An 84248-nucleotide genomic window follows, 5' to 3' on the forward strand; every position below is an offset into this window, starting at 1 on the left:
CCTTGCCATCGATGGCGGCCTATGCCCAGCCCAAGGGGCTCGCAGGCGCCGTCTCGCAGGAGCGCGTAGCGATTGGTGGCGGCCTATGCCCAGCCACAGGGGCTCGCAGGCGCCGTCTCGCAGGAGCGCGTAGCGATTGGTGGCGGCTTATGCCCAGCCCGAGGGGCTCGCAGGCGCCGTCTCGCAGGAGCGCGTAGAGATTGGTGGCGCACCGGGCTCCGCCCGGACGCATCCGACGCCCCGTCCCTGAAAACTGGTCCCGGCCCGTTCCTCTGGGGGCTTGCCGGCAGTCTTTCGGATTTCCGGGGCGGGACGGTCGGTCAAGGGTGGCCGAAGGCCATCACGAAGTGACGCGAGGAACGAGCGCCCTTGACGGGCCGGCCCGACACGGAGAGACGATGGGACTGACGGGAAACCCCCAGCACATCCCTGATACCGCTCCAGCGGCTCCCGACCTCCCGAAGCCACCCTTGCCCTTCTGCGCCTCCGTCTGGGCGTCTCCCGCCCCCGAGCCCCCCGTGCCTTCCGACCCCGTCCGGGCGTCTCCCGCCCCTCGGGTCCCCCGTGCCTTCCGCCCCCGTCCGGGCGTCTCCCACCCCCGAAGCCCCCCACCCCCCGAAGCCCCCGCCCCGCTGCCCCGCCCTACCCCCGTCCCAGCAGGACCGTGCCTGAGGAGCAGAACCAGCCGCCTGTGCCTGAGGTCAGGGCTACCTGGGGGAGGTCGCCGCCGGGTTTGGTGACCTGGCCCGCCCCCGCCTCGCCGCGGAGTTGGCGGACCGCCTCGACCAGCAGGAACAGGCCGCGCATGCCGGGGTGGCAGGCCGAAAGGCCTCCGCCGTCCGTGTTGACCGGGAGTTCTCCGTCGCGCAGCAGGCGGCCCTTCTCCACGAAGGCCCCGCCCTCGCCCTTCGCGCAGAAGCCGAGGTCCTCCAGGGTCACCAGCGTCATGTACGTGAAGGCGTCGTAGATCTCCGCGAGGTCCACGTCCGCCGGGGTGAGCCCCGCCCGTTCGAAGGCGATGCGGCCCGAGACGGCGGCGGGGGAGACGGTGAAGTCCTCCCACTCCGACATGGTGGTGTGGGACACGGAGGTGCCCGAGCCCAGGACCCACACCGGCGCCTTGGCGGTGTCGGGCACGTGGTCCTCCGCCGCCAGGAGCACCGCGCAGCCGCCGTCCGAGCGGATGCAGCAGTGCAGCTTCGTGAAGGGGTCGGCGATCATCTCGCCGGACAGGACGTCCTCGACGGTGATCGGGTCGCGGAACATCGCGTCGGGGTTCGTCGCCGCGTTCGCCCGGGCCTGTACGGCGACGGAGGCGAGCTGCTCCAGGGTCGTCCCGTACTGGTGCATGTGGCGGCGGGCGGCCATGGCGTACTTGGAGATCAGCGTGTGGCCGTACGGGACCTCGAACTGCAGCGGTCCGCGGGCGCCGAAGGAGAGGTTCGAGGTGCGGCGCCGGGCCTTGATGTCGGCCCGGGCAGTGGATCCGTAGACCAGCAGCACGGCATCGGCGTGGCCCGCGGCGATCGCGTCCGCCGCGTGCGCGGCCATGACCTCCCAGGTCGAACCGCCGACGGAGGTGGAGTCGACCCAGGTCGGGCGCAGGCCGAGGTACTCGGCCACCTCGACCGGTGCGAGCGTGCCGAGGCCGGCCGAGGCGAAGCCGTCGATGACGGAGCGGTCGAGGCCGGAATCGGCCAGGGCGCGCCGGGCGGCCTGTGCGTGCAGTGCGTAGGGGGTGGGGCCGTCCACCCGGCCGCAGTCCGAGAGGGCGACACCGACCACCGCGACCCGCCGGCCGGGGCGGGGGGCGCTTCCAGGTGTGAGTCCAGGCATGCGAGGACGGTACATCTGACGTATCGTCAGATGCTAGGGCCCCGGCCGCCGTGCCTCGACTCCGACCCCTGGGCCGCCTCCGGGGCCCCCGGTCCGCGCGCAACCCGCCGCCGTCGCCCCCTGTGCATCTCCCGCCCGCCGCCCTAACATGACGGCCCGTCAGATACGGGGAGGAGCCCGACGATGGATGCCGCCTTCACCGCGGAGCAGGACGAGATTCGGCGTACCCTGCGCGAGATCCTGGGCAAACGCTGCGGCCCCGACGAGGTCAAGGCCGCCGTCCGCACCGCTGCCGGATACGACCGCGAGCTGTGGCAGCAGCTCTCCCGGCAGCTCGGGCTGCCGGGCATCGCCGTCGCCGAGGAGTACGGCGGGGTCGGCTGCGCCCCCGGCGACCTGGCTCTGGCCTGCGAGGAGACCGGGCGGGTGCTGCTGCCCTCGCCGCTGCTGGCCACCGCCGCGCTCTGCGTGCCCCTGATCGCCGCCCTCGGCACCGCCGCCCAGCGCTCCGCGCTGCTCCCGCCGCTGGCGTCCGGCGGGCTGACCGCCGCCCTCGCCGTCCCCGGCCCTGCGCTCGCCACCGCCCTCGCGCTGACCGGCGAGGACACCGCGGGCCGGTGGTCCGGCGGCGGCCGGGCCGGCGGGGTCCAGGCCCGTGCCGACACGGACGGCGACGGCTGGCGGCTGTACGGGGAGGCCGCCCAGGTGCTCGACGGGCACAGCGCGCGGCTACTGCTGGTCGCCGCGCACACCGGCGGCTTCGCGCGCAGCCGTACGCTGCTGTTCCTCGTACAGGAGGACGCGCCCGGCCTCGTACGGTCCCGGCAGACGGTGCTCGACGAGACGCGCCCACAGGCACGGATCCAACTCCGCCACGTACCGGCGGAGTTGCTCGGTGAGGGCGAGGAGGGGGCCGACGTGCCGGGGGCCCTCGCCGCCACCGGGCGCACTGCCTCGGCCGTGCTCGCCGCCGAGGCGGTCGGGGCGGCCGGCCAGGCGCTCGCGCGCACGGTGGAGTACGTGTGCCGGCGCGAGCAGTTCGGCCGGGCGATCGGCTCCTTCCAGGCGGTCAAGCACCGGCTCGCCGACCTCTACGTGCAGGTCCAGGCGGCCCGCTCGGCGGCCTACTACGCGGCCTGGGACCCGGACCAGGGCGGGCTCGCACTCGCGCAGGCGCTGGAGGCGCTGCGGCTGACGGCGGGAGAGGCGATCCAGCTGCACGGCGGCATCGGTTTCACCTGGGAGCACGACGCGCACCTCTACTTCAAGCGGGCGGCCTCCGACGAGCTCCTGTTCGGTCCGGTGCACCGGCTGCGGGCGCATGCCGCGGACCGCGCGGACCTGTTCGCGCCGGCGCCCGCCCCCGTACCGGCCGCCGCCACCCCGCCCGCGCCCGGTTCCGCCGCCGCGGCTCCTGCCGCGTCCCCGCCCCCACAAGAGAAGGTGGCCGTCTGATGGCTCGCGTGGCTCCCGGCGTCAGGCTGGTGCAGAAGGTCTCCTCGACCATGCTGTTCGCCAAGATCGCACCACACTTCATCCCCGCCATGGACAAGGCGGTGCACAGGCTCACCCGCGGCAAGGTCATGCTGAGCGCCCGGATGCTGCCCGGCGTGCTCCTCACCGCCAAGGGCGCGCGGACCGGTGAGCCGCGCACCACACCCCTCGCGTGCATGCCGGAGGACGGAGGGAGGAGCTGGATCCTGATCGGGTCCAACTTCGGCCGGCCCGGGCACCCGGCATGGACCGGGAACCTGCTCAAGCACCCCGATGCGCACGTGAGTTGGCAAGGGAGGGACATCGCGGTACGGGCCCGGCTGCTGGGGGGTGATGAGCGCGCGGCGGCATGGCGGGCGGTGCTGGGGTTCTGGCCGCCGTACGCGACGTACCAGGCGCGCATCGAGCGTGAGATCCGGCTGTTCCGCCTGGAGCGTCGCTGATCCCGGGCGGGTGGTGGCGCCGGTGCGGAGCCGGCCGGGGTGGCGGACCCGGAGCGGGTCCGCCGTTACCTGGTCGGCTTCTTGCCGGTGATGCCGAGGTGGACCAGCAGTGCCAGGTTCGGCTTGAGCTCGGCCTGCTTGACCCCCCAGGCCTGGAAGCCCTTCTGGTGCGAGGCGACCGCGGCCAGCATCGCGACCAGCGAACCGGCCATCGCGGCGGGGCTGACGTCCTTGTCGACCTTGCCCTTGGCCTGGAGCTCCTTCACCGATTCCGTGAGGGAATTGGTGACCGAGTTCAGGATCTTCATGCGAATCTTGTAGAACCGCTTGTCGCCCTCGGCCGCGCCGAGGTCGACCACGCGCAGGATCGCGTCGTTGCGACGCCAGAACTCCAGGAAGCCGTCGACGAGTTCCTCGGCGGCTGACCACCCGGACTTGCCGACCCAGGTCCGGCCCTCGACGAGCGACGTCAACTGCGCGCCCTCGGTGGCCATTTGTTCGGCGATCTCCAGGACGGCGCCTTCGACGTCCGGGAAGTACTGGTAGAAGGTCGCGGGGGAGGTGCCGGCCTTGCGGGCGACGTCGATCACCTTGACGTCGCGGTACGGCGAGGAGCTGAGCATCTCGCCGAGGCAGTCGAGCAGCTTCTGCCGCGTCGCCTGGCCGCGCCGGCCGGCGACACGCCCGTCGACGGTGCGTACTTGTCCTGTCATGCCGTCAGCTTACCGAGGGGTGATCGGCGCGCTATTCGGCCGCCTGCAAATGGGGTTACGGGGTCCCTGGCCTGGGTGGAAGGGCGTCCAGGGCGGCCGCGGAGGCGGATTCCGGCCGGTGCGGCGCGTGGTCACGGCCCGGGTACGGCGCGTGGTCGCGGGCCGGGTGCCACCGTGCTGCAAGCCCCGCCGTGTCGCCTGGTTCCGCGCGGTTTCCCCCGAATAGTCTTATCAACAGGCTGTGGACAAGTTTTCGGACGGATCATGGCTGGGAGAGGGTGGGAGGGTACACACCCCCGCAGAACGGAAGGAACCGGGCCCATGGCCGCATTCGTGGAAGGCGTACCGTGCTGGGTGGACGCCTCGCTTCCGGACGTCGAGGCGGGCAAGCGGTTCTACGGCGAACTCTTCGGATGGACCTACGCGGACAGCGCGGGCGCCCAGTACGGCCACTACACGCAGGCCTACAGCCGGGGCCGCAACGTCGCCGCCCTCGCCCCCAAGCCCGACGGCCGGATGCCCACGGTCTGGGGCGTCTACCTCTACACCACCGACGCCTACGCCTGTGCCCAGCGCATCCGCGCCGCCGGCGGCCAGATGGTGATGGACCCCATGCCGGTCGGCCCGTACGGCACCGCCGCGATGGCCGCCGACCCGGGCGGAGCCGTCTTCGGGCTGTGGCAGCCCGGTACCCACCACGGCTTCGAGGCCCAGCAGGAGCCGTACACGTACTGCTGGAGCGAGGTCTACACCCGGGCCCGCGACGCCGTGGACGTCTTCTACGCGAAGGTCTTCGGCTACGTCCCGCAGGACCAGGACGACGCCGGGGTCGAGTACCGCATCTGGTCGCCGCCCGGCAGGGCGCCCGGCACGGACACCGCCGTACTGGGCCGCAGCCTGATCACGGACGCCTTCCCGGAGATCATGCCGGCGCATTTCCTCGTCTACTTCGCAGTCCCGGACTGCGACCAGTCCGTGGCGACGGCGCAGCGGCTCGGCGGCCGGGTCACCGCCGACCCGTTCGACACCCCCTACGGGAGGATCGCGGTCGTCGCGGACAATCAGGGGGCGGTCTTCGGGCTCCTGTCGGAACCCCGCACCAAGGCGGACGGATAGCCGCCGCGGACGGATCGCCGGGCAGATCACACCGGGCTGCTCGCCGTGCCGGGGCCGGACCCGCCCCGGGCCTGACAGAATCGGGTTGCGCGACCCGGGCTGCGCCCCGGAGTGAGACGCTGCACGGGGCAGGGCCCCGTGCCGGTGGGAGCGGGCCCGGTGGGTGGCCCGTACGGGGAGGTGTGGAGGCGAGTGGTGGAGCAGCTGACGCAGCACGACCCGAGACGGATCGGCCCCTTCGAGGTGCTGGGACGGCTCGGCGCCGGCGGCATGGGGCTGGTCTATCTCGCGCGGTCCGCGTCCGGACGGCGGGTCGCGATCAAGACGGTGCGGACCGAGCTCGCCGAGGACCAGCTGTTCCGCGTGCGGTTCACCCGCGAGGTCGAGGCGGCGCGTGCCGTGTCCGGCTTCTACACGGCCGCCGTCGTCGACGCCGACCCGCGGGCCGCCGTGCCGTGGCTGGCCACCGCGTACGTCCCGGCGCCCTCCCTGGAGGAGATCGTCAACGAGTGCGGGCCCATGCCCGCGCAGGCCGTGCGGTGGCTCGCCGCCGGCATCGCCGAGGCTCTGCAGTCCATCCACGGCGCCGGCCTCGTCCACCGCGACCTGAAGCCGTCCAACGTGCTCGTCGTCGAGGACGGCCCGCGCGTGATCGACTTCGGCATCGCGAGCGGTGTCTCGAACACCCGCCTGACCATGACGAACGTCGCCGTCGGCACCCCCGCCTACATGTCGCCCGAGCAGGCGAAGGACTCGCGCAGCGTCAAGGGCGCCAGCGACGTCTTCTCGCTCGGCTCCACGCTGGTCTTCGCCGCGACCGGGCACCCGCCGTACCACGGGGCGAACCCGGTGGAGACGGTCTTCATGCTGCTGCGCGAGGGCCCGAACCTGGAAGGGCTCCCCGAGGAGCTGCGGCCGCTGATCGAGTCCTGCATGCAGATGGACGCCTCGCTGCGGCCCACCCCGGCCGACCTGCAGGCGCAGCTGGCCCCGCACCTGTTCGACGGCGGCGACGACAGCGGCACCGCGTCGGCGTGGCTGCCCGGCCGGGCCGTCGCGATGATCGAGGCCCGGCGCGCCGGCAACCGTACGCCCGCCGCGGCGGTGCCCGCGCCCGGCCGTGACGGTGGCGGCGCGGGAGCCCGCGGGCCGCTGTCCGAGCAGGCGACGCACCGCCGTCCGCGCGGCGGCGAGGGCTGGGTCGACCCGCGTACCGGTCAGGCCGTGCCGCAGCGTCCCCACCACCCGCCGCGGTCCCCCGTGCCCTCGGGCGAGCCCGTACGCCTGGGCGGCTCGCCGGTGCCGATCGGGCCCGGCCCGTTCGCGACGGCCGCGGCGTCGGCGGCGCACGCCTCCGCCGGGGACCCGGCGACCGGCTGGGTGCGCTCGCCCGACGGGTCCGCACCCGCCCATGCGACCGGACCGGTCGCGCCGTCCGTACCGAGCCCCGGCCCGGCGCCGGACAGCGGCCGCTGGCGGCCGTGGCGCTTCCGCATGTCGAACGAGGTCTGGGGCACCCCGACCGTCGCCGGCAACCTCCTGTACGTGACCTCCTTCGAGGTCCACGCGCTGGACGTGGCCAGTGGCCGCCGCCAGTTCAAGACACGCGACGTCGCCTGGTCCATGGCGGTCGCCGACGGCCGGATCCACGCCTCCGACGGGCCCTCCCTGTACGCGCTCGACGGCTCCGACGGCTCCGAGCGGTGGCGGCTGTCCACCGACGCCTGGGTGTACGCGCTGCGCGCCGAGCGCGGCACGGTCGTCACCGCCACGCGCGGCGGCGGCGTACAGGCCTGGGAGGCGTCCAGCGGACACAAGCTGTGGGAGCTGACCGGCGCGCAGAGCGACTTCGAGACGCCGGAGGCGGCCCCCGTCCTCCACGACGGCACGGTGTACGTGTGGCAGGACGCGCGGCTGCGCGCCCTGGACGCCCGCAGCGGCCGCGAGTCCTGGTCGTACCCGGTCGGTGACGCGGGCTCCTGCGGGAACGTGCCCGTCCGGGTCACACCCGCCCCGGACGGCAACGTCTACGTCGCGGCCGGCACCCGGGTGCTCTCGGTTGACCGGGCCTCGGGCCGGGTCCGCTGGCACTTCGAGGCCCCCGCCGTCTTCCTGGCCCCGCCGGCCTTCGCGCCGGGCGCGGCCGTCACGGGCGGCGGGGTCTACCTCGCCGACTACCTGGGCACCGTCTACGCCCTCGACGCCGCCACCGGCCAGGACCGCTGGCGGATCGCGACGGAGTCGCGGCAGTCCTCCGACCCGGTGCTGGTGGTGGGCGGCAACGTCCACCTGGGCGCGGGCAGCGCGCTGTACACGCTCGACGCGGTCACCGGTACCCCGAAGTGGCGGTTCGCGGCGGGCGGGGAGATCACGGGCCTCCCGGCGGTCGCGGACGGCCGGGTGCACTTCGGGTCGGCCGACCACTGCCTCTACACCCTGGACGCGGCGGGCGGCCAGCTGCGCTGGAAGCTGGCCACGGGCGGCGAGATCACCGGCGCCCCGGTCGCGGAGGCGGGCGTGGTGTACGCGTGCAGCAAGGACCGCTGCGTGTACGCCCTGGACGCGGCGAAGGGCACGGGCACCCGTACGAGCGGGTGACCCGACAGGGGTCGGGGACGGCCCCGCCGGGTAGCACCGCACCGGGAGTGACAGGATGTACCCCATGAGCAACGTCTACTTCGACATCAACATCAACGGCGAGTCCGCGGGCCGCATCGTCTTCAAGCTGTACGACGACGTCGTCCCGAAGACCGCGCGCAACTTCCGTGAGCTGGCCACCGGCCAGAACGGCTTCGGCTACGCCGGCTCCGGCTTCCACCGCATCATTCCGCAGTTCATGCTCCAGGGCGGTGACTTCACCAACCACAACGGCACCGGCGGCAAGTCCATCTACGGCGAGAAGTTCGAGGACGAGAACTTCCAGCTGAAGCACGACCGCCCGTACCTGCTGTCGATGGCGAACGCCGGCCGCAACACCAACGGCTCGCAGTTCTTCATCACCACGGTCGTCACCCCGTGGCTCGACGGCAAGCACGTCGTCTTCGGCGAGGTCGTCGAGGGCTCGGACCTCGTCGACAAGATCGAGGCCCTGGGCTCCCAGTCCGGCGCCCCCAAGGGCAAGGTCGAGATCGCGGCCTCCGGCACCGTCGCCTGATCACCACCCGCCTGTACGGCCGGTCGGCCCCGCCCCCACCCGGGGGCCGGGGCCGCCGCCGTTTCCGGCGAGCCCCGCGCCCGGCCGACGGGACGCGTCAGCGCAGGCGGGGCTGCGGGGCCGTGCGGCGGTTCGTGAAGAGTTCCGCCTGTTGTTCCGGCCGGAGGTTTCCCAGGGCGATCAGTGCCGGGGCCTGGGCCAGGGCCTGGTGGAGCGCGGCCTGCTTCGCCGACCACAGGGCCCGTACGGTGCCCTGTACGGCCTGCGTCGGGAAGCCGGCCAGGGTCTGGGCCGCCCGCAGGGCAGCCGGGAGCAGCCCGTCCGGCTCGGCCAGCTCCGAGACCAGGCCGATCTCGTGCGCCCGGCGTGCGGAGAGCCGTTCGGCCGTGCCCATCAAGGACATCCGGGCGGCCTCGCCGAAGGGCATGCGCTGCGCCATGTAGACGGCCTCGTACGCGCTGACCATCCCGTAGGCGGTGTGCGGGTCGAAGAAGGTGGCCGTCACGGAGGCGATGAGGAACTCCGACTCGCCCAGCAGGTAGAAGGCCCCGCCGCAGGCCATGCCGTTGACGGCGGCGATCACCGGCTTCCACAGGTCGCAGGACTTGGGGCCGATCGCGAGGAGCGGGTCGTCGGCCGAGTAGGGCGAAGCGGGTTGCGGCACCTCGACGCCGCGGTCGATGCCGGTGCAGAAGGCGGCCGTTCCGGCGCCGGTCAGCACGACCGCCCGTACCTCCTCGGCGAACCGGAGCTCCCGCCACGCCTCGCCCAGTTCCGCGGCGGTGTCCAGGTCGACGGCGTTGTGCCGGTGTTCCCGGTCCAGGGTGACGACCGCGACCCCGGTGGCCTTGTCGCGGTCAACCCGCAGGGTCATGACTTCTCCAGGAGCCAGCGCGGCACCGTCATACCGCCCAGCTCGGTGAAGGCCACGTGGACGCGGGCGCCGATGCGCAGCCGGGCCGGGTCCACGGAGTCGAGCGGGGCGTCGGCGGAGGCCACCAGGTTCCCGGCGAGCCGGATGCGCGGGGCGTCGGAGAGCTCGACGAGGATCACGTTGTACGGGGCCTGCGCGGCGTAGGCGGGGAGCAGCGGCGGGTGGGGCCGGACGTAGGACCAGATGCGGCCGCGGCCGCTCATGCGGCGCCACTCGCCGGCGAAGGACCGGCAGTGCGGGCAGCAGGGGCGGGGCGGGAAGCGCAGCCGGCCGCAGTCGGTGCAGGCCTGGACGCGCAGTTCGCCCCGGGCGGCGTACTCCCAGAAGGGGGCGCCGTCCTCGTCGGGGACGGGCAGGAGCAGGCCGTCCGCGGGCACGGCGGGTGGGGTGGGTGTGGCGGAGGGAGCGGAGGTAGCGGACGGGGCTGGTGGGGCGGCGGACGCGTCGGACGTGGTGGTCATCGGTCAGCTCCTCAGCAGGATCGCGGACGTGGGGACGCCTTCGCCGGCCGTGACCAGGCAGGTCGCGGCGTCCGGCACCTGGGCGGTGGAGACGCCGCGCAGCTGCTTGACGCCCTCGGTGATCAGGTTGAAGCCGTGCACGTAGGCCTCGCTGAGCCCGCCGCCCCCGGTGTTGATGGGGAGCCGCCCGCCCAGTTCCAGGGCGCCGCCTTCGGTGAAGACGGCGCCCTCGCCGCGCCCGCAGAAGCCGTAGCCCTCCAGGGAGAGCGGGATGAGCGGGGTGAAGGCGTCGTAGATCTGGGCGACGTCCACGTCCTGGGGGCCGAAGTCGGCCTGCTTCCACAGGTGGCGGGCGGCGGTCCAGGCGGGCCCGGACAGGGGGTCGTCGTTCCAGTAGTTGACCATGCCGTGGTGCTGGGAGGGCAGGCCCTGGGCGGCGGAGTGGACGTACACGGGCGTGTGGCGGCAGTCGCGGGCCCGTTCGGCGGAGACGACCACGCAGGCCAGCGCGCCGTCGGTCTCCAGGCAGTTGTCGAAGAGGCAGAGCGGGTCGCTGATCATGCGGGAGGTCATGTACATCTCGCGGGTCAGCGGGCGTTCGTACATCATCGCGGCGGGGTTCTCGTTGGCGCGGTTGCGGCAGGCCATCGCCACGTTGAAGAGGTGGTCGCGGGTGGCGCCGTACTCGTGCATGTAGCGCCGGGCCAGCATGCCGATCTCGTCGGCGGGGCGCAGCAGGCCGAAGGGCCGGGTCCACTGGCCGGGGGTGGGCAGCTGGACGGCGGTGTTCTTCCACGGACGCGGGCCGGAGCCGCGTTTGCGGGAGCGCCAGGCGACGCCGACGGTGGCCTGGCCGGTGGCGACGGCGGCGGCGAGGTGGCCGACGGTGGCGCAGGAACCGCCGCCGCCGTATCCGATCTTGGAGAAGAAGGTGACGTCGCCGGCGCCGATGGCCTTGGCGACCTCCACCTCGTCGGTCTCCTCCATCGTGTAGGAGGAGAAGGCGTCGACCTCGGCAGGGTCGATGCCCGCGTCGGCCAGGGCCGCCAGGATCGCCCGGCAGGCGAGTTCCTTCTCGGACTGGGGCAGATGCTTGGCGAAGGCGGTCTGCCCGATGCCGACTATCGCCGTAGCGTCCTTGAGCGTTGCCGCCATCGCCACCTCCGGGATGCGCCAGTACTGACAGCCGCGAAGGCTACAGCTAATCTGACGGATAGTCAGCTATTGGGTTCGCGGGAGGGTGACACGCATGGGCGACGACGGGCTGCGCGAGGACGTGGGCGTACGCGGGGGCGCACGCGGGGGCGCACGCGGGGGCGCACGCGGGGACGCGGGCGAGCGCGCTCCCGAGGACGCGCGCGGAGACCTGCGCTGGGGCACCGTCGCGGGGCTCGTCCGGTCGGCAGCGGCACGGTACGCCGACCTCGAGGCCGTCGTCGACGGGCGCGTGCGGATCCGTTACGCGCAGCTCGGGGAGCGCGTCGAGCGCGCCGCGGCGGCCTGCATGGCCGCCGGGGTGCAGCCGGGCGACCGGGTCGCGGTCTGGGCCCCCAACACCCTGGACTGGATCGTCTCCGCGCTCGGCGCCGTCTCCGCCGGCGCCGTCCTCGTCCCCCTCAACACCCGTTTCAAGGGCACCGAAGCGGCGTACGTCCTGCAGCGCAGCCGGGCCCGGCTGCTCTTCGTGACCGGCACCTTCCTCGGCACCTCCTACATCGCCTCGCTGCGCCGGGCCGCCGCCGAAGGAGCCGGTCGCGGACCCCTGCCCGGGCTGCCGCACCTGGAACAGGTCGTCGTACTGGCCGAGGACGCCCCCGACACCTTCCGCACCTGGAAGGACTTCCTCGCGGGCGGGGACCGCGTCACGGCGGAGGAGGTCCGCGAGCGTGCCGAGGCCATCAGCCCCGACGCCCCCTCCGACATCATCTTCACCTCCGGCACCACCGGCAGCCCCAAGGGCGCCGTCATCACCCACGCCCAGTCCCTGCGCTGCTACGACGTGTGGAGCGAACTCGCCGGACTGCGCAAGGGCGACCGCTACCTGATCGTGAACCCCTTCTTCCACACCTTCGGCTACAAGGCCGGGATCATCGCCTGCCTGATGCGCGGGGCGACGATGGTCCCGCAGCCCGTCTTCAACGTGGACACCGTCCTCGCCAACGTCGCCGCCGAGCGGATCTCCGTACTCCCCGGGCCGCCCACCCTGCACCAGTCCCTCCTGGACCACCCCCAGCGCGACCACCACGACCTGTCGGCCCTGCGCCTGGTGGTCACCGGCGCGGCCGTGGTCCCGCTCCGGCTCGTCGAACGGCTGCGCGACGAACTGCGCATCGCCACCGTCCTCACCGCCTACGGGCTCTCCGAGGCGGGCGGCATCGTCACCATGTGCCGCCGGGGCGACCCCGCCGAGACCATCTCCGCCACCTCGGGCCGGGCCATCCCGGACACGGAGGTGGCGGTCCTGGACGGCGCCGGGCGCCCCCTGCCGGCCGGCCGCGCCGGCGAGATCGCGGTCCGCGGCTACAACGTCATGCAGGGCTACTTCGAGGACCCCGACGGGACGGCGGCGGCGATCACCCCGGAGGGCTGGCTGCACACCGGCGACGTCGGCGTGCTGGACGAGCGCGGCAACCTGCGCATCACCGACCGGATCAAGGACATGTTCATCGTCGGCGGCTTCAACGCCTACCCGGCCGAGATAGAGCAACTCCTCGGCCTGCACCCGGACATCGCCGACGTCGCGGTCGTCGGCGTCGCCGACCCGCGCCTCGGCGAGGTCGGCAAGGCGTACGCGGTCCGCCGCCCCGGCTCCACCCTCACCGCCGACGACCTGATCGCCTGGTCCCGGCGGGAGATGGCCAACTACAAGGTCCCCCGCGCGGTGGAGTTCGTCACCGAGCTCCCCCGCAACGCGAGCGGCAAGGTCCTCAAGCGCGAACTCCGCGCCCGCTGAGGCGGCGGGTGCGGGGTCAGCGGGCGTAGGAGCCGATGCCGACCAGGCAGTACACGTACTGGTTGAGGACGATGGAGCCGCGCATGTAGCGGTAGGAGAAGGCGTACTGGGTCTTGGGGTTGTCGTCGCAGCTGTTCAGGTCCGAGGTGCCGGGGATGCTCTCGATCACCCGGTAGTGCGCGTCGGAGGCCGAGCAGGGGACCTCCTCGACGCCGCTGACGCTGCGGGGCGTCGTCGAGTCCGGCAGTTGGCCGTTGAGGCAGGTGCCCCGGTCGAACGGGCTGGGCTCGGGGCTCGGCTCGACGCTCGGTTCGGGGACGTACGGCGTGGTGGCGGCCGCCTCGGGGGCCGACGGCCAGGGCGACGGCGTGGGCGACCAGGAGGGCGACCACGAGGAAGACCAGGTGGGCGTGGAGTCGGCGGTGGGCTTGGCGTCCGAGCCGTCGTCGCCGTCGCTCAGCACGAAGAAGCCGATGACCAGGGCCGCCGCGATGGCGAGCCCCACCAGGCAGCCGCGCCCGCCGCCGGACGACGGGGCCGGGGCGGTCTGCTGCACACCCGTCGGCGCGGCCGCTCCGCCCGCGGCGCCCGTGGGCGGGGGAGCGATGCCCCCGGCCCCCGCGATCCAGGCCGCGCCCGCTCCGGAGACGTGGATGCGCAAGCGCACCTCCTCGCCGCCGGCGCGGACCTTGACCAGGTCGCCGTGCCGGCAGGGCGGTATGCGCAGCCGGACCGTGCCGGTCGGCAGTTCCACGGGGAGGATCACACCGTAGGTGGCCTGCTGGGGGGTGATCGTTACGAGCATTTCCTGTGACGACACCGGCTGCTCCAGGGAGTGAGGTGGTGCGCAGGCTGCCTGACGGTTCCTCACGGATTGTGCCCTGTGTCCTGATGGTGACGCAGCCGTTCCGCCAAGCCCCGGCCCCGGCGTCCGCGGGGCCTCAGGAACGGCGGGCCAGGACCAGCCGCCAGCGCGGGGCGCCGCCGGGCAGGCGGCCGAAGTGCTCCAGCGGGACCGTCTCCACCGTGAAGCCCGCCGCCCGCAGGTCCGCGCGCACGCCGCTCAGCGGGAAGGTCCGGTAGTACATGACGAACGGCGGTCGCCACACGGCGTTGCGCACCCGCATCACGGCGTCGAAGCCGGCCACCGCCCACCACACCGGTGAGCTCGCCGGGATCGGGGCGCCGATCGGGAAGGCGAAGACCCCGCCCTCGCGCAGCGCGGAGCGGACCCCGGAGAAGAGCGCGGGCCGCTCGGAGGGCAGGAAGTGGCCGAAGGCCCCGAAGCTGACCGCCAGGTCGTAGCGGTCCGCGAGCTCCGCGGGGAAGGCTCGTGCGTCGGCCCGTACGAAGTCCACGCGGTCGTCGTCCGCGTGCGTGCGCCGGGCCTCGGCGAGCATGCCCGCGCTGAGGTCCACCCCGGTGACCCGGTCCCGGCACAGCCGCCGCAGCATGCCGGTGCCGGCCCCTGTGCCGCAGCACACGTCCAGGCCGGCGCCGAAGCCGCCCTCGTGCTGGGCGAGGGTCTCCTCGACCGCGTCGAGCATCCGGTCCGGGGTGCGGAAGGGGGTGTGGTCGAACTTCGGCGCGAGCAGGTCGTAGCCCCGCTCGACGGAGGAGAGGCCCTGCACTGCCAGTTCGCGGACGCTCGGCCCGTGGGAGGAGAACACGCCCCCAGCCTATGCCCGCGCCCGAGAGCCCGGCCGGGCATACACGTGCGGCGGTCGCGGTGGCTCCCCCTCCGGGCCACCGCGACCGCCGTTCCCCCGTTGCTCCCCCGAGCCCCCCGTTTCCCCCGTGGGCTCCCCCGTACGTCGTGCGCCGGTTACGGGCGCGGACCGGACGCGTGGTTGTCCAGCGTCTGGATCTCCTCGCCCGCGGCCGGGTCCTCGGTCGGCGGCTTGATCTCGATGCCCGACGCGTGGTTGTCCAGGGTCTCGATCTCGACGCCCGAGGCGTGGTTGTCGAGCGGCTTGACGGTGCCGTCGTTCGGCAGAAGGTTCTCGTTCGTCGTCATCGGTTCTCCTGATGGATGGGTGGGACCCGTTCGGCGATTCCCCCGATGACCGCCGAACGGGTGATCCTTCCAAACGGCCCGGGTGTCCCCCGACGCACCGGGTCGATGCACTTATCGTGCCGTTCGGCGATAAACGAACGATGAACGCCTCGTTCAACGGACGTCCCTGCAGGTCAGGCGGCGATCTCCGTGGCCAGCAGGGTCTGCACCTCGGCCAGTTCTGCCGAACCCAGCTGCTTGAACACGGTCTCCGCGTCCCGCCAGCAGGCCCGCGCCCGGTCCGTCTGCCCCAGCCGCCGCAGCGCCTTGCCCAGGACGGTCAGCACGGTCGCGCGCCGCCACTCCCCGCCGATGCCGCGCAGCGCGATGGCCTGCTCGGCGTGCGCGGCGGCCAGCGTGGGCCGGCGCGCCGCGAGATGGGCGACGGCGAGCCGGAAGTGGGTCACACCCTCCCACAGCGGCTGCCGGTTGTCGTGGAAGAGGGCCAGGGCCTCGGTGAGCTGCGCGAGGGCCTCGCCGAGCCGGCCCGCCTGGGTGAGCGCGATGCCCAGCGCGTAGCGGCCGTTGGCCAGGCGCAGGGACAGGCCCATCCGGTCGTAGATGGCGATGCCCTGCTGCGCGAGGTCTATGGCGCTGGTGAGGCGGCCCAGCTCGACGTGGATGCGGGAGAGGTTGCACAGGGCGCTGGCCTCGCCGACGTTGTTGCCGTCGGCGCGGAAGTTCTGGATGGCCTGCAGCAGGTACCGCTCGCCGTCCGCGTGCCGCCCCTCGTACAGGGCGATGATCCCGCGGTCGTTGGGAGCCCAGCAGCTCGGCAGCGGGTCGCCGGCCTCGCGTGCCAGGGCCGTGGCCTGGCGGGCCTCGTCGTCGGCCTCGGCGAAGCGCCCGGCGACCAGGTGGACGTTGGTGAGGGTGGTGCGGGCGCGGCCCTCGGCGTACGGGTCCTTGGCGGCCTGGGCGGCGTCGCGCAGGGCGGTCGCGGCCGACTCGTACTGCTTGGAGTTGGCACCCGACTCGGCCAGGTCCTTGGCCGCCCACAGCAGGTCCACGCCCCGGCGCAGGACCGGTGAGTCGCCGCCCCGTACGGACGCCTGCCGTACGCACGCCAGCAGCGGGCCGGCCTCGGCGTACAGCCAGTCCAGGGCCGTGCGCGGCTCGGCGAAGACGAGCCCGGGGTAGTGGGTGTCGGACAGGTGCGCGGGCAGCCGGTCGCCGGGGCGTTCCAGGGCGTAGACCCCGGAGGCGGTGGCCAGGTAGAAGTCCAGAAGGCGGTCCAGTGCCGCCTCGCGCTCGCTCGGCGGCTGCTCGTCGCGCTCGGCGCAGGCACGCGCGTAGAGGCGTACGAGGTCGTGGAAGCGGTAGCGGCCGGGGGCGGCGGACTCCAGGAGGGAGCAGTCGACCAGAGCCTCCAGGAGGTCCTCGGTGTCGTACTCGGGCAGGTCGAGTACGGCGGCGGCCGCGGACAGCGAGATGTCGGGGCCGTCGGCGAGGCCGAGGAGGCGGAAGGCGCGCTGCTGGGCCGGTTCCAGCTGGCCGTAGCCGAGCTCGAAGGTGGCCTTGACGGCAAGGTCGCCGGCCTGGAGTTCGTCGAGGCGGCGGCGTTCGTCGGCGAGCTTGGCGGCGAGGACGGAGACGGTCCAGGTGCGGCGGGCCGCGAGCCGGGAGGCGGCGATGCGGATGGCCAGTGGCAGGAAGCCGCAGGCGCCGACGACGTCGAGGGCTGCCTGGCGTTCTGCGCGTACGCGCTCCTCGCCGACGATGCGGGTGAAGAGCTGGAGGGCCTCCTCGGGGCTCATCACGTCGAGGTCGACGAGATGGGCCCCGGCGAGGCCCGCCATGCGGACCCGGCTGGTGACGAGGGCGGCGCAGCCGGCGGTGCCGGGCAGGAGCGGGCGGACCTGGGCGGCGTCGCGTGCGTTGTCGAGGAGGACCAGGACGCGGCGGCCGTCGAGGGTGGAGCGGTAGAGCGCGGCCCGGTCGGCCGGGGAGTCGGGGATGGCGGTGTCGGGGGTGCCGAGCGCGCGCAGGAAGGAGCCGAGGACGGCCTCCGGTTCGGCGGGGCGTGCCTCGGTGCCCTGGAGGTCGACGTAGAGCTGGCCGTCGGGGAAGTGCGGGCGGGCGGCGTGCGCGACGTGCACGGCGAGGGTGGTCTTGCCGACGCCGCCGATCCCGGCGAGCGCGGAGACGGCCATGACCTGGTCCTGGGCGCCGCCGGAGAGGATCGTGCCGAGCTCGGTGACGAAGCTGGAGCGGCCCGTGAAGTCGGGTACGGTCGCGGGCAACTGGGCGGGCCTCACGTGAGCGGCGGTGGCGGGCGGGGCGGGGTCTTCCGCGCGGGCCAGATCGGCGTCGGCGTTCAGGATGCGCTGCTGGAGGGCGGCCAGTTCGGGCCGCGGGTCGACGCCGAGTTCGTCCGCGAGGAGGCGGCGGGTGTCGGCGTAGACGGCGAGGGCCTCGGCCTGCCGGCCGCTGCGGTAGAGGGCGAGCATGAGCAGCTCGCGCAGCCGTTCGCGCAGCGGGTGGGCGGCGGTGAGGGCGGTCAGCTCGGAGACGGCCTCGGCGTGGTGGCCGACCTCCAGGTCGAGGTCGAGGCGGGTCTCCAGCAACTGCAGGCGCCATTCGGCGAGCCGGGTGCGCTCGGTCTCGGCGTGCGGGCCGGGGACCCCGGCGAGGGGTTCGCCCTCCCACAGGTCGAGGGCGCGGGCCAGGAGCGTACGGGCGAGGGTGCGGTCCCCGGCGGCCCGGGCCGCGTCGGCGTCGGCGGCGAGGCCGCGGGCGACGCCGAGGTCGAGGGTGGCGGCGGAGCGCAGCCGGATGGCGTAGCCGCCGGACTCGGTGACGAGCAGGCCGGGGGCGACGACCTTGCGCAGGCGGGAGGCGTAGGTGCGGATGGTGGCCAGGGCCTGCTGGGGCGGGTCCTCGCCCCAGATGGCGTCGATCAGTTCGGGTGCGGTGGCCGTGCGGCCGTCGCGCAGCAGGAGTACGGCGAGCAGGGCGCGCTGCTGGGGGGTGCCGGAGGGCAGGGCCTCGGCGCCCCGCCAGGCCCGGACGGGCCCGAGGACGGCGAACCGGGAGTCGCCCGCGGTGGTGTCGCCTCCGGCGCTGGTGCCGCCCACGGCGGTGGTGTCGCCCAGGGCGGTGGTGGCGGGTCCGGAGGTGGTGTCGCCCACGGCGGTGGTGGCGGGTCCGGCGGTGGTTCCGGGCCGTCCCGGGCCGGCTGCGGCCGGGGCGGCTGCCGCGGAACCGGGCCGGGCAGCGGCCGCGCCGGGCTCCACCGGGCCCGCGCCTGCCGACGGGGATGCGGTGGGGGCGGCGGATTCCGGTCCCGAGCCCGCACCCGTTCCGTTTGCGATGGCCGTCGGCCATACGGGCCCGGCGGGGGAGCCGCCGGTGGCCGGACCGGCGCCGGGGCGGACGGCTGCCGCGGGAGCGGTTTCTGATGCGGCGGCAGCCGCACGGACCTCGGGGTGGTTCCGCGGGTGCGGGATGGCCGGTACGCCGTCCATCTGTCGTCCCCCCTGCCTTCCGTCGGTGTAAGGGTCAGTCTGCCCTGTCTCGTGTGTACCCGTCAGCCCGTCCATGACCGATCACAGACCAACTAGCTGACGGTTCGTCAGATCAGCGCTACCGTATGAGCCATGGAGACCTTCCCGAAGATCATCTCGGTGGACGACCACACGGTTGAACCCCCCCACGTCTGGCGGGACCGGCTCCCGTCCAGATACCGGGACACAGGCCCCCGCGTCGTCCGCGCCCCGCTGAAGGAAATGACCTTCCTCGGAGGCAGGTTCGCGCCCGTCATGGGAGCCGCGGGCGACGACGGCCCGATCGGCGACTGGTGGGTGTACGAGGACCTGCACCGGCCGCTCACCCGCCTCGACACCGCCGTCGGGTACGACCGCGACGAGATCAAACTGGAAGTCATCACCTACGAGCAGATGCGCCCCGGATCCTTCTCGGTTCCCGACCGGCTCGCCGACATGGACGTCAACCACGTCCAGTCGGCCCTCTGCTTCCCCACCTTCCCCCGCTTCTGCGGCCAGACCTTCACCGAGGCCGAGGACCGTGAGCTGGGCCTGCTCGGCGTACGCGCCTACAACGACTGGATGGTGGAGGAGTGGTGCGGCCCCGACGCCCGGGGCCGCCTGATCCCCCTCACCCTGATCCCGCTGTGGGACGCCCGCCTCGCCGCCGCCGAGGTCCGCCGCAACGCGGCGCGCGGCGTGCGCGCGGTCGCCTTCTCGGAGATACCCCCGCACCTCGGCCTGCCGTCCATCCACACCGACGAGTGGGACCCCTTCCTCCAGGCGTGCGACGAGACCGGCACGGTCATCGCCATGCACATCGGCTCCTCGTCCCGCATGCCGTCCACCTCGGCGGACGCGCCGCCGGCGGTCGGCTCCACCATCACCTTCGCCAACTGCTGCTTCTCGATGGTCGACTGGCTGATGAGTGGCAAGTTCGAACGCTTCCCCAACCTGAAGATCATGTACGCGGAGGGCCAGATCGGCTGGATCCCGTACATCCTCGAGCGCGCGGACGTCGTCTGGGAGGAGAACCGCGGCTGGGGCGGGGTCGCGGACAAGGTGCTCCGGCCGCCGTCGGAGCTGTTCGCCGGGCACGTCTTCGGCTGCTTCTTCGACGACGCCTTCGGCCTGAAGAACCTCGACTCGATCGGCGTCGGCAACGTCCTCTACGAGACCGACTACCCCCACTCCGACTCGACCTGGCCCAAGTCCCGCGAGGTCGGCGCGGCGCAGATGGGCCACCTGGCCCCCGACGTGGTGGACCGCATCGTGCGCGGCAACGCGATCGACCTGCTCGGCCTCACCCCGGACGGCCTGTGGGCGGGCCCCGGGGCCTGACCCGCGCCTCTCGGCCGGGGCCCGATCCGACCGGTGCCCGACGGCTCGTGACCGCGCCGACAGTGACCCCCCGCCGCCGCTCGCCGCCTCCGCGAACTGATCGGCCCCCTCGGCGGGAGGGCCGCACGGGCCGTGGGGCCCGTGCGGCTGTCGTGCGGCCGGTGCGGGGCTACTTCGGCGTGACCCAGACCTGGCGCTTGTTGGTGTTCGCCGTGTAGAGCTGGACCACGGTGCCGTTGGCGGTCGCGCCGCCGGTCGCGTCGAGGACCTTGCCCGACGCCACGTGGACGATCTGGCCCTTGGCGTTGACCGACCAGCGCTGCGCCGCGGAGCCGTTGCAGTCGTAGAGGCTGATCTTGTTGCCGTTGGTGCTCGCGTTGCGCGCGTTGTCGAGGCACTTGCCGAGCGCGCGGAGGGTGCCGTCCTTGCCCAGGATCCAGGACTGGGCCGCGGTGCCGTTGCACGTGTAGAGCTGGATCGGCGTGCCGTTGGCGGCCTTGCCGCCCTTGACGTCCAGGCACTTGGAGCCGATGCCGCTCACGCGGCCCTGCGGGGACAGCGCCGCTCCGGCGCCGGCCGCGAGGCGGCGCAGGCCCTGCACGTCGAACTGCTGGACGTAGGTGCCCGCCCGCTTGTCCTGGTAGGCGTACGCGGGGGAGCACATGACCGGGAACTGGCCCGAGTCGGTCCCCTTGACGCAGTCGCCCTTCTTCAGGCTGCGGTTGGCGTGCGTCAGCCCCAGCGTGTGCCCGAGCTCGTGGCTGACGTGGTTGCGCATGTACGTCTCGCCCATGGCGGCGGTCGGCTTGCCGGCCGGGGTGAAGAACGAGTCGTCGATGTAGGCGTGCCCGCTGGTCACGGTCTCGGCGACGGAGGAGCTGGTGAAGCCGCAGCTGAGGTTGGCGGTGCCCGTGCCGTCGCGGACCACCTTCCAGCCGGTGCTGCCCATGGTGCCCTCCCCGGCCGGCGGGACGCACGGGCGGTGCAGCACCCCCACGATCACCTCGCCCTTCGGCCGGACGTAGTCCCAGCCGACCGGCTTCGTGTCGACGGTGACCGGCAGGTTCGTGACGCGGCGCAGGTCCGCGGCGGAGGCCTGGACGTACGGCCCCAGCCAGTCCGCGGACTTCTGGTCGTAGAACTTGATCGTGTAGCCGGTCGTCAGCCACTTGGTCGCGCCGCTCAGCTTCCAGCCCTCGCCCTGCGGCGGGGCGGGTGCGGCGGCCGCGGCGGCCGCGGCGCCCGCAGCACCCGCGGCGGCCGATCTCGGGGCGGCCATCGGCGACGCCGTCGGCGGGTCGAGCGACATGACGCCGTTCCTGAAGACCGTCCCGTCGCTGCCGTGGGTGGCGGAGTCCTCCGCGTGGGCGTCGGGCGCGTCCCCGGTCGGCGGGGCGCTGTCCGCGGGACCCTCGGTGTCCGTGGTGCCGGCGGTGCCGGTGGTGCTCGTGGTGTTCGTGGTCCCTGTGGTGTCCTCGGTGCCGAACGCGGTGGAGGGGAGCTGCAGGGTTCCCACGATCGCCGCCGCGGCCGCCGCGGCAACGATGGATATCCGGTGCTTGCCTGTGAATCGCAAGTTTTCGTTGCCCTCTCGTCAAGGTTCTCTTTCCGCGGGCCCGCGCGGCGGCGGGGGCGGCGAAAACCGAGGCGATGATAGGCGAATCGGCCAAAGGCCCCACAGCGTTCCTGAGTTGGCCCGTTCGCGCTATCCGCCCGCGGTGACGGACCGGCTACGCAGGGGTCGTCCCGCGCCTTGCACCCGGCCCTGTGGTCAAGGCATGCTTCGCCAGGGCAAAGCGGAAGGATCATCATGCCGGTGGACAAGCGGAGCGTCGTTACTGCGGTGCTGTGTGCGATGGCGGCGTTGGGGGCTTCCGCGGCGGTGGCGGAGCTCGCGCCACCTCCCGAGGCGACCGCGCCCGCGCGGGCGAAGGCGGCGCAGCCCTCCCTGTCGGCCACGGCTCCCTCGCGCTCGCACGCGCCGAAGCCCCAGCTGTCCTCCCCGCCCGCAACCACCCTGCCGCCGGCCGTGACGCCCCCGCCCGGCGGGCCCGCCGCCTTCACCGGGGCCCTGTTCACCAACGGCCTGGACAGCGACCACTTCTGCACGGCCACCGTGGTGCACAGCCCCGGCCGCAACCTCATCGTCACCGCCGGGCACTGCCTGCTCGCCGGGGATCAGGGCGCCGGCACCGCCGTCTTCGCCCCGGCCTACGCCAACGACACCGCCCCGTACGGCACGTGGAAGATCGAGCAGGTCTTCGAGGACGCCCGCTGGGCGGAGGGGACGGACGACGACTACGACCTCGCCTTCGCCACGCTCGCCCCCGACGCACAGGGCCGCTCGATCGAGGACGTGACCGGCGCGGCCGTGCTGGACACCTCCGGCCGGGCCGGCGAGGAGGTCACCGTCACCGGCTACCCCGCCGACCGCAAGATCCCCCGTACCTGCACGGCGACCGCCGTCCGCGAGAGCGCGACCCAGCAGCGCTTCGACTGCGCGGACTTCCCGGGCGGCACCAGCGGCAGTGCGTGGATCGCCCGCGACGGCAAGATCGTCGGCATCCTCACGGGCGGCGACACCGACGACGTCTCGACCAGCACGGTGCTGGGGGAGTACGCCGCCTCGCTCTACACGAAGGCCACGTCCAAGTCCCCCACGGCCCGCTAGGGCACGCCCCCGAACGGCCTGTGTGTGACGGGGCGGCGGCAGCGGCTACTGCCAGAAGATCCGTTCGATGACGATCTGCGGCTCGGCGGTGCGGTGGACGAAGGTGTAGCGCAGCCAGCCGTGGCCGCGGTCGAAGTAGAGGATGTGGGCGCCACGGGGGTCGGTGGAGCGGGCCGGCTCGATGCTCACCCTCGTGCTGTCGAGATGGTCGTCGCGGTACGGATGCCGTGACGTCTTCAGTCCGTGACCGCGTCGGTGATCAGCTCGCGCACAGCGGCGGGCAGCGTGTCCCGGTACTCGGTGGCGAGCTTCGTCCAGTCCGTGGCCCACGGGGGGCCGGTGAACTCTGCGCTCACTCGCCGGGTCCGAGCGCGGCCACCCGGTGGTGGATGCGCGACGCCTCTTCCAGCAGGTCCCTGGCCTTGTCGGGGTCTGCGCACTCGGCCGCCCGCTGCTCGAGATCACGCACGTGGTGGTCGAGGTGGGGGTCTCGGGCGAGCGCGTACTCGCCCCACCAGCGCGCCAGGAACGCCGGCGCCGCTCCGATGTCGTAGGTGTCGGCGACTCTTGCCCGCCAGTTGGCTTCGAAGTCGTCCAGGAGCTGCGGAGCGTGGGCGGCGATCGCCGCCCGCAACGCGGGAATGCTGCGCTCGGGCATCGGGGGGACACCGTGGGCGGGCCGCGGGGCGGTGGTCATGAGACTTCCTCTTCCGGTCGGCGCCCTCCACGATAGTGCGCCGGGTGCCGCCCTGTGAGGCGGCGGCGCAATCGTCGGAGGTGGTGGCGCAGGATCGGCGCTGCCCTGGCGCGCCCTGACGATCGGCCCGGGGTCAGGCCAGCAGGCCCAGGTGGACCGGCTCTGTCGCGGGGTTCGTGAGGAGGTCGGAGAGGCGGGGCGGCCAGACCGGTTCGCCGAGGGTGGCCAGGCGCTGGGCCGACAGCCACTGCCAGTGGATGCCGGGGGCCTCCAGCACCGGTTCGCGGTGGGGGCCCGTGGTGACGTAGATGTGCTCGTGCTGGCGCACCGGTACGCCCTGGTGGGTGAAGTCGTGCTCCCAGGTGCACAGCAGCCGTTCCGGCTCCAGGTCGGTCCAGCCGGTCTCCTCGCGCAGCTCGCGCCGGACGCAGTCCTCGGGGCTCTCGCCGGGGTCGATCCCGCCGCCGGGCGGCAGCCAGTGGATGCCCACCTCGACGTTGTTCTCGCGGAAGAGGAACACCGACCCGGTGGGGGACAGGATGACAACGCGGGCCGCGTGACGTGGAGTTCGCCTCATCGATTCAGGGTACGTCGGTGATCGGCTCCGGGGGCGGGCTTGCGTCCCCCTAGTTCCCCGGAGCGGATCACCGGACGCCGCCCACGCCGGATCCGAGCCGAAGCTGATCGGGTCGGCGCTCGGGGCCGCCGAGCCGGCGGCCTGCCCGCAGGAGGGCCTGACGGTCGTACGGACCCTCGCGCCGCTGACCGTGACGGGCGACCAGGCGCTGCCGGGCCACCTCCTGCACAACCTGCTCCTGAACGCGGTGCGGCGCAACCGCGCCGGGGGGCCGGATCGAGGTGCCCACCTGCGAGGACGGGGAACCGGCGGTGTCCAGCACCGGCCCGGTGACCGATCGGGCGGGCGTGCCGGGGCTCCTTGAGCCCTTCCGCAGGCGCGCCGAAGGGCAGCACACCGCAGGTGAGGGCGCCGACTCGGGCCTGTCGATCGCCGCGTCGATCGCCGCGTCGATCGCACGGCCGCACGAGGCGGAGCTGAGGGCCGGGGCCGATCCGGGACCGGAGGGCGGCCTGATGGTGCGCGTCCGGTTCCCCGTGCCCGGCGTGGCGCGCACATCGCGCACAACGCGGACAAACCATCTCTGATGGTGTGTTGAGGTACGGTCGGTTGAATGAGCAAGCACGCCCGAGCACGCTCCCGTCCCGCCCGTACGTCCCGCCGTACGGCCCGTCGCGCGGCCCTTGCCGCCACCCTCGGCCTGCTGACCTTCACGGCCGGCTGGGCCTACGTCGCCCAGGATCCCGACAAGGCCGCGGGCGCGGCGCAAGCCCGCGAGGACTCCCGCCCCCAGCCCGTGGACCGGGCGGCGCGCGACATCCCGCGGTCGCCCCTCCAGGGCCTGACCGGGATCAGCGAGCAGACCCGGTCGAGGATCCCGGCCGAGTCCCGCCAACTGATCCTCGTCACAGGCAAGGCCGTGGACTCCTCGGAGTCCACGGCCACCTTCTACACCCGTCCGGCGGCCGGGGCCGACTGGGTCAAGGTCGAGAGCTGGCCGGCGCGCAACGGGGCCCGGGGGTGGTCCACGGAGCGCACGTACGGCGACCTGACCTCGCCGCAGGGCGTGTTCGGGCTGACCGACGCGGGCGGCCTGCTGTCCCCGCCGCCGGGCACGCGGCTCCCGTACGACGAGGGCCGCGGCTTCGTCGCCACCGGGCGCGGTGTGAACGGGGAGCCCCTGGTGGGGTCCTTCGACTACGTCGTCGCCATCGACTTCAACCGCCGCCCGGGCCGGTCCCCGCTGGACCCGGTCATGCCGGACGGCGAGGACAAGGGCGGCAACATCTGGCTCCACGTGGACCACGACGGCCCCTCCCAGGGCTGTGTCGGCATCCCGAAGGGGGCCATGCGCAAGGTCCTGCAGACCCTGGACCCGGCGGCGAAGCCGGTCATCGTGATGGGACCGGAAGGCTTCTGACGCGGGCGCCGGGGCCGCGCGGCAGCAGCCCGATGTAGGCCAGGTCGAAGACGCTGCACAGGATGCCGAGGCCGAGGACGAAGGGAGCGTCCTCCAGCACGCCGAACAGCAGGGTCGGGGCCAGGGTCCCGAGCCATTTGGCCACGCCGATGGTCAGGGACCGGCCCTGCCGGGCGGCGTACATGGCGATGAACAACATCAGCAGGTTCTGCAGGAAGGCCGAGTAGCGGGTCGCGGCGTGCATCCCGAAATGCGCGAGGAACAGCCACTGCACGGCGAAGCCGGTGGCGAACAGCAGCGCCGACCAGCCGGCGAAGAGCGGCCGGGTCACGAAGTCCGGCGCGCCCGAAGCGCAGGTACGTCCAGATGATCACCACGTCGGCCGTCGCCCACACCACGTTGACCACACCCTGGGGCGAGAGCCCCTGCCTGAACTCCAGGACCGCGTAGGTCGCCTCCCAGGCGAAGTTCAGTGCGAGCGCGGCGACCGGCATCGCGTACGTCCGGTCCCGCAGCCCGACGCGGATCGCCTCCACGTACACGACCGTCCAGGCGATCTCGCTGACCAGCGTGAGCATCAGATCCACGGGCCGCACCCCAAGGGATGTCCCGCCGATCACGCCCGGCCGATCGACAAGACATCCCCTGGGCGGCGGGCCCCGCCCGGGAAAGGTGCGCGTTCGGACCGACCTCTTGTCTGACGGAGCGTCAGGTACCACGATGGCCCGGCACCGATATGACGAATCGGCAGACGAAGGCGAGGCGGGTCCGCCATGGCGCGCGTGTTTCCGGAAGGTCGGCTGGTCTACGGGATGCAGCTCCCGGTCCAGTCGCAGAGCACCCTCTACGCCGAACCCTGGGAGGCGTCGGCCACCGCCGCCGATCTCGCCGAGATCGCCCGGGCCGCCGACCGGTCCGGCTTCGGGTACCTGGCCACCTGCGACCACGTGGCGATCCCGCGGCGGCTCGCGGGGCCCATGAGCACCGTCTGGTACGACCCCGTCGCCACCCTCTCCTTCCTCGCCGGGATCACCGAACACGTACGGCTGATGAGCCATGTGGCGATCCTCGGCCTGCGCCACCCGCTGATCAGCTCCAAGCAGTACGCCACCCTCGACCACCTCTCCGGCGGCCGGCTGATCCTCGGTGTGGGCGCCGGCCACGTCCAGGAGGAGTTCGAGGTCCTCGGCGTGGACTTCGCGCGCCGCGGGCCCGTCCTCGACGAGACCCTGGACGCGCTGCGGGCGGCGCTCGGGCCGGAGGAGTACCCGGAGTTCGAGGGCGGGCAGTTCTCCTTCAAGGACCTCGGGCAGCTGCCCCGGCCCGCCCAGGCGCGGATCCCCGTCTGGGTGGGCGGCTCCTCGCCCGCCGCCGTCCGCCGGGCCGCCCTCCGCGGGGACGGCTGGCTCCCCCAGGGCGACCCGCGCCACCGGCTCCCCGCGCAGATCGCCCGTATCCGCGAACTGCGCGCCGAGGCCGGGGTGGACGCTCCCTTCGAGGTCGGCGCGATCACTGAGGCGCTGTACGTCGGCGAGCCCGGCTGGGACACCGGCCGCCGCACCCTCACCGGCAAGCCGGAGGCGCTCGCGGAGTCACTGCGGGAGTACGGGGCGCTCGGCGTGGACCAGATCCAGGTCCGCTTCCGCAGCCGCGACCGCGCCGAACTCGTCGACCAGATCACCGCCTTCGGCACCGAGGTGGCTCCGCACCTCAACGACACCCCCTAGAGACAGGGAGCACGGGCATGGGCAAGCTGGACGGGCGCGTCGTCATCATCACCGGTGCGGCGCGCGGCCAGGGCGAGCAGGAGGCCCGCCTCTTCGCCGCCGAGGGGGCCAAGGTGCTCCTCGGCGACGTGCTGGACGAGCAGGGCGCGGCGGTGGCCGAGGACATCGGCGAGGACCGCGCCCGGTACGTACGCATGGACGTGAGCCGCGAGGAGGACTGGGCGGCGGCGACCGCCGCCGCGAAGGAGGCCTTCGGCCGGGTCGACGGCCTGGTCAACAACGCGGGCATCCTGCGCTTCAACGAGCTGACCTCGACCCCGCTGGAGGAGTTCCAGCAGGTGGTCCAGGTCAACCAGGTGGGCGCCTTCCTCGGCATCAAGACGGTGGCGCCCGAGATCGAGGCGGCCGGTGGCGGCACCATCGTCAACACCTCTTCCTACACCGGCCTGACGGGCATGGCGTACGTCGGCACCTACGCCGCCACCAAGGCGGCGATCCTGGGCCTGACCCGGGTGGCCGCGCTGGAACTGGCCGGCAAGGGGATCCGGGTCAACGCGATGTGCCCGGGCGCCGTGGACACCCCGATGGCCAATCCCGGCCTGCTGGACCCCGCGAACATGACCGACGAGGCCCGGGACGCGATGGCGGAGCTCTACCGGCGGGTCGTCCCGATGGGGCGGGTGGGGCAGCCCGAGGAGATCGCCAAGCTCGCGCTGTTCCTGACCGGCGACGACTCCTCGTACATCACAGGCCAGCCCTTCGTCATCGACGGCGGCTGGATGGCGGGCGTCAGCATCCTGTAGCCGAGCATGGCTGATGGGGCGTCAGGTATTGACGCTCCGGGCCCCGCGGTGGAACAGTCGGGACATCGAATCTGACGCAACGTCAGAAAACAGAGGACGGTGAACCCCTTGGAATTCGGGCTCTTCGTGCAGGGATACGTGCCTGAGGCGCGGTCCAGGGTCGACCCCGAGGCAGAGCACAAGGCGCTGGTCGAGGAGACCGAGTACGTCATCCAGGCCGACAAGTCCGGCTTCAAGTACGCCTGGGCCTCCGAGCACCACTTCCTGGAGGAGTACTCACACCTGTCGGCGAACGAGGTGTTCCTCGGATACCTCGCGCACGCCACGGAACGCATCCACCTCGGCTCCGGCATCTTCAACCCGCTGGCGCCGGTGAACCACCCCGTCAAGGTGGCCGAGAAGGTCGCCATGCTCGACCACCTCTCCAAGGGGCGCTTCGAGTTCGGTACCGGCCGCGGCGCCGGCAGCCACGAGATCCTCGGATTCCTGCCGGGCATCGAGGACATGAACGGCACCAAGGAGATCTGGGAGGAGACCATCGCGGAATTCCCCAAGATGTTCCTCCAGGAGGAGTACGAGGGGTTCCAGGGCAAGCACTGGTCGCTGCCGCCGCGGAAGGTCTTCCCCAAGCCGTACGGCAAGGCCCACCCGGCCATGTGGTACGCCGCCGGCTCGCCGTCCTCCTACGCGATGGCGGCCAAGAAGGGCCTCGGCGTGCTGGGCTTCAGCGTGCAGAAGGTCTCCGACATGGAGTGGGTCCTCGACCAGTACAAGACGGCCATCAGGGAGGCGAAGGCCATCGGCGCCTTCGTCAACGACAACGTGATGGTCACCTCCACCGCGATCTGCGCCGAGACCCACGACAAGGCCGTCGAGATCGCCGTCAACGCCAACATGAACCGCTTCCAGTCGCTGGTCTTCCGCTACCACGACACCTTCCCGCGGCCCGAGGCGATCCCCGAGTGGCCCGAGACGCTGCCGGAGTACAACGCGGAGATCATCGAGCTGCTGATCGCCGAGGAACTCCTCATCTGCGGCGACCCCTCGGAGGTGCGGGCCCAGTGCAAGCGCTGGGAGCAGGCGGGCGCGGACCAGCTCTCCTTCGGTCTGCCGACCGGCGTCGGTCACGAGGACACGATGACCACGATCAAGCTGATCGGCGAGCACGTGATCCCGCAGATCGACACGGACCCGGTCCACCGCACGACGCGGTTCCGGCAGGCCGCCTGACCCCTGCGGGGCGCATCAACGGGGACGGCGTCTTCCCGGACCGCCGTCCCGCACCGGCCCCGGCCGGGGGCCGTGCCGAGGCCGCGGTCGCCCCGGCGGTCTCCGGCCGGGGCACAGATCCAGCCTCGGCGTTTGAGGTGCAGGGTCCGGGGCGGCTCCGCCGGACAACCCGGCTCCACCGGGCACCGGACTCCGCCCGGAGCCGCGCCCCGAACGCCGGCGAGGCTGAAAGTGCGAAGGGACGTCATGCTCGACCACCTGATCAAGGGCGCGACCGTCGTGGACGGCACCGGCGCCCCCGCCCGTGTCGCAGACCTCGGCATACGCGACGGCCGCATCGCCGTCATCGCCGAACCCGACACCGTCACCGAAGAGGCCCGCACCAGCGAGGACGCCACCGGCCTCGTCCTCACCCCCGGTTTCGTCGACCCGCACACGCACTACGACGCCCAGCTCTTCTGGGACCCGTACGCCACCCCCTCCATGAACCACGGCGTCACCACCGTCGTCGGCGGCAACTGCGGCTTCACCCTCGCCCCGCTCAACCCGGACCGCCCCGAGGACGCCGACTACACCCGCCGCATGATGAGCAAGGTCGAGGGCATGGCCCTCAAGGCCCTGGAGGAGGGCGTCGACTGGACCTGGTCCACCTTCGGCGAGTACCTCGACGCCCTGGAAGGACGGATCGCCGTCAACGCCGGCTTCATGGTCGGGCACTGCGCCCTGCGCCGCCACGTCATGGGCGAGGCGGCCGTCGGCGGACAGCCCACCCCCGAGCAGATGCAGCAGATGCTCGACCTCTTCCACGACGCCATGAACGCCGGCGCCTGGGGCCTGTCCACCACCCAGTCCTCCACCCACTCCGACGGCGCCGGGGCCCCCGTCGCCTCCCGGCACGCCGAGCCCGCCGAACTGCTCGCGCTCTCCCGGGCGGTCGCCGAACACGAGGGCACCCAGCTCGAAGCGATCGTCGCCGGCTGCCTCGACCAGTTCTCCGACGAGGAGATCGACCTCTTCGTCGAGATGAGCGCCGCCGCCGGCAGGCCCCTGAACTGGAACGTGCTCACCATCGACGCCGCCGTCCCCGAACGGGTCCCGCGCCAGCTCGTTCCCAGCGAGCGCGCCCGCAAGGCCGGAGGCCGCATCGTCGCGCTGACGATGCCGATCCTCACCCCCATGAACATGTCGCTCGGCACCTTCTGCGCGCTGAACCTCATCCCCGGCTGGGGAGAGGTCCTCGGGCTGCCCGTCCCCGAGCGGATCGCCGAACTCCGCGACCCGGACGTCCGCGCCGAGATGCTGCGCCGCGCCGACAGCAAGGAGGCCGGGGTCTTCCGGCGCCTGGCCGACTTCGGCCGGTACGTCATCGGCGACACGTACAGCAAGGAGAACGAGGGGCTCTCCGGACGGGTCGTGAACGACATCGCCGCCGAACGCGGCCAGGACCCCTTCCAATGCCTCGTGGAGATCTGCGCCAACGACGAACTGCGCACCGTGCTCTGGCCGATGCCCACCGACAACGACCCGGCGAGCTGGGCCCTGCGCGCCGAGACCTGGCGGCACGAGGACGTCACGCTCGGCGGCTCCGACGCCGGCGCGCACCTGGACCGGATGTGCGGAGCCCCGTACACGACCCGCTTCCTCGGCGACTGCCTGCGCGGCCGCAAGCTGGTGCCGCTGGAAGAGGCCGTACGGATGCTCACGGACGACCCGGCCCGGCTGTTCGGGCTGCGCGAGCGCGGCCGGCTCGCCGAGGGCTACCACGCGGACCTGGTCCTCTTCGACCCCGAGCGCATCGAGGCGGGCCCGGCCACCCTTGTCCACGACCTGCCCGGCGACAGCCCCCGCCTGGACGCGCGGGCCGTCGGCATCGTCTCGGTACGGGTCAACGGCGTCGAGACCGTCCGCGATGACGAGGTGACGGGCGCCGTCCCCGGCACCGTGCTGCGGTCGGGCCGGGACACGAGGACGGTGAGCACGCGTTGAACACGCAACCCCTCTACATCGGCGGCGAGTGGGTGGAGCCGGCCGGCGGCCACTACGAGGTGGTCAACCCGGCCGACGAGTCGGTGGTCGGGCTCGCCCCCGAGGCCTCGCGCGAACAGGTCGCCGACGCCGCCCGCGCCGCGGCCGAGGCCTTCGGGAGCTGGTCGCGCACGCCCCCGCAGGCACGGGCGGCGATCCTCGACCGGGCCGCGGACATCATGCAGCGCGAGTTCGATCCGTGGACGGCGCTGGCGCAGGCCGAGACGGGCGCGCCGACCGGGATCGCGCGGGGCATGCAGGTCGGCGTCGGCGTCGCCCGCTTCCGCCGGTACGCCAAGGGCGCTCTGGAACCGGTCGAGAAGGGGCTGCCGCCGCAGGTCACGGAGGCCGGCCCGATGGGGAGGGCGAGCATCCTGGGAGCGCTGGAGGTCCGCCAGCCGGTCGGCGTGGTCACCTGCATCACCTCCTACAACAACCCGTGGGCGAACCCGGCCGGCAAGGTGGCACCCGCCCTGGCCATGGGCAACACGGTCGTCGTCAAGCCGGCCCCCCAAGACCCCCTGTCCGTCTTCAGGATGGCGCAGGCGCTGCACGAGGCCGGGGTCCCGGCGGGCGTCGTCAACGTGGTCGGCGGGCAGGCGGTGGAGGTCGGCGAGGCCGCCGTGGACTCCCCGTACGTGGACATGGTGTCCTTCACCGGCTCCACCAGCGTCGGCCAGCGCATCGCGGAGGTCTGCGGCCGCACGATGAAGCGGCAGCTGATGGAACTCGGCGGCAAGGGCGCCGCCGTCGTCCTGGACGACGCGGACCTGGACGCGGCGGTGATGGGGATCGGGACCACCTTCTCCTTCTACTCCGGCCAGATCTGCACCGCCCCCACCCGCGTGATCGTCCACCGGTCGGTCTACGAGCAGCTCATGGAGAAGCTCACCGGCTACCTGGCCTTCATGAAGGTCGGCGACCCGGTGGCGGCCGGAACGGTCGTCGGCCCGGTCATCTCCGCGGCCCACCGCGACCGTGTGGAGTCCTACGTGGAGCTGGGCAGGAAGGAGGGCGCGCGGATCGCCTACGGCGGCGAGCGCCCCGTGATCGGTGACGGCCGCGGCTTCTACGTGGCACCCACCCTGCTCGTGGACTGCACCAACGACATGCGGGTGGTCCGTGAGGAGATCTTCGGCCCGGTCGTCGTGGTCGTCCCCTTCGACGGCGACGAGGACGAAGCGGTCCGGCTGGCCAACGACAGCGACTTCGGGCTGCTGTCCTACGTGTGGTCCGGCGACCCGGCGCGCGCCTTCCGCGTGGCGCGGCGGCTGCGCGCGGGCGGGGTCGGCGTGAACACCGTCGGCCGGAACATGGAGGCCCCCTTCGGCGGCTTCAAGCGCAGCGGGGTGGGCCGTGATGTCGGCTCGTACGCCCTGCACGCGTACAGCGAAGTGCAGTCGATCGTCTGGACGACCTAGGGGAGTCCGGCCGGGGGCGGTTGCCCCCGGCCGGTCCCGTGTCATGCCGGCGGGGTGCGCGGGGGCTCGCGGTGGCCGAGGGCCTCGGCCAGTTCGCCGTCGCCGCCGGCGAACGTAGCGAAGGCCTTCGGGTCGTCCGTCTCCAGCCGTCGCAGGGCGGCGGCCGCCCGGTCCCGGGGCGGGGCGCCGTCGTCGGGCAGCCGCCAATCGAAGTAGAGCGATCCACCGGTGCCGGGAGGCGGCGCGGACGGTTCGTGCCTGAGATGGACCACCGTGGTGTCCGGGTCGCGCCAGTCGGTGCCGATCCAGTGCGGCGAGAGTTCCCACCGGGCCGTCAGTTCGGGCCGGTCGCGCAGGCCCGCCGCGATCAGGCGGGCGGTGCTGCGGGCCGGCCAGCACCAGGAGTGGTCCCGTACGGCGCGCGCGAGTTCGGTGTCGTAGGCGGCCGCGTCGAAGTGGTAGGCGGGCGGCGGCGGGCCGACCGCTCCGCGCCAGCCGTCCCACACCACCTCGTCGCCGTCCCGGCGGATCGTCACATACAGCGCTCCGCAGCAGCCCTCGGTGCAGTACGCCTCGGCGAGCTGCACCTCGCGCGGCTGCGGTGCGGCACGCAGCCGGCCGCTGTCGAGGAGGTACTCGGGCGCGTGGCCCCTGCCCTTTCCGAACAACGCGGGGACGAGTGGGATCCCGTCGATCAGGATCCGGGTCTCCACGGCGGAGGAGTCCTCGCAGTCGTGGATGACGGCCAACTCCCACCGAGGGGGGTCCCCGGCTTCGGCGCGGGCGAAGGGGAGGTGCCGGTTGCGCCGGAACCAGTCCGCCCGCCGGTCTCCGGGTACGGGCTCGGGTACGGGGTCCGGCGCGGCCGCGGGCAGCAGCCGGTCCAGCGCGTCGAGCAGGGCCCGACGCCGTCCGGGCCGCCAGTTCAGCAGGACGGGGGCGCCGCTGTGCAGGTCGAGGGCGATCGACAGCAGCAGGGACCAGTGCTCCGGGGTCGGGGGCAGCTCGTCGGCGTGCCGGACCAGGGCCTCGTACACGGCCCGGGCGGGCAGGTAGTCGAGGATTTCGGCGCGGCTGTCCAGTTGGTCGGCCATCCGGTGCAGCAGCCGGCCGGCCAGCGCGAGCAGGTCGGCGTCCTGCGGCCGGGCCCGGAGCAACCCGTTCAGGTCGGCGGCCTCGGCGATGCGCCGGGCGAGCCACATGGCCTGCGACTCGTCCGGCAGGGAGACCAGGGCGGACCGGGTGGCCTCCGCGTCGCCGGAGGTGATCGCCTCGGTCAGGGGGGTCAGCCGCTCGGAGCGGTCGCGGCTGCGGATGACCAGCAGGGCCGCCGCCTGCCGGTCGAGCGGGTCGAGGGCGGTGCTCGCGGTGTCCGCCAGGCCGCGCAGCATGCCGAGGGCCTTGAGGCAGGGCACGTCCTCGGGCTCGCCGAGGCGGATCAGCAGGGCCATCCCGACGCCGACGGCCGCAGGGTCGGTACCGGTGCGGGCAAGCTGCCGGGCGGTCCGCCGGGCGGCGTCCTCGTCGGTGAGGGCGAGCCGTGCGGCGTGTGCGCGCAGGGTGCGGCGGGGCACGGCCAGTTCGGCGACCCGCCGGTGGACGGCCGCGGCGGCCCGTACCGGGTCGGGGTCGGCGAGCAGGGGCGTGAGGGCGTCGGTGACTTCGGCCCGTGCCTGTTGCCAGGTCAGGCCCTCGCGGCTGGGTTCCGGTGGCCCGTCGGGCAGGGGATAGCCCTTCCGCGGGATCCGGCCGTGCGGCTCGATGCCGTGGCGGAAGAGGGCGTAGTCGTAGAGGGAGGTCGTCCGGGAGCTGAGCGGCGGGCGCTCTTCGCGGGCGCTCACCGGGCGGGGTGGGACTCGATTCCGTAGGTCATGCGACGAGGGTGCCAGGAGTGATCATCCGGCGTCCACCGAGAAAACCGCCTCGCCGCGGACCCGGCCGTTGACCTGGAGCTGCACCAGGTGCTCGCCCGAGTGGTAGCGGCGGGTGGTGATCGGCTTGAAGGAGTGGCGCCTGGTGCCGCTGAGGGTCTCGCCGGGGGCCAGCGGGCGGGTGACGAGCTTGAACACCTTCGGGGTGCGGGTGCCGTTCGCCTTCGTGTGGTGCACGACGTAGTCGATCACCAGCTCGGCCGGGAGCTCGCCGGTGTTGGTGACGGCGTAGTGGAAGACGAGGTACTCCCCGACGGCCATCCGCGGGGTGGTCACCACCGGCCCGTGCACGGTGACCGGTACGTCCGGGGCGTGCCCGAGGAGGGTCAGCGCCTCGGGCCGGCCGGCCTTGACCAGGGTGCGCAGGCCGTGCCGGACGACGCGGTCCGTCGTGTCGGCGGGCTCGGCCAGCCAGCGGGCCGCGGTCTCGACGGCGAGGGCGGGATGGTCCCGGCTGATGTCGTTGAGGTGGTTGGAGACGGAGCGGCGGACGTACTCGGACGCGTCGAGGTAGAGGGCGTCCAGCACCGGCAGGGCCGGGCGCGGGTCGGCGACGAACGCCGGGAGCTGCGGGGCCCACGGCAGCCGGGGGCGCGTGCCCTCGCTGGCGAGGCGCCGTACGTGCGGGTCCGGGTCGTCCGTCCACTTCCGTACGACGGCCAGGGCGCGGTCCGCGTCGGCGCGCAGGAAGGGCCGTACCGCGGATTCGGCCGTCAGCCGGGAGGTGAGGTCGTGCAGCAGCTCCAGTCCGGGCTCGAACACCTCCAGTCCGCGGACGGCGACGGCCTCGTTGACGGGGAAGGTCATCCATCCCTCGAAGCCGGGCTCGGCGAGGGCGGTGCGCACGACGGCCTCGAAGGCCGGCCAGTCCTCGGGCAGGTCGGCGAGGACGGCGTCGCGGACGGCGGCGACCCGGCCGCTGTACGTCAGCCCGTCGAGGGCGGTGGCGCGGGCGGTCAGGGCGGGCGCGGTCCGGCGGCCGCCGGACCGGGCGAGGAGGCGGGCAAGGGCGGTGACGGTGTCCGCGCTGAGGAGCTCATCGGCCGTGGGCATGGGGACAGTCTCGCGGATCGCACACCCGGCCCGCCGGTTCGTCAGTCCTTGTAGTAGTCCGTGAGGACACAGCCCTTCACCAGGGCGGGCTCCTTGCGGAAGCCGCTCGGCGGGTTGAAGTCCGGGTGGCAGTTGAGCATGAGCAGTCCGGCCTGGGGCTGGAGCAGGGCGCTCATGGCGTCCGAGCTCTCGGATCCCATGGCGAAGTCCTGGCCGACGACGATGCCGCTGTTGCGGTTCCCGCTGCCTTCCTTCGCCGTCAGGGCTTTGAAGGCGGTCTGGAAGGCCTTCGCGTCCTTGTAGAGGACGATGGTGGTGGTGTTCCGCCTGCCGCAGTATCCGGTCTCGGTCACGGTGGCGTTCGAGCCGAAGGAGGCCTCCGGGCCCGAGCTCGGTCCGCCCTCCCCGGGGTCGGGGCTGACCGGGTCGCACTTGGTGTAGCCGTTGACGAAGCGGGCGGCCGCGGCCATGGTGCCGGCCTTGGGCAGCTTCTGGAAGGCGGTCCCGTCCTTGGGTGCGTTCCCGTTGACCCCGCCGTTTTTAGTGGGGTTGTCCAGCGTGCCCTTGTCGGGTCCGCCGTCGGTGACGCCGCTCGTCCCGGTGTCGGCGCCGGAGCCGACGCCGCCGACGGTCGGGTTCGCGCCGCCTCCGCAGGCGGTGAGGGTGAGCAGCGCGGTGACGGCCGCGGCCGATGCCAGCAGTGTTCCGGTGCGCATGTGCGTGGTGACTCCCCCGTGAATGACCTTGATCGGCGGTGACTCTAGAGCGGTGATCATGTCCACGGCAAACTGGTCGCGTACCCCGTTACCGCTGGTCACCGCAAAGTCACGAGGGAAAGTTTGGAAAGGGGTAAACCGGACATGCCTTCGGTTTCCGCATACCGAAAGCCTCTCGGTCGAGCCTGTCGATTCCCGGCTGGGTGCCTGAGTGGACCTTTCATTAAGCTCTCGTGAACTGTCTAGACCTCAAGATTCCAAGGTGTCGCCGCCCGTTCTCTTCCGGAGTTCGATCCTCCAGATGTGGAATGCGCACCATCTAACGTCCTGACCCATGACTCAGCTGGACGTTCGGCCTCAGGCCGGAGACACGGTAAGCGGCGTCGCCGACGGCGACGTTCGCGGCAAGGGACTCGGCAAGGGGTCCGTCGGGCTCGTGGGCAGCGCCGTCATCGGCATCTCCACCGTCGCCCCCGTCTACTGCCTGACCTCAACCCTCGGCTCCACTGCTGGCGAGGTCGGCATGCAGATGCCCGCGATCTTCCTCGCCGGCTTCCTCCCGATGCTCCTGGTCGCCTTCGCCTACCGCGAGCTCAACAAGGCCATGCCGGACTGCGGCACCTCCTTCACCTGGACCGTCAAGGCCTTCGGCCCCCGGATCGGCTGGATGTGCGGCTGGGGCCTGGTGATCGCCACGATCATCGTCCTCTCCAACCTCGCGGGCGTCGCCACCTCCTACTTCTGGCTGCTGGCCGGCGAGATCACGGGCAACCCGTCGATCGCCGCCCTGGACGACAACAAGCTCGTCCACATCGCCACCTGCCTGACCCTGATCGCCCTCGCGACCGCCATCAGCTACCGCGGCATGACCGCCACCAAGGGCGTCCAGTACGCCCTGGTCGGACTCCAGCTCGTCGTGCTGGCCGTCTTCGTCGTGATGGCCTTCCAGAAGGCCTCCGCCGGCACCTTCGACACCGGCCTGGACTTCTCCTGGTCCTGGATGAACCCCTTCGCGGTCGAGTCCATGGCGGCCTTCACCGCCGGACTCTCGCTCTCGATCTTCATGTACTGGGGTTGGGACGCGTGCCTGGCCACCAATGAGGAAACCACCGGCTCCACGAAGACCCCCGGCCGCGCCTCGCTCATCGCGATGGTCGTGCTCGTCGGCTCCTACCTCGCCACCGGCGTCGCCGCCCAGATGGCCGTCGGCTCGGGCGGCGAAGGCCTTGGCCTCGCCAACGAGGAGACCTCCGGCAACGTCTTCGCGGCCCTCGCCGGCCCGGTGATGGGCCCGGTCCTCGGCATCCTGCTCTTCGTCGCCGTCCTGGCCTCCGCCGCGGCCTCCCTGCAGACCACCTTCATCCCGGTGGCCCGCACGGTCCTCGCGATGTCGGCGTACGAGGCGCTGCCGCCCTCCTACGCCAAGGTCCACCCCACGTTCAAGACCCCGGGCCGCGCCACCGTCATGGCGGGCGCCGCCACCGGGCTCTTCTACACGGTGATGACCCTGGTCAGCGAGAACGTCCTGACCGACACGATCTTCGCGCTCGGCCTGATGATCTGCTTCTACTACTCGCTGACCGCCTTCGCCTGCGCCTGGTACTTCCGCGCCGAGCTGCGCCGCTCCTCCCGCGACCTGTTCTTCAAGGGAGTCTTCCCGGTCCTCGGCGGAGTCCTCCTGGCCGCGGTCTTCTGCAAGACCCTCTTCGACATGTGGGACCCGTCCTACGGATCCGGTTCCACCGTCCTCGGCGTCGGCAGCGTCTTCATCATCGGCGTCGGCCTGCTGGCCCTCGGCCTGGTGATCATGTTCGTCACCGAGCGCCGCAGCCCCGCCTTCTTCCGCGGCGAGGTCCTGACCAAGTCCACCCCGGCCCTGGTGGTCGAGGACTGACCCCAGCCGGAACCGCCGGAACCCGGCGGAGCCCCACCCGCGACGCCACCCGCGCGCCACCCGCCGAGTCATCCCCGCGGCCCCGGATCGATCCCCCCGATCCGGGGCCGCCGGCGTTCCCGGCGGTGACCTCGGGTGCGGGAGGTCGTTGGGCCGGGCATGACTGCCATGAAGCGCACCCTCGCCGCCCTGGTCCTGTCCGGGGGCGCCGCCCTCGCACTCGTTCCCGCCGCCGCGCACGCCGCCGACGAGCCGGCTGCCGGGGCGGCGCCGCTCGTGGGCCGCGTCGTCGACATCGCCAACCACCCCGCGCAGACCGTCCAGGACGCGAAGACGGCGGTCGCGGTGACCCAGGGGGCGGTCGGCTCCGCCACGAAGGCGACCGACAGCTCACTCGGGGGCGCCGGCTCCGCCCTGCCGAAGACCCCGAAGGTCGACTGATCCAGCCGGTACGGGGCCGGGCCGGGATTTCGGCCCGGCCCGCTCGTTGAACAGCGCATGATCCTCTGGTTGCTCAACAGCCTCAGCACGTTCGTCATCGCCGTCCTCCTCGTCGGCGGCCTCACCGGTCTCGCCGCGGCCGGGAGCGTGGCGGCCCGCCGCCGCTTCCCGCACCTGGCCCAGGGAGAACACAACGAGATGGTCGGGATCGCGCTCGGCATGTTCGGCGCGATCTACGGCATCATCCTCGCGTTCGTCGTCGTCACCCTGTGGACGCAGCTGGAAACCACCCAGGGCATCGTCGCCGCAGAGGCCAGTGACCTGGCGACCCTCGTGCGCAGCGCCGACGCCTTCCCCGCGGCCGACCGCGCGAGGGTGCACGCGGCCGTCGGCGCGTACTCGCACGCCGTCGTCGAGGTGCAGTGGCCCCTGATGCGCGAGGGCCGGCCCAGCTACGAGGCGACCGGCGCGCAGACGCACGCCCTGTACCAGGCCCTCATGGCCTACGAGCCGCGGGGACCCCGCGCCGAGACCTTCTACGGGGAGGCGGCCTCCAGCCTCAACGACCTCAACTCGCAGCGCCGGGCCCGGATCACGATGGCCGAGACCTCCCTGCCGGTCCTGCTGCAGGTGCTCGTGTACGGGGGCGCGCTCGTGATCGTCCCGCTCACCTTCCTCTTCGGGCTGCGCAGCCTGAAGATGCAACTGCTCTTCGTGTCGGCCGTCGCCGGACTGATCGGCTTCAGCCTGCTCCTGGTGGTGGCCCTGGACCGGCCCTTCGCGGGGGACCTGAGCGTGAGCCCCGCGCCCTACAAGGAGGCGGCGCTGGCGCGGTTCTGGACGGCCGACACCCCGGCGGATCAGCCCCAGGTACGGGAGCAGAGCACCAGCCGGTAGCCGTCCGGGTCCTCGACGGTGACACCCCACTCGTCCCAGTACGGGTTGTGGGAGAGGACCCGGGTCCCACCGTGCTCGACGAGGCGCTGCACCAGGGCCTCGTCGGGCTTCTCGCCGAGGTACAGCACGAACAGGTCGTCGACCGTGGGCGCGGGCACGATCGGGTTCGAGGCGTCCCGGGTGAGTTCGAAGTGCCATCCGCCCCCGGCCGGTCCGACCATCAGCAGGTCGTGCTCCCCGGGCACGCTCTCGGCGCTCCGCCACTGCACCTCCAACCCGAGCCCGTCGACGTAGAAACGCTCGGCGGCGCCCAGGTCCAGGGAGGGCCGGGCGACACGGACATGGGTACGTGCATCGATCATGCACGGCAGCGTACGGGGCGCACCGAGCCCCCGTGGCCGGTAATCGTCCCGTCACCGGCCGCCGCGGATTCCGCTTGGGCGCGGCGGCCCTCCCCGCGCCGTGCGGCGCGGGCGGAGCAGGGCGTCCCCCTCACCTTCAGGGCAGGGTCGAATACCGGCCACATACCTTCTGACCTGGGTAAATGCGCTTCGTGATGCGTGATGCATCGGCCTAAGATCGACTCTGCCGACGGCCCGCTCATGCCGCTTTTCGGGGGGAGCGACATGGGCCGGAACAACCGTCTCAGGGTCCGTCCGGCCTCTGCTTCACACCGACACGGGGGAAACCGAACCATGCACAAGAACCTTCTGCGCGCCTCGGCTGTCAGCGCGGCGGCGATCGCCTTCTGCGGCGTCATCTCCGTCTCGCAGGCGAGCGCGGCGCAGACCTGCTCGACCGCCGGCACCAACGCCCGCATCCAGGTCATGACCGGGATCATTCCGGAGGCGCAGCTGTCCGTACCGACCTGCGTCGAGGCCGTCGCGGACGGCAAGGTCCGCGGCAAGGCCACCGTCAACTGGGGCTTCGTCAACGACGGCCAGTCCGACATGACCAGCAAGCGCTTCACCTCCTTCAAGGTGACGACGCGTCTGGAGAGCCGTGTCCCGGGTGGCACCGACGTCGTGGTCAACAGCAAGACCTGCGACATCACGGCCAACATCAACGCCACGCCCGAGAGCAGCTTCACCTGCCTGACCCCCGCGGTGACCCTGGACCCGAGCAAGCAGTGGTCCGGCGACGCGACCGTCGTCTACGACATCGAGGGCGACGGCAAGGGCCCCATCACCTGGCAGCTCACGGGCTCGCCCCTGATGAGCTGACCCCGCTCCACGTCCCGGACCCGTCCGGGACGCAGACGCTCACCCGGTAGGTCGTCGGGCATGTGCAGCGGCCTCCGTGCGGGGTCACGGCCGCCATCGGGGGGCCTCCTCGTCCGGGGTGTCGGGGCCGGCGAAGTGGAACGGCACGCCGAGGTGGTCCGCCAGGGCGCGGCCCGCCTCGGCGGCGGCCTCGGCCGGGTCGCGGCCCCTGCGGCTGTAGACCGTGGCGAGGTGCCGCTCCTCGGCGGGACCGTCCGTGATCGCCAGGAGGTTCACGAACCAGTCGTGGACGGTGTCCCCGTCCCAGACGGCCTCGACCGCCACCACCCGCCCCGGCAGGCCGCCGGCGAGGGCGGCCAGGGACTCCAGGTCCAGCGGGCTCTCGGGCGTACGGGCGATCTTGTCGCCGTGGAAGACGTACCGCTCGTGGACCACCGTCTCGGCGTCGTGGAGGCCGATGCCGCGGGCCCGCCCGGCGTCCCAAACGAGCTTCACCGCCGGCAGGAGGCGGTCCTGCAGGACGTACCCGTCGACCTGGGCGCGGATTCCCGCCGGAAGCGTCTCCCAGAGGCCCCCGTCCTGCGCCGGGTCCTGCGTCTCCGCCTGCGTCTGCCTGCTGGGCATGCCGACCCGTCCCCCTCGATCCGTCCGGCTGTCATCGTCCACGGCGGCCGGCCCCGCCGTCGAGGGGATTTCTCCCGCCCCGGACGCGGACGGAATAGCTCCGTAAGCAGGGAGAGTTGCACGCCGCATGACGACCGACAGATTTACAGACGCCGACCGCTCGTTCCTCTTCGTCCTCGGCAGTTCCCGGCCGGACGGCAATACCGAGATCCTCGCCCGGGCAGCGGCGGAGCAGCTGCCCGCCGGTATCCCGCAGCGCTGGGTGGACCTGGCGAAGGACCCGCTGCCCGACTTCCAGGACGGCCGGCACGAGGACGGGACCTGGCCGATGAGCGAGCAGGAGGGGGAGCTGCGCTGCGCCACGATGGAGGCCACCGACATCGTCATCGCCTCGCCCCTGTACTGGTACGCGGTCTCCGCCCACACCAAGCGCTACCTCGACTACTGGTCCGGCTGGCTGGGAGTGCCCGGCCTGGACTTCAAGCAGCGGATGGGCGGCCGCACGCTGTGGGGCGTCACGGCGATGGCCGAGGAGGACGAGGACACCGCCGACGGGCTGATCACCAGCCTCAACAACACGGCCGCCTACTTGCGGATGCGCTTCGGAGGCGTCCTGCTCGGCAACGGCTCCCGGCCCGGCCAGGTGCGCGGCGACGAGCGTGCGATGACCCGCGCCAAGACCTTCTTCGAGCGCGAGGCCCCGCTCGCCCGGTTCCCCTCCGAGGAGGTGACCGGGGAGCGGTAGCCGCATCCGCTCAGCGGGCGCCCGTGACCCCGTCCAGGAACGCGGTCCAGACGCCGGGGGTGACGGCCAGCTCGGGGCCGGCCGTCACCTTGGAGTCCCGGACGTGCACGGCGTCGGGGCACGTGGCGACCTCGACGCAGTCGTCGCCCTGGCTTCCGCTGTACGTGGACTTGTGCCAGGAGAGGGCGACCTCGACGCAGCTGTCACCCTGGCTTCCGCTGTAGCTGCTCTTGAACCACCGCAAATCGAAGCTGTTCACAGGGATCCTCGCATTCGCATCAACAGGCCCGTGCTGTCAGCAGGGTTGAGGGCCTGGATGCGAAGTTTGGCATACCGCTGGTGGAGAAGGCTGATGTCTTTCGGGTCGGAGATGACCTGGCCCGTCTGCTGCCCCTCGGTGTAGCCCAGCCACTCGTGTTCATCGGTTTCCAGGAGCCGGAAGGGGCCGTCGGTGCCCGCGTGAACCGGCTGGACCAGCGGCATGATCTGGATGTCGACGTTGGGAAGCTCTCCCCACTCCAGGAGGCGGTCGATCAGCTCCCGCGTGACCTGCGGCCCTCCCGTGCGCCGCTCGATCAGTGCCTGCTCGATGACGAAGCTGAAGAGGGCGTACGGGACGCGGTGCAGCAGCTTCTGGCGTTCCAGGCGGACCGAGACGCGGGCCTCCGCCTCCTCCGGGGTGGCCAGCGGCGGGACGTTGTCGATGAGGGCGCGGGCGTAGGACTCCGGTTGGAGAAGCCCCGGCACCGACCGGCACTCGTACGTGTTGAGGGTGACGGCCACTTCCTCCAGCTCGGCCCACCGCCGGAACCAGGACGCCAGGCCGCGCCGCCGCGTCAGCTGCTTCGCCGCGATGTCGATGACGCCGAAGGTGTCCAGTACCGCCTCGGTCTTGTTCACGAACTTCTGCGACGGGTGGCGGCGGCCCTGCTCCACCGAGCCGACGTACTGGACCGAGTACCCGATCAGCGGCGCCAGTTGCTCCTGGGTCAGGCCGGCGCGTTTGCGGGAGGCCTTGACCGTCTCGCCGAAGCTGCGCAGGTTGTCGTCCGGCTCGACCTCGCCGTCACCGCTGTCGTCGGCACTCACCATGGCGGTCACCTCCCCGACAGTCAGGCTCACGCACCGTGACTCCGCCTGTCCAGGGAGTGCACTCGTACAGTTGATTTGTACGAGTCCGGGTGGTGTTGAACGAGCCTGGCCAGGCGGGATGTTGGCGGCATGACCGCACCTTCCGGCCGCGCCCGGACCCTCGTACGCGTGTTCACTCAGCGTTTCACCAGCACCCGTCGCGGGGCCCGGCTCGCGCGGCAGCTGGCCCTCGTCGAGCTCCACGACTGGGGCTTTCCCGAATCCACCGCGCTGTCCGCCGACGCCGGCCTCCTCGTGGCCGAACTCGCCGCCAACGCCGTCCGCCACGGCCGCGTCCCGGGGCGGGACTTCGAGCTGAAGCTGACGCTCCTGGAGGACTGCCTGCGCGTCGAGGTGTCCGACGCCCGCCGCGACCGCCGCCCGGCCGCACGCCTACCAGGCGGAATCCGGCTACGGCCTGCGCATCGTGGACGCCGTCGCCGCCGACTGGGGCGTCACGGAACGCATCGTCGGCAAGACGGTCTGGGCGGAGCTGAGCCGCCGGCGGTGCCCCCCTCCCGGGCTCATGTAGTGGACATATAAGCTCCGCCTGCCCGTCGTGTGATGGTCACCGGGCGGGGACATGCTGAGCTGGGGGCTCCATGAGACTGCTGCCGTCGGGCAGAACAAGACGTGGGAGACCGGGGAGGGGCAGGGCCGCGATCACGTCCGGGGCGCTGCTGCTCGGCCTCCTGGCGTCGTTCACGGGCCAGGCGGGTACCGCGCTCGCGGCGCCGCCCGAGCCGTCCGCCGTCGCTTCGCCCCACCAGGAGGCCGGGGCGGGTGCGCCGTCGGCCGGGCCGGCAGGCCCGCAAGCGCCGCCCGAGACAGCCCCGAAGAGAGATCCCGAGGCCGAGCGCGAGGCAGAGGTGCGTGCTCTGCGACAGAGCGAGGTTGCGGAGGTCTGTCCTGCGGACCTGACGCCGCGAGCGGTCGTCAATTGCAGGGTCGGCGCCGGCCAGATCGTGTCCTTCGCACTCACCCTGCCGCAGCAGAAGGACATGGTCCGTTACTGGGCCCTCACGCCCCAGTCGTTCGCGGAAACCAGGCTGCTCGCGCCGGACGGCACCAGGGTGAGCTGCCAGCTGATCGAGAGCCGGTACCACTGTCCCACGAACCGGGCAGGGACGTACTCGCTGCAGATCGTGAACAACTACCCCCTGGCCAGCGACAGTGCTCTGTCCGTCTCGTACCTCGCTCTGCTCTCCGCCGCGTGCGAGAGCGTGAGCGCCGCCGACAGCAGGCTCGGCGCCCCCCGGGTCATACAGGGGCAGGTGCCGATCGGCTCGACAGACTGCTACACCCTTTCCCTGGCAGCGAACGACATGCTGCGCGCCACCGTCCATGAGGGTCATCTTGTCAGCACGGACATCTACGACGGTGACGGCAACAAGCTCTGCGTCCCCCCGAACTACTCCTACTTCGACTGCAAGCTCACGGGCGCCGCACCCTTCCGGGTCGTGACCAGTGGTTCGGAGTATCCCTACAAGCTCACCTTCGCCCGGCTCTCCAAGCCGGAAGGGTGCCCGGTGGTGGAGCCGCAGGTGTTCGGCACATCGCCCGACCTGAGCTCCACCGTGCCGTGCAGGCTCATGCGGGCCACGGAGTCCGCCCGGTACACCTTCGGCCCCGTCGTCACCGAGCAGTACTACGCGCCTTTGGGGCAGCTGCTCTCGTCGGGCGGGACACTGGTGCACGACGACTGTGGGTATGGATCCTGCGATCTGACCACCGGCGACTACACGTGGGTGAACTACACCCAGGTGCTGGACAGCTCCCCGTTCGGCATGGCGTTCCACTCGTCCAAGGAGATCCGCGGCTGCACCGCGACCCACGACAACGGACTGGCCGCCGGTCCCGTCAAAGCCGTCTTCGCTGCCCCCGGACAGCGGCTGTGCCTCACCCTGCCGACCGCCACCGGCAACGGCGTGTACCTGCTCAACCCTTCCGCCCCGAACGGACTCCACGTTGCGGTGAACGACGCGGAGGGCAAGGAGCAGTGTGAACTGAACGGCCGCTACGGCGCCACGTCCGTCACCTGCCGACTGACCGGCACCGCTCCTTTCCGTGCGGTACTGACCGGCACCGCGGGCTCTTCGTACGGCCTGACCGTCCACCGGACCGGCGAGCACACCGGCTGCGCCGCATGGCCTCGCACCGGCTTCGACGGCTCCGCGGGGGCTCAGGTCGCGGCGACGAAGCACGCCTGCCTGAGCATCCCGGCCGATCAACACTCCACCGCTGAGATGGTCGACCGCGTTGATACGGACGGCCGACGGGGCCTGGTCCAGATGTTCGACCCGTCGGGGACCGCTGCGTGCACCGGAGGTGGACCTGTCAGCTGCCGGCTCACTCCCGGGGTGTCCTACACGGCGCTGCTGGAGAGCGCCGGTATGTACTCCGTCAAGCTGGCGCGGCGGGACGTATCCTCCGCGGCGACGTGCACGGCCACGGCTTCCACCAAGGTGGGCGGTCCGTCCACTCCCATCATGCTCGGCACCCCCCTGGACGCCCGTTGCCTGCGGGTCAGCGGCGCCGCGACCGACAAGTTCTGGCTGGGCGACCGCATGGCCGGCCGGTACCTGAAAGACGTCACCTCAACATGGCTCACGGTCCTCGACGCGGACGGCAAGCTGCTCTGTCAACAGGTGAACAGCCTCTCGTGCAAGGTGACAGGCTCGACCTCCTACACGGTCGTGCTCTCGGCCCACCTCTACACCGACCAGCCCGTCAGCAGCGTCATGGACATCTGGAAAGTGGGAACGGTTGCCGGCTGGGCACCCGAATGCACGGCCAACCCCGTCTCCGTCGACGGTTTCGCCCTGCGTGGCGGAGTGCTGTCGGAGACGTCGACCGCCCACTGCACCGTGGTCGACATGAAGCCCGGTGAGTCCTTCTACGTCACCGGCTTCACGGCCAATGCCGACAAGAACACGCCCGCTCCCGCCGTGAGCCTGCACAACGGCCGTGAGTGGGACAGTGCGGATCCCTTGTACGGCTGCAGGCAGCAGTGGGACCAGTTCAGCGCCTACTGTGAGGCGGACCGCGACGCCGAGCCCTCGCAGGCCCTCCTGATGCTGAGCGCGGGCAGGACCCCGACGCCGGCCGTCTACGGAATGCGCGCGGCGTGCGGCCAGTGCTACGTACCGGAGATCGAGGCCGCGACCTCGATCAGCCCCAGCACCAGCGCGGCGAACACGCAGACCCAGGCCGTCGTCCGAGGTACCTCGTTCACTTTGAAGACCCGCATGAAGCTGGCGCGTGACGGGAGCGACCAGCAGTCGCTCCTGACGCCGCTCTCCGTCAACACGGACGGGACCGAGCTGACCGTCCAGGTGGACACCAAGGGCCTGGAGCCGGGTGCGTACGATCTGGTCCTCGACGGTGTCGGCTACACCAGTGGGGTCCCGTCCCGGGGCTACCTGCCCAAGGCCTACACCGTCACCGCCCCGGCCCCCGCACCGAAGGGCAGCCGGTTCGTGCCCCACGGCCCGTCGCGGTTCCTGGACACCCGTGACGGCACCGGCGCGACGAAGCAGCGCGTCGGACCGGGCGGGGTCGTCACCCTCCAGGTCGCGGGCGTCAAGGGCATCCCGGTGAGTGGGGTGACGGCCGTCGTCATGAACGTGACGGCGGTCCAGCCGACCGAGGCGGGCCATGTGATGGTCTACCCGAACGGGCAGGCCACGCCCAAGGTGTCGAACCTCAACTTCGCGCCCGGGCAGATCGTGCCGAACCTGGTGACGGTGCCGGTGGTGAACGGGAAGATCGACCTGCGCAACAACGCCGGGTCGGTGGACCTCATCGCCGACGTCACCGGCTACTACACCGACCCGTCCGGGGCGGGCTCCGCGCTGAACCCGATCACGCCGTCGAGGTTCCTCGACACGCGTGACGGCACGGGCGCGACGAAGCAGCGTGTCGGACCGGGCGGGGTCGTCACCCTTCAGGTCGCGGGCATGAAGGGCATCCCGGCCACCGGGGTCACGGCCGTGGTCATGAACGTCACCGCCGTCCAGCCGACCGAGGCCGGACACGTCACCGTCTACCCCAACGGTCAGGCCGCGCCGGGCGTGTCGAACCTCAACTTCACGCCCGGACAGATCGTCCCGAACCTGGTGACCGTCCCGGTCGTCAACGGCAAGGTCGACCTGCGCAATAACTCCGGCTCGGTGGACCTCATCGCCGACGTCACCGGCTACTACGCGGCGACCGGCTCCGCCTTCTCCGCGGCGGGCCCAGTCCGCCTCCTCGACACCCGCGACGGCACCGGCGCCCGCGCCGGGGTGGTGGGTCCGGGCGGTTCGGTGAGCCTTCAGGTCACCGGCGTCTCGGGGGTGCCCGCGCAGGGTGTGACCGCCGTCGTCCTGAACGTCACGGTCACCAACCCGACCGAGGCGAGCCACATCATCGTCCACCCGCACGGGATCGGACGACCGGGCGTCTCAAACCTCAACTACACGGGCGGGCAGACCGTTGCCAACCTGGTGGTCGTGCCGGTGGTGGACGGCCGGGTGACGTTCTTCAACAACTCCGGCGCCGTCGACGTGATCGCCGATCTGAACGGCTACTTCACGTCCTGAGATCCGCGCAGAAGTGATCCGGGGCCCGTCCGATCGCACGATCGGGCGGGCCCCGCTGCCGTACGTGAGCGCAGAGGTCAGAGGTACTGGGCGAAGTCGTCCAGGGCGCGCAGGATGTCCGGCTCGGGGGCCGAGGGGAGCTGAAGGACGACCTCCTCGATGCCGAGGTCGGCGTAGTGGGCGAGCTTGCCCGGGCTGGGGTGCACCGCGTACGGGACCACCTGGAGGGATTTCGGGTCGCGTCCGGCGGTTTCCCAGACCTGGCGCAGCACCGGGAGCGACTCGGTCAGGCCGCCGCCGCCGATCGGGAGCCAGCCGTCGGCGTGGTCGGCGATCGCGGTGAACAGCTTCGGGCCGGCCGCACCGCCGATGAGGGTGCGGGGGCCGTGCAGGGCTGAGCCGGGGCCGAGTTCGCGCGGGGCCTGGGCGGGCTTGGGGTGGGCGCTGCTGGCCTGGACGGAGCAGTACTGGCCCACGTACGCCGTCGGCTCCGGCGCCCACAGGGCGCGCATCAGGGCCATGCGGTCGCGGACCAGGTCGCGGCGGGTGCGCCACTCGACGCCGTGGTCGGCGGCCTCCTCGACGTTCCAGCCGTAGCCGATGCCCAGGGTGAAGCGGCCGCCGGAGAGGTGGTCGAGGGTCGCGACCTGCTTCGCGAGGCCGATCGGGTCGTGCTGGGCGACCAGGGTGATGCCGGTGCCCAGGTGCAGGCGTGCGGTGACCGCGGCGGCCTGGCCGAGGGCGACGAAGGGGTCGAGGGTGCGGCCGTACATGTCGGGGAGTTCGCCGCCCATGGGCGCGGCGGTCTCGCGGGCGACCGGGATGTGGGTGTGCTCCGGCAGGTAGAGGGCCGAGAAGCCGCGCTCCTCCAGACTGCGGGCGAGACGGACGGGGGAGACGGAGCGGTCGGTGAGGAAGACGGTCGTGGCGATCCGCATGTGTGCTGGCACCTCCGGCGGCCGGGACGTGGGAACGCCACGGTACGGTCTCGGGCCGTGCTTGTTGAGGGGGCGTCAGGTCCTGGGGTGCCCGTCAGCCGCGCGGGTAGCGGGCGAGCCAGCCGGGGGAGGAGGCCGATGGGCTGTGGAGGGTCGGGCCCTGGGTCATCTCCAGGGCGAAGTCGTCGCACAGTTCGAGGAGCGTGGCACGGCCTTCGAGTTCCGCGAGCCAGGCGGGCGGGAGGGCGGTCTCGCCGTGCAGCGCGCCGAGCAGGGCCCCGCAGAGGGTGCCGGTGGCGGCGGAGTCGCCGCCGTGGTTGACGGCGAGGCGCAGGCCGTGGGCGACGTCCTCGGCGACGAGGGCGCAGTAGACGGCGACTGCGAGGGCGTCGGAGGCGTCGGGTGCGGAGGTCGCGCCGGGTGCGCCGGTCGGGCCGGTCGGGCCGGGCGTCCCGGGAGCGGACTTGCCGGCGGTGAGCGCTTCGACGGTGTCGGGGCCGGGCGGGCCCTGGGTGACCGCCGACATGGCGCGCTGGAGGGCGTCGGTGACGGGCTGGTGGCCGGGGCGCGCCCCCAGCAGTCCCAGGGCGCGCCGGACGGCGGCGTCGGGGGAGTCGCCGCGGGTCAGACCGTGGACGATGACGGCGAGCGCGCCGGCCGAGAGGTGGGCGGTGGGATGGCCGTGGCTCTGCGCGGCGCATTCGACGCTGAGCTGGAGGACGAGGGCGGGCTCCCAGCCGACCAGCAGCCCGAAGGGGGCCGAGCGGGCGGCGGCGGCCGCGCCGCGGGCGGTCGGGTTCTTGGGCTGGTCGAGGGTGGCGAGGACGTCGTCGCCGAAGCCGGTCAGGCAGGCGCGGTCCGGGTTGCGGCGGGCGTAGAGCCACTCCTGCTGCGCGAGCCAGCCGTTGTCCCCGCGGCGCTCGTCGGGGCCCCAGTCGTGCTGGGTCGCCGCCCAGCGGCGGTACGCGCGGTGCACGTCGGTGGGCGGGTGCCAGACGCCGGTGTCCCGGCGTACGTGGGCCCGTATCAGCCCGTCCACGGTGAAGAGGGTGAGCTGGGTGGCGGCGGTGATCCGGCCGCGGCGGCCGTGCGCGACGGCGGGGCCGGTCAGGCCGTCGGGGCCGTGCGCCTCGCGGACGGCGTCGAGGGAGAGGCCCGCGAGGGGCGCGCCGAGGGCGTCGCCGAGGGCCGCGCCGAGGAGCGTGCCGCGGATGCGGCTGCGGAAGTCCTGCTGCTCGATGCGGCCCCAGAGGCCGGTGACGATCCCCCGCCCGAGCGTCCTGCCTCCGGCGGGGCCGCCGGGATCCCCCGGCCCGCCCCCCGGCCGCCCCCCGGCCGGTCCGGCCGCGCCGCCCCCGGCCGCCGGGGCGGGGCCCGGACCCGCTGAGCCGCCCGCCTGCCCGTGGCCTCCGGCCGGTCCGAGGCCCAGGTGCGGTACGCCGCCCGCCTGCCCGTGGCCTCCGGCCGGGCCGGGCGCGCCGGTAGCGGCCTTCGGGCCCGGGACCGCCACCGGGCCGAGCTGACCCGCGCCGCCGACGGGGCTGGCTGCGCCGGCACCGGCCGGGGCGGGGCCCACGTGCCCTCGGCCTCCGGCCGGGTCGCCCGTGCCGGTAGGGCCGGTCGGGCCTGACCCCGGGCCCGCCGCCCCGCCGGGCTGCCCGTGGCCTCCGGCGGTTACGGCTGCGCCGGTACGGCCCGCCTGTCCGTGGCCTGCGGCCGGGTTCGCGCGAGCCGCGTGGGCGTTGCCGTTCGTGCCGTCGTTCGTACCGATCACGTCGTCCCCCCGGGCCGATGGCCGCCGAGCATACGAAATCCGCACTGTAGTGGACAGGTTCGATCGGATCCGGAGGCGGTCCGCCAAGCGAACAGTTCCGGCCGCCACCTGGCCGGTGCCACGTTTTGCCACTCACCTACCGGGATCATGCGCCGTTCTCCGGCGGCGGGGAGGGGGCCCGCGCCACGGGCCCCCTCCGCCGCGCTCAGTCCAGTACCGGCAGCAGCTCCGGCAGGTGCCCGTCCGATGCGCGGGCCGCCTGCTGCCGCTCCTGCGGCACCTCCCCGTACAGCGTCGTACGGGGCTTCGCGGGACGGCCCGCCGCCTCCGCGACCGCCACCAGGTCCTGGACCGACTTGTACGAGCCGTAACTCGACCCGGCCATCCGGGAGATGGTCTCCTCCATCAGCGTCCCGCCCAGGTCGTTCGCCCCGGAGCGGAGCATCTCCGCCGCGCCCTCGCTGCCCAGCTTCACCCAACTGGTCTGGATGTTGGGGATGTGCGGGTGCAGCAGCAGCCGGGCCATCGCCGTCACCGCGCGGTTGTCGCGGACCGTCGGGCCGGGCCGGGAGATGCCCGCCAGGTACACGGGGGCGTTGGTGTGGATGAAGGGGAGCGTGACGAACTCCGTGAAACCGCCCGTCCGTTCCTGGATGCGCGCCAGCGTGCGGAAGTGGCCGAGCCAGTGCCGGGGCTGGTCCACGTGCCCGTACATCATCGTGGACGAGGAGCGGATCCCCAGCTCGTGCGCGGTGCTCACCACGTCGATCCAGTCCGCCGTCGGCAGCTTGCCCTTGGTCAGGACCCAGCGCACCTCGTCGTCCAGGATCTCCGCCGCCGTCCCCGGGATCGAGTCCAGGCCGGCCTCCTTGGCCGCCGTCAGCCAGTCCCGTACGGACATGCCCGTGCGGGTCGCGCCGTTGACGACCTCCATCGGCGAGAAGGCGTGCACGTGCATGCCCGGCACCCGCTGCTTGACCGCCCGCGCGATGTCGAAGTACGCGGTCCCCGGCAGGTCGGGGTGGATGCCGCCCTGCATGCACACCTCGACCGCGCCGACGTCCCAGGCCTGGGCGGCCCGGTCGGCGACCTGGTCGAGGGAGAGGGTGTAGGCGTCGGCGTCCGTACGGCGCTGCGCGAAGGCGCAGAAACGGCAGCCGGTGTAACAGACGTTGGTGAAGTTGATGTTCCGCGTGACGATGTAGGTGACGTCCTCGCCGACGACCGACTTGCGCAGGTCGTCCGCGATCCGGCACAGGGCGTCGAGGGCCGGGCCGTCCGCGTGCAGCAGCGCGAGCGCCTGCGCGTCGGTGAGCTTCTCCGGGTCGTCGGCGGCCTGCGCCAGGGCGGCCCGTACGTCGGTGTCGATGCGCTCGGGCACCATTCCCGGCGCGGCCGCTTCGCGCAGGGCCTCCCAGTCGCCGTAGACGTGGTCGAAGTCCTCGCGCCGGTCGGCGGTGCGGCCCTCGGTGTCGATGGCGGTGTGCAGGTCCGTACGTCCGGTGCCGGTGCGCCCGTACGCGGCGAAGCCCTCGTCGGGCTCCTGCCAGGGGCGGCCCACGACGGCCGCGGACTCGTCCGCCAGGCCGGTCTCCGCGTCGGCCAGCGCCCGTACGTGCGGCAGCAGGCGCGGGTCCAGCCAGGGCTCGCCGCGCTGGAGGAACTCCGGGTAGATCGTGAGGCGCTCGCGCAGCTCGAAGCCGGCGGCCGCAGTCCGCGCGGCCAGCTCCTCGATGTGCGGCCAGGGGCGCTCGGGGTTGACGTGGTCGGGGGTCAGCGGGGAGACGCCGCCCCAGTCGTCGATGCCCGCGCCGATGAGCAGGGCGTACTCGGCGTCCACCAGGTTCGGCGGGGCCTGGATGCGGGCGCTCGGGCCCAGGATGTGGCGGGCGACGGCGATGGCCGCGGCCAGCTCCTCCAGCTCCGCGTCCGGCATGCCGCGCATGGCGGTGTCCGGCTTGGCGCGGAAGTTCTGGACGATGACCTCCTGGATGCCGTGGTAGCTGCGCTGGATCCGCCGGAGCTCGAAGAACGCCTCGGCCCGCTCCTCGTAGGACTCGCCGATCCCGATCAGCACCCCGGTGGTGAAGGGGACGTTGGAGCGGCCCGCGTCCTCCAGCACCCGCAGCCGGACCGCCGGATCCTTGTCGGGGGAGCCGTGGTGGGGGCCGCCGGGCTCGGACCACAGGCGGGTGGCGGTGGTCTCCAGCATCATGCCCATGGACGGGGCGACGGGCTTCAGGCGCTGGAGTTCGGACCACGACATGACGCCGGGGTTGAGGTGCGGCAGCAGCCCCGTCTCCTCCAGGACGCGGATCGCCATGGCGCGGACGTAGGCGAGGGTGTCGTCGTAGCCGTGCGCGTCGAGCCACTCGCGGGCCTCGGGCCAGCGGTCCTCGGGTCGGTCGCCGAGGGTGAAGAGGGCCTCCTTGCATCCCATCGCCGCACCCTTGCGGGCGATGTCGAGAACCTCGTCGGGGGACAGGTACATGCCGTGTCCGTCCCGGCGGAGCTTGCCGGGGACGGTGACGAAGGTGCAGTAGTGGCACTTGTCGCGGCAGAGGCGGGTGAGGGGGATGAAGACCTTGCGCGAGTACGTGATGACACCGGGCCGCCCGGCGGCGGCGAGCCCGGCGTCCCTGACGCGAGCGGCGGAGGCGGCGAGGTCGGTGAGGGCCTCGCCGCGCGCCTGGAGGAGTACGGCCGCCTCGGCCGCGTCGAGCGCGACGCCGTCTCGGGCCCGTCGCAGCGCGCGGCGCATCGCGTTTTCGGTCGGAGCGTCACTCGGAGTGGTCATGTGGTGAGCATACGATCCGTGGACGCGGCGGTGGAGTCGGTCATCTCATCAGCTCACCGGCGTTGACCAGCAACGATTGGCCGGTAATCGCCCGGGCGCGGTCGGAGGCGAGGAAGACGGCGGCGTCGGCGACGTCCCCGTCGGTGGCGAGCTCGGGCAGGGCCATGCGCTCGGTGAGGCGGGCGTGCACCTCGGCCTCGGGGACGCCTTCGGTGTGGGCGGTGAAGGTGACGAAGGCCTGTACGGGCGGGCCCCACATCCAGCCGGGAAGCACGGTGTTGACGCGGATCCGGTGGGGCCCGAGCTCGCGGGCCATGGAGTACATGGCGGAGGTCAGGGCCCCCTTGGAGGCGGCGTAGGCGGCCTGCTGGACCTCGTTGGGCGCGGCGACGGCGGACTGCGTCCCGACGATCACGACGGCCCCGCCGTTCTCCTTGAGGGCGGGGAGGCAGGCCCGCGTCATGCGCAGGGTGCCGAGCAGGTTGACGTCGATGATCTGCTGCCAGGTCCCGAAGTCGGCGTCCTCCAGCCCTCCGAAGTACGAGTCCCAGGCGGCGACGTGCACGACGGCGTCGACGCCCCCGAACCGCTCCCGCGCGAGGGCGGCGAGGGCCTCGCACTGCGCCTCGTCGCCGATGTCGGTGGCCAGGTGGGCGGTGTGGGTGCCCTCGGGGTCGATCTCGGCGGCGGACTTGGCGAGGTTCGCCTCGGTCCGCGCCCCGAGCACGGCGTTTCCGCCGTCCCGCACGACGGCGGCGGCCACCTGGTGCCCGAGCCCGGCCCCGACGCCGGAGACGATGACGGTCTTCCCTCGCAACAGCACGACGTACCTCCAGGGCGGGCGGGGCATATCTGACGGTGCGTCAGGCTACGACGTGGGTGCGGCGGTGTGAAGGGGTTTCGCCGAGTGGCGGGGGCAGCGCCGGAGCCCGCCGGGGCGGGCGCGGCGCCGCCGTCGATCCCCGGCCCCGCCGATCCGCCCGAGCGCGGTCAAGGAACAAGCAATGTGCGGGGGCGGCGGTGGCTGCGCCGGCGGGCCGGGGGTGGGTGTTCGGGGGATGATCGGATGGGAACGCATCCTGGTGGGGACGATCCGCCGCGCCAGGGACCGGTCGGAGGACGTGAGGACCATGTCGCTCTCGCACCCCGCCGGCGTGCCGCCGCGCGCCCGGCTGTTCGCTCTGCTGGCGCTGGTCGGTGCACTGGGCGCGGTGGTGGTGCTGGTGGCGGCCGGCGCGGGCGGCGGGCTGGTCGTCGTCGTGGTCGGCGTGGCCAGCGCGGCGCTCACCGCCATGGGTACCTGGTGGGTGGTCGCCCACCGTGGAGCGGTCCGGCTGGCCGGGGCCGCGCTGGCCGTGGCCGCGCCGGTGGCCGTCCTCGTCATCTATGCCCGCGCCGACCTGTGGCCGACGGCGCTGGCCGCCATCGTGGTGTGGGCGGCCGCCGTGGTGTGCGCGCGGACGGCGCTGCGCGCCGCCCGGCCACCCGCCGGCATGCGGGCGGTCGCCGCCGAACGCCCCCGGCACCCCGTGCTGATCATGAACCCGAAGTCCGGCGGCGGGAAGGTCGGCCGTTTCGGCCTCGTCGAGAAGGGCGAGGCGCTGGGCGCCCGGGTGGTGCTGCTGGACCCGGAGGCCGTGACCGACGTCGCCGCCGTCGCCCGCCGGGCGGTGGCCGAGGGGGCGGACCTGCTCGGGGTGGCGGGCGGCGACGGCACCCAGGCCCGGGTGGCCGAGGTGGCGGCCGAGCACGGGCTGCCGTTCCTGGTGGTCTGCGCCGGTACGAGGAACCACTTCGCCATGGACCTCGGCCTGGACCGCGAGGACCCGGCCCGGTGCCTGGACGCGCTGGCGGACGGCGAGGAGCTCAGGGTCGACCTCGGTTTCGTAGGGGGCCGCGCCTTCGTGAACACGGCCTCCTTCGGCGTCTACGCGGAGGTCGTGCAGCGCCCGGAGTACCGGGACGCCAAGGCGGACTCGGCGCTGAACGCACTGCCCGACCTGCTGCTCGGGTACGCCGGCCGCACCCTCGAAGCGGCGACCGACGAGATGCGCCTGGAAGCCCAGCAGGCGCTGCTGATCAGCAACAACCCCTACTCGTCCCCCGAACCGATGGCCGTCGGCGCCCGCCGGGCCCGCCTCGACCTCGGCGTACTGGGCGTCGTCGGCATCCGGGTGAACAACGCCGCGCAGGCGGCCGACGTGGCGCTGCGCGGCGCACGGGCGGCGGGTCTGCACGTCCTGACCTCCCGGCAGGTCGTCATCGGGTCGGATGCGGAGAGCATCCCGGTCGCCGTCGACGGCGAGGGCCTGACGATGCCCACGCCCGTCACCTGCTCCATCCGCCCGGGCGCCCTGCGCGTACTGGTGCCGAGGGAACGTCCGGGCGCTCCGGCGGCCGGTCCGCCGATGCGGTGGCGCCACGTCCTCGCGCTGGCCTTCGACCGGACGCGGCCGCAGTGACTGCACACGCCCGCAGGAGCGCCCCGGGATGCCCGGCCCCCGCCACGGCGTCACAATGAGCCTTACCTGGTGATCCCGCTGTTCCCGCTGGTCGTGGCGGATAGGAGACAGCCGTGAAAGACCTCAAGTTCGAGCAGAAGAGTTCCCTTTCACGCCTCGAGGCCGCCGATCAGCTCTCCGCCCTCGCGGAGGCGCTGCGGCACGGCGGCAACGCCGAACTGGAACTCGGCCCCGGCACGATGAGCCTGCGGGTCCCCGACGAACTCCGTACCGAGATCGAGGTCGAGGTCGGCGACGGGGAGATCGAGATGGAGATCGAGCTCAAGTGGCCCACCGCCACCTCGCGGCCCGGGGCCGCGTCGTAGTGGCCCCGGTCGGCGGCCGTCCGGAGCCCGGTCCGGAGCCCGGTTCGGAGCCCGGTTCGGAGCCCGGTCCGGAGCGCGGCCGGGAGCCCCGCCCGGAGCGGGCCCTGGAGGAGGCTTCGTACGAAGCCTCGGAAGGTGCTGGCGAAAGCGCTTCGCCAGGCGCTTCGCCAGGCGCTTCGGAGAAGATCCGCGGCGACTACGCGGGCGCCGTCTACGGCTCGCTGCTCGCAGCCTCCGTCGTCGTCGGCGCCGGGACGCTCGGCTCGTACCCCCGGCTGCAGCTCATCGTGCTGCTGCTGGGCACCGCAGTCGTCTTCTGGGCCGCCCACGTCTTCGCCCGCCACTTCGGCGCCCGCCTGGCGGGCCGGCTCAGCTGGAGCGTGGTCCGACGCACCGCCCGGGAGGAGCGCCCGATCATCGAGGCGGCCGTCCCGCCGGCCGTCGCCGTGGCCGTCACCCCGCTGTTCGACCTGGGGCCGCAGGGCATCGTGTGGCTGGCCCTGCTGGTCGCCCTGGCCGGTCAGGTCGGCTGGGCCACCGTGGCCGCCCAACGCGCGGGCGCCTCGCGCCGCCTGATGGCGGTCGCCGGTGTGGTCAACCTCCTCCTCGGACTGGTCATCGTGCTGCTCAAGGTCGCACTCCAGCACTGACCGCCGTGACCCGGCGCGGGTCGACGTCGCCGTACTCCGCCAGCGCCGCGCCGAGCCGGCCGACCCCCTCGGTGATCTCCCGCGGGGTGTGCGTGGTGAAGGACAGGCGCAGCGTGCGGGGATCCGGGGCGCCCGTGTAGAACGGGGCGCCCGGGACGAAGGCGACGCCGTGCGCCACGGCCGTGCTCAGCAGGGCCGTCGCGTCGTGGTCCTCCGGGAGCCGGGCCCACACGAACATGCCGCCCTCGGGCAGGTTGCAGTCGCAGTCCGCCGACAAGGTCCGGCTCAGGGCGTCCTGCAGGGCGTCGCGCCGCTCGCGGTACGCGCCGCGCACGGTGGCTATGTGCGCGTCCAGGTCCACCGTCGCGAGGTAGTGCGCCGCAGCCAGCTGGTCGACCGTGGAGGTGTGCAGGTCCGCCGCCTGCTTCGCGACCACCGCGGCCCGTAGGAGCGCCGCCGGCGCACGCAGCCAGCCCAGCCGCAGCCCCGGCGCCATGATCTTCGAGAAGCTGCCCAGCAGGGCCGTGCGGTCCTGCGCGCCCGGGTGGGCGGCGAGCCACGGGAGGTCGTCGCCCTCGTAGCGCAGGTCCCCGTACGGGTCGTCCTCCACCAGCCACAGACCGAGGCGGGCCGCCACCTCGGCGACCGCCGCACGGCGGGCGGCCGGCAGCGTGCGCCCCGTCGGGTTCTGGAAGGTGGGGACCGTGTAGAGCAGCTTCGGCCGCTCCCGCGCGACGAGTTCCGCCAGGGCGTCCGGCAGCACGCCCTCGTCGTCGCAGGGGACGGCCACCACCCGCGCCCCCGCCAGGCCGAAGCACTGGAGCGCGGCGAGGTAGGTGGGGTTCTCGACCAGCACCACGTCGCCCGGCTCGATCAGGGCCGCGGCGATGAGGGTGAGGGCCTGCTGGGAGCCGGTAGTGACGAGTACGTCGTCCGCGCCGGTCGGCAGCCCGCGCGCCGTGGCCCGCGCCGCGACCGCGGCGCGCAGCTCCGGCGCGCCCTCGGTGGTCGAGTACTGCAGCGCGCGGCGCGCCGACAGCGCGAAGGCGGCGTCGTACGCGGCGCGCAGGCCCTCGGTGTCGAAGAGCTCGGGCGCGGGGAGGCCGCCGGCAAAGGAGATGATCCCGGGCCGCTGCGTGAGCGCGAGGATCTCGCGTACGGGGGAGCCCTCGACCGAGGTGGCGCGGGCGGCGAACGCGGGCGGTGCGGCGGCGGGGGTGACGGCGGCGTTGACGGCGGCGTTGACGGCGGCGGTGACGGCGGCGGTGACGGCGGCGACAGCGGGCACGGGAGCTCCTCGGGGAGACGGGTGCGCGCATCGTAGCGACAGAAACTTGTAGAGGGCATGGATATATCACGAGGCGGACACCCGGGCTTGGCTCTCCCCGACTCGCCCCGCCCTCTCCCGATCTGACGTCACATCAGTTAGACCGTTCCCATGACGACAGCAGAGCAGGACCCGCAGCAGGACACCGGCACCCGCGTCGACGACTACGCCGCGCTGGCGGCCGTCGGCCCCTACGGCGTCCGCCCCGGCCATGCGCTGATCACCATGGTGGAGCCGCACCCGGGCCACGAGTACGCGTACAACCGCTGGTACGAGGACGACCACTACTACGCCGGTGCCATGGCCATGCCCTGGATGTACGCGGGCCGCCGCTGGGTGGCCACCCGCGAGCTCCAGGAACTGCGCTACCCCGAGAAGTCGGCCGTCGCCCAGCCCGTCACCGCCGGCTGCTACATATCGACGTACTGGGTCACCGAGGGCCGCTACGACGAGCACATGAAGTGGACCGTCGGCATCAACAAGCGGCTCAACCACGACGGCCGCGTCTACCAGGACCGGACCCACGTCTTCACGGCCTTCCAGGACCACGCGGCCACCGTCTACCGCGACGGCGCCGCCGGCCCGCGGGACTACCACGCGCTCGACCATCCTTACGCCGGGCTGGTGGTGCAGGTGGTCGACGCCGACGGGCCCGGGCAGCGGGGAGAGTTGCTGGAATGGCTGCGCTCACGCGCCCTGCCGAAGCGGCTGCACGGCTCCCCGGCGGCGATGGTGACCGCCTTCCGGCCGACACCGCTGCCAGGTGACCGGATGACGTACGTCAAGCAGGTGGAGGGGGTCGACACGCGCCTGACGCTGCTGTGGTTCCTGGAGGAGGACCCCCGGGCCTGCTGGGACCGCTTCCAGGGGCTGGACGCGGAGGTCGCGGAGGCGGGCCTGGGGCGGGTGGAGCTCGTGGCTCCGTTCATCCCGACGGTGCCGGGGACGGACCGTTACGTCGACCAGCTGCGCTGACTGGGCGACCGACCGACCGGCTGACCGGCTGACCGAGCGGACGGCTGACCGGCTGACCCGCCGGCCGTGCCGTCGGTCGGAGGCGGGCATGGCCGAGCCCCCTCGGCCAAGACGGCGGACCGGTCGAGAGGGCTCCAGTCGGGACGGTCGGGACGCGTCGTGATCTTCAGGCGAGGCGTCCCAGCCGGCCTTCGGTGACATCGGTGACGAAGGAGGTCCACGAGCCGGGCGCGAAGGTGAGGGACGGGCCGTCCTGCACCTTCGAGTCGCGTACGGCGATCGCCTCCATGACGGGGGACTTGACCTCGACGCAGGCGCCGTTGGCGGAGTAGGAGGACTTGACCCAGTTGTCGTTGGCGCCCTGGCGAATAGCCATGTTTCTCTCCGGTGAGCGAGTAGTTCCGGTGTCTTGTCGGCCATTTCCGGCTGACGTGATCGACGCTACCCGCAGCTCTTGACGGGTGAAGGAAGCATTCACCCGACCGAGTGGCATATTCCATTCAAGCCTTCTGTGGCCGGGGATCGACGGTGTACGGTGCCGCCCCCGCGCCCGCCCGCACCGGATGCCACAGGCGCTATTCTCCTTTGTCCGCATATTCGTTGATGATTCCCAGGATGAACTCACGTGTCTGGTCGACGCCCAGGGCCTGGGCGCGCAGGTGCTCGTACATCACGCTGTACTTCTGGACGTCGTTGGCCTTCTCCAGATACAGGTCGCTCGTCACGCCCTCGATGTAGACGACCGTCGAGTCGGACGCGTCCGGGAACTCCAGGATCGCGTACTGGCCGTTCACGCCGGGGTGCGCGCCCAGCTCGAAGGGCATCACCTGCACCGTGACGTGCGGCTGCTCCGACTGCTCTATCAAGTACTCCAGCTGTCGGATCATCAGTTGGACGTCGCCCACGTGCCGGCGCAGCGCCGCCTCGTCGATGACCGCCCACAGGCGCAGCGGGCCGAGGTCCGGGTTGTTGTTCTCGGTCTCGGAGAGCCGCTTCTGGCGGTGCATCCGGACCTGGACGCGCTTGTCCACGTCGGCCGGGGCGGTCTCCGGCCACGCGCCGCGGACGAGGGCCTGGGCGTACTCCGTGGTCTGGAGCAGCCCGGGGATCACGAGGGGCTCGTACGTGCGCAGGCTGGCGGCGTCCGTCTCCAGCCCGATGTAGACGCTGTACGGGATGTCGCCGAAGGCGTGCCACCAGCCCTGCTGGCGGGAGTCCTTCGCCATCTGCATGAGGGAGTCGATGAGCCGGCGGTCCTCGACCTCGTACACGTCGCACAGGTCGCGGACGTCGCGCTGGCTGATGGAACGGCGGCCGTTCTCCAGTCGGCTGATCTTCGACTGGGAGACGAGGAGGCGTTCGGCGACCTGTTCGGCCGTCATGCCCTTGTCCTCGCGGAGCTTGCGCAGCTCCATGCCCAGTCGGCGGCGTCGGACGGTGGGATTGACATTGGACGCCACGTGAACGGCACCTCCGCCTTCTTCTGTCGTGCAGCTGTCTCTCTGCGTGGCTGATGTTCAGCAGACTGCCACCGAAGCGGGCGGCGCCGCTGGGGAACGGCAGGGAAACACAGACGCGCGGGGTGGCGGAGCCGGCGGACCGGCTCCGCCACCCCGCGCGCTGGCGGCTCGGTGCAGCGGTGCTGTGGTGGAGCGGTGGATCGGTGCTGCGGTGCTGCGGTGCTGCGATGGAGCGGTGGAACGGGGGACCCGGGAATCTGTCCGGGCCGCACCGGGGGTGGTTCAGTGCGCGGCCGCGCGGGCCATCGCACCCGTGCGGCGCGGCTGCAGCGGCATGCCGCCCGCCGTGGGCCGGGCCTGCGGTGCCGGTGGCCGGTCCCGGCGTGGCTGTGCGGCCACACCGTTCTGGACGTCCATCACGGCGTGCGCCACGAGTCCGCCCATCGGGTCGTGCCTGATCAGGTCCCGCAGCCGGGACCTGGACGAGCGCCCCTCGTTGCCGGGGTACAGGTGCTTGCCGAGTCCGACCGCGTGGGCCAGCGCGGCGAGCGCCGCGGTCCGCGGGTCCGGCGGTACGCCGGTGCGGATCGCACTGTCGAGCCGGGCTCGGATCTCCCGGCTGATCTCCGTGTCCGTCGCCTGGTAGCGAGTCGTCGGCAACACCCCGCACATCTGTCCCGCAACGGCATGGACCATGCCGCAGCGCTCCAGGTGCGCGAGGTAAATCTGACGAAGCCCCAGCCGGGGTCCGCCGATCCAGTGGACGGCCCGTACCGGGCTGCCGCGCCTGCGCAGCAGTTCCAGTGCGGAGTCCAGAGTCGGATCTCCTGTCGGCCGTGGCATCACCACGGCGATACGATCCCCATCAGGGGCTATCCGTCCTGCCAGAGCCAGCTCCACTAGCTGTGCCCCGGCCAGGCCGAGGTCGAGCGACTGCGGCTGCGCCGTGGTACCCGTGGCCGGGTCCAAGGCGAGCAGCAGAAGCTCCTCCGGAATTGTTCTGCGGCTCCTGCCCATCCATGCCTCCCCGCGTGGATGAGTGACAGGGTGACGCCTCTCACATTCATCTGTCGAGAGCGCGTGGCCGCTTTGTGGGGGAACCCGCAGCTATGTCGTTCTCGTCTGGCACGGGGGCGATGCTCCCTAGACGGGACACTGTTAGACATTCGGACAGCCGAACGTGGCGGCGATGAGGAGGAGCGGTGGCGGGCGAGTCCCCCGACAAGTCGGTAGATGAAGGAACGCCGGGGGCGGCGGCGGAGTCGTCCGCGGAGCGCGACCCGAGGCTCTCGGTGTTCCGGCCGAGGGAATCCGCGGACGGTGCCGGGGTCGCCCGTAAGGGCGAAAGCGGTGCCGAGGCGGATGCCGAGGCCGGCGGCGGCGACGCGGTCGATGCCGAGTCCGGCGCCGCCGCCGATGCCGAGTCCGGCGGGCGGGATGCGCTGCGCGAGGCGGTGGCGGCATGGGTCGCCACCACGGAGGAGGCCACCGAGGGTCCGTCTTCCGGCGGGCCGAAGCCCGGCTCCGGCGGGCCGGCGGACAGCGAGCGCACCGCTGCGTCTGGCGCGGCCGGTTCCGCTTCCGGTGAGCCGAAGCCTGCGGCTGCGGCCGGCGAGCGCCTCGGCTCCGTCGGCGCGGACAGGTCGTCGGACAAGACCGACGCACGTTCCGCCGCGTCGAAGCCTGAGGCCGGGGACACCGCCCGCAGTGGCTCCGCTGAGGCGGGCAGGTCGTCGGGCGACGGTGCCGGGCGTTCCGATACGTCCCGCGCGGGTGGTTCCGCTTCCGGTGAGGCGAAGGCTGAAGCCGGGGGCACTGACCGCAGCGGCTCTGCCGAGGCGGGCAGGGCGTCGGGCGGCGACGCCGGGCGTTCCGCTGCGTCCCGCGAGGCGAAGCCTGATCCCGGGGACACCGACCGCAGCGGCTCCGCCGAGGCGGGTAGGACGTCGGGCGACGGTGCCGGGCGTTCCGCTGCGTCCCCTGCGGGCGGTTCCGTTTTCGGCGCGTCGAAGTCCGGGGCTGCGGACACCGCCCGCACTGGCTCTGCTGAGGCGGGCAGGGCGTCGGGCGACGGCGCCGGGCGTTCCGCCGCGTCCCGCGAGGGTGGTTCCGCTTCCGGTGAGGCGAAGCCCGAGGCCGGGGACACCGACCGCAGCGGCTCCGCCGAGGCGGGTAGGACGTCGGGCGAGGGCGCCGGGCGTTCCGCCGGGTCCCGCGGGTCCGGTTCCGCTTCCGGTGAGGTGAGGCCCGCTGCCGCGGACACCGACCGCATCGGCGGCGCGGGTGGGGGCGAGTCGAAGCCCGCGGCTTCGGACGCCGAGTCGGCGGACAGTGAGCGCACGGCCGTGTTCCGTGCCGTGAAGCCCGCCTCCGCAGGGACCGGCTCCGCAGGGACCGGCTCCGCAGGGACCGGCTCCGGCGGGGCGAAGTCCGCAGGCGTGCGGCTGCCGAAGGGGCCGGCCCCGGCCGCGCCCTCGAAGCCTGCTGACGATGAACCCGCGGACAGCGAGCGCACCGCCGTCTTCCGTGCTGTGAAGCCGGAGACCGGCGAAGGCGCCGGGAACGGTTCCGGCGAGCCGAAGGGGCAGGCGGCGGACAGCGAGCGCACCGCCGTGTTCCGGGTGCCGAAGGTGGATGCGCTGAAGCCCGATGGCGGGCAGAAGCAGAAGCCGAAGCCCCCCGCCGCGAGGCCGGTCTCCGATCCCGCTCCCGGTCCCGCTTCCACTTCCCCTTCCGCTCCGGCCGACGAGGCCGCCGACAGCGAGCGGACCGCCGTCTTCCGCGCCCCGAAGCCGGAGGCGCTGCGGCCCGACGCGCCCAAGCCCGACGCGCCCAAGGCCAGTACCTTCGTGCCGCTGCGCGCCGACGGCGGTGCGCCGAAGGCTCCGGTTCCGTCCACCCCGCCCGCCCCGCCCGCCCCGTCCGCACCGGGCTCCGCGGCGACCACCACCGAGCGGCTCGACCACAGCGACCGGAGCGAGCGGACCACCCAGCAGCCGCTGCCGCCCAAGCCTCCGCTCGACATGCTGGCGGACCTCACGAACAACCCGCCCCCGCCGCCGAGCCCCCTGCGCACCGCCGTCCGCCGGGTCAAGATCTACGCGCCGCTCGTCGTGCTCCTGGCGGTCATCCTGGCCGTCGTGCAGCTGGTACGCCCGCTGCCCGAGCCGAAGCTCGTGATGACCGCGAAGTCCTCGTACACCTTCGAGGGCGCCATGCCGCAGCTGCCCTGGCCCACCGAGGGGCAGGCCTACATGGCGGCCGCCGGCCTCGGCACGCTCGGCCAGTCCGGCGAGCAGAAGCCGGTGCCGATCGCGAGCGTCACCAAGTCGATGACGGCGTACATCATCCTGCGCGACCACCCGATAAAGAAGGGTGAGCAGGGCGCGATGATCGACGTCGACAAGACGGCCGAGACCGAGGGCAAGAAGAACAACTCCACCGACAACGAGTCCACCCTCGACACGGTCAAGGAGGGCGACAAGATCTCCGAGTACGACGCGATCGCCGCCCTCATGATCCCCTCGGCCAACAACATCGCGCGGCTGCTCGCGCGCTGGGACTCCGGTTCCCAGGAGGCGTTCGTCAAGAAGATGAACGACACCGCCAAGGAACTCGGCATGACCAACACCACGTACACGGACCCCTCGGGTCTGGACGCGACCACGGTCAGCACCGCCGAGGACCAGGTGAAGCTGGGCCTGAAGCTGGTGGAGATCGAGACGCTGCTCGACATCACCAAGAAGCCGAACTGGGTCGACCCGTCCGGCAAGAGCTGGCGCAACTGGAACGGCCTGACCGGACCGAGCGGGGCGCTCGGCATCAAGACCGGTACGACGACCAAGGCGGGCGGAAACCTCCTCTTCGCCGCGCAGAAGAAGATCGGCAACACCAATCAGCTGATCGTCGGAGCCGTCCTCGGCCAGCACAAGCCGTCGATCATCGACACCGTGCTCGCCGCGAGCAAGCAGCTGATGACCGCCACGCAGAAGGCCCTCGACGGCGCGGTCGTCGTGAAGAAGGGCCAGGTCGTGGGGTACGTCGACGACGGGCTCGGCGGCCGGACGCCGGTCGTCGCCACCGCCGACGTGCAGGCGATCGGGTGGGCCTCGCTGACAGTGGACGTGAAGCTCGCGGACGGCGGTGGCAAGATGCCGCAGACCGCGAAGGCAGGCACCGAGGTCGGCCTGCTGACCGTGGGCGAGGGCGCCAGCCAGGTCAAGGTGCCGGTGGCGCTGCAGAGCGACCTGGCCTCGCCGGGCATCGGCAGCAAGCTGACGCGCATCGGCTGACGCCGATCGGCCGACACGGCCGTCGGTGAGAGCACTGATCCGGCGCCCCGGGCAACCCCGGGGCGCCGGTGCGCGTCTAGCGAGTGTCCGCAACGTGCGTGCCGGGCGCCGGGGGGCGGGCTCGGCGAGACTTTGACGGCAGGGACTACAGCTACAGGGACGACAGGGTGGACCCGGTACGCGGAGATGCGTGCCGGTGCGGATCCATGTGTGGGGAGTGCGGCAGTGACCACCGCTGAGCAGCAGGGCCGGCGCCAGGCAGCCATCCCGTCGGCCGACGGCGGCGGCCCGGGCCGTGGCGCCGGCGCCCTGCCGCCGCGGCCGGGGGCACAGGGCCCGCACGAGCCGCAAGGGCAGCAGGAGCCGCAGGGACAGCCGGAGCCGCAAGGGCAGCAGGAGCTGCAGGAGCGGCCCCGGCGGCGCACCCGCGCCCTCGACCCGCTCCGCCGGCACCCGGTGGCCGTCGCCACCCTGGTTGCCGCCGTCCTGCACGTCGTCTGGTTCTTCACCTTCGCCAACAGCGGCGGCGACCTCGCCGCGCAGGACGCCTGGGCCGAGTTCGTGGGCCGGCATCCCGACTCGGCGTACAACCTCGCCTGGTACGGCGGCATGCACCCCGTCTCGTACAGCGTGGTCTCGCCGTACCTCATGCACATGCTCGGCGTGCGGACCACGATGATGATCGCGGGCACCGTCTCGGCCGGGCTGTTCGCCCTGATCCTGACCCGCTGCCGCGGGGCCGTGCGGGAGCCGGTGTGGCCCGCCCTGGCCGGGGCGTACGGGCTGTTCTGCAACGCGCTCTCGGGCCGGGTCACCTTCGGGCTCGGCGCGATGTTCGCCCTCGGCGCGGTCGCGGCGGTCTTCTGCTGGCCCCGCAAATGGGCGCACCGCCGCTGGGCCAAGGCCGCGGTGGCGGCCCCGCTCGCCGGGCTCGCGACCGCCGCCAGCCCCGTCGCGGGCCTCTTCCTCGGGGTGATCGCGGCCGCGCTGTTCCTCAGCCGGCGGCGCCCGGGTGCGTACGCGCTGGGGCTGGCCCCGGTGGCGGTGGTCGGCCTGTCGGCCTGGCTCTTCCCGTTCTCCGGAACGCAGCCGATGAAGATCGGTTCGGCTGGACTGCCGTTCGTGTTCGGGCTGCTGATCTTCTTCCTCGTGCCGCGGCGCTGGAAGACGGTGCGGATCGCCGCCGCGGTCTACGCCCTCGGGGTCTTCCTGACCTGGGTGATCGACTCCCAGATCGGCTCGAACGTCACCAGGATGGTGATGCTGTTCGGCGGCGCCGTGCTGCTCGCGGCGCTCCCGTACGAGGTCCCGCGCTCGCGGCGCTGGTACGGGGTGCTGCTCGCGTGCGTCGGCCTGAACGCCTGGATCACCACCAACAGCATCACGGACATCGTCCGCACCACGCCGGTGGCCGCATGGAACCGGGAGCTGGCCCCGCTCGTGGACCAGCTGCAGAAGGCGGGCGCCGACCGCGGCCGGGTCGAGGTGGTCCCCGTCAGCAGCCACCGCGAGTCCTCGGCCTTTCCCTCGTACGTGAACCTCGCGCGCGGCTGGAACCGGCAGGCCGACCTGGAGCGCAACCCGCTCTTCTACGACGACACGCTCACCGCCGACAGCTACCGGGCCTGGCTGGAGCGCTGGGCCGTGCACTACGTGGTGCTGCCGGCCGACAAACCCGATTCGGGCGGCGAGGACGAGGCGAAGCTGGTGCGGGCGGGGCTCCCGTACCTCCAGCAGGTGTGGGGCGACGCGAACTGGCAGCTGTTCAAGGTCGACGATCCGACGAACCTGGTGGCGGGGCCCGCGACCGTGGTGCGGGCGGGCGCCGACCAGCTGGTCATCGATGCGAAGCGGGCCGGCCGGGTGCTGGTGCGGATCCCGCACTCGCCGTGGCTGGGGCTGGTGGACGGGGCGGGCAAGCCGGTGCCGCCGCCGCAGGAGACCGCGGATTCGAAGGCGCGGGGGGCCGTGCCCAAGCAGTTCGCGAACACCGCCGGGTGCCTGTTCAAGGCGCTGCCGGACGGCGAGGGCGACGTGTGGACGGAGCTGCTGGTTCCGGCGCCGGGGGAGTACCGGGTGGCGGCGAAGTACCAGCTGCCGCGCGGCACGCCCTGCCCGGAGGAGGTCATCCAGGCGACGGTGGCGCTGCCGGAGCGTCCGGCTCCGGCGACCGGCTCGACTCCCTGACTTCTTTACGCTCCGGTCCGGGTGCGTTGCTCCGTATATATGCATACGATCCCAGTAGTCCGATTGGGTGCTTCCTGAGGGAGTTGACGACGGGATGAACAAAGAGCAGAAGCGGGACGTCCGGGCGGCCATCGCCAAGGCGCAGGAGGCTTCGCAGCCCCCGCGCCCCCCGGGTCACGGCTTCGACGGTCCTGTACGGAGCAAGGTCAAGGGCGGACCGCACACGAAGGCCGCTCTCAAGCGGGCCGGAACTCCGCAGGGCGACCGCATCGGCGAACGCAGCAGTGGCCTGAGCTGATCCCCTGGGGGTGTCTCGCCGATCAGGCCGGGCTCGCGGCGCCCGGCACCGCACCTCGCCGCGTTGTCCTCGGTCGACGACGCTCCGCGTCGCCTCCCTCGTCCGCCTCGCGATGCTTCCCCTCCGTCCTGCGGGCCCGGGGGGCCCCGTGGCACCAGACCCCGCCCCTTGATCCGGCCTGATCGACAAGACATCCCCTCGCGAGAAGGCACATCCGTGGTGGCGCAGCCCTTCCGGCTCCGGCCGGGAGGGCTGCGTGCGTCCTGACGCCGCCGCAGGGCCCGGCCGGAGCGGGGGCTCCTGGTTCCGGCCGGAGCGGGGCACCCCCGGAGCGGCCGCCCCCGGTTCCGGCCGAAGCGGCCGCCCCCGCCTCCGTCCCCCGCATCCGCTTCCGCCTCCGTTGTGGGTTCCGCTTCGGGTTCCGTTTCGGGTTCCGCGCCGGGCGGCCCGCCGGCCGGCCCCGGCTCCATCCGGCTCGATCCGGCTGGATCTCGCGGGATCCGGCCGGATCCCGCCGCTCGCCCGTCCGGGCGGGCGCATTACCGTGACCTGACCATGTACGAAATGCAGCGCAGAGCGCGGCTGCGGCCGCGCCCGCGGCTGCCCGCCTGGACCTCGACCCTGACCTGGAAGGCCGCGGTCTTCATCACCTTGATGTGCTGCGGGCTCGCCGCGCTGCTCGGCTGCCTCGTGCACGGCGCCATGACCCGCCAGACCGTGGGCACGGCGCGCGAGAAGGCGCTCCTGAAGCTGGAGCGGTCCATCGAGGCCTACGAGGACGGCGCGCGCCTGCCGCGCGGCGAGGGCATCGCCCCCTCGGGCCTGCCCCCGGAGCTGCGCGCCCTCGCACGCGAGGGGAAGCGCGGCACGGCTGTCGGCAGGCACCGCGGGCGGCCCGTGATGTGGGCGGCCGCGCCCGCCGAGCACGGCAGCGCGATCGCCGTGTCGGTGGACTTCCGCGGGGCCGAGCGCACCATCGCCGACCTCGACCGGGCGATCCTCGGCTCCTCGGGCCTCGCCATCGGCGTCACCCTCCTCATCGGCGCGGTCGGCGTCACACGAATCACCCGGCGCCTGCACGTCACCGCGCAGGTGGCCCGCCGGATCAGCGCCGGCGACCTGGACGCCCGGGTCGGCGACAGACCCCGCCACAAGGACGAGGTCGCGGCTGTCTCCCGGGCCCTGGACACCATGGCCTCGTCCCTCCAGGGCAAGCTGGAGGCGGAACAGCGCTTCACGGCGGACGTCGCCCACGAGCTCCGCACCCCGCTCACCGGCCTGAACGCGGCCGCCGAGCTCCTGCCGCCGGGCCGGCCGGCCGAGCTCGTACGGGACCGGGTGCAGGCGATGCGCGCGCTCACCGAGGACCTGCTGGAGATCTCCCGGCTGGAGACGCGCAGCGAACGCGTGGAACTGGACTCCTACGACCTGGCCGACCTGGCGGCCCGTACGATCCGCGCGTCCGGCACCGACACCGCCCTGACGGTGCTCGCCTCCCCGCGGGTGGAGACGGACCGGCGCCGCCTGGAGCGGATCCTGGGCAACCTCGTCGCCAACGCCCACAACCACGGCGCCGCCCCGGTCACGGTCACGGTGGACGGTCCGGTCGTGACGGTGACCGACGCGGGGCCGGGCTATCCGGAGTACCTGATCACGACCGGACCGCAGCGGTTCCGCACGGAGGGCACGAACAAGGGCCACGGGCTGGGCCTGACCATCGCCGTCGGGCAGGCCCGGGTCCTCGGCGCCACCCTCGCCTTCCGCAACCGGGAGGAGGGCGGCGCCGAGGCCCGCGTCGTGCTCCCGGGCCCCGCGTCGCCGCCGGCGACCGAGCCCCTTCCCGCCCGGGACGGCCACCGGGGCGGACCGCCGACCCCCGGCTCCTGCACGCGCCGCGTCCGCTGAAGCCCGTACAACGCGAAGAGGACCCCGGGCCGTTCGACGGCGGGGTCCTCGACTGTGCCCTCGGCAGGATTCGAACCTGCGACACCGGCTTTAGGAGAGCCGTGCTCTATCCCCTGAGCTACGAAGGCGGGGATCTGTCGGAAAACGTGTCTGAAAATCGGTCCGGGTAGACGCGATGATCCAGACGGGCTTACGGCAGCGCGCGGAGACCTGGCTGTGAGGCCTGGCCACCGCGGTCAGTGTAGCGGGTGGTGCTTGATCCGCATCTGCAATCTATGGCGCCTGCGCTTCCAGGCGGGTGCGACAGGGGGGGGCAGGAGGATCATGCTGCGGAGGCGTGGTTGATCAAGGCGCGGGTGGCGGAGTTACTGAGCCAGGCGTAGCCGATGTAGATGAGCAGGGCGGCGTTCGCACCGTAGGCAGGGACCCGCTTGTGCGGGTAGCTCTGGTCGAAGCGTGAGTGCTGGGACTCGCTGTCCTGGCGAAAGCCCTTCAGGCGGCGGCCGGCGTGGGTGTCAGGGGGCACCTGACGCAGGTGCTCGGTTCGATTGAACCGCTGCCGCCCTGTTGACGGGTCGATCTGCCGGTCCTCCTCGGTTTCGTCGACCCGGATGTGCTCGGTGTGGATCTGCATCGGGCACTGGATGGTCACGCGGTGGTAGTAGCGCACGCGCTTGCCCTTCCTGCACTCGAGTTCCTCGACGGGAATCGGGGTGTAGTGGGTGACGCCGTCGACGGTGATGCGCCGCTCACAGACGCGGCCTTCGGCGACGTAGAGGTCGTGGCGGCACGCGTCGTACTCGTAGCGATGGAGGGACTCGGGAGCGAGCCCACTGTGCTGGGTGGTGAAGACGACGAGTCCGTCCGCGATCAGGGGTGCGCGGTGAACGCCACGCAAGGCGGTGTCGTACGTGATCGCGCGCAGGCCGGGGGCTCGAGCCAGGATGCAGCGGGCCAGCTTGATGAAGGCGGTGCCCTCGTCGTCGCGGTGCGGGTCGCGCTTGGCTGACTTGTGCCGGATGGACTGGATGCCCAGGATCACTCGGCTGTGGGGAGTGTTGGCGAGGCGTACGGCGGCGGAGAGGAATTTGTTGCCGTAGACGGTGGTGCCGCCGCCTTCGACGGTGTTACTGGCGTCGGCGTCGACCCGATGGCGGCGGATCTCTCCGGTCATCTTGTTCACGGTCGTGTGGTGCCGTTGCGAGGAAGGAGGGCAGGCGACGGTGGCGTCTGCGTGGATGACCTGGTGGCGTTCGGGGTAGCTCCGGCTGACCCGCTTGCCGGACTCCTTCATCATTCCTTGGTCGAGGGCCTGTTGGATCCACAGTTCGCGGCTGGTGTCACGCACGTCGGCGAAGACGGGCTTGAGTTTCGCGTGGAAGAAATAGTTCCACTGGCCCCGGGTGGGCCCGGTCGGCTGGAGAGCGTCGGCGGCCTCATCGCCCATGTGAGTACGGACACCTCGGCGTACGACGTCCCACCACTCGGCCTCCTCGAAGTGGGACGCGGTGGACCGGGCGGAGCCGAACAGGGAAATGGAGCAGAGGAACACCAGATAGGCGATCGGCGGATGGATGGCGGGCCGGCCCACCCTGCTCGGTGAGGGCAGGGCGCTGACAGCGGCGTAGAGGTCGGGGTTGTCCAGAAGGTGTTTGAACCGCTTGGTGATTGTCAGAGGGGGCGCCTCTGGCCCCTTGGGCGGCAGGGGATCGGCGGCAGCGCCGAAGGCATCATCGGGGATGGACCCCATGACGTAATCGGGCGTCTCTTGACTACCTTGCGCCGACTGCGCTTCCTGGGAGCGGTCACGAGGCATCGCCTCGCCGGGGCGTGTTCCACTGCAGGTCGGCCAGGCCGGCTGCCACGTCGAGGGAGGACAGACCCAGGCGGCGGGCGACTTCGGAGAGCTGCCCGGTCTCGTTCAGGATCTGTCGGGCGATGTATCGGGTGACGTCCCGTGGCTCGACCTTGCGAGCCATCGTGGACAAGCCGCTACGCCGGGCAATCTCACTGAAACCGGCGCCGACGCTGGACTGCACGACACTCGGAGAGGATCCGGCACTGGCCACCAGGCAGTGTGGTCCGGGGCGTTTCGCGTCCAGGTAGGCGGTGCGGAGGGTCAGCACGTGGATGCCCCAGGCGTCGAGGGGGCAGGTTCGGGCGAGGGTGTGGGTCGCGCCCTGTGTATGCACCGTGCCGTTGGTGAGATCGAGGTCGGTTGTGGATGCTGCGCCGGTCTCGGCGCTGGAGAGCCCAGCAAGCAGGAGTGCCAGGAGGGCGGAGTGCCTGGTGGCGGGCATGCCCCGTTCGGAGTGGAACTGGAGCCGGGCGATTTCCTGGGGCTGGAGGTCTGCGCTGGGCCCCCGCGGGCTGCGGGGAATGGGCCGGGAGTCCACCAGTGGAGCGGCCTTGGTCAGGCCGGGCGCTCGGGAATGGGCGAACAGGGAGACGACTCCTGAGCGCCGCTGCCGCTGGGTGCCTCCCGCTGGCGTTTCGATGACGATCCCGCGCCGGTTGCGTCCCGGGGCGTTGACGAAGGCCTCGGCGAGAGCCGGAGTGATCTCGTCGATGAAGGTGATCTGTTGCGCGTGGGTGTATTCCAGCAGGCGTTCGCAGACTTCGATGTACTCGTCCACGGTGCCGATGCTCATCAGGCCGTCCTGGGCCAATCGCTGCCAGACGCGGGAGACCTGAAGCAGTGCGTCCTTGACTGTCGCCCTACTCATGGTGGTTCACCGTTGCGGCCCTGTGCCGTGCGAGTGAATCCCACGCGTCACATTGCATGGGGGCGCTACCGTGGGCAGCGTCCCTCTCCTTGTGTGAGGGCATGCCGAAGCCCCTTCCGCGCGGCCATGCCGCGCCGGTCGATGGGTGGAGGAGGGGTCCGGCAGCGCCAACCCGGCCAAGGGATGAAAGCGCTGCCGGACCGTTTTGGTGAGGTCAGGAGACGGGGCGCCCCCTGAGCTTGGCTGTCAGCGCGGCGATGCCGCGAAGGTGCTCGTGTAGCTCCAGCAGCTCGTCCTTGCTCAGGCGGACCAGATCCGCGAGCAGCACGGGCGGGCAGAAGAGGGCGAGCAGATCCAGATCGGCGTAGAGGTTCGCTGCCGATTCAGTGCGGGCAGTGGAGTCAGCCCGGCGGCGGGGCCGGGGGACGGACGCCTTCGGCGATTCGTCTTCCCCGTCTGAGGAAGTGGTCTTCGGCGCAGCGTGGGCACCCGAACCGGGAGGTTCGTCGTCCGTGACGGCTTCGGGGCTCCGTTCGGGCGGACTTGTATCGGGATCCACTTCGACCGAGAGCTGTGCATCGCGAGCGGCGCCTGGCGGCTCCGCCCCTTGGTAGCACGGGCCTTCGTGCCAGTTCATGAAGCCGTCTCCGTCGGGTACGACCATTCCGACGCCTACCAACAAGTCGAGCAGGACCTCCGCCTGCCGCATGCGGTGCTTTTCCGCGTTGGCGTTCATCAGGAGCCGGGCGACCAACCCTTCGCGCGGCACCGGTCCGTAGCCGAGGCGCTCCCTCATCGCCCGGGCGAACCACTGCCCCTTCCAGGCGCCCCGGAGGGCCAGCAAGCCCGCTTCCTCGCTCTTCTCCCAGGCGGCGGCGATCGCGCTGGCCTTCTTCGTGGGTCGGTACCTCGAGAAGTGCCCGCCCGCTGGCTCCAGCAGGCCAGTCGTGAACACGAAAGTCGGCACAAGGCCGCACTTCTTCTCGTCCAGGCCGGTGGCCGCAGCGAGCCGTGCGGCATTGAAGAACGAGTCGGTACTCGCGCACGCAGCCCAGATCACCCGAAGCTGTTCGTCGGATCGCATCTTGTGGGTGGGTAGCTCCCGCTCGTCCGACCCCAGCTGTGAACGTCCTCGTCTCGTCATCGCTCACCTCCGTTGTGTGTCGTGGCCCTGTCCCGAGGGGCTGGTCTTGTCGAGTGAATCCGGTTGAGGGGCTGCGCTTGCCCCTGCTGTTTAAGTAGCATGCACGGTGTGAGTACGCATCTCGGCGATCCTTCCGTCAGACTGGGCGCGTGCCTGGAGGAACGAGACGCCACAAGAAGCCGTTCGAGTACGCGCTCGACGCCAACTGGCCGTACGCAGTGATGGACGACTTCCGGGCGGCGCAGATCATCCAGGCGGTTGCGCGGGCGCTGGCGGAAGCCATGGAGCGGCAGCAGGTGAGTGCCAACGTGCTCGCTGCCAGGGCTGGAGTGAACCGGCAGGTCATTGCGAACATCCTGGCGGGCACGACCTGGTCTGACGCCTTCACGTTGGGGTGCCTGGAAGCCGAGCTGGGCGTAATGCTGTGGCCGCAGCACCTGGACTGGCCGAAGGATGACAACGGGGTTGTTCAGCAGCCGATCCCCCCGCAGGCGCGACCGGGCACAGATTAATGCGAGCCTGGGCAGAGCTGATTTCGGAAAAGGCATACACGTTCGACCTCCCGGAATGGGGAATTAGCCGAACATCCCGCGCAGGCGAATATTTGCCGCTAGCGTCAGAGATGGCGGCTGAGCCGCGCTGAGACCGCCGCCCCCGCACGGTGTGGCCTCGACAACTACGGCCGTGCTTGGGGCGGCGGTCGCCTGTGTTGGGCCTGCCTCTAGGCGGCCTCCCATGTGGCCGCGAGCCGGTAGTACGTTCGCTTGCCGTCGGCGCTGTAGACCTTCTCAAGGGCGGACAGCTTGTACAGGTTGTCCAGCAGGCAGCGCGTGCGCCGGTTCGCTCCCTTGGTCTCGCCTTCGAGCAGCCGTCCGACCTCGCCTGCGCTCCATGAGCGGCGTGGGTCCCCGCTGACCACCTTCATTGCGGCGATTGAGCGAGGGCCCGCGATCCGGATCGGGGCGACCGGCGCCGCGACGAGTTCGCCTTCGGCCGGGGGCGCAGCTGCGAGATCCGTCAGGCGGGGCACGATCCGGAGTCGACTGGAGCCGTGCCCCCGTGTGGCTCGAAGGCCCGCGGCCTCTTCGATGGCGGCGTGGAGCTTGTCCAGCACGTGTTGTGCCTTCTGCCGGGCAAGGAAGGCCTGTTGACGTTCCTCGGCGGCCTTGGTCATCCTGCCTTTGAGCGTCTCGATGGCTTCTTCCAGGCGACGCAGTTCATCGTCCTTCGAGGCGATCGTGCCGTCGCATTCCCGGAGCATGGCCTCCATGTCCAAGGCGACCCAATCCGGGGACGGCGTGCCGCCGTCGATCAGGCTCATGCGGAAACAGTAGGGGTGCTCTAAGGCTTCCGTCTGCCCTTTGGGAGCCGTAGCGCATAGGTGATTGATCTTGACTGGAGTCGGTCGCTCGCGACCGAGTCTGTTCGCTCACCGGTTAAAACAACTGGCTCAACTCGTTGAGTCAGATCGGTTAGACGACTCTCCTGCCCCTGAGCAGTGAGGAGGTGTGACGCGAATAGCTTGCTCACAGGGCGCGCCCCCCAGCGGCCTCCACGAGGCGTTATATAGCTGTCTGTTGGAAGGTATCGGCTGGTCAGTGCCGTGAACTCCGTCCGGGTCCAGCACCAGTAGCACCGGATAGGTGGGCCTCAGTGGTGCATAGATGTACCCCTAACCCTGTCTGGCGGTGCCGTCCGCTCACAGCGGGAAGAAGGCCGGGATCATCTACCGTCCAGCAGCCCTCAATTCGCTGTCAGTAAAGCCTTCTTAGCGGGTATGGCCGCCAGTGCTGTCGCGATGAGCGAGATGGCGACCATGGATGCGAATAGGTGCGGGTAGCCGCCTAAGGGGCCGGCGAGGGCGGCACCTGCCCAGGGGGCGAGGGCTGCGGTGATGTGGGCTGGGGCTCCGAGGAGGGTGGAGAGGCGGCCGCAGTGGGTGGTGCCCCAGCGATCGGTGCCGGCGGTGGACTGAAGGAGGGTGACGTTGCCGCGGACGGTGCCTGCCAGGACCGCGAGGACGACGAGTAGGGACATGGGGCCCGCGATGAGCGCAAGCTGCCGTGGTGGTGCCCCCAGGGCGATCAGGGCGGCGGTACGGGCCGTGACGGATGCGCGGGCGGAGCCCGCGTAGAGGGTGCGGCCGAGGGCCTGGCCTGCCCCGCCTAGGTATAAAACTGCCGGACGTTGGTTACACATGGGTCTTCGAAACGACGGAGATCTGCCATGCCCCCTTCGCTGCAACAGCAGCGGGACCGTCAGGCCCAGCATCGCCTGGCGGTCTTGCGCCACGCCGAGGAAGTCACCGGGAACGTCGCGCTGACCTGCCGCTACTACGGCATCAGTCGGACAAATGGCTGCGCCGATACCAGGATGAGGGCCTCGAGGGCCTGCGGGACCGCTCCAGCAAGCCCCACCACTGCCCGCACGCCACCGAGGCCGACGTCGTCAACAAGATCGTCTACCTCCGGCAGTACTACCACTTCGGCCCGATGAAGATCAAGATGTACCTCAAGCGGTACCACGACATCGACATCGCCTGTTCCGCCGTCTACCGCATCCTCAAGAAGCTCGGGATGAACCGGCTGCCGGCCTCCCAGCGCTACACCCGCTACGAGAAGCAGCAGCCCGGCAACCGGGTCCAGATCGACGTAAAATTCATCGAACCGATCGGCCTCCCGGAACAGACCCCAGCCGCGGCGCCGGTCACCGCAGCCCTCCCCAAGCGGTGGCGGCGAGCGAAGTACTACCAGTTCACCGCGATCGACGACTGCACCCGGCTGCGGGTCCTGCGGGTCTACCCGCGATGCGATCAGAAGACCGCCGTCCAGTTCCTCGACTACGTCCTGGAGCGCCTGCCTTTCCGGGTCGAGGTGATCCAGACCGACAACGGAGCCGAGTTCCAGTCCGCCTTCCACTGGAACGTCCTCGACAAGAACATCGCCCACACCTACATCAAACCGGCATCACCGCACCTCAATGGCAAGGTCGAACGCTCCCACCGCATAGACGCCGAGGAGTTCTACCGCATGCTCGACGGCATCGTCATCGATGGCACCGGCGTCTTCAACGACAAGCTCCGCGAATGGGAGGACTACTACAACTACCACCGCCCCCACGGCGCCCTCGGCGGTCAGACACCCTACGAACGCCTCAAGCAGAAGACCCAGACCCCGCTGTAATCAAGCTCCGGCAGTCACACACCTAGGCCCTACCGTCTCCCCTCGAAGGTGATCCCGCGCATGGCTTCGACGACCGTGGGACGTGGTCCAGAGTCCGGAGCCTCCCCATCGAAGGCCACAATGAAGCGATCGCTGCTTCCTACCTTCCACCGCACACACTGCATAACCCCTGAACCCATACGGTATTCACCGCCCTTCATCCCGGCCACCTCGGCGGCATGCAGCACCTTCGAGGCGGCGCCGGTACACCCGGGATCGGTCCAAACGCCCTTCACCACTGCGTTGATCACCGGGCATCTCTCGAGCTGGGTGCGAAGTGCTTCGGTGCGGCCATTTCCGGCAAAGACGGCCGCCGAATCCCTGAGTGGAACGACGTTGGCCACAGGTAGGACCAGCGCCATGACTTCGGCATCGGGCGCGGCATCGGGCGCGCTCGGGCAGGGGACGGGTTTCCACCCCGCAGGCAGGGGCGTAGACACGCGGTACCTGCCGCGTTCGACCTGGGGCACCGCGACCGACCTCACCAAGGCTTGGGCGGTGGCGCCCACCAGCACCAGGCCGACGAGCGCACCCAGCAGGTAGACGCGCACCGGCTCCGTCCGATCGTCACTGGGTGGCGGTGCGGCTCGCCATCCCGGCGACGGCCGAGCCGGCGCCGGCACCCGCCAGCACAGCAGTACAAACGCCAGGGGAATGGCAATCAGACGCCACTGCGGGCGCTGCTCCGTATTCCATTGCGCCTGGTCGAACCCCGCCGCGAGAGCGAGGGCGCTAACCGCCAGCAGGATGCTCCAGGCCGCCATCGACAGCACGACGCGGCCCACAGGTCGCCGTTGTTCGTCGCGGGTGTCCACGGCGAACCGCCAGACGACCGGGAGGAGGAGGACGTAGGCGAACAGTTGCGACTGGACGGTCTCCGGGATGAACCCTTCCAGGGAGAACGCCAGCAGGGTCGACGCGAGCAGCACGACGAGCAGGTCGTGGGGCTGAGGTGTGCGCCGGCGAACTGCGCCGTACACCAGCACGACGATCACCGCGAGGGTGACTGCGGTATCCAACAGGGTCACCGACATCAGTGCGCGCCCGGCCCGCTCACCGGCGTCCCACAGCGCGAGCTGTACGCCGAAGGGGAGACCGACCAGGCACGAACTCGCGGCGAGGACCGCGCCGTCCGTCCGGGCCCCCCGTGCGAGGAGGACCGCCCCCACCGTGCCGGTGGCCACGACGGTCACCAGTGGGGAGAAGCGGATCAGGTGGGGGATGGCATCTTGGACATGGCTGGTGACCGGGTCCTGCCACAAACCAGGAAGAAGCGTGGTGGCCACACCTTGGAAGTAGGGCAGCGCGACGATCACCAGGCTGGGCAGACCGAAACCAACGACGAGCAGTACGGTCACCGGCCCCAGATGCCCAGACGCGAGCGGCCGGGCACGGGTCCGCCCGTAGACGAGGCAGGCTGCGAGCACGAGCACCGCCACGAGCGCCCACTGGGCCCACACACCTTGGTCCCAGGTCTGGTTCCCTCCGCGGTGGCCGAACGTCCCGGCGAACCCGAACCCCAGGAAGACGGCCTTGCCTAAGACGAGCGCCACCAGCACGCCGTGGGCGTGAGAGGGTCGCCACCGGGCCGCGGCCCGGGCCGTGGTGACATTGGCGTCGGCGACCTCGGGCGCGGCGATCAGCGCGAACAGACCCAGACCGCCCAGCAAGGAGATGTACAGGAAGTTGCTGAGGAGGTCCAGGCTGACGGCCGACGGAGGTGCGGTCAGCTGCTCCGTGGCTTCGGCACCGACGTTAAGGATGGAGGGCAACGGATTGGGGTCGTGTGACAGTCCCGCCCACAGCAGCAGGGCCGACCACACGGGAACGCTCACGACCATCGCGTAGCGCACGGGGTGGGCGGTGAGCCGGCGCAGTGGAACCAGGAGCACGGCCGCCGACGCCAGCATCGAAAGGGCCGCCGCGTACAAGGCCCACGGGGGCACGGTGACAATGCCGAAGTCCACCGAGGGGAAGGGCGTGAGGATGCGGCTCACTATCCTTGCCAGGCGCAGGATCCTAACGTGGAGGCATCCGACGACGGCGGCCGAGGTCACGGCCACAGCGGCCAGCCACCAACGGGCCCGCCGTGCGGCGATCGAGGCGATGCCCAGTGCCCACAAGGCCGTCGCGAGCGTCACGAAGAGGGCGACGGTCCCCGCGCGCGAAAGCCGTCGCCCACCGCTGCCGGTGATCACCTCAGTCCCGAGCAGCGGTACACCGTGGAGGAGGAGGGCCACACAGCCGCTGGCCAGGCTCACACAGGCGAGGAGGATCGCCTTGTCGTAGGGCGCTCTCGCGAGACCGGGGCGGATGATCCGCGCGGCTGCGTACCGGCGGATCCGGTCCCTCCGACCGCCGCCCGCGGGCGGTCCTGGCGTTTCGGTCGAGACAGCAGACTCGTCCACCGCAGCTCCCACACCTCGAGGGGACTTCGATCATGCCTGAGTCCGGCGTCGCGGGCGCACGACACTCCGACCCTGTTGACGCGAGGGCGGGACAGGTGGTCAAGGCGAACTGCGGACCGCGAGATTGTTCGGCATGGCCACCGATTCCTCCCTCGATCAGACCCAGGAGCACCCGCACCGTGGCCGTGGCCTCGTCGGCCATCGGGCTGCGTACGGAGGTGAGCGCCGGGGTGGTGTAGCGGGAGCACCCATCCGGGCCTCGGTCCCGGCGCCGAGATTCTCGGCCCGGACCTGCGCCGCAAGCACATCCTGGACCCACCCGGCTCATCCCAGCCCGACCCGTACGCCAGCCTCCAGCCAGATCATTTTCTGTGCACTACGACCTGGGTTGCCGAGTGGAGCTTGGTACCGAATGACGGTGCACGATACAAGTCAGCGGTGGCGTCGACCTGCGCCGATGACGTCCTGCGAGAGTCCCGGTCACGACAGCTCGAGCGGGCCATCCGGGAGCCAGCCTTCGATGTATCCAGCGGTCAATAGAACCACCCCTTCGGGGAAAACTTCCCGGCGCCGTCGTCGTAGCTGCGTCACCGTCCACAGTGCATGGGAACTGGTCATGCACTGCACGGCAGTCGACTCCTTATCGGTGACGCGCACGATGAATACCCTGGAGGCGGTTCTCCGGTCGGACTCCCAGAACCCCTCCCGCCGTGACTGGTGCAGCCCGTAGAGGGCCGAGAAGCGCGGGCTATGGACGCCGAAGCGCTGCCGTAGAAACCGGGCGGCCTGCCCGAGGTAGTCGGCTCCCGTGTCCAGCCGCACCTGCGGCACCGTCCAGCCGCGACAGCACGCCCCACAGAGAAGTAGTCGACGCTGGTCATCGAGGATCAGCAAGAACGCCCGCCGGTCGAACCGGGGCCACGGCAGGTAGACGTCGTTCATGCCCACACCTTTGATGAATGCTATTCAAATAGCAAGGCGCCAGGCCGGGGGGGTGTACACCACTCGGATGGTGCCGGCAGAGCGGGCTTGGGCGATGGGTACCGGTGGCTGCGGGCGGCTCCACGTGATCAGGAGCCAGGCGACCGGCACGTATGGGGAAGGCCGTCGGGGAGGTAGTAGGCCCCGACGGCCCAACCTCAGGTGGATGAAGGAGGCTCAAGGACCGGCTCATCCGTGTCGGCTTGCGTGGCCTGGTGGCCAGCCGCTCGGTACACGGCTTCATCAGGGTGCCGCTGGACGCGTGAGCGTCGCCATGCCACATCGAAGGAAATGTTGCCGTTGCTGGCCTTTGCCATTCGCCGGGCTAGCCAGCTTGTCCTGGGGGAAAGCAGCCAGCGCCAGACTGCTGTGCTCAATGAGGACACCTCACGTGAGTGGCTCCGGGGGCTGGGTTCGTGCGGCCCCTACGTCGCCCGTCGCCATTTGAAGGGGTCGATCGCGCAGGGCCTCGACCTGATCCGCGTGTTGGGGTCGATGTGCGCCGCGCATACCGGCAGCCAGAACCGTGAAGAGCATCTCCTTCTGTGATGGCGCGGAGAACGTGTCCAGGAAGCCGCGCAAGATCTCCAGCAGTTCGTATTCGGTGTCACGGGCCCCTTCCGGCCTGTACCGAGCGAACATCCGGCTGATCGCTTCGAGATCTTGCTGCTTAGGTGGACTGGCCAAGTCGATGGCACCTGCGTCGAGCCACCGCGCCAGGACTGCAGCAGGGTGGGCGTACTGCGCGGCGGCAGCGTCGGTCCGCTGCCGCGACCTTGCGTCTTCGATGGCTTGGTTGCGTCGTGTCGCCAGCAGGGCAGCCACAGCTGTTTGATCCTGTTCAGACAAACCGATCGTGATGCTGGCGCTGTACGTGATGGACGGATCGGCAGGCAACGGCCGCTTACCCCGCAGATGGCGCGAGGCGAGGTCCTGCACCGCCGCGAGGTCAACGGCCTCCTGGTCCCGAAGGAACAGCGAGGCCGCATCCCGCGCGCTGATTCGGATCTCTGTGGCGAGTTCGCCCACGTCCCGCGGATAGGGAGGCTCTGCGTGAACCTGTACCGAGATCACGGCATGAAAGGTGATCCCGTCGTGACGGCTGGGTAATCGCGCCTCGATGCGCTCGAGCTGGCGATGCAAAGCCTTGCGCGCTCTCTTGGGCGACTCCTTGTCCCATGGCATCGACCTACGGCTCCGGCGCGAAGGTGCCGCGAGCTGGCAGCCGACTGAAGAAGTTCAAGTCCCTACGCAGGTCGATGATCGCCTCGTCGTAGGCAACCCCAGCCACCCCGTAGATGAGATCGGAGATGGGCAAGGTGTACAGCTGCCGCTCGACGATCCGGTCCAGGATCTCCTTCACGGCCTTGGCGTCGATGTGGCCCGCAGCCCGGGCACGAGCCCAGCCGTGAAGAACTTGTCGACACTGGTCATGGACGCCAGGCTCCTCCAGTGCCGCCGTCCAGCCCTCGACGAGGGCATCGGCGACCTCTTGGTCCTGCTGTGCCGAAGCCAGAAGAACCTGCAGGGCCTGGGGATCCGGCTCGGGGTCAAGGACGGAGAGGAATGCGCGGGCGCCCGCGAGCGAGCGGCTGTCCTTCGCCCATTTGCACACCGTCTCCCATACGCGCGGCAGCTGGCCCAGCCCCGTCGCCATGTGCCGCAAGGATGCCTCTGCCTCACGCACCGCTGTATCGCGTTCTGGGCGGCGCAGGATGTGGCGCAGTCGTGCGAGTGCCTGCAAGGGGTAGTGCTCTGCGAGGGATCCCCGGCAGACCAGGGCGATGACCCTGGCGACCGCTTCACTCGCCTGGTCACTGCTGGCCCAGTCGATGAGGCGCTTCCGTACGAGCGGGCCCAAGGCATCGGCCTCTGCAGCCTTGGCCAACACGCCAGCGATTAGGACCAGGTTGAGCTCGCTGCTGGTGTCGCTGATCCAGCCCTTGATCGTGTTGACGGCGCTGACGTCATTCTCCGCGATGGCGAGATCAACCAAGAGTCCGGTGATGGAGGTCAGACGGACAGCGCTTGTGTTGGCGGCGACGAGTCCATCCAGCCATGTGAGCAGCGGTTCATGGACATCGGGACGTTGGTGCCACAGGTGAATCAGGACAGCCCTGGCATAGCCCGGTTTGTCATCGAAGGAGACGGACCTCCCCGCGACTGTCGCGCCCACCGCCCTGAGGCGTGTCGTCAGATCTGGGCCGGTCAAGATCTTGCGGACGCTGCTCTCAGCATCTTCGCCGAGCAGCTGGCGAGCGTGATCCTGGACGGTCACTGCCTCCTCGCCCCTCAGGAACAGGGCCGAAATGAGCAGAGCTCTGTCCTCGGGAAGCTCTTGGGTCGTCGTGAAGACCTGCTCAACCCGCTTGCTCCACTGCTGGAACGAGTTGGTGGCGGTCTCGCGGCCGGCATCCGAGTCCTCGACGACAGCCGCTACCGCCGCCAGACGCACGGCGTCAGCGGGACTCGTGCCCTTCGTCAGCAGGTGGGCCAGCGGACCTGGAGGGAAGGATTCAATCCATGAAGCGCGATCCGGCACGTCATAGATGTGCTTGAGATGTTCCGCGGCCACACGGTGAGGGGACGGCCTTGTCTTCGCGCGAACGAGCACCCCACCCAGTGCCCCCGACTGTTCCTCAGGCCAGCCCCGCTCATCGGCGATGACAACCAGGTACGAATTGGCCCGCCGGAGATTCTCAGCGTGCTTGATCAGCGCGGTGGCCGTCGAAACCGAGTCCGCCCAACCCTCGATTTCGGATGCGACGTCCAGTAGGTACACGACGCCGGACTTCTGGGGAAGCAAGGAGACATCCGGGGCCTCCGGCTTCTCCCAGTCGGGCCGGATCTCCTTCATCTGCAAAGGCTCGCCGTCGGCAGTCGGCGGATCGTGAGCCACGAGCCAACCCGTCCGCAAGCCGATGGAACGCTTGCCCAGACCCGGAGCACCAGCGATGACCGTCAGGGCTGGCCCCGCTGTCCTCAGCAGCCTTTCTGCCTCCGCGACCGTCGGCAGGTGTTCGTCGTGTGGCCCCTGCCCCACCCAAGCGAGTTCGACTGCCTTGAGCTCGAGCTCGGGGATATCCGTTACCGGAAGCGTCTGCCTGCTGTCCATGCTCACGTGGCCGACGTCGCCGCCGGCCACGACGACGATTGAGCCGTCGAGGTTGGCTACGTTCACGTTTGCCGACCGGAGCAGCTCACTCAGCTCACCACTCGTCGGCACAACCGCGGGGGAGTCCTTGATCTGCGCTCCGGTGAAGTCACCCTCACCCGTTGATACCTCGGGGCTGGAGCCTTCAGGCTCTGACCGTTGGGGCCCGAAATGGTTGACCTCAGTCAACGGGCCACCCCCGGGCTGTTGTAGCTGACCGACCCGATCGACCCGTTCGACACCACGACCTGCGAGTTCGTGTTTCCGGTCGCGGTCACCTGCGGGGCGGACCCGCTCTCCTCGCTGGTCCTCTCAGTGACCAGAGCCTGCAGGACAGCTGCCGCCTCGGGGTGCTTCATCAGGAACGCCGCCAGCTGGATCGCCACCTGGGTGCGCAGCTCTTCCGACACGGCGGCACGCTGGTGCTCCGGGCTCTCCACCAACCTGGCGTGGCGGAGATCGAGGACCTGCAGCTCGGCGGAAACCGATTCCTCCCCGCCCTGGCCGAAGAAGCGGGCCATCGCATCTCGGGCGCTCTGCCAGCTGGTCCTCGCCATCTCGGCGACCAGCACCCCCGCACCGCTGGAGGCGACCTCCATCACGTTAAACGCATCCGTCACAACGCTTCCCCCTTCGGCCACAAACCGCCGACGCATGGACAGCTCAGAGTGCGAGTGGCCGAGGAGTGCAGCAATCAGAATTACGTTCTCGTCTGGAAATAGGTCGTCATGCACACAGAAACCTCGCAGGCGCATGCCGGGAGACGTCGCAAATCGCGACGGGGTAAGCGCAGGTGGCGCGGGGTTCAATGGACACCCGGTTCATTTCTGTCGATCAGGACTGTTCGAATAATCTTTGGCCGAAATCGGCAGGCGGATCAGAGGTTAGAGTTGCTGGTGAGGTCTGTGGGGAATCTGATGCGACTCATACCAGCTACAGCAGTTGGGGGATTCAGATCTCTCATTTTCCGCGTGTCGCGAATTATTCATGCCTGATCAATAGGTGCGGCGTTCGAATATGTATCTCTCGGCAGAATGGGGAGGTCGCACGCAGCTACCCGCCGCGTAGGCCGGTTCGGTGCGTGAGTCGGCTGGTGGATCGATGGCCGTGGCCCCAGCGCTGCGCGCTCTTAACCGTCCCGTGCTGCCTGTCCAGAGAGCGCCCAGCGCAGGTCGGGCAGGCGCTTAGGTGGGTGGGATGGCGGGACTCGGTGTGTATGTCCGGTGGAACCTGTCGCAGGTGCTCGGTTCGGTTGAAGCGTTGCCGCTTGGTCCCGAGGGGTCGATCTCGCGGTCCTAGTGCTGTGACCGGGAAGGTTCGCCGGGTTGGGTGGTCAGGCCGCGGTGGGTAGGGGTCTGCCGCCCCAGCGGAGGCCTCTTTCGCTGCGGA

General features: G+C 71.6%; 68 protein-coding genes, 1 tRNA gene and 3 pseudogenes. 32 read left to right on the plus strand and 40 right to left on the minus strand.

Annotated features, from left to right (window positions below; translation table 11 throughout):
- Positions 1-642 precede the first annotated feature (642 nt).
- Positions 643-1836: a thiolase C-terminal domain-containing protein gene (locus tag AB0F82_RS30245; protein ID WP_356813000.1), complete on the minus strand. Its 1194-nt coding sequence runs from the start codon at positions 1834-1836 to the stop codon at positions 643-645.
- Positions 1837-2019: 183 nt separating this feature from the next.
- Here AB0F82_RS30245 and AB0F82_RS30250 point away from each other — a divergent pair, with 183 nt between their 5' ends.
- Positions 2020-3291: an acyl-CoA dehydrogenase family protein gene (locus tag AB0F82_RS30250; RefSeq protein WP_362633045.1), complete on the plus strand. Its 1272-nt coding sequence runs from the start codon at positions 2020-2022 to the stop codon at positions 3289-3291.
- A complete protein-coding gene (locus AB0F82_RS30255; protein ID WP_362633047.1) occupies positions 3291-3773 on the plus strand; it encodes a nitroreductase family deazaflavin-dependent oxidoreductase in 483 nt (160 codons plus the stop codon). Before AB0F82_RS30250 ends, AB0F82_RS30255 begins: the two co-directional genes overlap by 1 nt.
- Positions 3774-3838: 65 nt before the next feature.
- On the opposite strand, the gene AB0F82_RS30260 is transcribed toward AB0F82_RS30255, so the two are convergent.
- A complete protein-coding gene (locus AB0F82_RS30260; protein ID WP_356812997.1) occupies positions 3839-4486 on the minus strand; it encodes a TetR family transcriptional regulator in 648 nt (215 codons plus the stop codon).
- A gap of 321 nt (positions 4487-4807) precedes the next feature.
- On the opposite strand from AB0F82_RS30260, the gene AB0F82_RS30265 reads away from it, so the two are divergent.
- The 3 genes from AB0F82_RS30265 (at position 4808) to AB0F82_RS30275 (ending at position 8756) form a co-directional block, all read left to right on the plus strand.
- Positions 4808-5602 (plus strand): VOC family protein, encoded by a 795-nt coding sequence (locus AB0F82_RS30265; protein ID WP_356812996.1) that lies wholly within the window; start codon positions 4808-4810, stop codon positions 5600-5602.
- Between the two features lie 195 nt (positions 5603-5797).
- Positions 5798-8200, plus strand: a complete 2403-nt coding sequence (locus tag AB0F82_RS30270; RefSeq protein WP_362633052.1) for a serine/threonine-protein kinase — start codon at positions 5798-5800, stop codon at positions 8198-8200.
- 64 nt (positions 8201-8264) lie between these two features.
- Positions 8265-8756, plus strand: coding sequence for a peptidylprolyl isomerase (locus tag AB0F82_RS30275; RefSeq protein WP_356813957.1), 492 nt, complete (start codon positions 8265-8267; stop codon positions 8754-8756).
- A 97-nt stretch (positions 8757-8853) separates the two neighbouring features.
- Here AB0F82_RS30275 and AB0F82_RS30280 read toward each other — a convergent pair whose 3' ends face one another.
- The 3 genes from AB0F82_RS30280 to AB0F82_RS30290 all read right to left on the minus strand — a co-directional run bounded on the left by AB0F82_RS30280 (position 8854) and on the right by AB0F82_RS30290 (position 11306).
- Complete coding sequence (locus AB0F82_RS30280) at positions 8854-9630, minus strand: enoyl-CoA hydratase/isomerase family protein (RefSeq protein WP_362633056.1); 777 nt, start codon at positions 9628-9630, stop codon at positions 8854-8856.
- Positions 9627-10052, minus strand: coding sequence for a Zn-ribbon domain-containing OB-fold protein (locus AB0F82_RS30285; protein ID WP_436842193.1), 426 nt, complete (start codon positions 10050-10052; stop codon positions 9627-9629). The genes AB0F82_RS30280 and AB0F82_RS30285 overlap by 4 nt, the downstream gene beginning before the upstream one ends.
- Before the next feature lie 102 nt (positions 10053-10154).
- Complete coding sequence (locus AB0F82_RS30290) at positions 10155-11306, minus strand: lipid-transfer protein (RefSeq protein WP_362633062.1); 1152 nt, start codon at positions 11304-11306, stop codon at positions 10155-10157.
- 94 nt (positions 11307-11400) lie between these two features.
- Here AB0F82_RS30290 and AB0F82_RS30295 point away from each other — a divergent pair, with 94 nt between their 5' ends.
- A complete protein-coding gene (locus AB0F82_RS30295) occupies positions 11401-13104 on the plus strand; it encodes a FadD3 family acyl-CoA ligase (protein ID WP_362633064.1) in 1704 nt (567 codons plus the stop codon).
- 16 nt (positions 13105-13120) lie between these two features.
- On the opposite strand, the gene AB0F82_RS30300 is transcribed toward AB0F82_RS30295, so the two are convergent.
- From AB0F82_RS30300 to AB0F82_RS30315, 4 genes are all read right to left on the minus strand, one after another.
- Positions 13121-13924, minus strand: coding sequence for an LppU/SCO3897 family protein (locus AB0F82_RS30300; protein ID WP_362633067.1), 804 nt, complete (start codon positions 13922-13924; stop codon positions 13121-13123).
- 121 nt (positions 13925-14045) lie between these two features.
- Complete coding sequence (locus AB0F82_RS30305) at positions 14046-14774, minus strand: class I SAM-dependent methyltransferase (protein ID WP_362633070.1); 729 nt, start codon at positions 14772-14774, stop codon at positions 14046-14048.
- Between the two features lie 155 nt (positions 14775-14929).
- Entirely contained in the window at positions 14930-15121 is a 192-nt protein-coding gene (locus AB0F82_RS30310; protein WP_356813964.1) for a hypothetical protein, read from the minus strand.
- Positions 15122-15294: 173 nt separating this feature from the next.
- Entirely contained in the window at positions 15295-18627 is a 3333-nt protein-coding gene (locus AB0F82_RS30315; protein WP_362633074.1) for an AfsR/SARP family transcriptional regulator, read from the minus strand.
- 132 nt (positions 18628-18759) lie between these two features.
- Here AB0F82_RS30315 and AB0F82_RS30320 point away from each other — a divergent pair, with 132 nt between their 5' ends.
- Positions 18760-19986 carry an amidohydrolase family protein gene (locus AB0F82_RS30320; RefSeq protein WP_362633076.1) on the plus strand — a complete coding sequence of 409 codons (1227 nt, stop codon included), beginning with the start codon at positions 18760-18762 and terminating at the stop codon, positions 19984-19986.
- A gap of 169 nt (positions 19987-20155) precedes the next feature.
- On the opposite strand, the gene AB0F82_RS30325 is transcribed toward AB0F82_RS30320, so the two are convergent.
- Complete coding sequence (locus AB0F82_RS30325) at positions 20156-21562, minus strand: ricin-type beta-trefoil lectin domain protein (protein ID WP_362633079.1); 1407 nt, start codon at positions 21560-21562, stop codon at positions 20156-20158.
- A 240-nt stretch (positions 21563-21802) separates the two neighbouring features.
- On the opposite strand from AB0F82_RS30325, the gene AB0F82_RS30330 reads away from it, so the two are divergent.
- Entirely contained in the window at positions 21803-22657 is an 855-nt protein-coding gene (locus tag AB0F82_RS30330; RefSeq protein ID WP_362633082.1) for a trypsin-like serine peptidase, read from the plus strand.
- A gap of 45 nt (positions 22658-22702) precedes the next feature.
- Here AB0F82_RS30330 and AB0F82_RS30335 read toward each other — a convergent pair whose 3' ends face one another.
- From AB0F82_RS30335 to AB0F82_RS30345, 3 genes are all read right to left on the minus strand, one after another.
- Positions 22703-22846, minus strand: a complete 144-nt coding sequence (locus AB0F82_RS30335) for a hypothetical protein (protein ID WP_362633085.1) — start codon at positions 22844-22846, stop codon at positions 22703-22705.
- Positions 22847-23009: 163 nt separating this feature from the next.
- A complete protein-coding gene (locus tag AB0F82_RS30340) occupies positions 23010-23354 on the minus strand; it encodes a hypothetical protein (protein ID WP_362633088.1) in 345 nt (114 codons plus the stop codon).
- Positions 23355-23487: 133 nt separating this feature from the next.
- Positions 23488-23931, minus strand: a complete 444-nt coding sequence (locus tag AB0F82_RS30345; protein ID WP_356813971.1) for an NUDIX hydrolase — start codon at positions 23929-23931, stop codon at positions 23488-23490.
- 311 nt (positions 23932-24242) lie between these two features.
- On the opposite strand from AB0F82_RS30345, the gene AB0F82_RS30350 reads away from it, so the two are divergent.
- Both AB0F82_RS30350 and AB0F82_RS30355 read left to right on the plus strand, forming a co-directional pair.
- Positions 24243-24518, plus strand: coding sequence for a hypothetical protein (locus AB0F82_RS30350; RefSeq protein ID WP_362633092.1), 276 nt, complete (start codon positions 24243-24245; stop codon positions 24516-24518).
- A gap of 26 nt (positions 24519-24544) precedes the next feature.
- The gene (locus AB0F82_RS30355; protein ID WP_362633095.1) at positions 24545-25351 is read left to right on the plus strand and encodes a hypothetical protein; all 807 of its coding nucleotides are present in this window, start codon (positions 24545-24547) and stop codon (positions 25349-25351) included.
- Here AB0F82_RS30355 and AB0F82_RS30360 read toward each other — a convergent pair.
- Positions 25323-25682, minus strand: a complete 360-nt coding sequence (locus tag AB0F82_RS30360) for a hypothetical protein (RefSeq protein ID WP_362633098.1) — start codon at positions 25680-25682, stop codon at positions 25323-25325. The two genes, AB0F82_RS30355 and AB0F82_RS30360, sit on opposite strands and share 29 nt — an antisense overlap.
- 37 nt (positions 25683-25719) lie before the next feature.
- A pseudogene (locus AB0F82_RS38765) lies at positions 25720-25929 on the minus strand (hypothetical protein); the annotation flags it as partial.
- 195 nt (positions 25930-26124) lie between these two features.
- On the opposite strand from AB0F82_RS38765, the gene AB0F82_RS30365 reads away from it, so the two are divergent.
- The 5 genes from AB0F82_RS30365 (at position 26125) to AB0F82_RS30385 (ending at position 32557) form a co-directional block, all read left to right on the plus strand.
- The gene (locus AB0F82_RS30365; protein ID WP_362633101.1) at positions 26125-27078 is read left to right on the plus strand and encodes an LLM class F420-dependent oxidoreductase; all 954 of its coding nucleotides are present in this window, start codon (positions 26125-26127) and stop codon (positions 27076-27078) included.
- 17 nt (positions 27079-27095) lie between these two features.
- Positions 27096-27881, plus strand: a complete 786-nt coding sequence (locus AB0F82_RS30370) for an SDR family NAD(P)-dependent oxidoreductase (protein WP_356813975.1) — start codon at positions 27096-27098, stop codon at positions 27879-27881.
- Between the two features lie 108 nt (positions 27882-27989).
- The gene (locus tag AB0F82_RS30375) at positions 27990-29111 is read left to right on the plus strand and encodes an LLM class flavin-dependent oxidoreductase (RefSeq protein WP_356813999.1); all 1122 of its coding nucleotides are present in this window, start codon (positions 27990-27992) and stop codon (positions 29109-29111) included.
- Between the two features lie 246 nt (positions 29112-29357).
- Positions 29358-31097, plus strand: coding sequence for an N-acyl-D-amino-acid deacylase family protein (locus AB0F82_RS30380; RefSeq protein ID WP_362633106.1), 1740 nt, complete (start codon positions 29358-29360; stop codon positions 31095-31097).
- Positions 31094-32557, plus strand: coding sequence for an aldehyde dehydrogenase family protein (locus AB0F82_RS30385; RefSeq protein WP_362633109.1), 1464 nt, complete (start codon positions 31094-31096; stop codon positions 32555-32557). Before AB0F82_RS30380 ends, AB0F82_RS30385 begins: the two co-directional genes overlap by 4 nt.
- A gap of 41 nt (positions 32558-32598) precedes the next feature.
- Here the strand turns inward: AB0F82_RS30385 and AB0F82_RS30390 are convergent, their stop codons facing one another.
- From AB0F82_RS30390 to AB0F82_RS30400, 3 genes are read right to left on the minus strand one after another with little or no spacing between them, the layout of a single operon-like run.
- Positions 32599-34398, minus strand: a complete 1800-nt coding sequence (locus AB0F82_RS30390; protein WP_362633112.1) for a hypothetical protein — start codon at positions 34396-34398, stop codon at positions 32599-32601.
- Positions 34399-34452: 54 nt separating this feature from the next.
- A complete protein-coding gene (locus AB0F82_RS30395; protein ID WP_362633114.1) occupies positions 34453-35541 on the minus strand; it encodes a DNA alkylation repair protein in 1089 nt (362 codons plus the stop codon).
- Between the two features lie 41 nt (positions 35542-35582).
- Positions 35583-36257 (minus strand): hypothetical protein, encoded by a 675-nt coding sequence (locus AB0F82_RS30400; RefSeq protein WP_362633117.1) that lies wholly within the window; start codon positions 36255-36257, stop codon positions 35583-35585.
- Positions 36258-36591: 334 nt separating this feature from the next.
- Here AB0F82_RS30400 and AB0F82_RS30405 point away from each other — a divergent pair, with 334 nt between their 5' ends.
- From AB0F82_RS30405 to AB0F82_RS30415, 3 genes are all read left to right on the plus strand, one after another.
- Positions 36592-38151: an APC family permease gene (locus AB0F82_RS30405; RefSeq protein ID WP_362633120.1), complete on the plus strand. Its 1560-nt coding sequence runs from the start codon at positions 36592-36594 to the stop codon at positions 38149-38151.
- Between the two features lie 159 nt (positions 38152-38310).
- On the plus strand, positions 38311-38592 hold the full coding sequence (locus AB0F82_RS30410; RefSeq protein ID WP_362633124.1) for a hypothetical protein: 282 nt from the start codon (positions 38311-38313) through the stop codon (positions 38590-38592).
- Between the two features lie 57 nt (positions 38593-38649).
- The gene (locus AB0F82_RS30415) at positions 38650-39489 is read left to right on the plus strand and encodes a DUF4239 domain-containing protein (protein WP_362633127.1); all 840 of its coding nucleotides are present in this window, start codon (positions 38650-38652) and stop codon (positions 39487-39489) included.
- On the opposite strand, the gene AB0F82_RS30420 is transcribed toward AB0F82_RS30415, so the two are convergent.
- Positions 39453-39851 (minus strand): VOC family protein, encoded by a 399-nt coding sequence (locus tag AB0F82_RS30420; protein WP_362633131.1) that lies wholly within the window; start codon positions 39849-39851, stop codon positions 39453-39455. The two genes, AB0F82_RS30415 and AB0F82_RS30420, sit on opposite strands and share 37 nt — an antisense overlap.
- A gap of 333 nt (positions 39852-40184) precedes the next feature.
- Between AB0F82_RS30420 and AB0F82_RS30425 the strand changes: the two genes are divergently transcribed.
- Positions 40185-40712 carry a hypothetical protein gene (locus AB0F82_RS30425; RefSeq protein WP_362633134.1) on the plus strand — a complete coding sequence of 176 codons (528 nt, stop codon included), beginning with the start codon at positions 40185-40187 and terminating at the stop codon, positions 40710-40712.
- Positions 40713-40796: 84 nt separating this feature from the next.
- Here AB0F82_RS30425 and AB0F82_RS30430 read toward each other — a convergent pair whose 3' ends face one another.
- Positions 40797-41336: a hypothetical protein gene (locus AB0F82_RS30430; RefSeq protein ID WP_362633138.1), complete on the minus strand. Its 540-nt coding sequence runs from the start codon at positions 41334-41336 to the stop codon at positions 40797-40799.
- A gap of 127 nt (positions 41337-41463) precedes the next feature.
- Here AB0F82_RS30430 and AB0F82_RS30435 point away from each other — a divergent pair, with 127 nt between their 5' ends.
- Entirely contained in the window at positions 41464-42081 is a 618-nt protein-coding gene (locus tag AB0F82_RS30435; protein WP_362633141.1) for a flavodoxin family protein, read from the plus strand.
- Between the two features lie 10 nt (positions 42082-42091).
- On the opposite strand, the gene AB0F82_RS30440 is transcribed toward AB0F82_RS30435, so the two are convergent.
- Positions 42092-42340: a DUF397 domain-containing protein gene (locus AB0F82_RS30440; RefSeq protein WP_362633143.1), complete on the minus strand. Its 249-nt coding sequence runs from the start codon at positions 42338-42340 to the stop codon at positions 42092-42094.
- On the minus strand, positions 42337-43203 hold the full coding sequence (locus AB0F82_RS30445) for a helix-turn-helix domain-containing protein (protein WP_362633145.1): 867 nt from the start codon (positions 43201-43203) through the stop codon (positions 42337-42339). The genes AB0F82_RS30440 and AB0F82_RS30445 overlap by 4 nt, the downstream gene beginning before the upstream one ends.
- A gap of 99 nt (positions 43204-43302) precedes the next feature.
- Between AB0F82_RS30445 and AB0F82_RS30450 the strand changes: the two are divergent.
- Positions 43303-43744, plus strand: a pseudogene (locus tag AB0F82_RS30450) (ATP-binding protein).
- Between the two features lie 433 nt (positions 43745-44177).
- Entirely contained in the window at positions 44178-47795 is a 3618-nt protein-coding gene (locus tag AB0F82_RS30455) for a hypothetical protein (protein ID WP_362633148.1), read from the plus strand.
- Between the two features lie 77 nt (positions 47796-47872).
- Here the strand turns inward: AB0F82_RS30455 and AB0F82_RS30460 are convergent, their stop codons facing one another.
- From AB0F82_RS30460 to AB0F82_RS30475, 4 genes are all read right to left on the minus strand, one after another.
- Positions 47873-48733, minus strand: coding sequence for a TIGR03619 family F420-dependent LLM class oxidoreductase (locus AB0F82_RS30460; protein ID WP_362633151.1), 861 nt, complete (start codon positions 48731-48733; stop codon positions 47873-47875).
- Positions 48734-48827: 94 nt separating this feature from the next.
- On the minus strand, positions 48828-49997 hold the full coding sequence (locus tag AB0F82_RS30465) for an ADP-ribosylglycohydrolase family protein (protein WP_362633203.1): 1170 nt from the start codon (positions 49995-49997) through the stop codon (positions 48828-48830).
- Between the two features lie 715 nt (positions 49998-50712).
- A complete protein-coding gene (locus AB0F82_RS30470; RefSeq protein ID WP_362633154.1) occupies positions 50713-53304 on the minus strand; it encodes a bifunctional FO biosynthesis protein CofGH in 2592 nt (863 codons plus the stop codon).
- 40 nt (positions 53305-53344) lie between these two features.
- Positions 53345-54154: an SDR family oxidoreductase gene (locus tag AB0F82_RS30475; protein ID WP_362633157.1), complete on the minus strand. Its 810-nt coding sequence runs from the start codon at positions 54152-54154 to the stop codon at positions 53345-53347.
- A 280-nt stretch (positions 54155-54434) separates the two neighbouring features.
- On the opposite strand from AB0F82_RS30475, the gene AB0F82_RS30480 reads away from it, so the two are divergent.
- The 3 genes from AB0F82_RS30480 to AB0F82_RS30490 all read left to right on the plus strand — a co-directional run bounded on the left by AB0F82_RS30480 (position 54435) and on the right by AB0F82_RS30490 (position 56781).
- A complete protein-coding gene (locus AB0F82_RS30480; RefSeq protein ID WP_362633205.1) occupies positions 54435-55766 on the plus strand; it encodes a diacylglycerol/lipid kinase family protein in 1332 nt (443 codons plus the stop codon).
- A 113-nt stretch (positions 55767-55879) separates the two neighbouring features.
- The gene (locus AB0F82_RS30485; protein WP_356812719.1) at positions 55880-56131 is read left to right on the plus strand and encodes an amphi-Trp domain-containing protein; all 252 of its coding nucleotides are present in this window, start codon (positions 55880-55882) and stop codon (positions 56129-56131) included.
- A gap of 185 nt (positions 56132-56316) precedes the next feature.
- Positions 56317-56781 carry a hypothetical protein gene (locus AB0F82_RS30490; protein ID WP_356812724.1) on the plus strand — a complete coding sequence of 155 codons (465 nt, stop codon included), beginning with the start codon at positions 56317-56319 and terminating at the stop codon, positions 56779-56781.
- Here the strand turns inward: AB0F82_RS30490 and AB0F82_RS30495 are convergent.
- The gene (locus tag AB0F82_RS30495; protein WP_362633161.1) at positions 56759-58069 is read right to left on the minus strand and encodes a PLP-dependent aminotransferase family protein; all 1311 of its coding nucleotides are present in this window, start codon (positions 58067-58069) and stop codon (positions 56759-56761) included. The two genes, AB0F82_RS30490 and AB0F82_RS30495, sit on opposite strands and share 23 nt — an antisense overlap.
- 150 nt (positions 58070-58219) lie before the next feature.
- Here AB0F82_RS30495 and AB0F82_RS30500 point away from each other — a divergent pair, with 150 nt between their 5' ends.
- The gene (locus tag AB0F82_RS30500) at positions 58220-59083 is read left to right on the plus strand and encodes a hypothetical protein (RefSeq protein WP_362633165.1); all 864 of its coding nucleotides are present in this window, start codon (positions 58220-58222) and stop codon (positions 59081-59083) included.
- Between the two features lie 166 nt (positions 59084-59249).
- Here the strand turns inward: AB0F82_RS30500 and AB0F82_RS30505 are convergent, their stop codons facing one another.
- The 3 genes from AB0F82_RS30505 to AB0F82_RS30515 form a co-directional block, all read right to left on the minus strand.
- The gene (locus AB0F82_RS30505; protein WP_030029643.1) at positions 59250-59459 is read right to left on the minus strand and encodes a DUF397 domain-containing protein; all 210 of its coding nucleotides are present in this window, start codon (positions 59457-59459) and stop codon (positions 59250-59252) included.
- Between the two features lie 199 nt (positions 59460-59658).
- Positions 59659-60543 (minus strand): helix-turn-helix domain-containing protein, encoded by an 885-nt coding sequence (locus AB0F82_RS30510; RefSeq protein WP_356812716.1) that lies wholly within the window; start codon positions 60541-60543, stop codon positions 59659-59661.
- 282 nt (positions 60544-60825) lie between these two features.
- Positions 60826-61560: a GOLPH3/VPS74 family protein gene (locus tag AB0F82_RS30515; RefSeq protein WP_356812715.1), complete on the minus strand. Its 735-nt coding sequence runs from the start codon at positions 61558-61560 to the stop codon at positions 60826-60828.
- 1223 nt (positions 61561-62783) lie between these two features.
- Here AB0F82_RS30515 and AB0F82_RS30520 point away from each other — a divergent pair.
- The 4 genes from AB0F82_RS30520 to AB0F82_RS30535 all read left to right on the plus strand — a co-directional run bounded on the left by AB0F82_RS30520 (position 62784) and on the right by AB0F82_RS30535 (position 69225).
- The gene (locus tag AB0F82_RS30520) at positions 62784-64835 is read left to right on the plus strand and encodes a D-alanyl-D-alanine carboxypeptidase (RefSeq protein ID WP_362633170.1); all 2052 of its coding nucleotides are present in this window, start codon (positions 62784-62786) and stop codon (positions 64833-64835) included.
- A gap of 225 nt (positions 64836-65060) precedes the next feature.
- A complete protein-coding gene (locus AB0F82_RS30525; protein WP_436842192.1) occupies positions 65061-67022 on the plus strand; it encodes an MFS transporter in 1962 nt (653 codons plus the stop codon).
- Between the two features lie 94 nt (positions 67023-67116).
- Positions 67117-67320, plus strand: a complete 204-nt coding sequence (locus AB0F82_RS30530; RefSeq protein WP_356812713.1) for a hypothetical protein — start codon at positions 67117-67119, stop codon at positions 67318-67320.
- A gap of 564 nt (positions 67321-67884) precedes the next feature.
- Positions 67885-69225, plus strand: a complete 1341-nt coding sequence (locus AB0F82_RS30535; protein WP_362633173.1) for an ATP-binding protein — start codon at positions 67885-67887, stop codon at positions 69223-69225.
- A gap of 55 nt (positions 69226-69280) precedes the next feature.
- Here AB0F82_RS30535 and AB0F82_RS30540 read toward each other — a convergent pair.
- From AB0F82_RS30540 to AB0F82_RS30555, 4 genes are all read right to left on the minus strand, one after another.
- Positions 69281-69353, minus strand: a tRNA-Arg gene (locus AB0F82_RS30540).
- Between the two features lie 194 nt (positions 69354-69547).
- A complete protein-coding gene (locus AB0F82_RS30545; protein WP_362633176.1) occupies positions 69548-70975 on the minus strand; it encodes a hypothetical protein in 1428 nt (475 codons plus the stop codon).
- A gap of 55 nt (positions 70976-71030) precedes the next feature.
- A complete protein-coding gene (locus tag AB0F82_RS30550; protein ID WP_362633179.1) occupies positions 71031-71951 on the minus strand; it encodes a hypothetical protein in 921 nt (306 codons plus the stop codon).
- 214 nt (positions 71952-72165) lie between these two features.
- The gene (locus AB0F82_RS30555) at positions 72166-73035 is read right to left on the minus strand and encodes a hypothetical protein (protein ID WP_362633182.1); all 870 of its coding nucleotides are present in this window, start codon (positions 73033-73035) and stop codon (positions 72166-72168) included.
- A gap of 209 nt (positions 73036-73244) precedes the next feature.
- Between AB0F82_RS30555 and AB0F82_RS30560 the strand changes: the two genes are divergently transcribed.
- Positions 73245-73607, plus strand: a complete 363-nt coding sequence (locus AB0F82_RS30560; protein WP_362633185.1) for a helix-turn-helix transcriptional regulator — start codon at positions 73245-73247, stop codon at positions 73605-73607.
- Between the two features lie 209 nt (positions 73608-73816).
- Here the strand turns inward: AB0F82_RS30560 and AB0F82_RS30565 are convergent, their stop codons facing one another.
- Positions 73817-74416, minus strand: a complete 600-nt coding sequence (locus AB0F82_RS30565) for a hypothetical protein (RefSeq protein WP_362633187.1) — start codon at positions 74414-74416, stop codon at positions 73817-73819.
- Positions 74417-75321: 905 nt separating this feature from the next.
- Between AB0F82_RS30565 and AB0F82_RS30575 the strand changes: the two are divergent.
- Positions 75322-76277: pseudogene (locus tag AB0F82_RS30575) on the plus strand (IS481 family transposase).
- Positions 76278-76306: 29 nt separating this feature from the next.
- Here the strand turns inward: AB0F82_RS30575 and AB0F82_RS30580 are convergent.
- The 5 genes from AB0F82_RS30580 to AB0F82_RS30600 form a co-directional block, all read right to left on the minus strand.
- Positions 76307-78724, minus strand: coding sequence for a hypothetical protein (locus AB0F82_RS30580; RefSeq protein ID WP_362633191.1), 2418 nt, complete (start codon positions 78722-78724; stop codon positions 76307-76309).
- 480 nt (positions 78725-79204) lie between these two features.
- Positions 79205-79666, minus strand: a complete 462-nt coding sequence (locus tag AB0F82_RS30585; RefSeq protein WP_362633193.1) for a hypothetical protein — start codon at positions 79664-79666, stop codon at positions 79205-79207.
- Between the two features lie 426 nt (positions 79667-80092).
- Positions 80093-80890 carry a hypothetical protein gene (locus AB0F82_RS30590; RefSeq protein ID WP_362633195.1) on the minus strand — a complete coding sequence of 266 codons (798 nt, stop codon included), beginning with the start codon at positions 80888-80890 and terminating at the stop codon, positions 80093-80095.
- A 4-nt stretch (positions 80891-80894) separates the two neighbouring features.
- The gene (locus AB0F82_RS30595) at positions 80895-82886 is read right to left on the minus strand and encodes a hypothetical protein (RefSeq protein WP_362633198.1); all 1992 of its coding nucleotides are present in this window, start codon (positions 82884-82886) and stop codon (positions 80895-80897) included.
- Positions 82887-83044: 158 nt separating this feature from the next.
- Positions 83045-83479, minus strand: a complete 435-nt coding sequence (locus tag AB0F82_RS30600) for a hypothetical protein (RefSeq protein WP_362633200.1) — start codon at positions 83477-83479, stop codon at positions 83045-83047.
- Positions 83480-84248: the final 769 nt, after the last annotated feature.

This window comes from Streptomyces virginiae (genome assembly GCF_040638905.1).
Classification (GTDB): domain Bacteria; phylum Actinomycetota; class Actinomycetes; order Streptomycetales; family Streptomycetaceae; genus Streptomyces; species Streptomyces virginiae_B.

Excerpts from the sequence above, each read along its gene's own strand:
- AB0F82_RS30245 (WP_356813000.1), bottom strand. The coding sequence starts at position 1,836 with ATGCCTGGACTCACACCTGGAAGCGCCCCCCGCCCCGGCCGGCGGGTC.
- AB0F82_RS30250 (WP_362633045.1), top strand. The coding sequence starts at position 2,020 with ATGGATGCCGCCTTCACCGCGGAGCAGGACGAGATTCGGCGTACCCTG.
- AB0F82_RS30255 (WP_362633047.1), top strand. The coding sequence starts at position 3,291 with ATGGCTCGCGTGGCTCCCGGCGTCAGGCTGGTGCAGAAGGTCTCCTCG.
- AB0F82_RS30260 (WP_356812997.1), bottom strand. The coding sequence starts at position 4,486 with ATGACAGGACAAGTACGCACCGTCGACGGGCGTGTCGCCGGCCGGCGC.
- AB0F82_RS30265 (WP_356812996.1), top strand. The coding sequence starts at position 4,808 with ATGGCCGCATTCGTGGAAGGCGTACCGTGCTGGGTGGACGCCTCGCTT.
- AB0F82_RS30275 (WP_356813957.1), top strand. The coding sequence starts at position 8,265 with ATGAGCAACGTCTACTTCGACATCAACATCAACGGCGAGTCCGCGGGC.
- AB0F82_RS30280 (WP_362633056.1), bottom strand. The coding sequence starts at position 9,630 with ATGACCCTGCGGGTTGACCGCGACAAGGCCACCGGGGTCGCGGTCGTC.
- AB0F82_RS30290 (WP_362633062.1), bottom strand. The coding sequence starts at position 11,306 with ATGGCGGCAACGCTCAAGGACGCTACGGCGATAGTCGGCATCGGGCAG.
- AB0F82_RS30295 (WP_362633064.1), top strand. The coding sequence starts at position 11,401 with ATGGGCGACGACGGGCTGCGCGAGGACGTGGGCGTACGCGGGGGCGCA.
- AB0F82_RS30310 (WP_356813964.1), bottom strand. The coding sequence starts at position 15,121 with ATGACGACGAACGAGAACCTTCTGCCGAACGACGGCACCGTCAAGCCG.
- AB0F82_RS30315 (WP_362633074.1), bottom strand. The coding sequence starts at position 18,627 with ATGGACGGCGTACCGGCCATCCCGCACCCGCGGAACCACCCCGAGGTC.
- AB0F82_RS30320 (WP_362633076.1), top strand. The coding sequence starts at position 18,760 with ATGGAGACCTTCCCGAAGATCATCTCGGTGGACGACCACACGGTTGAA.
- AB0F82_RS30340 (WP_362633088.1), bottom strand. The coding sequence starts at position 23,354 with ATGACCACCGCCCCGCGGCCCGCCCACGGTGTCCCCCCGATGCCCGAG.
- AB0F82_RS30345 (WP_356813971.1), bottom strand. The coding sequence starts at position 23,931 with ATGAGGCGAACTCCACGTCACGCGGCCCGCGTTGTCATCCTGTCCCCC.
- AB0F82_RS30355 (WP_362633095.1), top strand. The coding sequence starts at position 24,545 with ATGAGCAAGCACGCCCGAGCACGCTCCCGTCCCGCCCGTACGTCCCGC.
- AB0F82_RS30365 (WP_362633101.1), top strand. The coding sequence starts at position 26,125 with ATGGCGCGCGTGTTTCCGGAAGGTCGGCTGGTCTACGGGATGCAGCTC.
- AB0F82_RS30370 (WP_356813975.1), top strand. The coding sequence starts at position 27,096 with ATGGGCAAGCTGGACGGGCGCGTCGTCATCATCACCGGTGCGGCGCGC.
- AB0F82_RS30380 (WP_362633106.1), top strand. The coding sequence starts at position 29,358 with ATGCTCGACCACCTGATCAAGGGCGCGACCGTCGTGGACGGCACCGGC.
- AB0F82_RS30395 (WP_362633114.1), bottom strand. The coding sequence starts at position 35,541 with ATGCCCACGGCCGATGAGCTCCTCAGCGCGGACACCGTCACCGCCCTT.
- AB0F82_RS30400 (WP_362633117.1), bottom strand. The coding sequence starts at position 36,257 with ATGCGCACCGGAACACTGCTGGCATCGGCCGCGGCCGTCACCGCGCTG.
- AB0F82_RS30405 (WP_362633120.1), top strand. The coding sequence starts at position 36,592 with ATGACTCAGCTGGACGTTCGGCCTCAGGCCGGAGACACGGTAAGCGGC.
- AB0F82_RS30410 (WP_362633124.1), top strand. The coding sequence starts at position 38,311 with ATGACTGCCATGAAGCGCACCCTCGCCGCCCTGGTCCTGTCCGGGGGC.
- AB0F82_RS30415 (WP_362633127.1), top strand. The coding sequence starts at position 38,650 with ATGATCCTCTGGTTGCTCAACAGCCTCAGCACGTTCGTCATCGCCGTC.
- AB0F82_RS30420 (WP_362633131.1), bottom strand. The coding sequence starts at position 39,851 with ATGATCGATGCACGTACCCATGTCCGTGTCGCCCGGCCCTCCCTGGAC.
- AB0F82_RS30425 (WP_362633134.1), top strand. The coding sequence starts at position 40,185 with ATGCACAAGAACCTTCTGCGCGCCTCGGCTGTCAGCGCGGCGGCGATC.
- AB0F82_RS30430 (WP_362633138.1), bottom strand. The coding sequence starts at position 41,336 with ATGCCCAGCAGGCAGACGCAGGCGGAGACGCAGGACCCGGCGCAGGAC.
- AB0F82_RS30435 (WP_362633141.1), top strand. The coding sequence starts at position 41,464 with ATGACGACCGACAGATTTACAGACGCCGACCGCTCGTTCCTCTTCGTC.
- AB0F82_RS30460 (WP_362633151.1), bottom strand. The coding sequence starts at position 48,733 with ATGCGGATCGCCACGACCGTCTTCCTCACCGACCGCTCCGTCTCCCCC.
- AB0F82_RS30470 (WP_362633154.1), bottom strand. The coding sequence starts at position 53,304 with ATGACCACTCCGAGTGACGCTCCGACCGAAAACGCGATGCGCCGCGCG.
- AB0F82_RS30475 (WP_362633157.1), bottom strand. The coding sequence starts at position 54,154 with ATGCCCCGCCCGCCCTGGAGGTACGTCGTGCTGTTGCGAGGGAAGACC.
- AB0F82_RS30480 (WP_362633205.1), top strand. The coding sequence starts at position 54,435 with ATGTCGCTCTCGCACCCCGCCGGCGTGCCGCCGCGCGCCCGGCTGTTC.
- AB0F82_RS30500 (WP_362633165.1), top strand. The coding sequence starts at position 58,220 with ATGACGACAGCAGAGCAGGACCCGCAGCAGGACACCGGCACCCGCGTC.
- AB0F82_RS30505 (WP_030029643.1), bottom strand. The coding sequence starts at position 59,459 with ATGGCTATTCGCCAGGGCGCCAACGACAACTGGGTCAAGTCCTCCTAC.
- AB0F82_RS30515 (WP_356812715.1), bottom strand. The coding sequence starts at position 61,560 with ATGGGCAGGAGCCGCAGAACAATTCCGGAGGAGCTTCTGCTGCTCGCC.
- AB0F82_RS30530 (WP_356812713.1), top strand. The coding sequence starts at position 67,117 with ATGAACAAAGAGCAGAAGCGGGACGTCCGGGCGGCCATCGCCAAGGCG.
- AB0F82_RS30535 (WP_362633173.1), top strand. The coding sequence starts at position 67,885 with ATGCAGCGCAGAGCGCGGCTGCGGCCGCGCCCGCGGCTGCCCGCCTGG.
- AB0F82_RS30545 (WP_362633176.1), bottom strand. The coding sequence starts at position 70,975 with ATGGGGTCCATCCCCGATGATGCCTTCGGCGCTGCCGCCGATCCCCTG.
- AB0F82_RS30550 (WP_362633179.1), bottom strand. The coding sequence starts at position 71,951 with ATGAGTAGGGCGACAGTCAAGGACGCACTGCTTCAGGTCTCCCGCGTC.
- AB0F82_RS30555 (WP_362633182.1), bottom strand. The coding sequence starts at position 73,035 with ATGCGATCCGACGAACAGCTTCGGGTGATCTGGGCTGCGTGCGCGAGT.
- AB0F82_RS30565 (WP_362633187.1), bottom strand. The coding sequence starts at position 74,416 with ATGAGCCTGATCGACGGCGGCACGCCGTCCCCGGATTGGGTCGCCTTG.
- AB0F82_RS30585 (WP_362633193.1), bottom strand. The coding sequence starts at position 79,666 with ATGAACGACGTCTACCTGCCGTGGCCCCGGTTCGACCGGCGGGCGTTC.
- AB0F82_RS30590 (WP_362633195.1), bottom strand. The coding sequence starts at position 80,890 with ATGCCATGGGACAAGGAGTCGCCCAAGAGAGCGCGCAAGGCTTTGCAT.